The sequence below is a fragment of the Streptomyces sp. TRM68416 genome (assembly GCF_014596915.1).
GTDB lineage: Bacteria > Actinomycetota > Actinomycetes > Streptomycetales > Streptomycetaceae > Streptomyces.
Window position 1 is genome coordinate 1 of the sequence record NZ_JACVWU010000002.1, and the last position, 114,171, is coordinate 114,171.

Here is a 114,171-nt window from a genome sequence, read left to right on the forward strand (position 1 = left end):
TTTTGGCACGCTGTTGAGTTCTCAAGGAACGTTCGCTTCCTTTGTACTCACCCTCTCGGGCTTTCCTCCGGGCTTCCCTTCGGTGTTCCACACTCTATCAGGGTTTTTCCGGCCCTCTGACCACCGTCCTGCAGGCATGCAGAAGGTGACCCCGAGATAGGATCTGACAAGTTGGGTGCTGCCAGGCGAGGACGCTTGGTTGCGTCGCTCAGCCCTAAGCAGGAGTACGACTGTACACGGGGCCGCGGAGCGGGTGCAAATCGATTGGGGTTATGGTCTAGACCACCAAACGGAAGCTCTCCGTGCGGAACCGGTACTACCTATGACATACGCTGCTGAACAGTGCGCCGTCCGGGACAGGCAGTGACGGCCCATATGAATCTCCACCCCTGGGAGGCTTCCCATGACCACCGTGACGTCCCCGCTTGCAGGACGCGCCATCGGACTGGCCGCAGTGCCCGATCCGGTCTTCTCCGGGGCCATGGTCGGCCCGGGTACAGCGATCGACCCCGTACGTGAGCCTTCCGAGGCCGTCGCACCCGTGGACGGAGTCATCGTTTCCCTCCACCCGCACGCGTTCGTAGTAGTGGACGAGCACGGACACGGCGTCCTCACTCACCTGGGTATCGACACCGTGCAGCTCAACGGCGAGGGCTTCGAGCTGCTGGTGAACAAGGGCGACACCGTGACCCGTGGTCAGGCCGTCGTGCGCTGGAACCCGGCCGCCGTGGAGACCGCCGGAAAGTCTCCGGTGTGCCCCGTCGTCGCTCTTGAAGCCACCGCTGAGGCCCTTGCCGATCTCCGCGACGAGGGCGACGTGAAGGCCGGCGACAGTCTCTTCACCTGGAAGTGACGTCAGTGCCGTCCCACGACGGCAAGCAAGGGACAACCACCGCGGCGGCGGGACCCGCCGCACTATCGGAGACGGGTGAGATGGAGACAACGCTGCGAGGCGTCGGCGTGAGTCACGGTGTGGCGATCGGCGAGGTTCGGCACATGGGAACGGCGGTCCTGGAGCCGCCGGCCAGGCAGATCCCGGCGGAGGAGGCGGAGCGTGAACAGGGGCGCGCCCGCAAGGCTGTGGAGGCTGTGGCAGCCGACCTGATGGCGCGCGGCAATCTGGCGGGGGGCGAAGCCCAGGCGGTTCTGGAAGCCCAGGCCATGATGGCCCAGGATCCCGAACTCATGGCGGACGTGGATCGACGTATCGCCGTCGGCAGCACGGCCGAGCGTGCGGTGTACGACGCGTTCGCCGCGTACCGCGAGCTGCTGGCGGGCGCCGGGGAGTACCTGGCCGGTCGTGTGGCTGACCTGGACGACGTGCGGAATCGTATCGTCGCGCGTCTGCTCGGGGTGCCGATGCCGGGTGTGCCCGACAGCGACGAGCCCTACGTCCTGGTGGCGCGCGATCTCGCGCCGGCCGACACGGCTCTGCTGGATCCGACCCTGGTACTCGGTTTCGTCACCGAGGAGGGCGGGCCGACCAGCCACAGCGCGATTCTGGCGCGGGCGCTCGGCGTGCCGGCGGTTGTGGCGCTGCCCGGTGCCGGTGAGCTCGCCGAGGGCACGATGATCGCGGTCGACGGCAGTACCGGCGAGATCTTCGTGAACCCCAGCGACGAGAAGAAGGCGCAGCTTGAGGCTGCGGCCGCCGAGCGCAAGGCGGCGCTGGCCGCCTCGACGGGCCCGGGTGCCACGGCTGACGGCCACAAGGTGCCGCTGCTCGCCAATGTCGGCGGGCCGTCGGACGTACCGGCTGCGGTCGAGGCGGGTGCCGAGGGTGTCGGTCTGTTCCGTACGGAGTTCCTCTTCCTCGACGACAGCAAGAACGCGCCGTCGGAGGAGAAGCAGGTCGAGGCCTACCGTCAGGTGCTGGAGGCCTTCCCCGAGGGCCGTGTGGTCGTGCGGGTGCTGGACGCGGGCGCGGACAAGCCGCTGGACTTCCTGACCCCGGGCGACGAGCCGAACCCGGCGCTGGGCGTGCGTGGCCTGCGGACGCTGCTCGATCATCCGGAGGTGCTGCGTACGCAGCTCACCGCGTTGGCCAAGGCGGCCGAGGGGCTGCCGGTCTACCTTGAGGTCATGGCGCCGATGGTGGCTGACCGGACCGATGCCAAGGCGTTCGCGGACGCGTGTCGTGCGGCCGGGCTCCAGGCGAAGTTCGGCGCGATGGTCGAGATTCCGTCGGCCGCACTGCGGGCTCGTTCGATTCTGCAGGAGGTCGAGTTCCTGTCCCTGGGGACGAACGACCTCGCCCAGTACACCTTCGCCGCCGATCGTCAGGTGGGCGCGGTGTCCCGTCTGCAGGACCCGTGGCAGCCGGCGCTGCTCGACCTGGTGGCACTGTCCGCCGAGGCGGCGAAGGCCGAGGGCAAGAGCTGTGGTGTGTGTGGCGAGGCCGCGTCCGACCCGCTGCTCGCGTGTGTGCTGACCGGTCTGGGTGTCACCTCCCTTTCCATGGGGTCGGCGTCGATTCCTTATGTGCGGGCGACGCTGGCGAAGTACACGCTGGCGCAGTGTGAGCGTGCGGCGGCTGCCGCTCGGGCGTCGGACAGCGCCGAGGAGGCGCGCACCGCCGCTCAGGCGGTGCTGTCCGGCGAGTAGTCGGCGGCCGCCCGGCTTCGGACCGTGTGCAGAGGGGCGCTCCGCTTTCGAGTGGGGCGCCCCTTGGCGTTCAGTGGTGGTGGCCCGGCGGGGTTCCGTGTGCTCCGAGGTCCGGCGGGACCGTGTAGTCCACGTTCGATTCCGGGGAGATCAGGTCTCCGGAGTCGAGGTCGGTGCAGTAGGCGTCGAAGACCTCTCCGGCAGTGAGGGGTTCCAGGCCGTTTCCGCGGAGGCGCCAGCCGTAGATGCGGTCGGTGGTGCCAGGGGCGCTGGTGCGCATGACGAGTGCGCCGGCGCTCTGGGCGGCGATGCCCAGGGCGAGCACGGTGGTGAATTCGAGGGCCTCGGCCTCGTCGAGTTGTGTGGCGCCGGTGGTGTCCTCGTCGGCGTGCAGGACGGAGACGAGTGTTTCGGGGTCGCCGGTGACGCTGCAGACGAGGTGTCGTTGCCCGGTCCGGGCGGTGTCGAGGATGCGGACGAGCAGGGACGAGGCGCGGGTGAAGGCCGCGCGGCCGATGTCCTCTCCGCAGGTTGTGCAGGGGCCGAGGCGGGCCAGGAGCGTGGAGGCGTACTCCCATGTGGCCTGGCGGACCGCCTCATCGATGAGGGACGGGACGAGGTCGGCCAGGGCTTGGCCTTCGTAGGGGAGGCTGGGGCCCGTGGCGGCGAGTTCGGCGGTGAAGCGTGCCCGGCTCGACGGGATGTCGGGGTCGAGGCCGGTGTCCGCGCAGAACTCGGCGTACTCCTGCGGGTCGAAGAGTGCCACGGTGGTGTGGCTGCCCTGGGAGGCGCGTGTCTTGAGGAGGGTCTCGACCTGTTTCAGGTAGGTGGTGTGGTCCTCGAAGGTGAAGCTGCGGTAGCGCCGCATGGCCCGGAAGTCGTGTTCGTCGGTCAGCAGGCCGATGGTGCCGGCGATTTCGCGGCGCAGGACGCGTCGCATGGTCTGGTGGTCTGTGTGCGCCATTTTTCCCCCTGTGCACAGTCGATCAATGCTCACTCACAGTAACCGGGCGCACTGACAATGGGCCTGCCCTCGGACTTTTCCACTTACAGATCGTGGAGCCGAGGTCGGGCCGGGGGTGTGGCGTGCGGGATGCGGGGGTCAGTCGCGCTTGCGGGCGAGGTCCTCGTAGAAGTGCAGGAGGTCGAGGTTGTCGATGGAGCCGGGGTTGACCGCCTTTTCCAAGGGGGTGCCCTGGAGGAGGCGCTTGACCGGCACTTCGATGCGCTTGCCGGTGAGGGTGTGCGGGATGCCGGGTACTTCGATGACCTCGTCGGGGACGTGGCGCGGTGAGAGCTGTTCGCGGATGGTGTGCTTGATGCGGTTCAGCAGGGCCTCGTCGAGGGCGGCTCCGGGCACGAGGTGGACGAAGAGCGGCATCCAGTAGCCCCCGTCGGGCTGTTCGATGCCGATGACGAGGGATTCCTTGATCTCGGGCAGTCGCTCGACGGCCTCGTAGATGTCGGCCGAGCCCATGCGGACGCCCTGCCGGTTGAGTGTCGAGTCGGAGCGGCCGTGGATGACGACGGAGCCGCGGGAGGTGACGGTGATCCAGTCTCCGTGGCGCCACACGCCGGGGTAGGTGTCGAAGTAGCTGTCGTGGTAGCGGCTGCCGTCGGGGTCGTTCCAGAAGTGGATGGGCATCGAGGGCATGGGGTTGGTGACGACGAGTTCGCCCACCTCGTCGGTGAGCGGCTTGCCGCTCGGGTCCCAGGACTGGAGATCGGTGCCCAGGCCGGGGGCCTGGAGTTCGCCGATGTACACGGGGAGGGTCGGTACGGCTCCCGCGAAGCACGAGCAGACGTCGGTGCCTCCGCTGACGGATGCGATCCACAGGTCGTCACGGACCTCGTCGTGCAGCCAGCGGAAGCCGTCGGGCGGCAGCGGTGATCCCGTGGTGGCGACGCATTTGACCTTCGACAGGTCGAAGTCGCGCGACGGGTGCACGTCCGCTTTGCGGCAGGCCATGACATACGCCGCGGAAGTGCCGTAGAGGGTGGCTCCCGTGCGCTCGGCGACGCGCCACTGGGCGCCGGTGTCCGGGTAGCCGGGGCTGCCGTCGTAGAGGACGATCGTGGTGCCGGTGAGGAGGCCGGAGACGAGGAAGTTCCACATCATCCAGCCGGTGGACGTGTACCAGAAGAAGGTGTCCTCGGGGCCGAGGTCGCAGTGCAGGCCGAGTTGCTTGAGGTGCTCGACGAGGATGCCGCCCTGGGACTGGACGATGGCCTTGGGCAGGCCGGTGGTGCCGGAGGAGTAGAGCACCCACAGGGGGTGGTCGAAGGGGACCTGTTCGAAGACCGGTTCTGTGTCTGCCTCGGTGAGGGCCGACCATTCCAGGGCGCCCTCGGGGGCTTGGGTGCCGAGGACGGGGATGTGGACGACGGCGCGCAGGGTGGGCAGCTCGCGGCGGAGTTCGGCGACGATGTCGCGGCGGTCGTGTTCCTTGCCGCCGTAGCGGTAGCCGTCGACGGTGAACAGGACGACCGGTTCGACCTGTTGGAAGCGGTCGAGGACGCTGCGGGCGCCGAAGTCGGGGGCGCAGGATGTCCACACGCCGCCGACGGCGGCTGTGGCGAGGAGGGCGACGACGGCCTGCGGGATGTTAGGGAGATAGCCGCTGACGCGGTCTCCGGGACGGACGCCGAGGGTACGGAGTTCGGCGGCGAGGGAGCCCACCTGGCGACGTAGTTCGGACCAGGTCACGGGGGTGGGGTCGTGGGTTTCGTCGACGTGGAGGAGGGCCGGTTCGTTTGCGCGGGTGTCGGCTGCGCGGAGTGCGTGTTCGGCGTAGTTCAGGGTGGCCCCGGGGAACCATTGGGCGCCGGGCATCGTGCGGGTGCCCAGTACGCGCGCGTAAGGCGTCGAGAACCGTACGTCGAACCATTGGGTGACGGCTTCCCAGAAGGTGTCCGGTTTCTCCACGGACCAGCGGTGCAGTGCCGCATAGCCGCCTTCGGCGGGGGCGCCGTGGTGTTCGGCCGCCCAGGCCTGGAACTTCGTGACCTGTGCCTGGGCGATGCGTTCCGGATCCGGCTGCCAGAGCGGCTGGGGGTTCACGGTCGACATGATGCGGCTCCCGGACTGTGCGCGTCGTGTGCGTCGTCCGCGCACGGGCCTGGGTGTGCGCGTGACACGGCTGACAGGGACGATGCCATGTGATCGACTTCCGCACCAGGGCCCGCTCCACAGAGTCCGTGTCGTGAAGATGTGGTCCCGGCACGGGTGAACGGCAGTTGAACGGCACCCATGTGGGCGGCGGGCAGTGGCAGGCTGAGCAGCATGGACGGTCGTGACCTGGTGCGTTCGATGAAGGTGGTGGCCCTTGCGGGGGCGGCTCAGAGGTTGCGGACCGTAAGGGCGGCGTGGCGCAGGAGGCGGGCCGATGCCTCCGGTCTGCCGCCCCGGAAGGGCGAACGCGCGCGCGTGCCGGGGCCCGTGCGGGACGTGGAGCCCGGTCCGGGCGGTGGCCTCGTACGGTTCAGCCGGGCCCGGCTGCGTGTCACCGTGACGGTGAACGGGGCCGTCTTCTGGGGCTGGGACGGTGCGGATCCCGAACCGTCCCACGCACTGGCCGGGCGGAGCCCTCAGCCGGATCCCAGGGCGGTGCTGGAACCGGACAAGGACGGCGGCTGGCGGGTGGTGGCCGAGCGGGTGACGGTCGTCGTCTCGCGGCACGGTGCCGTCGAGGTGCGTACGCCCGGCGGCGTGACGTTGCGCCGTGATCTTCCGCCGCGGTGGTGGGAGCCGGTGGACGGCGGGCCGGCACGCTGGATGCAGCGGTCGGAGGTGGCCGCGGACGCGCGCTTCTTCGGCCTCGGGGGGCGGGCTTCGGGCCCCCGGCTGCGGAACGGGACGTACCGGCTGTGGAACACCGACCCGGGCCGTGTCTTCGGGCCGGAGGACGATCCCCTGTACATCACGATGCCGGTGCAGGTGGTGGTGGCCGACGCGGCCACGCACCTGGTGTTCCACGACACCTCGTGGGACGGCACGGTGATACTGCGGGAGGGCGAGGAGGGGGCTGGTTCCGGGCACGACCGGGCGGGCATGTGCGAAGTGCGGATGGACGGCGGGCCCCTGCGCTGCTGGGTGATCGTGGGTACCCCCGCGCGCGTGCTGCACACCTGGGCCTCGCTCACCGGGGCACCTGCCCTGCCGCCCGCGTGGGCGCTCGGGCACCATCATGCGCGGTGGGGCTTCGGCAGCGAGCAGGAGGTGCGGCGGATCGTTTCGGGGTATCAGGAGCACGATCTTCCGTTGGATGCGGTGCACCTGGACATCGATCACTACGACGCCCACCAGGTGTTCACCGTCGACCAGGATCGGTTCCCCAAGCTTCCCCAGCTAGCCGAGGAGCTGCGGCGGGACGGCATCCGGATGGTGTCGATCGTCGATCCGGCGGTCAAGGCCGCTCCGGGAAACGAGGTGTACGACAGCGGGAACGCCGAGGACGCCTTCGTACGGGATGCCTCGGGGCGGCTCGTCACCGGTGTCGTCTGGCCGGGGGACGCCGTCTTTCCTGACTTCACTCACGCGCGCGTGCGGCGGTGGTGGGGCGGTCTCTACGAGGAGCGGCTCGCCCAGGGGTTCGCGGGCTTCTGGCACGACATGAACGAACCGACGTCGTTCGCCGCCTTCGGGGAGTCGACGTTGCCGCGTTCTGCCCGGCACTCGTTGGAGGGGCGGGGCGGTGATCATCGCGAGGGGCACAACGTGTACGCGCTGGCCATGGCGCGGGCGGCGTACGAGGGGTTGTGCGAGCTGGCTCCCGAGGAGCGGCCCTTCCTCTTCTCCCGCTCCGGCTGGGCGGGCATGCAGCGGTACGGAGGCACCTGGTCGGGGGATGTCGCGACGGGCTGGCCGGGGCTGCGTGCCTCGCTGTCCCTGGTCATGGGGCTCGGGCTGTGCGGGGTGCCGTATTCCGGGCCGGACGTGGGCGGGTTCGACGGGAGTCCGTCTCCCGAGCTGTATCTGCGGTGGTTCCAGCTGGGCGCGTATCTGCCCCTGTTCCGTACCCACGCGAGCATTCGAGCCGGGCGCAGGGAGCCGTGGGAGTTCGGTGCCCCTGTGCTGGAGCACGCGCGTGCGGTGCTGCTGGAACGGCGGCGGCTGCTGCCGTACTTCCTGACGCTCGCGCATCTGGCGCGGCGTACGGGGGCTCCCTATGTGCGGCCGTTGTGGTGGAGTGCGCCCGAGGACCGTGCGCTGCGCGACTGCGAGGATGCCTTCTTGCTGGGTGACTGTCTGCTGGTCGCTCCGGTGCTGGATCCGGGCGCTGACCGGCGTGCGGTGCAGTTGCCGCGGGGGCGCTGGTACGACACGGCCACGGAGGAGGTGCACGAGGGGCCGGGGCAGGTGCTCCTGGACGCGCCGCTGTCGCGGATTCCGGTGCTCGCGCGCGCGGGTGCCGTCATCCCCGTGCGAGGGGAGGACGGCGGGTTGGAGCTGGAGGTGTGGGCGCCCGCTCGGGGGCGGACCGGCGGCGGGCTGGTCGTGCCGGACGCGGGCGACGGCTGGGACGAACCGGAGATCGAGCGTTACGTCGCCCGCCGGCAGGGGTCGCGGGTGGTGGTGGAGCAGGAGGGTGAGGACGGCGCGAGTCGGCCGTCCCACCCGGTGCGCGTACGGGGGCTGGCTGGGCGCCGGGGTCAGTAGCGGCCCTCGAACCAGGCTCGTACGGCCACTGTGTGCAGGGGGAAGGCGAGTTCCTCGGGTCGTCGCAGGAGGTGCCAGCCGTCCGTCTCGTCCGTCACCGCGGACGACGGAAGGCCTTCGGCCGGCCGTTCCGGGAGGAGACCGAACAGCAGCAGGTGGCCGTCGGGCGAGCTCATCGCGTCGACGAGTCGTACGTCGCGGCTCGCCGCGTCGATGCCCGTCTCCTCCTTGAGTTCGCGGACGACGGCCTGGCGCCAGTCCTCACGGTCGTCGATGTAACCGCCGGGCAGTGCGATGCCCCCGCGCGCGGGGGCGTTGGTACGGGTGATGACGACGAGGGCGGTGCCCTTCGTGTCGTACACGGGCTGGAGTGCGATCGCGACGGGCAGCGGGTTGCGGTAGGCCACGGTGCCGCAGGCCGGACAGGTGCGGGGCCAGCCGGACACGCCCTCTCCAAAGGGCGCTCCGCAGCTCGAACAGTGGGAGTCGGGCGCGGAGTTGGGGGTGGAGTGCTGAGTTTCGGACACGCGGCGGACTGTATCCGATCGGCGGAGGGTCGTCTTCCGGGGGCGGGTCTGCCACGGGTGACAGGACGGTCTGCCCATTCCCGGGCACCCGTGGCAGACTTCTGACGTTCCGTCAGATGCGGCGCCGGGGAGGGACCTTGTCACGTACACGTACGCCCGTGATGGCCGGATGGTTCGCCGGTGACGGAGAGGGGTTCAGGCTCCTCGGGACCCGCTGCTCGGCCTGTGGGTCGGTCTTCTTCCCGCGCGAGGACACGCACTGCCGCAACCCGGGCTGCCCGGGCGGCGACCTGGAGGAGCTCGCACTCTCGCGACGCGGCCGCGTGTGGTCGTACACGGACAGCCGCTACCGGCCGCCGTCACCCTATGTGACCAATCCGGAACTTCCGTGGGAGCCGTACGCGTTGATCGCTGTGGAGCTGGAGGCCGAGCGTCTGGTGGTACTGGGGCAGGCGGTTCCCGGGGTCACCGTCGCCGAGCTGACGGTGGGCATGGAGGTCGAGGTCGTTCCCGGGGTGCTCCACGAGGACGCGGAGACGGTCTGGACGACCTGGCAGTGGCGGCCGACGGGGGGACGGTGACGGCATGACACAGGACGTGGCGGTACTCGGGGCGGGGATGCACCCCTGGGGCAAATGGGGGCGCGGCTTCGTCGAGTACGGGGCAGTGGCCGCCCGAGCGGCGCTCGCCGACGCGGAGCTGGACTGGCGGGACGTCGCATCGATCGTCGGCGCGGACACCGTGCGGGGCGGCTATCCGGGGTATGTCGCCGGGGCGAGCTTCGCCAAGGCGCTGGGCTGGCAGGGCGCCCGGGTGACGAGCGTGTACGCGGCGTGCGCCTCCGGGGCACAGGCCATCAGCACCGCTCGCGCCCAGATCCTGGCGGGCCTCGCCGAGACAGTGCTCGTCGTGGGCGCCGACGCCGCCCCCAAGGGTTTCTTCCGGCCCGCGGGAGGGGACCGGCCCGACGATCCCGACTGGCAACGCTTCCGGATACTCGGCGCGACCAACCCGACGTACTTCGGGCTGTACGCCCGTCGCCGCATGGCCCTGCACGGGGACTCGCCCGAGGACTTCGCGCAGGTCAAGGTGAAGAACTCGGCCATGGGGGCGCTGAACCCGTACGCGCGGTACCGCAAGCGGGTCACGGCGGAGGAGGTGGCCGCCTCCGCCATGGTCGCCGATCCGCTGCGGCTGCTGGACATCTGCGCGACCTCGGACGGCGGCGCGGCTCTGGTGCTCTCCAGCATGGAGTTCGCGCGGCGGCACGGTGTGCCGGAGCCGGTGCGGATCCGGGCGGTGTCCACGGTGACCCCGCGCTACCCCGCCACCGTGCTGGACCTGCCGGACATCGCGACGGACTCCGCCGCGGCGGTGGAGCCCGCCGGTGAGACGTTCCGGGCGTCGATCGCCGATGCCGCGTACGCGGAGGCGGGCGTCGGTCCCGGGGATCTCGACGTCGCAGAGGTCTACGACCTGTCCACCGCGCTGGAGTTGCAGTGGTACGAGGATCTGGGGCTGTGCGGGGAGGGGGAGGGAGCGAAGCTGCTGCGGGAGGGTGCGACGAGTCCGGGCGGGCGCATACCCGTGAACGCCAGCGGGGGTCTCGCCTCCTTCGGCGAGGCCGTGCCCGCCCAGGCCGTCGCGCAGGTGTGCGAACTGGTCTGGCAGTTGCGCGGGACCGCGGGCGCGCGTCAGATCTCGGGCGCGCGCGTGGGCATCACGGCCAACCAAGGACTGTTCGGGCACGGATCGGCGGTGATCGCGGTGCGGTGAGCGAGGACCGGCGCGGCCCGCGGCCAGGGATCCGTACCGTGCGTGATCGGCCCGGAATCCTGCGTGAACGTCTCATGAACTGCGCTCGGGCGCACGGCAGGGGCGCCATCATGCTCCCGTGCACTCCTGGTCGGACACTCTCCGCTTCGCCTTCCAACCGGTGATCAACCTGTCGACCGGCGGGGTGGCCGGGCTGGAGATACTCGCCCGCCCGGAGACCGGCGACATCCTGGCCGAAGCCCGGCGCGATCCCGAACTCGACGGCGGGCTGGCCGTGTCGGCCGTCCGCGCGGCGGCTCGCAAGGAGACGCTTCTGCCGCTGCACGTCAATGTGTTCGCCGGTACGCTCGCCGACCTCGGCGGTCTCGCCGTGCTGCACGACGCCGTGCGGCAGGCGGGGCGGATGCCGTGGGAGGTGACGCTCGACGTCGGCCCGCCGTACACGCACGTGCCGCAGCAGGCGCTCCTGGAAGCGGTGGCAGGATTGCGGGAACAGGGCTTCCGGATCAGTGCGGACGGCATCGGGGACGGTGATGTGCCCCTGCGGCTGCTCGTGGACATGGCACCCGATCTGGTGAAGCTCGACGCCTCGCTGCTGGCACGCCCGTCGGCGGTCCGAGCGATGCGGACGCTCTGCGACCATCTGGGGGCCCTGCTGTGCGTCGAGGGTGTGGAAACCGAACTGCAGTGTGCGGCAGCGCTGTCCGCCGGAGCGCAACTGGCGCAGGGTGAGCTCTTCGCGCCGCCGACTCGGCTGCCCGCGGCGGACGTGTACGTTCCGCCCCGCTCCCCCGTCGGTGGTGTGCCGCCGCGGTCGGGGCCGACGGTAGGGCAGTTCGTACGGCCCGCCGCGCTGCTGCCCGCCACCGCCTCCGCCGGGCAGGTGCGGGCGCTGCTCACGGGGTCGCCGGACGTGTCCGGGGTGGTGCTGGTGGACGCGCGCGGGATGCCGGTCCGGTCGGTGCACCGGTCGCGCTTCCTGTTGTCGATGTCGGGACGCTACGGCCATGCCCTGTACGCCGACCGGCCCGCGGTCAAGCTCGGCGATCCGCCCCGCACGGTGGGCGTCGACGCCACCGCCTGGGAAGTGCTGGACGTCGTCGCGGTCGGCGGCCGGGACCGGACCTCGGACGATGTGGCGGTGGTCGACCGGTACGGCCGGTGCGTGGGCGTCCTACGGCTCGCGGACCTCGTACGGGCACTGGCCGAGAGCCGTGTCGAAGAGGCCGCCGGGCTCAATCCGCTGACCCGGCTGCCCGGTTCGGACGCCATCACCGGTGAGGTGGACCGGCGGATCGCGGACGGCGGGGCGTTCGCCCTCAGCTGGCTGGACATCGACCACTTCAAGCAGGTCAACGACGGTGCCGGATTCGCCGCGGGCGACGAGTTGATCCGGTCCGTGGGGCAGGCTCTTCAGCGGTCGGCGTCCGGGAACACGCGCGTGGGACACATCGGGGGTGACGACTTCCTGCTCCTGGCAGATCCGGAAGGGATGGATCGGCTCGCCTCGGCCGTGTTGGACACGCCCTGGTCGGCGAGCGGGCGGCCGGTGACGCTGTCCCTGGCGACCGTTGTGTGCACGCCGGGAAGCGTGCGCGATCACCGGGAGGCCGCCGCCTGCCTGGCACCGCTGAAGCAGGCCGCGAAGGCGTTGTGCGGGGCCAGTTGGGTGCTGGGGCGCGCCGGACTGCCCGGACACGAGGTCCGGCGCGGGGCGGGGGCGCGGGCCCCGCAGGCGCGGTGCGGGTGAGGGAGCCGGACCGAGGCTGAGGCGGTGCTGCGCGGGTGGCCGACGGGCGCGGGGGCGGTGGAGTGGCGTCGGCCGGTTCGCCGACGGGACTACGACCCCGTACGCGACGCACGGCACGCTTGCTCACCCGCGTACCGGGACGGCCGTCCGCGTCCGCTCTCAGCCGCGGCTCGGTGCGCTCGGCGCTGCCCTGGGTTCGGCCCACCCTCGTCTTCGGACAACCCAGGAAGCCGTCCCTCCGGCCCGTGAGGCCCTGCGGGCGTGCCCTCAACCGTTGCGGTCCGCGACCTTGACGCCCTTGGGACGCCGGTGAACACTTCCGGTGTCAGTCGACATCGCCGTACATTCTCGGCGTATTAGGCACTCTGCGCTGCGCGGGCCCCGTCTGGTCCACGGCCCACTCCCCCACAAGCGATGCGACGACGACGGCACGCTCGTCACGGACGCCGGGCGGGGCTCGGGACCCTCCCCGACTTCGGTCGAAGTCGCCGTGGGAAACGCACCCTGCACGGAGGACCGGGGGTCGATGCTCCCGGGCAAGGGCCTAGGAGCCGCCATGAGCAACGGAGACATATTCGTCGGTGAGGTCATCGGCACCGCGATCCTGATTCTGTTCGGCGCCGGAGTCGTCGCCGCCGTCGTACTCAACTACTCCAAGGCGAAGGACGCCGGCTGGGTCGTCATCGCGTTCGGCTGGGGATTCGGCGTGATGGCCGGGGCGTACACCGCCGCACCCCTGTCGGGCGGGCACCTCAACCCCGCGGTGACCGTGGGCATCGCCATCGACACCGGGGAGTGGGAGAAGGTCCACCTCTACGTCGCCGGGCAGATGGTCGGCGCGATCCTCGGCGCGGTGCTGTGCTGGCTGGTCTACTTCGCGCAGTTCCAGGCCAATGCCGAGGAGGACAAGGCCCAGCCGACCCTGGGGATCTTCTCCACCGCACCCGCGATCCGCAATCCCGTGGCAAACCTCATCACCGAGATCATCGCGACCATGGGCCTGGTGCTGCCCATCCTGGCCTTCGGGCTGACCAAGGGGCTCGGCGAGTCCGGTACCGCCATCCTGATCGTTGCCTTCCTGGTCGTCGGCATCGGTCTGTCACTCGGTGGTCCCACGGGGTACGCGATCAACCCGGCCCGCGACCTGGGCCCGCGGATCACGCACGCCATCCTGCCGATCCCCAACAAGGGCACCTCGGACTGGGGTTACGCGTGGATCCCGGTGATGGGACCGCTGATCGGCGGGGCGCTGTCCGGGCTCATCTTCAACGCAGCCTTCTGAAGGAACCGACGAAGGGGACGTCATGACGGACAAGTTCGTCGCCGCTATCGACCAGGGCACCACCTCCAGCCGCTGCATCATCTTCAACCAGGACGGCGCGATCGTCGCCGTCGACCAGCGCGAGCACCGCCAGATCTTCCCCAAGCCGGGCTGGGTGGAGCACGACGCCACCGAGATCTGGTCCAAGGTGCAGGCGGTGGTCGCCGGGGCGATCGCCAAGGCCGGTCTGCGTGCCGACCAGCTCAGCGCGCTCGGCATCACCAACCAGCGGGAGACGACGGTCCTGTGGGACCGTGCGACGGGCAAGCCGGTGCACAACGCGATCGTGTGGCAGGACACCCGTACGGCGGCGCTGTGCAACCAGCTCGGCGGCTCGGACGGGCAGGACCGTTTCCGCGAGCAGACGGGTCTGCCGCTGGCCAGCTACTTCTCCGGGCCCAAGGCGGCCTGGCTGCTGGACAACGTGCCCGGGCTCAGGGACCGCGCCGAGCGCGGCGAGATCGCCTTCGGCACCATCGACTCCTGGCTGATCTGGAACCTCACCGGAGGAACGAACGGCGGGCACCACGTCACCGACGTGACGAACGCCGGACGGACCATGCTGATGAACCTGGAGACCCTCCAGTGGGACTCCTCGATCCTGTCCGCCATGAACGTGCCCGAGGCCGTCCTGCCGGAGATCAAGTCCTCCGCCGAGGTGTACGGAACCGCCGTCGGCCAGCTCGCCGGCGTGCCGGTCGCCTCCGCGCTGGGCGACCAGCAGGCGGCGGTGTTCGGGCAGGCCTGCTACGACGTGGGCACGGCGAAGAACACCTACGGCACGGGTAGTTTCCTGCTGCTCAACACCGGCAACCGGCCGGTGCCGTCCAAGAGCGGGCTGCTGACGACGATGGGGTACAAGATCGGCGGTGAGGCGCCGGTCTACTGCCTGGAGGGGTCGATAGCCATAACGGGCGCGCTGGTGCAGTGGTTCCGCGACCAGCTCGGCATCATCCGCACCGCGGACGAGATCGAGCCCCTGGCGGCGAGCGTCGAGGACAACGGCGGCGCGTACATCGTGCCCGCCTTCTCGGGCCTGTTCGCACCGTACTGGCGCTCCGACGCGCGCGGTGTCGTCACCGGCCTGACCCGGTACGTCACCAAGGCGCATCTCGCGCGCGCGGTGCTGGAGGCGACCAGCTGGCAGACGCGGGAGGTCGTGGACGCCATGTACCAGGACTCCGGGGTGCAGATCACGACCCTGAAGGTGGACGGCGGCATGACGAAGAACAACCTGCTCATGCAGCACCAGGCCGATGTGCTCGACGTGCCGGTGATCCGTCCCAAGGTGTCCGAGACGACCTGTCTGGGTGCCGCCTACGCGGCCGGGCTGGCGACCGGCGTGTGGAACGACCTGGACGAGCTCAAGGCGCACTGGCAGCGGGACGTCGAGTGGACGCCCGCGATGGAGGCGTCGGTGCGGGACCGTGAGTACCGCAACTGGCGCAAGGCGGTGGAGAAGAGCTTCGGCTGGCTGGAGGACGGCGAGGAGTAGCCGCACGCGCGCGTGCGGGGCGTTCCCGGGCCCGCTCGGCTCGCGCCCGCGCAGGGAGTAACCGCACGCGCGTGTGCCGGGCACGGACCGCGGCTCGTACCCCGGTCGGCGGGGGTACGGGCCGCTCGCGTGCCCCGGGTCACGTGGTGACGGCCTGCCGGCGGCCCGCCGCGTGGGCCATGGCGTGCTGGACGACGCCGATGAGGACGTCCTTCACGGATTCCCGGTCGCGCGCGTCGCACAGGACGAGCGGCACGTCGTCGTCGAGGTCGAGGGCCTGGCGGACGTCGTCGGCCGGGTAACGGGGGGCTCCTTCGAAGCAGTTGACGCCCACCAGGAACGGTATGGAGCGCCGCTCGAAGTAGTCGACGGCGGCGAAGCAGTCCTCCAGGCGGCGGGTGTCGGCGAGTACGACGGCTCCGAGGGCGCCCTCGGAGAGTTCGTCCCACATGAACCAGAACCGCTCCTGGCCGGGCGTGCCGAAGAGATACAGCACCAGGTCCTCGCGCAGGGTGATGCGGCCGAAGTCCATGGCCACGGTGGTGGTGTGCTTGCCCTCCACCCCGCTGGTGTCGTCGACCGGGCGGCCGGCCTCGGTGAGGAACTCCTCGGTGCGCAGCGGCCTGATCTCGCTGACCGCGCCGACGAGGGTCGTCTTGCCCACGCCGAAGCCGCCGGCCACCAGGATCTTGAGCGTGACGGGCTCGACCGGGGGCTTGCCGCGCTCAGAACGCCCGAAGATCATCGATCTCTTCTCCTGCTTGCTGGGGGTCGGGCGACGGTGGGCCGTAGCCTCCGCCGCCGGGGGTTTCGATGACGAGGACGTCGTCGGGGCCGACGTCCGCCGAGTCACTGCCGACGAGGGGGGTGACCGTGCCGTCGGCCCGCTCCACCCGGTTGGCGCCGAGCGCGCCGGGTTCGCCGCCGGCCATGCCGTAGGGCGGGACCCTGCGGTGCTGGGACAGTGTGGAGACGGTCATGGGCTCGCGGAAACGGATGCGGCGGACCGCGCCGTCGCCGCCGCGCCACCGCCCGGCCCCGCCGCTGCCGCGCCGGACGGCGAATTCGTCGAGCCGCACGGGCAGCCGCCACTCCAGGACCTCGGGGTCGGTCAGCCGGGAGTTGGTCATGTGGGTCTGCACGACGGGCGCGCCGGGAAAGCCGTCGCCCGCGCCGGAGCCGGAGGCGACGGTCTCGTAGTACTGGTGACGCTCGTTGCCGAAGGTGACGTTGTTCATGGTGCCGGAGCCCTCGGCCTGCACGCCGAGCGCGGCGTAGAGGGCGCCCGTGATGGCCTGGGAGGTCTCCACGTTGCCCGCGACCACCGCGGCCGGCGGTTCGGGGGCGAGCATCGAGCCCGGCGGCACGATGATCCTCAAGGGGCGCAGGCAGCCGTCGTTGAGCGGGATGTCGTCGTCGACCAGGGTGCGGAAGACGTACAGGACCGCGGCGTTGACGACCGAGAACGGCGCGTTGAAGTTGGTGGTCAGCTGGGGTGACGTGCCGGTGAAGTCGACGGTGGCGGAACGGCTTGCGCGGTCCACGCGCACGCGTACCCGGATGACGGCGCCGGAGTCGGTCTCGTAGGCGTACTCGCCGTCGTCCAGGGCGTCGATCACCCGGCGGACCGCTTCCTCCGCGTTGTCCTGGACGTGCCGCATGTAGGCCTGGACGACGTCGAGGCCGAAGTCGTCGATCATGTGCGCGACTTCGTCGACGCCCTTCTGGTTGGCGGCGATCTGGGCCCGCAGGTCGGCCAGGTTGGTCCTCGGGTTGCGGGAGGGGTGGGGCGCCTCGGTGAGCAGGCGCAGCGTCTCCTCCTCGCGGAAGCGGCCGTTCTCGGTGAGGAGCCAGTTGTCGAAGAGGACGCCTTCCTCCTCGATCGTGCGGCTGTCGGCGGGCATGGATCCCGGGGCGATGCCGCCGATCTCGGCGTGGTGACCGCGGGAGGCGACGTAGAAGAGGATTCGGTTACTCTCCGTGCTGTCTGCGCTCTGCGCGTTCCGCGTCTCGAAGACGGGCGTGATCACCGTGACGTCCGGCAGATGCGTGCCGCCGTGGTACGGGTCGTTGACGGCGTAGGTGTCGCCGGGCCGCATCCCGGTGCCCCGTCGCCGGATGACCTCCTTGACGCTGGTCCCCATCGAGCCCAGGTGGACGGGGATGTGCGGGGCGTTGGCCACCAGGTTTCCGTCGGGGTCGAAGAGCGCGCAGGAGAAGTCCAGGCGTTCCTTGATGTTGACGGACTGGGCCGTGGACTCCAGGCGGGCGCCCATCTGTTCGGCGATGGACATGAAGAGGTTGTTGAAGACCTCCAGGAGAACCGGATCCGCTTTCGTGTCGAGATCGGAACTCTGCGTAATCGCCGCGCGTTCCATGACCAGATGCCCGTCGTGGGTCGTCGCGGCCCGCCAGCCGTCGTCCACGACGGTCGTCGCACCGGCCTCGGCGATGATCGCGGGGCCGGTGACGAGGTCGCCGGGAGGAAGGTCCTCGCGGCGGTGCAGGGGTACGTCGCGCCAGATGCCGCCGGTGTGGAGGCGGACGGTGTCGGGGGCGGCGGCGCGGCCCTGGTGGGTGGCCAGGGCGGAGAGATCGGGGGGTGGCGTGATGCCGGTGGCTTCCACGGAGAGGGCTTCGACGACGATCGGGCGGTCGAGGGCGAAGGAGTACGTGGCGCGATGACGTTCTTCGAAGGTGCGGCGCATCGTGTCGGGCTCGGTCAGCTCGACGGTGAGCGTGGTGTCGGTGCCGTCGTAGCGGAGCTGGGCGCGGCGGGTGACCCGGATGCGGTCCTCGGGGACGTCCTCGTCGAGGAGTTCGGCGCGGGCGGCGGCCTCCAGGTCGTCGGCGGTCTTGAGGACGGCCGGCAGCGACGCGGCCTCCAGGGGTGCCTCGACGGACTGTTCGCGCATGGCCGTGGTGTCGGCGAGTCCGATGCCGAGTGCGGAGAGGACACCGGCCATGGGCGGCACGAGCACGGTGCGGATACCGAGCGAGTCGGCGACCGTGCAGGCGTGCTGTCCGCCGGCACCGCCGAAGGTGGTGAGGGCGTAACGGGTGACGTCGTGGCCCTTCTGCACGGAGATCCGCTTCACGGCGTTGGCGATGTTGGCGACGGCGATCCGGAGGTAGCCCTCGGCGACCTGCTCAGGGGTGCGGTCGTCGCCGGTTCGCTCGCGGATCTCGTCCGCGAGGGCGGTGAAGCGGTCGCGGACGAGTTCGGTGTCGAGCGGCTGGTCGCCGTCGGGGCCGAACACCTCGGGAAAGTGGGCGGGTTGGATGCGGCCGAGCATGACATTGGCGTCGGTGACCGTGAGCGGGCCGCCGCCGCGGTAGCAGGCGGGCCCCGGGTCCGCGCCCGCCGAGTCGGGTCCCACGCGGTAGCGGGAGCCGTCGAAGTGGAGGATCGAGCCGCCGCCGGCCGCGACGGTGTGGATGTCCAGCATGGGGGCGCGCAGCCGGACGCCGGCGATCTGGGTGGTGAAGACGCGTTCGTACTCTCCGGCGAAGTGCGAGACGTCGGTGGAGGTGCCTCCCATGTCGAAGCCGATGACCCGGTCGAAGCCGACCAGCTGCGACATGCGGGCCATGCCGACGATGCCGCCGGCGGGACCGGACAGGATGGCGTCCTTGCCGCGGAACTGCCCGGCGTCGGCGAGGCCACCGTTGGACTGCATGAACATCAGCCGGACGTCCTGGAGTTCGTCGGCGACGTGCTGCACGTAACGGCGCAGCACGGGCGAGAGGTAGGCGTCGACGACGGCGGTGTCCCCGCGCGGGACGAGCTTCATCAGTGGGCTGACCTCGCTGGAGAGCGAGATCTGGGGGAAGCCGATGCGGTCGGCCAGGCGGCCGACGGCCTGCTCGTGGGCGGGATGGAGGTGGCTGTGCATGCAGACCACGGCGACGGCGCGGATCCCGTCGTCGTACGCCTGGCGCAGGGGGCCGGTGAGGGCCTCCAGGTCGGGGGCGCGCAGGACGGTGCCGTCGGCGGCGATGCGCTCGTCGATCTCGATGACGCGCTCGTACAACAGTTCGGGGAGTTCGATGCGGCGGGCGAAGATGCGGGGGCGGTTCTGGTAGGCGATGCGCAGGGCGTCGCGGAAGCCTCGGGTGATGAGCAGCAGGGTGCGCTCGCCCTTGCGTTCCAGGAGGGCGTTGGTGGCGACGGTGGTGCCCATGCGGACGGTCTCGACGGGTTCCTCGGAGCCCCGCATGAGTTCGCGTACACCTGCGACGGCCGCGTCGGAGTAGCGCGCCGGGTTCTCCGACAGGAGCTTGTGGGTGAGCAGACGGCCGTCCGGGCGCCGCGCGACGACATCGGTGAAGGTGCCGCCTCGGTCGACCCAGAACTGCCAGCCTGTCACGTCAGTACCCCGCTTCTGCGCCGGTCACAGCGCCCGGAGGCCGTTGATCACGTCGCGCAGAATACTCTCGTCCACCAGTTCCGCAGGGGGAACGGGCCGGTTCACATGGACGAGTTCCCCGGCCACGAGGTCTCCTACGAGGACTCGGACCACTCCGATGGGCAGGTCGAGTTCGGCGGCGAGTTCGGCGACCGACTGCGGGGCGTCGCGGCACAGCTCGACGATGTCCACGTGCTCCGGGGACAGCGTCGCGTCCGCTTCCGGATCGTCCGCGTGCCGCTGCGCGACGACCACGGCGATGAGGTCGAGGCGGTGCTGGGCCGCACTGGTGGTGCGGCCCCGCGTCATGGCGTACGGGCGGACGACCGGTCCGGCCTCGTCGTCGAACCAGTGGCTTCTTCCCTGACCGTCTGGGCTCATGTCATCCCACTACCCGCCGGAGGGCAGATCGGTGCGTGGAGCCGCGGTCAGATGCACGCCGACGCGCTTGACCAGGAGGGTCATCTCGTAGGCGACCTGGCCGACGTCGGAGTCGGCGTCGGAGAGGACGGCCAGGCAGCTGCCGTCCCCCGCGGCGGTGACGAACAGGAACGCGTCGTCGAGCTCGACGACCGTCTGGCGCACGCTGCCGGCCTCGAAGTGGCGGCCCACGCCCTTGGCGAGGCTGTGGAATCCGGAGGCGACGGCGGCCAGGTGCTCGCTGTCCTCCCGGGTCAGGTCCTTGGACGCCCCCGTCGGCAGGCCGTCCCCGGAGAGCACGACGGCCTTGCGGATGCTGGCTACCCGGTCCACCAGGTCGTCGAGGAGCCAGTTGAGCTCCCCGGACTTGTTCGCTGTGTGGCCGGTCGCCTTCGGTGCGGTCATCGACCGTCCCCCTTTGTCGTTCCTCGTGGTGCTGTGCCGCTCTGGGCGTCGTCGCCCGCGGCGTTCTCGTCGCGGCCGCGCTGCCAGCCTCGCTGGAGCGAGGCCATGCGGCTGCGCACCTCGTCCGCGTCCCGCTCGACGGGCCCTCCGTCGGCCTCGGTGGGCCGGACGGGATCCTGTCTGAGCTGCGGAGCGAGGTTCGCCTGCCGTACGCGCCGGGGAAGCGGTCCCGTGTCGGAGCCGGTCTGGTGCTCCGTGGGGGCCGGACGCCGGTCGGTTGCGTCTGTCCTGGTGGACTCGATCGCGGCGCGACGGGTGCGTCGGGGCAGCGCAGGGGGCTGCCCGGCGCGGTCCGGGTCGGCGGACGCCGTGGTCTCGGTTCGTTCGCCGGAACGGTCTGCCGGGCCGGGTCCGCGACGCAGCGCTGCGGGCCCGCCGCGTCGGGTCGACAGCGGTGCGGGGGGAGTCGGCTCGTGGCGGTCCGGAGCCGAGGCGGGGCCTTCGGCTGCCTCGTCGCGCCGCTCGCCGACCGGGCGCCCGTGCGAGCTGACCAGCTTGGGTGCGTGCCGGCGAGGCAGTGGCACCGGGGCGCTCAGGTGGGGGTCGGTGGCGTCCTGGCCCGGGTCGCCGGAGGCGGTCGGCTCCGGGCGGCCGCGGTCGTCGCGGCGGGCGTCTTTGGCGTCCTGCGCACCGGCGAGTCGGGAGCGGCGTGGGCGGAACAGGCCGCCGCGTTCGCTGTCCTCGTCGTCCAGGGTGTCGGGGAAGTCGTCCAGGGCGTCCAGGTCGACGGGCGCCTCCAGTTCGACGGGGCCGTCCAGCAGCGGGGAGGGCAGGCCGGACAGCGGCACGGGTACCTGGGCGAGAGCGGTCCGGCGGCTCTCGTCCAGCCTGCTGCTCTCCGCCGGCCGACGGCTCTCCTGCAGCTCGGCCCCCTTGGAGGGGGTGGGCCGGTCGAGACGGAAGCCGATGCCGTTGGTGTCGGGAACGTCGTCGGTCAGCAGGGCGTCGGGGATGAAGACGACGGCGGTCGTGCCGCCGTAGGGCGACGGCTGCAGGGAGACCCGGACGTTCTGGCGCTGGGCGAGCCGGCTGACCACGAACAGGCCGAGCCGGTCGGTGTCGGAGAGTTCGAACTCAGGTGTCTCGGCGAGCCGGAGGTTGGCATCCAGGAGCGCGTCGGCGGCCATGCCGAGTCCGCGGTCGTGGATCTCCAGGGTGAAGCCGTTGGCGACGCGGTCGCCGAGCACATGGACGGCGGTGTGCGGCGGGGAGAACACCGTGGCGTTCTCCAGGAGTTCGGCCACGAGGTGGGTGAGGTCGGCGACGGCCGGACCGGTGACGGCGACGCGTGGCAGGCGGCGTACCTCGATGCGCTCGTAGTCCTCGACCTCGGCGACGGCGGCGCGCACGACGTCCATGAGCTGGACGGGTTTGCGCCACTGCCGGGAGGGGGCGGCACCGGAGAGGATCACCAGGCCCTCGGCGTGCCGGCGCATACGGGTGGTCAGGTGGTCCAGGCGGAACAGGTCGGCGAGTTCGTCGGTGTCCTCGGTCCGGCGTTCCATGGTGTCGAGGAGGGTGAGCTGCTTGTGGAGGAGTACTTGGCTGCGGCGGGCGAGGTTGACGAAGACCTCGGAGACGCCGGCGCGGAGTTGGGCCTGCTTGACGGCGGCCTCGACGGCTGCGCGCTGGAGCGTGTTGAGGGCCTGGCCGACCTCGCCGATCTCGTTCCTGTCGTACTCCAGGCGCGGGACCTCGGTCTCCACGTCGACCTGTTCGCCCACGGACAGACGGCGCATCACGCTGGGCAGCCGGACGCCGGACGCCTCGTGGGCCTCCAGGCGCAGCTGTCGCAGGTCGCGGATGAGGCCACGGCCGATGCGCACCGACAGGACCAGCGAGACGAGCAGGGCGATCAGTCCGAGGACACCGGCGACGGCGGCCTTGGCGATGACGCCCATCGCGACGGGACGGACACGGTCCTGGTAGCGGTCGCCGGCCTCGTCGTTGAGCTCGCTGAGCTCTTCCAGGACGTGACCCGCGGCGGCGTCCCAGCTCTTCGCGGTGACCCCGCTGGGGGTTCCGGCGCCGGCCGAGACGGCCGCGTCCTCGGCCACGAGGAGGCGGGCGCCGGCGGCGTTCTCCCAGAAGCGCTGGAAGCGGTCGTGCTCCCAGGAGGGCAGGAGCGAGAGGTTGACGTCGTAGATCAGGGTGCGCTGGGCGGCGTAGTCGGAGACCTGGCGGATCTCCTGGCGGGAGAGCCTGCCGACGATCAGTGCGGAGCCCAGAAGGGCGTCCTCGCGGGAGAGCAGTTCACGGGCGCGGGCGAGGCTGACCAGTGCGCGGTACTGCTTGTCCATCTCCACGTTGTCGACGACATGGAGGTTGGCGAGCAGGACATAGCAGGGCTCGACCATGTCGTTGTAGAGCTTGAGGGCCTGCGCGCGGTCGACGGTGCCGTCCTCGATGCTGCGTCGCAGGGAGGCGAGGCCGTCGAAGGCGTCCAGGACGGCGGTCATGCGTTCGTCGGTGTCCTGGCCCATCGCGTCGCGGACGTCCGGCTTCCGGGCGTTCCTGCGGATCTCGGCGACGGCCTTGTCGGTGGCGGTGCGGCTGCGCTGGAGGGCGGCGAGGCCGTCGGAGGCGCGGGGGTCGGCGAGGTGGACGAGGGTCTGGCGGCGTTCCTGCTGGAGCACCCGGACGGTGTCCTCGACGGGGTAGGCGATCTTCTCCACGACGGAGGACACGTTGAACAGCTCTTGTGCCTCGCGTCCCGTGAGTACCGTGGCGAAGCCCCAGATCGCGGTCAGGGACACCAGCGGCACGAGAAGCAGCGCCACGATCTTCCGGCGGATGGACTTCCCGCGAAAGCGCATGGCCTCCCCCAGCTCGACCCCCGCCGGACCGGGGGCACACATGTGCGTCAACAAACGGCGCGAGCCTACTACCGACGCATGCGTAACTCGAAGGGCTATCCGGAAGCCGAACTTCCGCACTGGGGCCGGGACATGGGGAGTTGTCCGGGAATTACGGGAGATTGCCTCCCGGGTTTCGGCGTTCGCCACCCAAAACGATCCGGCCGCCCCGTCCGGCCAGTTGGCCGGATTTCTTCCGTCGTCGGGAATCTTCCGGGTGCGCCGTTCGTCCTTCTCTACGGGAAATGGGGGCGGAATCGGCCACAGGAGCCGCATCCCGTCACCGGGCGGCGTAAAACAGCGCAAGGCGGGCAGCCAGTGGGGAGCCAGGTCTTCGGGCGCAGGAGCGAGGGGTGTGCTGGCGGTGGGGAGTGACACGTTGATGGGCACGGCGGAGCGGCGCATGACGTCCGACGAGAGCAGGACGACGGCGTCTTCGACGGTGCGGCAAAGCGTTCAGGCGCCGGATCGCGACATTCCGGCACAGGGACGTGCAGCCTTGGACGCGGGCCCCCCTCGTTCGGAGCCCGACAGCAGGGCGACGGCGCGCGCGGGCGCCGCCGACAGGGACGGGCAGGGGCCCGCCGAGCGTGCCGCGGCACCCGAGCGGGCGTCCTACCGGCCGTTGTGGGTCGAGGAGCCGGCACGGCGGCGCCGGATGCCCGATCCGGTCCGTACGGCGGCGGTGCGAGCGGTGCTCATCATCGCCGTGACGCTGATTCAGGCGATGGTGGCCTTCCTGTGCACGTTGGCCGGATCGTGGCTGGCCTTCCCGATGGTGCTCAGCAGCGTGGCCAGCACGGTGGTGGCCACCTGGGGCGCGCTCGACGTCTGGGTGACCCGCCAGGTGTGGAACCAGCGCAACGGCGTGGTCTCGGAACCGAGCAGTACCGCGCGGGCGCTGCGCCGCGAGCGCCGCCGGGCCCGGCGACAGGCGCGGGCCGCCGAGCGGTCCCAGGAGCGGATACGCAGGTCGGGCGGTGCGGGCCAGCTGTCGCATCCTTGAGCGGACGAGGCCACCGGCTACGGCCACTCCGGGCTGCTCGTCGGCGGACGTGTCAGCCCGGGTGGGCGGCCGGACGGGAGCCGGGCCGGCGCCCGCCCGTCTGATCAACCGGTCGGCGCAGGCTTCCTGAACATCCGCGTCGCCGTGATCTCGCTGTGCACCGACTCCCCCGCCTCGGCCTGCTGGGGCAACCCCGGGCGCAGATGTTCCTCCACGCTGATGTACTTCAGGCCGGCCCTGAGATCAGCGTCGTTGCGCAGCCGGATGACCAGCGGGAACTCGGCGAGGGCGGTGGTGTCGAACAGTCCGGTGGTGTACAGGAGCTGCACCCCCAGGGCGTCCGACACAGCCCGCTGAAGCTCCAGCAGGTACGTGGCGTTGGCCCGCCCGATCGGATTGTCGAGGAACAGGGTGCCCGCGTGCCGGTGCTTGTCCCGGCCCCGGTCGTTCGACCGGAGCGCGGCCATCGTGCAGTACAGCGCGATGGCGGCGGTGAGCAGCTGGCCGCCGGAGAACACATCGCCCATCTGCCCGACCGGCACTCGCTCGGCGCGCAGCACGGCGTCCGGCTTGAGGATCTCGACGGCGACACCCTTGGGCTGGAGGGCGGCGGCAACACCGCGCAGCAGCAGGGACATTCCGTCGCGGCGCAGGTCGGAGTTCTTCTTCACGGCCGCACGGGTCGCCTCGTCGATGACCTCCCCGAGCCGCTCCGTGAGAGTGGCCTGGTCGGGTTCCTCGAAGCGGATGCGCAGGAACTCCTGCCCGGACCACTCGCCGAGGCCCTCCGGCAGCCGGGAGAGCCGCTGGGCCGACCGCAGCGTGGCGAGCGCCGACTCCACCAGCCCTCGCAACCGGTCCACGATCGAGTCGCGGTTGCGCTCCAGCTGCTCCAACTCGTCGGTGAGGACGCGCAGTCGGGGGGCGAAGGCGTCCGCCCACTTCTGGGCGTGCTCGGGGAGCGCGGACGCGGGCAGCTCACGGATCTGCTGCCGCGCGGGGGTGCGCACCTGCTCGTAGCGCGTGGAGTTGGCGTGCCGCACGAGGACGTCACTCGCCTCGCGTACGGCGGCCTCGGCGGCGGACAGGTCGGCGGCGCAGCCGCGCAGGGACCGGCGGGCCTCGGCGGCGGACTGCCGAGCCTCCTCCAGGCTGCCCGGGTACGGCTCGGGCTCCTCCTGCTCCTCGTCGGCCGCGTGTTCGCGCAGCAGGTCGCGGAGCATCGCGGCGATCTCGTCGAAGCCACCGGCCGCGTCCTCGGCGGCGCGGTGGGCGTCCAGCAGCTCGGCGTGAGCCTCCCGGGTACGGCTCAACGCCTCGGTCCGCGAGGCGAGTTCGGCGGTCGCCGTACGCAGCAGCGCCTGGGCGTGCTCGGCGTCGCGCGGCTGCAGTTCCTCGGGCAGGTCGGTGTGCGCCTCGCCGTCCTCGGGCGCATGCCGCTCGGCCTCGCCGCGCAGCCGCCCGAGCTGCTCGCTCGCCGTCGACATACGGGTCTCCAGGAGCTGCACGAGCTCTTCCGCGCGCGCGACGGCGGCCTGCCGGGAGGGCCCGTCGGAGCCGTCGGGCGACTGGAGCAGCTGCTCCGCGCGGGTGCGGACCTTGTTGCTCAGCCGGTCCAGCTCCGCGCGCGCCGCGCTCTCGTCGCTCTCCGCGCGGGCCTGCTCGGCGCGCAGGTCGGCGCCGACGCCGACCTTCTCGTACACCTGCGAGGCGGCCCGGTAGGCCTCACGCAGGGCGGGCAGCGACGCCTTGGGGTCGTCCGCGTCCGACTCCGGTACGTCGTCGGGGGCGCCCGCGATCTCGGAGCGCTCGGCGCGCAGCGCACGTGCGGTGCGGCGGGCGTCGTCGGCGGCGCGCTGGGCGGCGCGACGGTCCTCGTCGGCGGCGCGGGCCCGCTCCAGGCAGGCCTGGGCGCGGGCCTCCGACTCGGCGGCCTCGTCGGCGAGTTCGCGCAGACGGGACTGCCAGCCGGCCCGCTCGCGCAGCCGGAAGGCGAGTCCGGCGAGAGCGTCAGCGGCCCGTCGGGCCTTCTGCGCGGCCTCCTGCCGTTCGTCGCGCACCTGGGCGGCCTCGGCGGCGGCTTCGTCGGCCTCGGCGCGCACCGTCCGTGCCTCGGCGAGTTCGGCCTCGCTCTCCTCGGCGAACGCGCGCGCCTCCGTGGCGGCCTCGGCGAGCTCGATCAGCCGTCCGGCGGGGCAGCCGGTGCGCCACGAGGCGAGCCGCGCGGCGAGTTCCCGGTCCTTGCCGAGCCGCGCGGCGAGCGTGCGGATCTCCTCGTCCCGCTCGGTCGCCCGCGCACGCAGCGCCTGCCGCTCCTCGTCGGCGGCGTGCTCGTCGTGCATGGCCGGGTTCGGCGGTACGAGGAAGACGTCGCCGCTCTGCGCGTCCGTGCCCGGCGTCGGGGCGAGCAGGGCGGCCGCGGTGCCGACAGCCACGGCGGACCGGGGCAGCAGCGCCGCGTCACCGAGCGCCTCGCGGGCACGCGCGTGTGTGTCCGGATCGGTGATGATCACGCCGTCGACCAGCTCGGGGCGGGCGGCCAGCACGCGCGCGTGGTCGGCGGGGTCGACGGCCTGGGCGAGGTAGCGCCAGCCGGGCAGCGCGGGGATGCCGTGCTCGCCGAGGTACTCCACGGTGGCCAGCACGTCCGGGCCGGGCGGGAGCAGTCCCCCGTCACCGAGGGCGCCGAGGATCCGGGAGTCGTCGGCCGCGGCCGTGCGCAGTTCGAAGAGCTGCCGTTCGGCGGAGGACACGGCGTCGTCGAGGAGCTCACGCAGCTCGTCGGCGAACCGGTCGAGCTCCTCGGGGCTGAGCGGGCCTCGGTCGTCGGTCTCCTGGCGGGGCTGCGGCACGCTCCCTGCCCCGCCGGTCAGGCTGAGCAGTTCCGCCAGCCGTTCCTCGGCGGCCAGCATCTCGGCGAGTCGGCGTTCGGCCTCGTAGGACCGCTCCGCCGCCGTCGCCGCGTCGGCGGCGCGGGCCGCGGTCAGCTCGGCGCGGGACTCCGTGGCGGCCGCCTCGCGCGCGTGCTCCGACGCTCGCCGGGAGGCTTCGCGCGCGGTGTCCCAGGCGGCGACGGCCGTCTTCTCGGCGTCGCTCGCGGCGAGGGCGGCTCGGGCCGGGTCGGCGTCCGGGGCGCTGTCGTCGAGCCAGCCTGCGCGCACGGCCTCGGCCGTCTCCTGCTCGACCTCGGCGAGCCGCTGCTTGAGGTGCCCGATCTCGCTGCGGGCACGCTGGGCCTCGGTGGCGGCGGCGGTGGAGTCCCGGTAGGCGCTCTCGCCGACCTCCTGCAGGGCGGCCGAGCGCTCCTCCCCCTCGTTGGCGAGGTTCTCGGCGCTCTCCGCGGCCGCGTGCAGTGCCCGTACGAGATCGACGGCGGCCTTCGCGCGGGCGGCGAGCGCGGGGGCCGCGTCCCGTTCGGCCTCCTGGATGGCGGCGGCCACGCGCGCGACGCGGTCGGCGGCGGCGCGGTGGCGCAGTACGGCCTCGGCGGCCTGCCAGGCGGAGTGCAGGGTGCGTGCGTCGGCGAGTTCGCGCTTCTGGGCGGCCGCGGACTTCTCGGCCGCGGCGAGGGCCAGCGAGGCGTGCCGGTAGGCGAGTTCGGCGGCGATCGCGGCGCTGCGCTGCCGTGCCGCCTCGGCGTGCGTGACGGCGTAGGCGGCGGCGGTGACGCGCTGGGCGAGGTCGGCGGCCCGCACGCGCTCCTGCACGCCGCGCGCGGAGAGCCGGCGTGCCAGCGTCCGGGTGCGGCGCTCGGCGCCCGCGTGGATGTCACGCGCGCGGGCCCGTGCGTCGGCCGCCTCGACGATCCGCCCGAGCAGGTCGACCGAGCCCGCGGTGAAGTCGCGTTCGGCGATCAGCTCGGCGCGCCGGCCCAGCTTGTTGCCGAAGCCGCTGACCAGGTCGGCGAGCCCGTCGGTGTCCCGGGTGTCGGTGACCGCGCGCAGCAGCAGGTCGGTGAAGTCGGAGTCCTTCTTGACGGCGAAGAGGCCGGCCGCCTCACCCTCGTCGGCGTTCATCTCGCGCTGGTAGCGGAAGAGTTCGGGGTCGAGGCCGAGGTCACCGAGGTGCTCGATCCAGCGGTCGTGGATCTCCTCCCAGTGCACCTCCAGGTGCGGGTAGGCCTTGCCGGCCTCGGTGAGGGCGTCCCGGAAGCCCTTCATGGTGCGGCGGCGGCCCTGTGCGCCGGACTGGCCCTCCACGGGCGGTCGTACGGCGGTGGCCTCGGCGACGGGGAGGTTGTCCAGGCTGAGTCCCGGGCCGGGTCGGAAGGAGTACCAGGCCTCGGCGAACTTCCGCGGGTCGTTGGAGACCTGCCGCCCCCGCCATTCGCTGACCTTGCCGACGACGACGCACTCGCCGGTGAGCGTGTGCTGCCACTCCAGGGCGACGTGTCCGCAGTCGTCGGCGAGCAGGAACTTGCGCAGGACGCCGGAGCTGGCGCCGCCCAGCGTGTTGCGGTGGCCCGGCAGCATCACGGAGAAGATCAGCTTCAGGAGGACGGACTTGCCGCCGCCGTTCTCCAGGAAGAGCACGCCGGCGGGCGCGGGCCGGCGCGGCGGGCCGACGGGCTCCTCCTCGAAGAACTCCGCCTGGGTGGGCGCGGGGTCGGGCACGGGCTCGCCGACGCCCCGCAGGTCAAGCACGGTGTCGGCGTAGCGCGCACCGGCGGGCCCGATGGAGTAGAGGCGGACCCGGGACAGCTCGTACATGGCGGACTCTCGTAAGTCTTCGGCAGATCGGGGAAGTTCAGGACTGGGCGGGCGCGTGGAACGGCAGCCCGGCGTCGGCCACCAGTTCCAGGTCGTCGCCGTCCTCGGGCGGCAGCAGCGTGGCCGTGCCGTCGGTGACCGGGACGACGCCCAGCTCCAGCAGCTCGGCCATCGCGGCGCTGCCGGCCATGTCGCGCACCTGGAGCTGGTAGCGGGCGGTCGTGCGGTACGTGCCGCCGTTGTCGTCGCCCGTGCGCTGCAGGAAGCCGGAGTCGGTGAGGAAGGCGACGGCCTTGCCGACGATGCCGGTGGTGGACCCGGCGAGGCGGCGGGCGTCCTTGGTGGCGCCGGTCGCGGTGCGTCTGGCCCAGATCCGCCAGGCGGCCTCCAGGCAGGGCGCGTCGGTGGCCGGGTCGGTGTTCTGGCCCTGTTCCTCGGCGCGCTCCTCCAGGCGTCGGCAGGCCTGGCGGACGAAGGCGTCGACGCCGTTGACGGAGACCCGCCCGATGTAACCGTCGTCGGCGAGGTCCTCGGGCCGCGGGAAGGCCAGGGCGGCGACCGCGAGATGGGCGAGGCCGTGCAGGAAGCGGTCGCCGGAGTCGGCCGAGGTGCGCTTCGCGTAGTCGCCCATGCGTACGGCGAACACCGAGTCCTCGGCGGCGGTCACCGCCATCCCCGCGCGCGGGGAGACCTCCAGTACGACCAGGCCGAGACCGGTGGCCACGGCGTCCGCGAGGCGCGCGAACGGCGGGTCCTCCCGGTACCGGCGCAGCAGCTCGGTGTACTCCTGGTCCCGCGCGGGCTGCAGCTTGGGCTGCAGCCCGAAGGCGACGAGCCGAGCCGCGTCGGCGGCGTCGGCGGGCGTGACGGCGGCGGAGACCGGTGCGGGGCCGGTCTCCTGCTCACTCCACTCGACGTGCTCGCTCACGGTCGCTCTCCTTGCTGCGCTGTCACTCGGCTCATGCCGCTTCCGTCCTGTCCGCCGCCATCCCGGCCGCGTCCAGCAGGGCCGTGCCGACGATCAGGTCGGCCCCGCCGAACTCGGGATCGTCCAGCTCGGTCCCGTCGTCCACGGCGAACAGCAGCTTCTCCTCGCCCTGCCGGTAGGCGGTGCCGACCGGCGGGCTGGCCGCGTGCACCGCCAGCAGCGCCACGAGGTAGGGCAGGTCGGGGTCCGACCGCCGGGCCTCGGCCAGCAGTCCCGAGAGCCGCCGCGGGGCGTCCGCGGGCAGGTCCAGCAGTTCCATGGCGGCGGCGAGCTGCTCCTCGCTGAACCGGCTGTCGTCCGGCGTCGCGATGAGGTCCGGCTCGGGCATCTCCGCACCCAGGTGCTCCCGCTCCACCGGGGGCGTCAGCAGTATGTCCACCAGGTCCGTGACCCGGACGGACACGGGCGTGCGCAGCCCGGTGCCGCGCGCGAAGAAGGCGTCCGTGACCCGCACGGCCTGCTCGACGGGCAGCGGCAGCACCGGGGCGACGAGATGGCCGTACAGGTCTATGCCCGACGTCGTCATCGGGGTCGCGAAGGCCTGCCGGTCCTGCTCCGCGCGGAACAGCGGACCGGCCTCCAGCAGCCGCGACTGCAGCTGCGTGTGCCGTCGGATGCAGTCCTTGACGATGTCGACCAGTTCGGCGGCCCGTCGCTTGTGCTCGGGGTCCTCGGACTCGTCCCGGGCCTTGCGGATGTTGGTGAGGATCGCGTTCTCGTGCCGGTACCGGTCGGCCACGTGGTCCAGGGCCTCGGCGATCATGTCGGGCACCGCCCTCAGCCAGTCCACCGCGCGGACGTTGCGCCGGGTCGCGTCCAGGGCCTTGCGCAGGGTCTCCGAGTACTGCACGGTCCGGTACCGGGCCTGCTCGGCGGCGAGCTGGGCGTCGGCGAGGCGGCCGCGGCTGATCAGCACCTCCAGCTTGACCTCGGCGGCGATCTGCGCGCTGGTGACGTCGGTGTCGAGGGCGCCGACCAGGACGTTGACGGCCTCGTCCGTGGTGCGGAGGTAGACCGTGCCGCCGGGGCCCGGGACCTCCTCGATCAGCTTGAAGTCGTAGTCGCGGCGGACGTAGGTGCCGTCGGGCGCGAAGGTGCCGTAGACGGCGCGGAAGCCGCGGTCGACGCTGCCGACGTTGATCAGGTTCTCCAGGACCCAGCGGGCCACGCGCTCGTGCTCGGCGGCGGGCCGCCGCGGGGCCTGGGCGGCGATGCGCGGGACGAGTCGGGCGACGATCTGGTCGTGGTCGGCACCCGTGTCGAAGTCCATGTTGAGGGTGACCAGGTCGATGGCGGCGAGTGCCACCTCGGCCATGCCGTACACCGAGTACTCGCCCGCCAGGTTGGCCTTGCGGGCGTCGAGGTCGTGCAGTGGGGCGGTGCAGGCGAGCGCGCGCAGCCGCCGCGCCAGTCCCTCGTCGGCGGCCGGACCCGGCGCGGGTCGCGGCCCCGCGCTGAGCTGGGGCGGAACGCTGTCCGTCGGTGCAGGCGAAGTCACGGTGCACAGACTAGGTCCTAGGTCTGACAACGACCCAAACGACTCAGAAGCGACGGCCGCCACCGGGGCACGACAGGCCGCGGCCGAGGTCCGCGCCGTCCTCGCCCACCCGGCGCCGGTAGACCTCGACGACCCGGCGCAGGGAGTCGCCGAGGTAGACGGCGAGGAGCCGCTCGGCCCCGTCCCGGTCCCCGTCCCGGAGCGCCTGGAGGATCTCCAGGTTGCGCACGAGGTACGGCTCGTGCAGCCGACGCGGGTCGTCCACGACGTGGAAGGCGAGCCGCAGTTCGGCGAAGACGCTGCGCATCAGTTCGTCGGTGCGGTCGCTGCCGGCCAGCGAGACCAGCTCCCGGTGGAAGTGGATATTGGCCGTGCCCACTCCGTTCCAGTCGCCTTCGCGGGCCGCCCGCTGCCCCTGGGCGACCGCTTCGTCGAGGCGGTCCAGCCCGTACGGCGGCTCCCCCAGCCCGCGTACGACCGCGCACTCGACCAGGCCGCGGGTGCGGTAGATGTCCTCGACGTCCTCGACGGTGAGGACCCGCACGAAGACGCCCCGGTTCAGTTCGTGGACGAGCAGGCGTTCGTGGGTGAGCAGCCGGAACGCTTCGCGCAGGGTGTTGCGGGAGACCCCCAGGGCGCCGCCGATGCTGTCCTCCGACAGGCGGGTGCCGGGCGGGAAGTAACCGTCGGCGATGCGGGTCCTGAGAATGTCCGAGACCCGTTCGGCGGTGCTGGTGCGCCCCAGGAGGGCGCGGTCGTCGGCCAGACCCGTCAGCTGCTCTGCCATGCCCGGAATTGAAGCGCAGGGACAAGAACGAAACAACGTGGGTATTGAAGGATCGTTCAACGATCCTCTACGTTGCTGGTCGGCACCGCCACTCGACTGACCTCCCAGGCGGCTCCGGCACGCTGACCACATGGGTGCCGGTCCCCACGAGGGTCGGCCTTCTGGCGGACGGCTGCGGACGGCTGGGGAGTGGGCGGCGCGATCGGCTACGGCCTGACGGCGCCGACCCTGTTCGGGTTGCCCAAGACGCGCGGGAGGGAGCAGGTGTGAACCGCACGAACGACCGCCCCCTGACCGTCGTCGACGCGCACGCGTGGCGGCCGAGGGACGCCGGGGCCAGCCCTCGGTGCCGTCCGGCGGGGCGCTGATGGTGTCGGCCTGAGACGAGACGCGAAGGATCCATGACCCCGATCGATCTGAACGCCGACCTCGGCGAGGGCTTCGGCCGCTGGCGGCTCACCGACGACGAGCGACTGCTGTCCGTCGTCACCAGTGCCAACGTGGCCTGCGGGTTCCATGCCGGGGACGCGGCCACCATGCGCCGGGTGTGCGAACTGGCGGCCGCGCGCGGGGTACGGATCGGCGCCCAGGTCTCCTACCGCGACCTGGCGGGGTTCGGGCGGCGCGCGATGGACGTGCCGCCGGCCGAACTCACCGCCGAGGTGGCCTACCAGATCGGCGCCCTGGAGGTCTTCGCGCGCGCGGCCGGCACGCGAGTGTCTTACGTGAAGCCGCACGGCGCGCTGTACAACCGCGTCGTGCGCGACGAGGAGCAGGCGGGCGCGGTCGTCGACGGTGTGCTTCTGGCCGACGCCTCGCTGCCCGTGCTCGGCCTGCCCGGCTCGCGCCTGCTGGAACGGGCCGGGAAGGCGGGCCTGCCGACCGTCACGGAGGCGTTCGCGGACCGCGCCTACACCGACGAGGGCACCCTCGTGCCGCGCGACCGGGAGGGTGCCGTGGTCACCGACCCGGAGGCCGTCGTGGAGCGGTCGGTGAGCATGGCGCGCTTCGGCATGGTCGACGCCCGGTCCGGGGCGCGCATCGAGGTACGCGCCCGTTCGCTGTGTCTGCACGGCGACACGCCCGGCGCGGTGGAGCTGGCCCGCCGGGTGCGCGAACGCCTCCAGGAGGCGGGCGTGCGGGTGGAGGCCTTCGCATGAGGGCGCTGCCCGTCGGCGACGGCGCCCTGCTCGTCGAGGTGGCCTCCGGCGAGCAGGCGCAGGCCCTGCACGCGGAGCTGCTGCGCCGCCGCGCGGAGGGATCGCTGTCCGTCCGCGAGATCGTCCCCGCGGCCCGCACGGTCCTCCTCGACGGCGTCGCCGACCCGGCCCGTCTGGCATCCGAGCTGACCGCCTCCGAGGTGCCGCCCGCTCCCCCACGCGCGCGTGAGATCGTCGACCTTCCGGTCCGCTACGACGGCCCGGACCTCGCGGACGTCGCCAGGCACTGGGGCGTGGACGAGGCGGAGGTGGCCCGCATCCACGCGGGCACGGAGTTCACGGTCGCCTTCTGCGGCTTCGCCCCCGGCTTCGGCTATCTCACGGGCCTTCCCGCGCGCTACGCCGTGCCGCGGCGGGCGACGCCGCGCACGGCCGTCCCGGCCGGTTCGGTGGCCCTGGCCGGTCCCTATACGGGCGTGTACCCGCGCTCCTCGCCGGGTGGCTGGCAGCTGATCGGGACCACGGACACGGTGCTGTGGGACCACGCGCGCGTACCGGCGGCGCTGCTGGCGCCGGGGACGCGTGTGCGGTTCGTACCGCAGGGTGCGGAGGGCTCCTGATGACGGACCGCGCGCTGGCCGTCGTACGGGCCGGAGCCCTCACCACCGTGCAGGACACGGGCCGACCCGGCCACGCCCACCTCGGTGTGCCCCGCTCCGGCGCCCTGGACGGCCCGTCGGCGGCCCTCGTCAACCGCCTGGTCGGCAACCCGCGCGGGGCGGCGGTGCTGGAGACCACCCTCAACGGGGTTGCCGTACGCCCGGGTTCGACGGTCACGGCGGCGGTCGCGGGCGCGCCCTGCCCGGTCACGGTGGACGGCCGCCCGGTCGCCTGGGGCGCCCCGGTACGCGTGCCCGCCGGAAGCGTCCTGGACGTCGGCCCGGCCGTCCGCGGCGTCCGCAGCTACGTGGCCGTCTCCGGCGGCGTCGCCGTGGAAGCGGTCCTGGGCAGCCGCTCGACGGACCTGCTCTCCGGCCTCGGCCCCCCGCCGCTCACGGACGGCACGGTGCTGCCCCTGGGACACCCCACGGACGTCCACGCGCGCGTGGACGTAGCCCCGCAGCCCGCGCCCCCCGCGGAACTGCTCCTGCGCGTCACCCTCGGCCCCCGGGACGACTGGTTCACGCCCGAAGCGACGAGGGCCTTCACCACGCGCACCTACCGGGTGTCTCCCACGAGCAACCGCATCGGCCTGCGCACGGAGGGCCCCGCCCTGGAACGGTCCGTCACGGGTGAACTCCCCAGCGAGGGCATGGTGCTGGGCGCGGTCCAGGTACCGCCGGACGGCAGGCCGGTGGTGTTCCTGGCCGACCACCCGACCACCGGCGGCTACCCGGTCATCGGGGTGGTCCGCACGCCGGACCTTCCGGCAGCGGCCCAGGCGGCACCGGGGACACCGGTCCGCTTCATGGCCGTACGCAGACGCTGACGCCCCCTTCAGGGACGTGCAGAGCGAGTTCCTATGCCTCCCCCGCCACTACGGCAGCCAACGCCGCGGACACCGCAGCAGAAGCCTTCACGTCGAGCCGCGCGCTCGTCCCCCGCGCCCGGTGCCGTATTTCGTCCGCGGCGAGCCCCAGCAGTTGCGGCAGCAGGTCCGTGCACCGCCGGGCCACCCACCCGGTCCCCGCGGTCGCGAGCCACCACAGGCTCGCCGACTTCGTGGGCGCCGGAAACTCCGGCTCCGCCGAGGGCGCGACGCCGCTGGCCCGTCCTGCCTCGGCCAGCAGCGCGTGGAACCGCACGGCCAACTGCCGGTGCCCCCGCTCGCCGGGGTGCAGCCGATCCGCGCTCCACATCGCGCGGTCCGTGATCCAAGCACCCTCGCAAGCGTGCAGGTGCACCGCTTCGTACCGCTCGGACAGCACGTGCACCACGGCGTTCACCGCGCGCTGCCGCCGGGCCAGCGGACGCGCGAGGGCCCCGGGCAGGCCGAGCATCGCGCCGGGGTCGGGCAGGCAGGCCGTGAGCAGGACGGCGCCCTGCCCGGTGAGGGCCGCGTACACGGTGTCCAGCCGGGCGGCGACGGCACGGATGTCGAAGGTGCAGCGCAGGGTGTCGTTGACGCCGACGACGACGGACGCGATGTCCGGCCGCAGCTCCAGCGCTGTGGGCAGCTGCCGTTCCCGTACGTCCCGGGTCTGGGCTCCGCTGACGGCGAGGTTGGTGAAGGCTACGGGGTGTTCGGCGAGTCCGGCGGCGAGCAGGGCGGCCCAGCCGCGCCACCCGTCGCCGACGGGATCGCCCACGCCTTCGGTCAGCGAGTCGCCGAGGGCGACGAACCGCAGGGGTCTCATCCGACGCCCTCCGCCGCCCGCGTGCGCCCGGGGACCGGCACGTCGTGCGCGGTGAGGAAGGCCGCGACCGCCGTGTCCCAGCCGAAGCACTCCGCACGCGCGCGTGCGGCCTCGCGGCGTTCGGCCTCGGGGCGGGCGAGGAGCAGCTCCACGGCGTCGGCGAAGCCCTCCCCGTGGTCCGCCGCGACGGCCCCGGCGGCCCCGACGACCTCCGGCAGGGCGGACGACGTGCTCACCGCCACGGGCGTGCCGCAGGCCAGGGCCTCCAGGGCGGCCAGGCCGAACGTTTCGGCGGGCCCCGGCGCCAGACACACGTCCGCGGACGCCTGGAGCGCGCCGAGCAGACCGCGGTCGGCGACATGCCCGAGGAAGGTCACCGGCAACCGGCGCTCGCGCGCCCGCTGTTCGAGCCGCGGGCGCAGCGGTCCGTCACCGGCGACGACCAGCACGGCCCGTCGCCCGCGCGCGAGCAGCGCTTCCAGCGCGTCCAGGGCGGTTCCGGGCCGCTTCTCCACCGAGAGCCGGGTGCAGGTGACCAGCAGCGTCTCGTCCCCGCGCGCGTGGCGCGCCCGCAGCCCGGGGTCGCGCAGGGCGGGGTGCCGCTCCGCGAGGTCGACGCCGAGCGGCGCCCGTACGACGTTGCGCGCCCCGATCCGCACGAACTCCCGCTCGGCGAACTCGGTGGTGCACACCACGCGCGCGTACGTGTGTGCCGTACGGACGTTGAGGGCGTCGGCAGCGCGGCGGGCGGCGCCCTCGGGCAGCCCCCAGGTGCGCAGGACGCCGTCGGCGGTCTCGTGGGAGACCATCACGGCGGGGACGCGGGCCCGCCGTGCCCACTTGCCGGTCCAGCGCAGCGTCGTACGGTCGGACACCTCCAGCCGGTCCGGGGCGAGCTCCTCCAGGAGGGCGGCCACGCGCCGCTTGTCGGTGAGCACGCGATAGCCGCCGGTGCCGGGCAACAGCGGCCCCGGCAGGGTGATGACCCGGCCCTGCTCGGTCTCGCGGTCGCCGTGACGCTCGCCGGGCACGATGAGCACGGGGTCGTGCCCGGCCGCCTTGTAGCCCTTGCCCAGTTCACGCAGGGCGGTGCGCAGCCCGCCGGACGCGGGCGCCACGAAGTTGGCGAGCCGGACGATCCGCAGGGCGGTCGCACGGCCACCTTCGGGAAGAGCCGGCACGGGGACGCGGGCACCTTCTGGAACAGTCGGGCCGGGAACACGGGCCCCTTCTGGAGCAGTCGGGCCGGGAACACGGTCACCGGCAGCAACCGTCGATACGCCGATACGACCACCACCAGGAACCGTCGACACGCCCATACGACCACCACCAGGAACCGTCGACACGCCCATACGACCACCACCAGGAACCGTCGACACGCCCATACGACCACCACCAGAAGCCGTCGACACGCCGACACGACCCCCCTCAGCGACCCTCGTCCCGACCGTCCCGCCGTCACCGCCAGAGCCGGTGGACACGGCAGTGGCACGGCCATCGCCACCAACCGCGGACAGCCCACCTTCCGGAACAACCGACCCGGCGCTCACGCCGCCACCACCGCCCTGCGGTCCGCCAGCACGTCGGTGTAGTGGCCGATCAGCCGGTCGCCGACGGCCGCCCAGGTGCGCCCCTCGACCATGGCGCGGGCGGCGGCGCCGTAAGTGCCCCGCAGGGTGGGGTCGGCGGCCAGCGCCGCCACCGCGTCCCGGACGGCGTCCGCGTCGCGGGGCGGAACCAGGAGGCCGGTGTGCCCGTGGGCGACCAGGTCCAGTGGACCGCCGGCGGCGGGCGCGACCACGGGTACACCGCTGGCCATGGCCTCCTGCACGGTCTGGCAGAAGGTCTCGAAGGGGCCGGTGTGCGCGAAGACGTCCAGTGAGGCGAAGATCCGGGCGAGTTCGTCGCCGGTGCGGCGGCCCAGGAAGACCGCGCCCGGCAGCGCCTGCTCCAGGGCGGGCCGGCTCGGTCCGTCGCCCACGACCACGACGCGGACGCCGTCCAGGCCGCAGGCTCCGGCGAGCAACTCGATGTGTTTCTCGGGGGCGAGCCGTCCGACGTAGCCGACGATCGTCTCGCCGTTCGGGGCGAGTGCGCGGCGCAGCGCCTCGTCCCGGAGGTCCGGGCGGAAGCGGACGGTGTCCACCCCGCGCGGCCACAGCTTGACCCGGGGCACGCCGTGCGCCTCCAGGTCGTTCAGGGAGGCGTGGGAGGGGGCGAGGGTGAGGTCGGCGGCCGCGTGGACGGAGCGGATGCGGCGCCAGGCGGCGGCCTCGCCGGCGCCCATGTAGGTGCGGGCGTATCCGGCCAGGTCGGTCTGGTAGACGGCCACGGCGGGGATGCCGAGCCGGGCGGCGGCCGCCATGCCGCGGACGCCGATGACGAAGGGGCTGGCCAGGTGGACCAGGTCGGCGTTGTGCTCGACGAGGGTGGCGGCCAGGCGGCGGCTGGGGAGGGCGACGCGGACCTGGGGGTAGCCGGGGAGCGGGAGGGAGGGGACGTGGACGACGGGGCAGGGCGCGAGGGCGCCGAGCCGATGTCCGGGAGCGGGGGCGGGGGCGACGACGACGGGGGCGTGACCGCGGTCGACGAGGTGTCGGGCGGTCTGGAGCGCGCAGTGGGCCACGCCGTTCACATCGGGGGGAAAGGATTCGGTCACGATGACGACACGCATACCGGTGTTGTCGCCGTACTGGACGTGGCCGCGTCAAAGTGGATCTGTCCGGACGACAAACGTCCCATGAGCGTTGCGCTGCACACCCGAGCAGGTCAGGCCGCGTCCACGCCCGCCTGACCCGCGGGTCATCCCTCGTTCACACGGCGGGCGCGTCGGGCCCGAACCGGCTGCGTACGGCCGTCTGGACCTCGGCCTCCTCGGCCGGGTCGGCGGCGAGCCGGCGCAGGCGGTCCACGACCCGGTTGTCACCGGTCTCGGCATGCCGGGCGGCGATCTCGCGGGTGGTCTCCTCGCAGTCCCAGAGGCACTCGACGGCGAATCCGGAGGGGAAGGAGGGGTCGGTGGCGGCGAGCGCCCGGGCGGTCCGGCCGCGCAGATGCGACGAGGCCGTCTCGCGGTAGATATGGCGCAGGACGGGGGCGGCGCAGGCGATGCCGAGCCGTCCGGCGCCGTCGACGAGAGTCCACAGGGTGGGCGCGTCCGGCCCTTCGCCCCGTACGGCTTCGCGCAGGGCCGCGAGGACCAGGTCGCTGTCCTGGGCTCCGCCCCGGCAGGCGAGCATCCGTCCGGCGGCGGCGCCCAGGGGATCGGGGCGCCGGGCCCAGCCGCGCGCCCGGTCCACGGCGGCGACGCTGCGCATGCGCTCGAAGGCGTCGGCGGCGGCCTCCACGACGGGCCGTGGTCCGGTGGTGACGGCTGCCTCGATCAGGTCGAGGGCGTCGCGGTCGTTGCTGTCGGCGAGGTAGCGCAGGGCGGTGCAGCGGGCTCCCTCGCTGCCGTCCTTGGCCGCCTGGACGATCTCGGGCCGGTCCTCGGGCCCGGCGACGGCCGACAGACATCGGGCGGCGGGCACGTGCAGCGCGGCGCCGCGTTCGACGCCCTGCTGGGCCCACTCGAAGACGGCCTGGACGCTCCACCCCGGACGGGGCCCGGTAGGTCGCATCTGCCGTTGCCAGCGGTCGAAACAGCCCGCCTCCTGAGCGGCACGCACACGCGTGGCGACGGATTCGCGCGGATCGTCGGCCCACAGCCGCCACGGCCGGGGCTCGAAGGCGTCGCGCACGGCGGCGGCCAGTTCGGCCTCGCCCTCGGGGTCTGTGGCGAACCTGGCCAGGACGGGGGCGGCGAGGGCGCGCAGTCCGGCGTCGTCGTCGCGCAGCGCCAGTTCGTCCAGGGCCCAGGCCCAGTTGGAGCCGGAGGCGGCGTACCTGCGCAGCAGTTCGAGGGCGTCCCGCCTGCCGTAGGAGGCGAGGTGGCCGAGGACGGCCAGGGCCAGACCGGTGCGTGACTCCTCGGTGTCGAAGACGTCCTCGACGTCGAAGAGGTGCGCCTCGATCTCGTCCAGCTCGCCATTGAGGTCGAGGAAGAGACGGGCGTAGTAGAGGGAGCGGTTCTCCACCTGCCAGTCGTGGCGGGGGTCGCTCAGCACGCAGTGGTTCAGGGCCGCGAGCGCTTCGGCTCGCGGGGCGGTGAGCGCGTGCAGCGTGCCGTCGCCGCGGCCCCGCTGAAGCAGGCCGAGCAGCGTACCGCTGGGCGCTATGACCGGATCGAACATGGGAAACAGCCTCACATCAAGCGTCGACGCAACCGGGGATCGTGCTTTACCTGGCCGCGTGACAACACGTCGGGGCGCCCGCCGTTTCCTGCTTGCTGTAGACCATTTTCCTCTGCCTCTCGTCGGTGGCCCATGCGGACCGCATCACGGTCCGCGCGGTGCGGCATCACCTGCCCAGCCATCGCGTCCGTGAATCACGACGTCATGATGACTCGGCAGTTCCATCTGCCGCGACCGAAATTTCGGCGGCCCTTTACCGCCTCCCCCGTTATCTGTGTCTTCGCTGGTCAGAACAGTCGGATCACTGTGCGCCGAACAATTCCAGCAGTTCTGTCTTGCCGAACATGCGGGCGGTGTCGACGGCCGACGGAGTGCCCTCCGCCGGATCGGCTCCGCCCTCCAGGAGCGCCTTGATGACGTCCGTCTCACCCTTGAACACGGCCCCGGCGAGCGGGGTCTGGCCTCGGTCGTTGACCCGGTCCGCCTCGGCGCCGCGGGCGAGGAGCGCCCGTACCGCCTCGGCATGGCCGTGGTAGGCGGCCAGCATGACCAGGGAGTCGCCGCGGTCATTGGTGAGGTTGGCCGGAACGCCCGCGTCGACGTACGCCACGAGGGCCTCCGTCCGCCCCTGCCGGGCCAGATCGAAGATCTTCGTCGCCAGCTCCACGACCTCGGGGTCGGGGGCTTCACTCATCGGCCGGTCCGCCTCTCACTACAACCGTTCAGGTGAATCGCCAGGGTACTGGCTCCCGCGGCACATGACCCGATGTGCCCGAGGTAAAGATCACCACGAACCCGGTCGGACGCAAGACCGCGGCCCAACCGGGCAAGGACAGCTCCACCATCCGAGGGAAATCTCCAAAATTTCCCCCATTTGCACCTTTTATCGTATGGATACATGCTGTGAGCCTGGAAGTACTCATGGTGACTGTCCCCACGAACCAGGAGAACTCAAATGATCCTGTCCATCTCAGGCGTGGTCCTGCTCGGCATCATCGTCTTCCTCTTCTTCAAGAAGGACGGACTCAAGGCGTCGCACGCCCTGGTGGCCGCTCTCTTCGGCTTCTACCTCGCGAGCACCGCCATCGCTCCGAGCATCCAGGCCGGCGGCGAGAGCCTGGCGAGCCTCCTCGGCGGCATCAAGTTCTGACGCCGCACGTCCCGTCCGTACGCACCTTCAGGAGACACCAGTGGCCCGGCGCCCCCTCCCCCGCATCCTGAGCACAGGCAGCGCGCAGATCGCCCGGAGCCGGGAGCTGGCCCGGACGGCGGCCGACAGCGCCACCGACGTCCTCCATCCGCTGATCACGATCACCCGCGGACTGCGCCGGCTGGCAGCGGCCGGACGGCGCAAGTGGGCCGACACCCCCAAGGACAAGCGCGGGCCGCTGCTGTTCCTGGTGGCCTCGGTGATCCTGGCCGTGGCGCTCGTCCCGTACGGCCCGCTGCTCGCCGTCATCGCGCTGATGGCGGCGGCAGCATGGCAGGGCCGGGACCGCACCCCGCCGGCCCCCGACGGCCCCGACGAGTCCCAGACCGAGCGCCTGAAGTCGCTGTACGAGGCCCTCGTCCCGTACTTCTCGACGGCCGAGGACCCGGCCCCGATGTTCTCCCACGGAGGCGAGTGGGAGAGCGTCTTTCCCGGCTACGAGTTCGACGAGTCCGGGCGCGTCACGAGTCTCACGATCCGCTACCCGGCCTACTTCCCCGACGGCGAACCCGAGGCCCGCGCGCGGATCGAGCAGCTGCTCGCCGCGAAGTCCGGCCGCGGCCGGGAGTACCACTTCGACTGGGACGAGGAGGGCAACCAGCTCACCGTCACGGCCCTGCGCCCCCTGCCCACCGACATCGCCGCCCAGCGTTTCGTCACGGCGCCGGGCGAGACGGTCCTCGGCTTCACCGACCCCAGCGAGGTCCGGCGCACGCTCCCCCTCACCCACGGCGAGGAGCGGCGCGACGTCCCGCCGGTCGTCTGGCGCACCGGCCTGCGCTCCACCGAACCCCACCTGCTGGTCATGGGCCAGCCCGGCAGCGGCACCTCCACGCTCCTGCGCTCCATCGCCCTCCAGGCCCTCCAGTACGGCGATGTCGTCATCGTCGAGGGCGGCGGCACCGGCGAGTACGCGTGCCTGACCGGCCGGGACGGCGTCCTGGCGGTCGAGTGCGCGCTGGCCGGGGCCCTGGCAAGCCTGGAATGGGCCGCCGCCGAGACCGAACGACGGCTCATCGCCGCCAACCGCGCCCGCCAGGCGGGCCACCCCGCGCCGGAGGACACCAAGCGGCCGCTGTGGATCCTCCTGGACCGTCCGAGCGCCTTCACGCACCTGGCCGCCGCGGACGGCCGCAAGGACCCGCAGTCCCTGCTCCAGGTCCCGCTGCGGCACGGCCGCGCGGCGAACGTGACGGTGGTCGTGGCCGACCAGTTCGACAGCGCCGACGCGCTCGCCGACGCCGTACGGCAGCACACACGCGCGCGTGTCGTGCTCGGTCCCGCCACTGTCGACCAGCTGACGGCCGTGCTGGGCGCGCCCCCGCACACCACCCCGGTCGCCCAGGTCCCACCCGGCCGCGGCTACGCCCGCCTGGGCTCCGGCCCGGTGCACCGCCTCCAGGTCCCGGCGACGCCGGACCCCTACGACGACGCCACGAGCGACGCGGACCGCCAGGCGGTACTGGAGCTCCTGCCGCCGCGCACCACGTCGGCGGACGCGGAGCAGCAGCCGGAACCGGTCCCGGTGGAGGCGGTGACGGCGGAGACGTCCTAGTTGTCGAACCAGACGACCAAGCGCACATGGTCGGCCCCGTGCCGACGGGCGAGGATGCGCATCAGGGTCCAGACGTCACCCCAGTCCGCGTCCCGCACGGCCTCGCGACGGGTCAGCGGATCCCTCGGCAGACGACTCGGCGCTTCCCGTTCGTTCCAGTCCGCTGCCTCCAGCTCGGCCCAGGTGATCCAGGACGGGCTGTGGGAGTCCGCCTTCTCCTCCTCCCACGCCCGTGCGGCGGCTCGGGACGCGTCCGGCGGGAAACCGCGCTCCGGCGCCAGCGGTTCGAAGGTCCGGCCGCGGACACCGAAAAGGCACCCGAACGCCTCGTAGGACCGGCCGTTGTAGAGGAAAGGCAGGGGCAGGGCCGGATGCCAGCGCAGGTCACTGTCCTCCTCCTCCGGCTCCGAGGTGTCATCGAACCAGCTTCTGACCTCGACGTATCCGTGAATGTCGCACCCCATGGCGCGATCATGCCACGAACGTCCTCGGCGCCTCGCCGCCCCCCGTCCCCCCGCTCTCCACCAGCTTCGCCGCCGCGGCCAGCCGTACCGCCGCCTCCTCCGCCACCGCGCCCCCCACGGTGAACGGCAGCCGCACATACCCCTCGAAGGCCCCGTCGACCCCGAACCGCGGCCCCGAGGGCACCCGCACGCCGACCCGCTCCCCCGCCTCCGCGAGCCGTGAGCCGGACAGTCCGCCGGTGCGCACCCACAGGGTGAGTCCGCCCCGGGGCACCTCGAACTCCCACCCCGGAAGCTCCCGCCGCACCGCGGCCACCAGGGCCTCCCGGTTCTCCCGCGCCTGCACCCGGCGCAGCTCCACGGCCTGCTCCCAGCCCCCGGTGCTGAACAGCCAGTTCACGGCCAGCTGCTCCAGGACCGGCGTGCCCAGATCGGCGTACGCGCGCGCGGCGACGAGGCTGCGGATGACGTCGGGGGCCGCCCGGACCCAGCCGATGCGCATGCCGGCCCAGAAGGCCTTGCTGGCAGAACCGACGGTGATCACCGTGGACCCGGCGGGGTCGAAGGCGCACACGGGCCGGGGCATCTCCACCTCCGGGTCCAGCCACAGCTCGCTCATCGTCTCGTCGGCGACGAGCACGGTCCCCGCCGAGCGGGCCGCGTCCACGAGCTGCCGCCGCTGGTCGTCGTCGGCGAGCGCGCCGGTCGGGTTGTGGAAGTCGGCGACCACGTAGGCGATCCGGGGGGCGGCGTCCCGCAGCACCTGCCGCCAGCGGTCCACGTCCCAGCCCGTGAGCCCTTCGGCCATGGCGACCGGCACCAGGCGGGCGCCCGCCTCGCGCATCAGCTGGAGGATGTTGGCGTAGGACGGCGACTCCACGGCGATGCGCTCGCCCCGGCCGGCGAAGAGGTGACAGATGGCGTCGATGGCGCCCATCGCGCCGGTCGTCACCATGATCTGCTCCGGCATCGTGGGGATCCCGCGCGCGGTGTACCGCTCGGCGATCATCGAGCGCAGCGCGGGCAGCCCGGCCGGGTAGTCGCCGTGCGTGTGGGCGTAGGGCGGGAGTTCCTCCAGGGCGCCCTGCACGGCCCGGGTGAGCCACGGTTCGGGCGCGGGCAGGGCCGCGCAGCCGAGGTCGATCATCGAGCCGAGGGCCTCGGGGGGCAGGGGCTCCAGACCGCGCGCGGGCAGCGGATTGCCGGCCGGGACCGCGGTCCAGCTGCCCGCTCCGCGCCGGGACTCCAGGAAGCCCTCGGTGCGCAGCGCCTCGTAGGCAGCGGCCACCGTCGTACGGCTGACGGAGAGGGCGACGGCCAGCTCGCGCTCGGCGGGCAGCCGGGCGGCGACCGGGACGCGCCCCTCCAGGACGAGCAGACGGATGCCGTCGGCGAGCGCCCGGTAGGCGGGCGGGCGGCGGCTGCCGGGGCCCGCGGGACGGTCCTGCTGGGAGCTGAGCAGCCGGGCGAGCTGCGCCGGCCCCACCGCCGAGGTCCACTGAGCCATCGAAATCAGTCCACCTTCCCCGGATTGGCCATGGTTGGCCGATCTCCTCCGGCCACAGGGTGTCATGAACCAGGCCACTACCACCACAGGGGGCACCTCTTGTCCATGACAGGCCGTCTCGGGCGACGGTTGATCCAGCTGTACGCCGGTCTCGCGCTCTACGGGGCGAGTTCCGCGATCCTCGTCGAGGCGGGGCTCGGCCTCGAACCCTGGAACGTGCTGCACCAGGGCCTCGCCGAACTGACGGGCCTGACGATCGGCGTGGTGTCGATCGTCGTGGGCGCGGCGGTGCTGCTCCTGTGGATCCCACTGCGCCAGCGGCCGGGCCTCGGCACCGTCTCCAACGTCTTCGTGGTCGGCATCGCCATGGACGCCACGCTGGCGGCCCTCCCCGACGCGCCCTCCCTCGCCGTTCGGATTCCGCTCATGCTGGCCGGCATCCTGCTCAACGGTGTGGCCACCGGCCTGTACATCGCCGCCCGCTTCGGGCCCGGACCGCGCGACGGCCTGATGACCGGGCTGCACCAGCGCACCGGCCGCTCGATCCGGCTCATGCGGACGGCCGTGGAGATCACGGTGGTCGCCACCGGCTTCGTCCTCGGCGGCACGATCGGCGTCGGCACCCTGCTGTACGCGGTGGCCATCGGCCCCCTCGCCCAGCTCTTCCTGCGTGTCTTCGCCGTCCCCGCGGCATCCGACGGCAGCACGGTCGTTGCCGCCGGGCAACCCCGGCGGGCGATACTGCGACGGTGAGCACGCGGATACGCCACCCCTACCTCGACCACCCCGGCCCGATCGCCTTCGCCCACCGGGGCGGGGCGGCGGACGGCCTGGAGAACACCCTGCCGCAGTTCCGGCGGGCGGTGGAGCTGGGCTACCGGTACCTGGAGACCGACGTCCACGTCACCCGCGACGGCAGGCTCGTCGCCTTCCACGACGCGACGCTGGACCGCGTGACGGACGGGGCCGGCCGGATCGCCGACCTGCCCTGGGCCGACGTACGGCACGCGCGCGTGGGAGGCCGGGAACCGGTGCCGCTGTTCGAGGAGCTGCTGGAGGCCTTCCCCGACACCCGGTGGAACGTGGACGTCAAGGCGGAGCCGGCGCTGCTGCCCTTCCTGGACCTGGTCGAGCGCAAGGGCGCCTGGGACCGGATCTGCCTCGGCTCCTTCTCCGAGGCGCGGGTGGTGCGGGCCCAGCGGCTGGCCGGGCCGCGGCTGGCGACGTCGTACGGCATCCGGGGAGTGCTCAATCTGCGGCTGCGCTCCTGGGGGCTGCCCGCCGCGGTGCGCCGCTCGGCGGTCGCCGCGCAGGTTCCCGAGACGCAGTCCGGCATCGAGGTGGTGGACCACCGCTTCGTCCGCGCAGCCCACGCGCGCGGGCTGCAGGTGCACGTGTGGACGGTCAACGAACCCGCGCGCATGCACCGGCTCCTGGACCTGGGAGTCGATGGCATCATGACCGATCACATCGACACACTGCGCAAGGTCATGGAGGACCGCGGCGTCTGGGTCTGAGACCACGATGGGGTCCGAGACCTCGGTGCCCCGCGTCCCGGACAGGGAAGCGAGGGCACGGGTGAGCACCGACGCCGTGCGGACGAAGACGGCCGACGAGGCCGTCGGGCGGCGCCGCGAACAGCGCGGCTGGTACTTCTACGACTGGGCCTGCTCCGTCTACTCGACGAGCGTGCTGACCGTGTTCCTGGGCCCCTATCTGACATCGGTGGCCGAGGCGGCCGCGGACCCCGACGGGTTCGTCCATCCGCTCGGCGTCCCGGTGCGGGCCGGGTCGTTCTTCGCCTACTCGGTGTCCCTGTCGGTGATCGTGGCGGTGCTGGTGATGCCCCTGGTGGGCGCCGCCGCCGACCGCAGCGGCCGGAAGAAGCCCCTGCTGGCCGCGGCCGCGTACACCGGCGCCACGGCGACGACGGGCATGTTCTTCCTCGACGGCGATCGCTATCTCCTCGGCGGTCTGCTGCTGGTGGTCGCGAACGCGGCGCAGTCCGTGGCGATGATGCTCTACAACTCCTATCTGCCGCAGATCGCCCCGCCCGAGGAGCGTGACGCGGTCTCCTCCCGGGGCTGGGCCTTCGGCTACGCGGCGGGCGCCCTGGTCCTGGTGGCGAACCTGGTCCTCTATCTGGCGCACGACTCCTTCGGCGTCTCCGAGACCACGGCCGTCCGCATCTGTCTGGCGTCGGCGGGTCTGTGGTGGGGCGCCTTCACCCTCATCCCCCTGCGCAGGCTGCGCGACCGCCGCTCGTCGTCCGGCGAGCATCCCGGCGAGCACCCCAACACATCCCTCGGCAGGCAGCCGACCGCGACCGGCTTCCGGCAGCTCGCGGCGACGATCCGCGACATGCGCCGCCACCCCCTGACGCTGGCCTTCCTGCTGGCCTATCTCGTCTACAACGACGGCATCCAGACGGTGATCTCCCAGGCATCGATCTACGGCTCCAAGGAACTGGGGCTCGGGCAGCCGACGCTCATCGGCGCGGTGCTGCTGGTCCAGGTGCTGGCGGTGGCGGGCGCCCTGCTGCTGGGACGGCTGGCCAGGACGTACGGCGCCAAGCGCACGATCCTCGGCTCGCTGGTCGCGTGGACGGTGACGCTGGCCGCGGGGTACTTCCTGCCGGCCGGGGCGCCGGTGTGGTTCTTCGTGCTGGCGGCCGGGATCGGACTGGTCCTGGGCGGCAGCCAGGCGCTGTCCCGCTCCCTGTTCTCCCATCTCGTGCCGCCGGGCAAGGAGGCCGAGTACTTCTCGGCCTACGAGATCAGCGACCGCGGCATGAGCTGGCTCGGCCCGCTGCTGTTCGGGCTCACCTACCAGCTGACCGGCAGCTACCGGGACGCGATCATCTCGCTGGTGGCCTTCTTCGCCGTCGGGTTCGTCCTGCTCGCCCGGGTCCCGGTGCGGCGGGCGATCGGCGACGCGGGCAACCCGATTCCCACGAGGATTTAGCGTTCCACGCGAAAGGGCTGTAGTGTACGCGTTTGGCCTGCCAGGCGTACCGTTACTGCGCGTCAAAGATGCCGAAACGCTGGGTGACATCTGCTAGCAGATGTGACAAACCGGGCGCCGGTGGGTACAACAAGGGGCGGCTACGACGGCGACGCATGACCCGGAACGGGAATCTTTACCGCCGACCGGACGTTGACCGGATGACGACGACAGCGACACCTGTCCTGTGGGCGACAAGCCCGGGAGGCACGATTCATGAGTGAGCGAGCTCTTCGCGGCACGCGCCTCGTGGTGACCAGCTACGAGACGGACCGCGGCATCGACCTGGCCCCGCGCCAGGCCGTGGAGTACGCATGCGAGAAGGGGCATCGGTTCGAGATGCCCTTCTCGGTCGAGGCGGAGATCCCGCCGGAGTGGGAGTGCAAGGTCTGCGGGGCCCAGGCACTCCTCGTTGACGGCGACGGCCCTGAAGAAAAGAAGGCCAAGCCCGCGCGTACGCATTGGGACATGCTGATGGAGCGGCGCACCCGTGAGGAACTCGAAGAGGTCCTTGAGGAGCGCCTGGCCGTTCTGCGTTCCGGCGCGATGAACATCGCGGTCCACCCCAGGGACAGCCGCAAGTCGGCCTAGTTCCGCCGGGTCCGGAACCCGACACACAACAAGAACCGCGGGCGCCGTACGGAGACGTACGGCGCCCGCGGTTTTCCGTGTGCCCGGGAGGCCCGGTGCTCAGTGCGTGAGCGGCGGGCGCGGTCCCTGCGGGTTGTCGCCCGTGGTCCCCGGCTCGTCCCTGATGACCTCGCCCTGGACGATCTTTCCGTCGGGCCGGTGGATCCGGGCCTGCTGGAAGGCGTCGCCCAGGGTGCCGGGGCCGGCCTGGCGGAACCTGCGCTCCAGGGAACGCTCGGTGTACCGGCTGAGCCCCTTCTGCACCGGCGGGACCAGCAGGAGCAGGCCCACGGCGTCCGAGATCAGGCCGGGCAGGACGAGGAGCAGGCCACCGAGCATCATCAGGCCGTTGCCGCCGCCGCCCTCCCGGGCGGGGGTCCCGCCGTTCTGCAGGGCCTCGTTCAGCTTCTGGAAGGCCCGCCTGCCCGCCCGCTTGATCACCACCGAGCCCAGCACGACACCGGCGAGCAGCAGCAGGAAGACCGTGAGGCCGCCCGCGGCACTCGCGACCACGGTCAGCAGCCAGATCTCCAGCACCAGCCAGGCGGCGAAACCGAGCGGCAGGAACGTACGCAGCCGGGAGCGCCGGGGCCGGGCGGGATGCGTGGGAGTCGGAGCGCCAGTCGTCATGCCTCCAGTGTGCCTGGCCCCGGCTCAGCACGGGATAAGGGGAGCATCAACGGGGCCTGTGCGCCCGTACACCAACGGGGCCTGTGCGCCCGTACGGCTACGACGGTGGCGTCTGCGACGACTCGGGGGACCCGGCCGCCTCCCCGGCCGCCTTCGCGGACGACGTCCCGGACGGACCGGTCTGCTCGGCCGTCTCCGCAGGCGACGAACCGGCCGGGTCGGCGGGCTCGACCGACTCCGCGGACGACGCCCCGGACGGCTCGGCGGACTCGACCACCTCCGCAGGCGCGGCCCCGGACGAGCCGGCAGTCGCGGTCGGCTCCGTGGACGGCGTCCGGGACGGCCCGACAGGCTCGGTCGGCCCCGTCGGCTTGGCGCGGTCCAGGAGTTTGCCGACACGTTCCTTGGCGCCCCAGGTCGTGACCCGCCACAGCGCCTCCACGAGGATGTCCCGGCTCATCTTGGAGTCGCCGTGTTCGCGCTCGACGAAGGTGATGGGCACCTCGACGACGTGATAGCCGGCCTTGACCGCGCGGCGGGCGAGGTCGACCTGGAAGCAGTAGCCCTGGGAGGCGACGTCGTCGAGGCCGAGGCCCTCCAGCGTCTCGCGGCGGAAGGCGCGGTAGCCGCCGGTGATGTCGCGCAGCGGCAGGTCGAGGGCCACGCGCGAGTAGAGGCTGCCGCCTCGGGAGATGAACTCGCGGCTCTTGGGCCAGTTCACGACCCGTCCGCCGGGCACCCAGCGCGAGCCGAGCGCCAGGTCGGCGCCCTTGAGCGCGGTGAGCAGCCGGGGCAGCTCCTCAGGCTGGTGGGAGCCGTCGGCGTCCATCTCGATCAGGACGCCGTAGCCGTTCTCCAGGCCCCAGCGGAAGCCCGCGAGGTAGGCGGCGCCGAGGCCCTCCTTGCCCCTGCGGTGGAGCACCTGGACGTGCTCGTCCGCGGCGGCGAGTTCGTCGGCGAGCTTGCCGGTGCCGTCCGGGCTGTTGTCGTCGGCCACGAGCACGTGCGCCTCGGGCACGGCTTCGCGCACCCGGCCGACGATGGCCTTGATGTTCTCCGCCTCGTTGTAGGTCGGGATGATCACCAGTGCCGTGCCGAGCGGGCCGAACCGCCTCCCTGAGTCCCGCGTCTCGCGAGTCTCGTCGCCGTCGTTCACTGCTGCCCCTTCGTCTCCGTCCGCAGACGTCCACCATAGTGGCCGCGGCCTGCTATGACGTGACATCCCGTTCGTATGGTGGTGTCGATTCCACAAGATCGGGGTAGGCATCGGCTTTTGGGATCATGTGTCCCCGTGCCGGACCGGGTGTTCCTGCGGATGGGGGCCCGGCGCCCTTCGGGCCGACCTGGGACCCGCTGGCTGCGGGTCGACCGAAAGCCGTTGTCTACTGAGCGCCCGGGCCCCACCCGGGGTCACACCTCCCCGACCGGCCGGAACGTTCCCTCGCCGCGGCGCGGGCGCTGAGCCTGGCTCCCAGTGGCGGTGCCCCGGTGCGGCACACCGTCCCTGACCCAGCGGCGCTGAGGCGAGGACCTGAAGTTCCGTCGTTCCCCGGTCGGGCGTCCGGTGGTGGACTCGGCCGAACCTACCCGCCCTCTGCCGTCGGCTGTCAACAGCCGCTTGACCTGCGGATCTTTCCTCAACTGCCTGGTCAGCGCGGAGGACGGGCAGGTCGCGCCAGGCAGCCGTGACGCACGATCGGCCGCACGGCCGCGCGGCAGATCACTCGCCCGGCCGTACGAACACCGTCCGTCCGCCGACCACCGTGCGCAGGCAGACGGGCAGGTCACGGCCCGGCGTCAGATCGGGCAGGCCGGGGGTGCCGGAGCGGGGGTCGGTCGACCAGCGCGCGACCCGGTCGTCCGGCGCCTGGACGACGAGTTCGCCGGTGCGCCACACGGCGTAGTCGGCGGGGGCGCCGGGGACCAGGACGCCGGCGTCGTCCCGGCCGACCGCCCGCCAGCCGCCGCGCGTGTGTGCGGTGAACGCGGCCCGGACGGAGACGCGGTGCTCGGGTGTGCGGTGGAAGGCGGCGGCGCGAACCGTGCCCCAGGGGTCCAGGGGCGTGACGGGGCTGTCGGAGCCGAAGGCGAGGGGCACACCGGCCTTCAGCAGGGCCGCGAAGGGGTTCAGCGCGCGGGCCCGGTCGCCGCCAAGGCGTCGGGCGTACATGCCGTCCTCGCCGCCCCACAGCGCGTCGAAGGCCGGCTGGACGGAGGCGGTCAGGCCGAACTCGGCGAAGGCGGCGATCGTCTCGGGGGTCAGCATCTCGGCGTGCTCGACGCGGTGGCGGGCGGCGCGGACGCGGGCGAGGCCGAGCTTCTCGGCGGCGGCCCGCACACCCTCGACGACGGCGGTGACGGCGGCGTCCCCGATCGCGTGGAAGCCGGCCTGGAGGCCCGCCTCGGTGCAGGCGACGACATGGGCGGCCACCGCGTCGACGTCGAGGTAGGCGATGCCGGTGTGGTCGGCGTCGGCGTAGGGGTGGTGCAGGCAGGCGGTGTGCGAGCCGAGGGAGCCGTCGACGAACAGGTCGCCCGCCGCGCCCGCCGCGCCGAGTTCCCGGGCCTTGTGGACGTCCTGCTCGGCCCAGTAGCCGACCACGCGCGGGCCGGGCTCCTCGGCGGCGAGCCGCAGCAGGCCGGTGAGGTCGTCCTCGGAGGAGATGTCCGGGCCGGCGCACTCGTGGAGGGTGCCGATGCCGAGGGAGGCGGCGTGGGCGAGAGCGGCGCGCTGGGCCTCGGCACGCTGCCCGGGCGTGACCGCGCCGAGCGCAGCGGACCGGACGGTGTGGTGGGCGTCGGCGGTGAGCGGGCCGTCCACCCGCCCCAGGGAGGCGAGGTCGAGCAGGGCCGTGGTGACGACCGCCGAGTGGACGTCGATGCGCGACAGGTAGAGCGGGCGCCCGCCGGTGGCCTCGTCGAGTTCCGCGCGGGTCGGGGGGCGGCCGCCGGGCCAGCGGGCGGAGTCCCAGCCGTGGCCCAGCAGGACGCGGTCGTGGGGGCGGTTGGCGGCGAAGTCCCGTACGAGGGCCAGGGCCGCCTCCAGGGAGGGGGCGGTGGACAGGTCCAGGCCGGTCAGGGCGAGGCCCGTGGCGGTGGTGTGCACATGGGCGTCGGTGAAGGCCGGGGTGACGAGGGCGCCGTCCAGGTCCACGACCTCGTCCACACCGTCGGCGAAGGCGTCGGCGGCGCCCTCCGAGCCGACCCAGGCGACCTGGCCTCGTTCGACGACCATCGCCGTGGCGAACGGGTCGGCGGGGCTGTGGACTTCTCCGCGGCGGAGCAGGACGGTCTTCGGCTCGGACTCGGCGGTGCGCTCACTCATGGGGAACAGTCTCCCGCCTCGCCCCGCCCGGCCCGCACGCAGGTGGGGTCAGATGCGGGGCGGCCGTGCCTCGTACGGGGTGGAGAGGACCACCGTCGTCCGGGTGGAGACCCCGGCGAGCGAGCGCAGCCGTGCCAGCAGCTCCTCCAGTTCGTGCGGGGTGGCCACACGCACCTTGAGGATGTAGTTCTCGTCGCCCGCGACGCTGTGGCAGGCCTCGATCTCGGGCACGCCCGCGAGGCGCTCGGCGATGTCGTCGGGCGCGCTGGGGTCGAACGGCTTCACCGAGATGAAGGCCGTCATGGGCAGCCCCACGGCCTCGGGGTCGACCACAGCGGCGTAGCCGCGGATGACGCCACGCTGTTCCAGCCGTCGCACCCGCTGGTGCACGGCGGACGTGGACAGGCCCGTGGCCTTGCCCAGGTCGGTGTAGCTCATCCGCCCGTCCTTGACGAGCAGCTGCACGATCTGTCGGTCCAGCTCCTCCATGGCGCAGAACTTACAGTGCGCCTGATCTCCTCGGATACCTGAGCGGACCAGGTCATGCCCTGTTTGTGATGTGGGCGCACGGAGTCGGTGAGCCGCCTGGGGGACAAACCGGCCGCGCCGGGCACCTGCGGTCGGCATGTGACGAACGCCACAGTCACCGAACAACCTCCGTGATGTTCTCGTGATTACCGCCGAGACGGGGCGGGAAGTGCTTGCTGTGGTCGAGGCCGCAGCGCCTGAACGGCCCAGCCCGAGGGGGAGAGTCCCATGCAGAGTCTTAAGCGCCCTGGTCGTACCGCACCCAAGCGCCCGCAGCTTGTCGTCGAGCCCGAGCCGGAGGGCGTCGAACCCGACCTCGCCGACGAGGAGTTCGACGCGTACGACACCTTCGAGATGTACCGGGTGATCTGCCCGGACTGCGCTCAGCCCATCGCCCTGCTGGCGGACGAGGAGGTCCTGCCGGAGCACGCGCGGTGCGTTTCGCCGTGGAACCCGTTCGGCCTCACGGTGTGCGCCGGCACCGGCCGCCGCGCCGCCGACGCCCGTTCCGCGGACGAGTCGGCCCAGCCTCAAGAGCAGGACACCGCCCTGCTGTTGACACTCCCTCAGAGCCTGGACTGGCGGACGCAGCCCTTCTCCCACGTCGGCGGCCCGGGCTCGCGCCCGATGCGGGTGCCGGCGATGCGGCGCCACGCCGCCTGAGCGACTCCGCTCACCTTCGCAGCCGAAATCCCGTACCGCGGCTCGCAGGACGCCGTGGTGCGGGTTCGGTGCGTCCGGAAGAGCAGCAAGGCCCGGTGGGCAGTGGGGGCCGCTAGGTAGCTAGGGCCAGCAGGCAGTGGGGGCTGGCTGGGTAGCGGGCCGGTAGGTAGCGGAGGCCGGTGGGCGGTGCCGAACTCACGGGCGATTGAGTGCAGCGGTGACCTGTCCGGTCACCGCTGCGTTGCCCTGGTATGACCCCCACATATTCAACAACCGGGCGTCAGCGCCACGTATTCGTCCCCCCACCCGCAGAATCGGTTCCGCTAACGCCTCCGCCGTCCCAGGATCCGCCCATCTACCGTGATCTGATGCGCACTTGGGCCGACCGCGGCCGGACGCTGCCGGGCCGCCACGATCCGGAGTGGGGCCGGCTGGCGGCGCCGACGGTCCGGCCGGGGCAGTTCAGCGCCCCTCGGGACCCGCGAGGTGACGGGCGATGACCATGCGCTGGATCTGGTTGGTGCCCTCGACGATCTGGAGCACCTTGGCCTCGCGCATGTAGCGCTCGGCCGGGAAGTCGGCGGTGTAGCCGTAGCCGCCGAGGATCTGCACGGCGTCGGTGGTCACCTTCATCGCCGTGTCGGTGCAGTGCAGTTTGGCCATGGCCGCCTGCTTGGCGAACGGCCGCCCCGCGTCCCTGAGCCGCGCCGCGGCCAGGTACAGCGCGCGGCCCGCCTCGATCTGGGTCGCCATGTCGGCGAGCATGAAGCGCAGTCCCTGGAAGTCGGAGATCGGCCGCCCGAACTGCCGCCGCCCGGCGGCGTACGCCACGGCCTCGTCCAGCGCCGCCTGGGCCACGCCGATGGCACAGGCCGCGATGCCGAGCCGTCCGGAGTCCAGCGCGGACAGGGCGATGGCGAAGCCCTGCCCCTCCTCGCCGAGGCGCCGGTCGTCCGGGACGCGGACGCCGTCGAAGTGGACCTGCGCGGTCGGCGAGCCCTTCATGCCCATCTTCTTCTCGGGCACCGCGCCGCTCAGTCCCTCCGCGTCGCCGGGCACCAGGAAGGCGGTGATCCCGCGGGGACCCTCCTCGCCGGTGCGGGCCATGACCGTGTAGAAGTCGGCGATGCCGCCGTGGGTGATCCAGGCCTTGGTGCCGGTGATGACCCAGTGGTCGCCGTCCCGCACGGCCTTGGTGCGCAGGGAGGCGGCGTCCGAGCCGGAGGACGGCTCGGACAGGCAGTAGGCGCCCAGCAGACCCCCGCCCAGCATCGCGGGCAGGTGCTCGACCTGCTGCTCCTTGGTGCCGTAGGCGGCGAGCGCGTAGGAGGCGAGCGTGTGCACGCTGACGCCGAGGCCGACGGTGAGGCGGGCTATGGCGAGCTCTTCGAGGACCTGGAGGTAGACCTCGTACGGCTGGTCGCCGCCGCCGTGCTCGGCGTCGTAGGGCAGGCCGAGCAGGCCGGACTCGGAGAGCAGGGTGAAGACCTCGCGCGGGAAGCGTCCGGCGTCCTCCTCCTCGGCCGCCTTCGGTGCGATCTCACGCTGGGCGATGTCGCGGACGAGCGAGATCAGATCCCGGGCCTCGTCCGTGGGCAGTTGCCGGTCCACCGGCTGCGGGGCGCGGTCGGGCATGGCGACGCTCTCCTCCCTGTCGGGCACGTCGGCGGGCGTGCGCCTTGGGTGGGGCGGCTCCGCCGGGTCTTGCTGATGTAGGCCGATGCTCGCTCTCCCGGGTCTCGGAAGCGGCTGACCAGCGGCTGCGCGCTGTGAGTATGCCCGATCGCAGGCATCCCGTCACCAGTTAACGACCGCTTACTCCAAGAATAGTGCACGGGCGGACGAGGAGCCCTCGACAATTGGTCCGAACCATTGACCGCCATGGTCTAGTCCTCCTACGCTGCGGACCAACGCCTTACCGCGTTCATGCCAATCGGCGCACGTCCCCCTCTCCCCCACGAGGAGACACCCGATGCACATCTCGCACCGCCCCCGTGCCCGGCTGCGGACCCTGGTCTCCGCAGCGTGCGCGGTCGTCCTCGGCGCCGGTCTGCTGGCCGGCGCGGGCACGGCCACCGCCGAGGCCAAGGCCCCCGCCGCGGAAGCGGCCGCCGGCTCCAAGGTGATCGGCTACTTCACCGAATGGGGCACCTACGACCGCAAGTACTACGTCAAGAACATCGACACGTCCGGCTCCGCGGCCAGGCTCACCCACATCAACTACGCCTTCGGCAACGTCACCGGCGGCAAGTGCACGATGGGCGACAACTACGCCGCCACCGAACGGACCTACACCGCGGCCGAGTCGGTCGACGGCGTCGCCGACACCTGGGACCAGCCACTGCGCGGCACCTTCAACCAGTTGCGCGAGCTGAAGAGGAAGCACCCGCACCTCAAGGTCCTGTGGTCCTTCGGCGGCTGGACCTGGTCCGGCGGGTTCGGCGAGGCGGCGCGCAACCCGGCCGCGTTCGCCCGGTCCTGCTACGACCTGGTCGAGAACTCCAGGTGGGCGGACGTCTTCGACGGCATCGACATCGACTGGGAGTACCCCAACGCCTGCGGCGCGACCTGCGACACCAGCGGGCGGGCGGCCTTCCGGAACCTGATGCAGGCCCTGCGCACCACGTTCGGCACCGGCAACCTGGTCACCGCGGCGATCACGGCCGACGCCACCGCGGGCGGCAAGATCGACGCGGCGGACTACGCGGGCGCCGCCCGGTACGTCGACTGGTACAACCCGATGACCTACGACTACTTCGGCGCCTGGGACGCCACCGGGCCGACGGCGCCCCACTCGCCGCTCGCCTCCTACCCGGGCATCCCGAAGGCCGGCATGCACAGCTCGGCGACCATCGCCAAGCTCAAGGGCCTCGGCATCCCGCCCGCCAAGCTGCTGCTCGGCATCGGCTTCTACGGCCGCGGCTGGACCGGAGTCACGCAGTCGGCGCCCGGCGGTACGGCGACCGGCCCCGCCGCCGGCACCTACGAGCAGGGCATCGAGGACTACAAGGTGCTCAAGGCCAAGTGCCCGGCGACCGGCACCGTGGGCGGCACCGCGTACGCCAAGTGCGGTTCCAACTGGTGGAGTTACGACACCCCGGCGACCATCGCGACGAAGATGACGTACAAGAACCAGCAGGGTCTGGGCGGGACCTTCTTCTGGGAGCTGAGCGGCGACACCGCGAACGGCGAGCTAATCAGAGCCATCAACTAGCCCCCGTACGGGGGGACTTGGGGGCGGGGGACCACGAGCTCCCGCCCCTTTGTCATGCGCCCCGGCGGGCGGGCGGCGGGGCCGGGTGGGCGGGGTCCAGCTCCTCGATGGCGCGCAGGGTGCCGCCGAGGGTCTTCACCAGCAGCTCGCGCATGGTGTCGCGGGAGAGCGCGGGTCGGTCGATCCAGTCCAGGGCGGCGCCCTCCACGCTGCACACCCAGGCCACCAGGCCCATCCGGGCGAGCGGGGAGATGGCCAGGCGGCCGTAGGCGCCCTCGGCGATGGTCGCGACGATCGCCTCGCGGACGCCGTCACGGATGGCGTGCACCTCGGCGTCGAAGCCGACGCCGCCGCTGACGATCGTGCGGTAGGCGGCCTGGTTGTGCTCGGCGTAGCGCAGATAGCTGTCGATGGTGCGGTGGACCCGGTCCACCTGGGGCATGTCGACGCCGCTCGCCGCGTAGGTCACCAGATCGGCGACGGAGTCCTGGATGATCGCCAGGTAGTAGCCGCGCTTCGACTGGAAGTAGTAGTAGATCAGCCCTTTGGCGACATGCGCCTGGCGGGCGATGTCGTCCATCGAGAGGGCGTCGTAGGAGGTGTCGGCGAACAACCTCCGCCCGATGGCGATGAGTTCGGCGCGGCGCGCCGCCGACCGCTCGGTGCCGCGCGCCCGGGGACGGGCGACGGCATCGTGCTGCTGGCTGATGTTCAATTTCGACCCTGGTCTCCAACGGGCGGCGGGACATCCGCAGTATGACAGGTCAAATGCGGGGTCACGTCACGGTGGAGCGGATGCGGTCAGAGCAGGCCCAGTTGGGTCACGAGCATCGCGACGACCACGACGAGGACCCAGCCCATCGCGTGTTCCAGGATCTTCGGGCCGTTGTCCTCGGGGCCGCCGGTACGGACGCGGGCGGCGGTGGCTGAGTTCGCGGTCATGGGCATCTCGCTGGTCTTGGACGGGTGGGCCGGTCTGTCCACCTTGCCACCGACCAGGGCTTTTGCGGCCGAGACCTTGGTCACAGCGAACGGCCCCCGCGCGCGGCGGGGGCCGTTGCGGAGGCGGTCGTCAGCACACACCGACCGCGGCGAGCGCCGCCCGCTGCCGCGCGGACAGGCGCGCCGGGAAGTACAGGTAGCAGACGCCGCCGGTACCGGAGACCACCCGGCCGGAGGCGTTGTACCGCTTGGTGCGCAGCCAGATGTTCTCGAACTCCCGCCGCCGGTACACCCGTCGCACCGCCTCGTTGGTCGGCGAGTTCGGGTCGTTGGCGATCACGTCGCCCTCGGCGGTGAAGCCGATCACGGTCATCAGGTGCCCGGCCGTGCCGTAGCCCGCTCCCGTGAGCTCCTCCTTGAGGAAGGACTGGGAGGTGATGGCGGGGATGCCGGCCGCGATCAGTGTCTCCAGGTCGGTCAGCGAGCGGAGCCGGGTGACCACGCCCTGGAGGTCCTTGAACGTGGCCGCGTAGGCGGCGTTGAACGGCCAGTTGCCGCAGCCCTCGTACTGGTAGTCGTAGGTGTACCGGGCCGCGTGGCACACCTGCGGGTCCGCGAAGGACGGATCGACCCAGGCCAACTGCTCCGCCGTGAGCCGGCCGCCCCAGTACTCGATGATCATCTGCGAGGAGGTGGGGCTGCACCAGGCCTCGCCGCCGTTGTCGTACTCGGGGTACTGGCCGATGTGGATCTCCTGCGAGTACCGCGGGACGGCCAGTTCCCGGGCGAGGCCGGGGGCGGAGGCCGGGACGGTGAAGCGGTCGGGCACGTCGGAGCCCATGGCGCCGACCCGCCACACCGTGGGGGTGATCTTCGCGCCGGGCCTGCGGTGGAGCGTCAGCCGCAGCCGGTACGAGGACAGGCGCAGCCCGGACGCCGTGTCGTCGATCGCGAAGGTGTCCGTCCAGATACTGCTCCGGCCGTCGCTCTGGTCGTCGACGGAGGTCCGTCTGATGTCCTCGTCGCCCGCGGCCCACCGGCCCATCACGTACCACGGCGTGTGCGTGCCGTCCGAGTACGTCCCCCTGAGCTCGACCTGGATCCAGGTGCCGGCCGGGGTGTGCGCGTTCCAGGAGGCGATCGCCTCCGTGGACGGCACGGCGAGCCGGTGCACCGGGGAGGTCCAGGTGGCGTACTCCCAGGTGGCGGTGGTGCCGGTGTGCGGGTCGGCGTAGTCGACGGTGCCCACCGGGGCGCCGATGACAATGCCGGGACGGGCACCGGCCACGGCCCGGGTGCCCTTGGCGGTGCCGGAGCGCCAGTCGCTGTACGTCGTCCAGGCCCGGTTGTCGATCGTGCGGGCCGGGGCCCGGGCGGGCGCGGCGGCGTCCGTCGCGGGACCGGCGGCCGCGGCACCGGTGGTGTCGGCCGCCGCGGGGCCGACGCCACCGGCCACCGCTGTGGCGACCGCGACGGCCAGAACGGTTCTGCGGGACGGCTGTTCGGATCTGCTCATGGGTGAAAGACCCCCAGGTGTGTCCGAGTCGGGGCAGGTCCAGTGCACGGTGTGTGCGCCAACTATGGACGCAGGCGGGGGCTCCTGCCAGCACTTCGGCGCATGCCGCGCCGGGAACATTGGCCTCGACCACTGGCATGCCCCGGCGGCCCGCGTCACTAGACTTCCGGTGCAATCACGACTCACCCCGGGACCCGCCATGCACGAGCTCGCCGCACGGCTCCGCCGCCTCCCCGCGTCCTGCGGGCCGGTGCGCCTGATCGGGATCGACGGGCACGCGGGCTCCGGGAAGTCCACGTTCGCCGCACGGCTGGCCGAAGCGCTCGACGGGGCGCCGGTGCTGCATCTCGACGACATCGCCAGCCACACCGAGCTGTTCGACTGGACCGGCCGGCTGCTCACCCAGGTGATCGAACCCCTCTCCCGGGGCGAGACGGCCCACTACACCCCCTATGACTGGCGCACCCGCCGCTTCGGACCGCCCCTCCCCCTGCGGCCCGCCCCGGTGGTCCTCGTCGAGGGGGTCGGCGCCGGGCGCCGGGCGCTGCGGCCGTATCTGGCCCGGCTGCTGTGGATTGACCTGCCGCCGGCCGAGTCCTGGGCGCGCGGGCGGTCGCGGGACGGCGAGGAGCAACGGGAGTTCTGGGACGGGTGGGTCGCGGCGGAACGGAGCCACTTCGCCACGGACCCCTCCCGGCCCTACGCCGAGATTCTGGTGCGGCAGTGCGAGAAGGGGTACGAGGTACTTCCCGGGCCTGCCGGTACGGCTGAAGCGAGCCGCATTCTCACTCAGAGTGACAGACCATCCTCATTGTGGTGAACTTGTGAAGACGGGTCCGTGAGAACTTGCCGGAGTGCCCCAACTCCGCTTGACCCAAGGGCCGTACAGGTCTTACGTTCTCAATGTGCGGCCGTTCGAGGCCGCCCCACAGACGCGAAGCCCCCGGTTGTTCCCCCGTGATCGGGGGCTTCGTTCTGCCCGCGGCCCGTTTTCCGGACGCGACGAGGTGCGATTCGCTCACCCTCGGTCACCATCCGCGCGGCCCTCCATCCGCTCCCACCTCGCCAAACGGCCGGTGCGGCACCCTGGGGCGGGCGACACCACCGCAGGTACGATGCCCTCGGTGCGACCTAGGACGGACTGCTCTGTACACCGGGCAACTCCGGCCCGCAGTACGGCGGTTCGATGAAGGCGGCCGACGGGCGACGGCCCGTGGACCAACCGACGGGGGCACGGTTTGTGGGGGACGTGATGGACTTCGGCACGCAGGGCCCCGAGGCCCCGGCCGACCTCGCCTGGCTGCGAGGCGTGGATGCCTACACCATGGGCGCTTATCCGCAGGCGGAGGAGGAGTTCCGCGCCGCGGTGCGGATCGATCCCGGGATGGCCGACGGCTGGCTCGGCCTGCACGCGCTGCGCGTCGACACGACGACCGCGCTGCTCCGGATGTTCCGGCACCGGGACCGGTTCGGCGAACAGCGCTCCCGGCACCGCCGTACCCTCAACTCCTGGTACTGGCTGGGCTGGTGGGTGCAACCGGTGCTGGAGAGCCCGCGCGACCTGCTGCTCGCGCACGCCTCGCACTGGCTGGACGGCCGCCATGTCCCGGAGCTCGACCGGGCGCTCGCGGGCCTGCCGCCGGTGGACGCCGACCCCCAGGTGCGGTTCCTGCACGCCTGCCGCGCCTATCTGGTCAAGGACTGGGAGCAGTTGGTCCGGCACACCGACCCGCTCCTCGACGACGCCATGCTCGGTATCGAGGCCGGTCTGTTCGGCGGCATGGCCCGGGTCCGGCTGGAGATGTACGGCCAGGCCGAACCCCTGCTGTCCGCCGCGCTGATGCGCTGCCGCAGCGAGCAGCCGCAGCGCAAGGAGCTGCGCTACTGGCTGGCCCGGTCCCACGAGGGCACCGGCCGGTCGGCGGCCGCGCTGCCCCTGTACCGGGCCGTGCACCGCGTCGACCCGGCCTTCATGGACACCTCGGCCCGGCTCACGGCGATCGCCGAGGGCGACGGCTACGACGACGCGGCCGACCTCGCGCCGATCACCCTCACCGGGCTCGGCCAGGACATGGTCGAGGGCCCGGACGGTCTCGACCCGCTGTTCGGCCTGGAGGGCCGGGACCTGAAGCTGTCCGACCCCGGCCTGCCGCCCGCCGGTCCGCTGCCGCCGGTGCCCGATCCCGCGGTGCGCGAGAAGGCCGGGCCGCCCGCCCAGCCGCCGCTCGCCGGACCCACCGACCCCGGCTTACTCGAGGAGGCGCTCGCCGAACTCGAACGCATGGTGGGCCTCGAACCGGTCAAACGCCAGGTCAAAGCGCTCTCCGCGCAGTTGAACATGGCCCGCCTGCGCGCCGGGCAGGGCCTGCCGGTCCAGCCGCCGAAACGCCACTTCGTCTTCTCCGGCCCCTCCGGCACCGGCAAGACCACGGTCGCCCGCATCCTGGGCCGGGTCTTCTACGCCCTGGGCCTGCTCGGCGGCGACCACCTGGTGGAGGCCCAGCGGGCCGACCTGGTGGGCGAGTACCTCGGCCAGACGGCCGTGAAGGCCAATGAGCTGATCGACTCCGCGCTGGGCGGTGTGCTCTTCGTCGACGAGGCGTACTCGCTGTCCAACTCCGGCTACGGCAAGGGCGACGCGTACGGCGACGAGGCGCTCCAGGTGCTGCTGAAGCGGGCCGAGGACAACCGCGACCACCTCGTGGTGATCCTGGCCGGCTACCCGGAGGGCATGGACCGGCTGCTGGCCGCCAACCCGGGCCTGTCCTCGCGCTTCACGACCCGCGTCGACTTCCCCTCGTACCGCCCGCTCGAACTCACCTCCATCGGCGAGGTGCTGGCCGGGGAGAACGGTGACGTGTGGGACGAGGAGGCACTGGACGAGCTGCGCTCCATCGCCGGGCACGTGGTGGACCAGGGCTGGATCGACGAACTCGGCAACGGCCGGTTCCTGCGGACGCTGTACGAGAAGAGCTGTGCCTACCGGGATCTGCGGCTGACCACCTATCCCGGCACGCTGACGCGGGACGATCTGTCGACCCTGCGGCTGCCGGACCTGATGCAGGCGTACGGCGAGGTGCTGTCGGGGCGGGGCCCGCAGGATCCGTCGGCCATGTGACCCGCCAAAGCCCGCGGCCGCCCGCCCCGGTCTACGACGCCAGTACCTGCTCGGGCTCCGGCCGCTTGGGCATCTCCCGGTGCGCCGGGTCGGTCACCTCGCCCACCAGCAGCTCCAGTACGTCCTCCAGGGCGACCAGCCCCAGCACCCTGCCGGACGCGTCCGCGACCTGCGCCAGATGCGTGGCCGCCCGGCGCATGACGGTCAGCGCGTCGTCCAGCGGCAGTTCGGAGCGCAGGGTCGTCATGGGCCGCCAGACCTGCTGCGGGACGGCCCGGTCGGAGTCCTCCAGGTCGAGTACGTCCTTCACGTGCAGGTAGCCCATGAAGGCGCCGGTCTCCGCCGCGACCGGGAAGCGGGAGTACCCGGTGCGGGCGGTGAGCTCGACGATCTGCCCCGGGGTGACCGACGGCGGGACCGTCACCAGCGACTCGCGCGTCAGGAGTACGTCCGTGACCGGGCGGGAGCCCAGCTCCAGGGCGTCCTCCAGGCGTTCCTGCTCCTCGGGGTCGAGCAGCCCCGCCTGGCCGGAGTCCTCCACGAGCCGGTTGAGCTGCTCGCTGGTGAAGACGGCCTCGACCTCGTCCTTGGGCTCGACGCGGAAGAGCCGCAGGATGCCCTGGGCGCAGGCGCCGAGGGCGACGGTGATCGGCCGGCACAGACGGGCGAAGGCGACCAGGCCGGGGCTGAGCCACAGCGAGGCCTTCTCCGGGGCCGCCATCGCGAGGTTCTTCGGGACCATCTCGCCGATGACGAGGTGGAAGAAGACCACGGCCGCCAGGGCGATCACATAGCCCAGCGGGTGGATCACGCCGTGCGGCAGGTGGATCCATTCGAAGACGGGCTCCAGCAGACGCGCCACCGTCGGCTCGGCGACCGCGCCGAGGGTCAGCGAGCAGACCGTGATGCCGAACTGGGCGGCGGCCATCATCTGCGGCAGGTGCTCCAGGCCGTAGAGGACCTGGCGGGCACGCTTGGTGCCGAGCGGCTCGATCTGGCTGCGCCGCACGGAGACCAGCGCGAACTCGGCGCCGACGAAGAACCCGTTGGCCAGCACGAGCAGCGCGGCGAAGAGCAGTTGGAGCACGCTCATCGGACGCCCTCCGCCACGGGGGCCGTGCGCACGAGCCGTACCCGCTCGGCGCGATAATGGCCGACCCGGCGCACCGACAGCCGCCAGCCGGGGAGTTCGGCCCGGTCGCCGGGGACCGGGATGCGGCCGAGGAGGTCGGCGACGAGTCCGGCGACGGTCTCGTACGGTCCCTCGGGCACGTCGAGGCCCATGCGCCGGAGGGTGTCGACGCGGCAGCTGCCGTCGGCGTCCCAGGCGGGCCGGCCCTCCTCCGCGGGGGCGGGGGCGAGTTCGGGGGCGTCCAGGCCGTCGTGCTCGTCGCGGACCTCGCCGACGATCTCCTCGACGATGTCCTCCAGGGTGACCACGCCGGCGGTGCCGCCGTACTCGTCGACGACGACGGCGATGGGCTGCTCGCTGCGCAGCCGGGCGAGCAGCGGCCGGACCGGCAGCGTCTCGGGGACCAGCAGCGCGGGCCGGGCGATCCGGCCGGCCGGGGTGCGCAGGCGCTCGGCCGCCGGCACGGCCAGGGCGTCCTTGAGGTGGACCATGCCGACGATCTCGTCGATCCGCCCGCGGTACACGGGGAAGCGGGACAGGCCGGTGGCGCGGGTCAGGTTGACCACGTCCTCGGCGGTCGCCGACGACTGCAGTGCGCTGACCTTCACCCGCGGGGTCATCACGTGCTGCGCGGTCAGCTCGCCCAGCGACAGGGTCCGGACGAACAGGTCGGCGGTGTCCTGCTCCAGGGTGCCGGCCCGGGCGGAGTGGCGGGCCAGCGAGACGAGTTCACCGGGGGTGCGGGCGGAGGCCAGTTCCTCGGTGGGCTCGATGCCGATCGCGCGGACGAGACGGTTGGCCACGGAGTTCAGCCCGGCGATCACCGGTCGGAAGGTGCGCGCGAAGAGGTGCTGCGGGCCCGCGACGAACCGCGCGACCTGCATCGGCCGGGACACCGCCCAGTTCTTGGGCACGAGTTCGCCGATCACCATCTGCACGGCCGAGGCCAGCAGCATGCCGATGACCACGGAGATCCCGGACACCGCGCCCGCGGGGACGCCGGTGGCGGTGATCGGGCCGTGCAGCAGCTCGGCGAGCGCCGGTTCGGCGAGCATGCCGACCACGAGGGAGGTGAGGGTGATGCCGAGCTGGGTGCCGGAGAGCTGGAAGGAGAGCTCCTTCAGCGATTCGACGACCGTACGGGCGCGGCGGTCGCCCTCGGCGGCGGCCTTCTCGGCATCCGGCCGCTCGACCGTCACCAGGCCGAACTCGGCCGCCACGAAGAAGCCGTTGGCGAGGATCAGCAGGAACGCCGCCGCAAGGAGCAGCAGGGGGATGGTCATGCCGCCGCCTCGGGATGTCGGGAGGGGGCGGCGCAGGTACTACAGGACGATCCGTCCATCGCTGGAGGGAGTCACTCCTCGGGTTGCAGGGGCCGCTGGGCACCTGGTCGGAAACCAGCGACGGAGGCGCTACGAAAACGCCTCCGCCAACAGATTAATCAAGACGGGGCCGCCTACGGCAGATCCCTCGTGGTGCGGGCTTCCACGAGTGCCCGCAGTGCGCGGGCGTCGGCGATGGCCCGCTCCTTGGCGATGCCCGGCTGGATGCCGAGCGCGGGCAGGCTGGTGCCGTCGCTGAGGTCGAGGAAGACCCAGGGGTCACCGGGGCGCAGGTTCACCCGGAGGATCTCCGCCCAGGCCAGGCGGCGCCGGCCGGCGATGTTGACCACGGTGACGCCCGCGTCGTCGGCGACGACCTTGACGCGGGCGAGCAGGGCCAGGACGCCGAACATGAGCGCCCCGGTGAAGATGAAGCTGAGGCGCTCGCCCGGGCCGAGGTTCTCCAGCAGCAGGGCGATCACCGTGATCACCACGAAGATCGTGGCGCCGGCCGTGAGCAGCACGGCCCGGGTGCGTCCCGGCCGGAAGGTGACGGGAAGGACAGGCAGGTCGGACATCTCAGGGCTCTCAGAGGCGGCAGGCGTGGATGGCCGTGGTGAGGATGGCCCGCGCGCCGATGTCGTACAGGTCGTCCATGATCCGCTGGGCCTCCTTGGCGGGGACCATCGCCCGGACGGCGACCCAGCCCTCGTTGTGCAGCGGGGAGACGGTCGGGGACTCCAGGCCGGGCGTGAGGGCGACGGCCTTCTCCAGCTGCTCGACGCGGCAGTCGTAGTCCATCATCACGTAGGTGCGGGCGACGAGGACGCCCTGGAGGCGGCGCAGGAACTGCTGCACCTTGGGCTCGTTCTCCGAGGTGGTGTCCGCGTCGGTGCGGCGGATCACGACGGCCTCGGACTTCATGATCGGCTCGCCGAAGACCTCAAGGCCCGCGTTGCGCAGGGAGGTGCCGGTCTCGACGACGTCCGCGATGACCTCGGCGACACCGAGTTCGATGGCGGTCTCGACGGCGCCGTCGAGGTGGACGACGGAGGCGTCGACGCCCTTGTCGGCGAGGTGGCCCTCGACGATGCCCTCGTAGGAGGTGGCGACGGTCTTGCCCTTGAGGTCCTCGACGCCGCCTGCGGTGCCGGGCCTGGCGGCGAAGCGGAAGGTGGAGCGGGCGAAGCCGAGCGGGAGGATCTCCTCGGCCCGGGCGCCGGAGTCGATCAGCAGGTCGCGGCCGGTGATGCCGATGTCGAGGCGGCCGGAGGAGACGTAGATCGCGATGTCGCGGGGGCGGAGGTAGAAGAACTCGACCTCGTTCTCCGGGTCGACGATCCGCAGTTCCTTGGACTCCCGGCGCTGCTGGTAGCCGGCCTCATGCAGCATCTCCGCCGCAGGTCCTGACAGGGAACCCTTGTTGGGGACGGCGATGCGCAGCATGAGGTCGGCTTCCTTTGCGTGGGGTGTGCGGGTGGAGGTGTACGGGGCTCAGAGGTGGGCGTAGACGTCGTCGAGGGAGATCCCGCGCGCGACCATCATCACCTGGACGTGGTACAGCAACTGCGAGATCTCCTCGGCTGCCGCTTCCTTGCCCTCGTACTCGGCGGCCATCCAGACCTCGGCGGCCTCTTCGACGACCTTCTTGCCGATGGCATGGACGCCCTTCCCGACCAGCTCTGCGGTGCGGGAGGTGGCGGGATCGCCGTGGGCGGCCTTGTGCTGGAGCTCGGTGAAGAGCTCCTCGAACGTCTTATTGGACATGGTGGCGCCCACTCTACGCGGTGTGCGAAAAGCTCAGCGCCACGGTTCAGATACTGAGCGGAGCGTGGCCGCGGTGGCCACCGCCGCGGTCACCGCCTCGTGCCCCTTGTCCTCGTTGGAGCCGGGCAGTCCGGCCCGGTCCAGGGCCTGCTCCTCGTTGTCGCAGGTGAGCAGGCCGAAGCCGACGGGGACGCCGGTGTCCACGGAGACCTGGGTGAGGCCCTGGGTGACGCCCTGGCACACGTACTCGAAGTGGGGGGTGCCGCCGCGGATGACGACGCCGAGGGCGACGATCGCGTCGTAGCCGCGGCCGGCGAGGACCTTGGCGACGACCGGGAGTTCCCAGCTGCCGGGGACCCGGAGCAGGGTCGGCTCGTCGATCCCGAGGTCGTGCAGGGCGCGCAGGGCGCCGTTCACCAGACCGTCCATCACCTTGTCGTGCCACTGCGCCGCGATGACGGCCACCCGCAGGTCGCCCACATTGCGTACGGACAGTTCCGGTGCACCCTTGCCGCTCACGTCTCTCCTCGGTGTTCTTGCTGCTTACTGATTGCCGCAGGCGGCCGGGGCGGGGCCCGTCTCCAGCCAGGGCAGGTCGTGACCCATCCGGTCCCGCTTGGTGCGCAGGTAGCGGAGGTTGTGCTCGCCCGCGGTGACGGGCATCGGCTCGCGGTCGGTGACCTTGATGCCGTGGCGGACGAGCGCGTCGCTCTTGTCCGGGTTGTTGGTCATCAGGCGGACGCTCCGCACCCCGAGGTCGTCGAGGATCTGCGCCCCGGCCGCGTAGTCCCGGGCGTCGGCGGGCAGACCGAGCTCCAGGTTGGCGTCCAGGGTGTCGCGGCCGCGCTCCTGGAGTTCGTAGGCGCGCAGCTTGGACAGCAGGCCGATGCCGCGTCCCTCGTGACCGCGCAGGTAGACGACGACCCCGCGGCCCTCGGCCTGGACGCGCTCCAGGGCGGTGTCCAGCTGGGGGCCGCAGTCGCAGCGCAGGGAGCCGAAGACGTCGCCGGTGAGGCACTCGGAGTGGACGCGGACGACGACGTCCTGGCCGTCGCCGATCTCGCCGTGCACCAGGGCGACGTGCTCGACGCCGTCGACGGTGGAGCGATAGCCGTACGCGGTGAAGGTGCCGTGGGAGGTCGGCAGGTGGACCTCGGCCTCGCGACGGACGGTGGGCTCGGCGCTGCGGCGGTAGGCGATCAGGTCCTCGATGGAGATGATCGTCAGGCCGTGCTTGCGGGCGAACGGGATCAGCTCGGGCAGGCGCAGCATCCGGCCGTCCTCGCCGGCGATCTCGACGATCGCGCCGGCCGGGCGCAGGCCGGCCAGGCGGGCGAGGTCGACGGCGGCCTCGGTGTGGCCGTTGCGGACGAGCACCCCGCCGGGCTTGGCGCGCAGCGGGAAGATGTGGCCGGGGCGGACGAAATCGTCGGCGCGGGCGGTGCCGCTCGCCAGCAGTTGCAGCGTGGTGGCGCGGTCGGCGGCCGAGATGCCGGTGGTCACGCCGTGGGCGGCGGAGGCGTCCACGGAGACCGTGAACGCGGTCTTCATCGACTCGGTGTTGTCCTCGACCATCTGCGGGAGGTCGAGCCGCTCCAGTTCCTCGCCCTCCATGGGGGCGCAGATCAGGCCGCGGCACTCGCTCATCATGAAGGCGACGATCTCGGGGGTGGCCTTCTCGGCGGCGACGACGAGGTCGCCCTCGTTCTCGCGGTCCTCGTCGTCGACGACCACGACGGGCCGGCCGGCCGCGATGTCGGCGATGGCCTGCTCGATCGGGTCGAGCGACCAGTCCTCGATATTGCCGGTGCTGTACAGAGCCGGTGCCGTGCTCATGCGGGCGCTCCTTCCAGGACGGGCCGCGGGTCCTTGCGGGAGCGCAGCCACCAGTCGCGCATGCCCCACAGGACGAGTGCGCCGTAGATGACGTAGACGAAGCCGGAGAAGGCGTAGCCGTTCGCGAAGTTCAGGGGGACGCCGACCAGGTCGACGAGGAGCCAGGCGAACCAGAACTCGACCATGCCGCGGGCCTGGGCGTACATGGCGACGATGGTGCCGACGAAGATGTAGGCGTCGGGCCAAGGGTCCCAGGACAGGCTCGGGTACGCCTTGAACAGCAGGGCCACCGCCACGGTGCCGGCGGCGCCGGCCGCGATCATCGCGCCGCGCTCGCGCCAGGTGGCGAACCGTACGGCGATGTGCCCGTCGGTGGCCCGGCCGGTGCCGCGGTTCCACTGCCACCAGCCGTACAGCGCGACGACCACGACGACGGCCTGCTTGCCGGCGCTGCCGGTCAGATGGCCGTAGAAGGCGCCGAAGAGGATGAGGCCGGCGAGGAACTGCACCGGCCAGGTCCACACCGAGCGCCGCCAGCCGAGGGCGAGGGCGACGAGGCCGAAGATGTTGCCGACCATGTCCGACCAGATGATGTGCTGGCCGAAGAGGGTGAAGGCCTCGGAGTTGAGCCAGTTCACGCCTGCGCTCCCCGGCCCGCGGCGAGCAGCCGCTCGACGTACTTGGCGACGACGTCCACTTCGAGGTTGACCGGATCGCCGGGCTGCTTGTGGCCGAGCGTGGTCAGGGCGAGGGTGGTGGGGATGAGGCTGACGGTGAAGTGGTCGGGGCCGGCGTCGACGACGGTGAGGCTGATGCCGTCGACGGTGATGGAGCCCTTCTCCACGACGTACCGGGCGAGGTCCGCGGGGAGCGAGACCTTCACGATCTCCCAGTTCTCGGAGGGCTTGCGCTCCAGCACCTCACCGGTGCCGTCGACATGGCCCTGGACGATGTGGCCGCCGAGGCGCGCACCGACCGCGGTGGGGCGTTCCAGGTTGACGCGGGAGCCGACGCCGAGGGCGCCGAGGCTGGAGCGGTTCAGGGTCTCGGCCATGACGTCGGCGGTGAACTCGTCGCCCTCGTGCTCGACCACGGTGAGGCAGACGCCGTTGACCGCGATGGAGTCACCGTGCTTCGCGCCCTCGGTGACGACGGGGCCGCGCAGTCGGAAGCGGGAGGCGTCGCCGAGGTTCTCGACGGCGGTGACCTCGCCCAGCTCTTCGACGATTCCGGTGAACACTTCCCGGGTCCTCCTGCCTCATTCGGGCACGGACTCCGGGGCTGTCGATGACGACAGAAGATACGGGCGACGACACCGGGAGCGACGCCGGACGGACCCGTCCACCACGGAACGGGCTCATATCGGCGGCGCGCACGAATGCCCGCCCGCCGCGCACTGCCTCCCATCCGGACTTTAACCGTCGGTCCAGGAATTTCACCTGGTCAACCGGCCGCTGGAGGCGACCGGGTCGCGGACTGTAACCGCCGGTTCGGACTTTCACCGACCCCGGAGTGCGCTGCTACTGGTACAGGGCCAGTGTGCCACGCCTGATCGGCGTCCATGCGGGTGAATGCTGTGGGGTGGCTCACAAGCGGGGGCCGGAGACTTCCGCTCCTTGATTGGTCCATACCTATTGACGCATTGGTCTAGTCCTCCTTAAGGTCTGCGCAACTTCCGTGGAGAGGAACCGACTTGCTGTCACGCAACCGAGCCAGACCCGCCCTGCTCACCGCCGTCGGCGCGGTCGCCGGCCTGGTGCTCGCCGGCCTGCCGGCCACCGTCTCGCACGCCGCCGACCAGGAGTCCTGCCGCCCCGACGGGCTGTACACCACACCCGGCGTCGACGTCCCCTACTGCACGGTCTACGACACCGACGGCCGGGAGAAGATGGGCGCCGACCACCAGCGCCGGGTGATCGGCTACTTCACCGGCTGGCGCACCGGCAAGGACGGCACGCCCGCCTATCTGGCCTCCGACATCCCCTGGGACAAGGTCACCCACCTCAACTACGCCTTCGCCCACGTCGACGGCTCGAACAAGATCTCCGTCGGGACGGACGGCGCGACCAACCCGGCGACCGGCATGACCTGGCCGGGCGTGAGCGGCGCCGAGATGGACCCCGGGTTCTCCTACAAGGGCCACTTCAACCTGCTCAACAAGTTCAAGAAGCAGCACCCGGACGTCAAGACGCTGATCTCGGTGGGCGGCTGGGCCGAGACCGGCGGCTACTTCGCCGACGACGGCACCCGCGTGGACTCCGGCGGCTTCTACTCGATGGCCACCAACGCCGACGGCTCGGTCAACCGGGCCGGCATCGACACCTTCGCCGACTCGACCGTGGCCTTCCTCCGCAAGTACGGCTTCAACGGCGTCGACATCGACTACGAGTACCCGACGACCATGAAGGACGCGGGCAACCCGCTCGACTGGTCCCTCTCCAACGGACGCCGCGCGGGCCTGGTCAAGGGGTACGCGGTCCTGATGAAGACGCTGCGCGAGAAGCTCGACCGGGCGGGCGCGGCGGACGGCAGGCACTACCTGCTGACGGTCGCGGCACCGTCCTCCGGCTATCTGCTGCGCGGCATGGAGACCTTCCAGGTCCAGAAGTACCTGGACTACGTCAACATCATGTCGTACGACCTGCACGGCGCCTGGAACGAGTACGTCGGCCCGAACGCCTCGCTCTTCGACGACGGCAAGGACGCCGAACTCGCCGCGGCGGGCGTGTACTCCACGTCCCAGTACGGCGGCATCGGCTACCTCAACACCGACTGGGCGTACCACTACTTCCGCGGTTCGATGCCGGCCGGCCGCATCAACATCGGACTCCCCTACTACACCCGGGGGTTCAAGAACGTCACCGGCGGCACCGACGGGCTGTGGGGCAGGGCCCCGTCCACGAACTGTCCTGCCGGGTCCGGTCTGACCAAGTGCGGTGACGGCGCCAGTGGCATCGACAACCTCTGGCACGACCTCGACACCAACGGCAAGGAGTCGCCCGCGGGTTCGAACCCGATGTGGCACGCCAAGAACCTGGAGAAGGGCGTCGTCGGGGACTACGTGACCAAGTACGGCTTCCCCGCCGACACGCGGCTCACCGGCACCTACGCCCGCAAGTACGACGCCACGCTGGTGGCGCCCTGGCTGTGGAACGCCGAGAAGAAGGTCTTCCTGTCCACCGAGGACGAGCAGTCGGTGAAGGCCAAGGCCGACTACGTCGTCGACAAGGGCATCGGCGGCACCATGGTGTGGGAGCTGGCCGGTGACTACGGCTGGAACGCGGCCAAGGGGCAGTACGAGCCGGGGTCCACGCTGACGACCGCGATGTACGAGAAGTTCAAGTCGGCCGCCCCGTACGGCGCGCAGCGGTCGACGGTCGAGCTGCCGAGCCGGGCGCTGGACATCGACGTCGACTTCGGGCAGTTCCCGCTCGGCGACTCCAACTACCCGATCAGCCCCAAGCTGAAGATCACCAACAACACGTCGGCGACCCTGCCGGGCGGTACGGAGTTCCGGTTCGACTACGGCACCTCCGCTCCCGGCAACGCCAAGGACCAGTCCGGCTTCGGCACTTCGGTGATCCGCAGCGACCACACGGGGAGCAATGTCGGCGGGCTCAAGGGCGACTACCACCGCGTCTCGCTGAAGCTGCCGAGCTGGCAGACGCTGGCGCCGGGCGCCTCGGTGGAGTTGGACTTCGTGTACTACCTGCCGGTGTCGACGCCGTCGAACTGGACGGTGACGTTCGGCGGAACGACGTACGCGCTGGCCGGGGATCTGGCGCGGGGGACGACGGTGGTGGAGCCGGGGGGCTCGTCGCCTTCGCCGACGCCGACCGGCGGTGGGTCTCCTTCGCCGACGCCGACCGGCTCGTGCACGGACGCGGCGTGGAACGCGGATGTGGCGTACGGCGGAGGCAGCACGGTCTCCCACCAGGGGCACGCGTGGAAGGCCAAGTGGTGGACGAAGGGCGAGGAGCCCGGCACCACCGGTGAATGGGGTGTGTGGCAGGACCTCGGCGCCTGCTGATCCCCTCCCCCCTATCGGCCCGGCGGCGGTGACGACGGCCCTTGCCCGCCGCCGGGTCTCTCAACTCCGGTTCGCATGCGCCGCCGGCCGGGTCGTCGGGGTGTCACGTTTCGCATGGGGTATTCCGTCCTGGCTGATGAAGGGCGCTCCGTCGGGGAGTGCCCGGCATGCAAAGGGGCTGAACACCATGACCACGATTCTGGTGACCGGCGGCACCGGTACCTTGGGCCGGCTCGTCACCGAGCGGCTGCGCGCGGACGGGCACGAGGTGCGGGTGCTCAGCCGGCACACCCAGCCCCTACGCCGTTGACCTGCGGGCGGGCGGCAGGGGGCTGGACGCGGCCGTCGCGGGGGTGGAGACGATCGTGCACTGCGCGAGCTCGCCCCGGGGTGGCGACGAGGAGGCGGCGGCGCATCTGATCGCCGCGGCGCGGCAGGCGGGTGTGCGCCATCTGGTGTACATCTCGATCGTCGGCGTCGACCGGGTGCCGTTCGGCTACTACCGGAGCAAGCTCGCGGTGGAGAAGCTGGTCGAGGACTCCGGGCTGGGGTGGACGGTGCTGCGGGCGACGCAGTTCCACGATCTGCTGGTCCAGGTGTTCGCCGCGGTGGCCAAGTCGCCGGTGATGCCGTTGCCCGCGGGGGTGGCGGACCAGCCCGTGGAGGTCTCCGAGGTCGCGGACCGACTGGTGGAGCTGGCCCTGGGCGCGCCCGCGGGGCGGGTTCCGGACATGGCCGGGCCGGAGGTCCGTCCACTCGGCTCCCTGGCCCGCGCCTACCTCAAGGCGACGGGGCGCAGGCGGGCGGTGGTCGGCGTACCGCTGGCCGGTCGGGCCTACCGTGCCTTCCGGGCGGGCGGGCACCTCGCCCCTGAACACGCGGTGGGGAAGGGGACGTTCGAGGAGTACCTGGCGGTACGCTTCGGCCGCTGAGCCCCGGGGGCGGACGGGCTTTCTCGCCCCCGCCGCCCCTACCCATTCCCGTCCTCCAGGGGCTGCCGCCCCTTCAACCCCGCCCAGGGGGCGCCGCCCCCTGGACCCCCGCTCCTCAAGCGCCGGAGGGGCTGAATTTCAGCGCCGGGCCTGGCCACTTCAGCCCGTCCGGCGTTTGAGGACAAGGCCCGTTCAGGGCCGATGCGCGGGGCTGGGGGCGGCGGGGGCGAGGAAAGAAGGGCCGGAGCCCGTTAGCGTGCCGGGGGTGCGAACAGTTCCTCCTGTGCCCGGTCCCGGGCCGTCAGCAGGGCCCCGCGCAGCACCGCCCCGCCGCCCAACGTACTGGCCCGCACCTCCGTCGGCAGGGGGGACATCCGGCCCAGCCGGTCCTGGACACGCGCCGCCAGCGCCTCGCCGCCCGCCCGGCCGATCTCCCCCGCCAGCACCACGCACCCGGGATCCAGTACCGAGGTCACCGCGGCCGCGCCGAGTACCAGCCGGTCCGCCAGCGCGTCGAGGAAGTCGCCGAAGGACGGGTCGGCGACCGCCGCCCGTACCAGCGCCGCCGCATGCGGCTCCCCCGCCACCGCCGGCGCCGTCACCCCGTACTCCCCCGCCAGCACCGCCACCGCCGCCGCCCCGACGAGGGAGTGGAATCCCCCGTCGCAGTCGTGCGCCGAGGGCAGCCCGGTCGTCCCGGGCACCGGCAGGAACCCGATCTCGCCGGTGCCGCCCGAGGCACCGCGGCGCAGGGTGCCGTCGAGGACGACCGCCGCGCCCACCCCGAGCCCCAGCCAGAGCAGTACGAACGTGTCCCGGTCCTGCGCGACCCCGTCCCGCTGCTCCGCCAGGGCCGCGAGGTTGGTCTCGTTCTCCACGCTCACCCGCGCCTGCGGCAGCCGTTCCTGGAGGGCGGCGACCAGGCGGCGGTGCCACTCGGGCAGGCTCGTGGAGCGCCGGAGTTCACCCGTCGCCGGGTCGATGAGGCCGGGCGCACCGATGCCGACGGTGTGCAGCCGGTCCACGCCGGCCTCCTTGGCCGCCCGCTCGACCAGCGCCACCGCCTGCTCGACCGCCGACCCGGTCCCGGAGTCGCCGGTGATCGGCGCGGACGCCTCGGCGAGCACCTCGCCGACCAGGTCGGACACGACGACGGCGACGCCCTCGGTGCGGACGTCGAGGGCGGCGAGATGGGCGCGGTCGGCGACGATGCCGTAGAGCTTGGCGTTGGGGCCGCGGCGCTGTTCGCCCGATTCGCCGACCACCGTGATGAGCCCGGCGGCGGTGAGACGTTCGACGAGGTCGGCGACGCTCGGCCGGGACAGGCCGGTCAGTTGCTTCAGCCGGGCCGCCGTCAGCGGGCCCTCCTGCTGGAGCAGGCGCAGGGCGAGGCGGTCGTTGATGGCCCGGGCGGTGCTGGGGGATGCGGGCGGCATGCCGGGATCCTTCCAGATCGGCAGGGCCGTGCGGTCCGCGGCCCTTCAGAAACCCCTATCTATCAGGCAGGGTTCCTGATAGTTTACGCCGACAGGCCGCAGGTGCCAGGACGGGGCACGGGGAGGGACCGGAGAATGAGTGAAGTGGGGTACGACGCACACGAGGTGCGGCGGGCGCGGTACGCCGTGGCCGCCGTGTTCGCCGTGCACGGCGCGGTGACCGGCTCGTTCGCGACCCGGGTGCCGTGGATCCAGGACCACGCCTCGGTGAGCGCGGGCCAACTGGGCCTCGCCCTGGCCTTCCCCGCGCTCGGCGCGTCGGTGGCGATGCCGCTCGCGGGCGGGATCAGCCACCGCTTCGGCGCCCGCAACGCCCTGCGCGGCCTGATCGCCCTGTGGACGCTGGCGCTCGTCCTGCCGTCCCTGGCCCCGAACCTGCTCACCCTCTGCCTGGCCCTGTTCACTTTCGGCGCCACCGCCGGCATGGCGGACGTGGCGATGAACGCCCTCGGCGTCGAGGTCGAGAACCGCCTCGGCCGGTCGATCATGTCCGGCCTGCACGGCATGTGGAGCGCCGGCGCCGTGCTCGGCTCGCTCGGCGGCACGCTCGCCGCCCACCTGGGCGCGGACGCCCGCCTGCACCACGCGCTGGCGGCCGCCGTCCTGACCGTCCTCGGCGTGACCGCGTCCACCTGGGTGCTCGACCTTCAGCCGACCCAGGGCGAGGAGCCTCCGCCGCGGTTCGCCCTGCCGCCCCGCTCCGCGCTGCTGATCGGCGCGGTCGGGTTCTGCGCGGTGTTCGCGGAAGGGGCCAGCCTGGACTGGTCGGCCGTCTATCTGCGTGACCAACTGGACAGTTCGGCGGGTCTCGCGGCCGCGTGCACGACCGGCTTCACGCTCACCATGGCGGTGGCCCGGCTCGCGGGCGACAAGGTGGTGGACCGCTACGGCGCCGTCCGCACGGTCCGCCTCGGCGGCGTCCTCGCCGCGGCCGGCGGTCTGCTGATCGTCACGGCCGGCCATCCCGCGGTGGCGATGACCGGGTTCGGTCTGATGGGTCTGGGCATCGCGGTGGTCGTCCCGCTGTGCTTCGCGGCGGCGGGCCGCAGCGGCCCCAACCCCAGTCAGGCCATCGCGGGCGTCGCGACCATCACGTACACCTCGGGCCTGGTCGCCCCGAGCGCGATCGGCGGGCTGGCCCAGCTGACCAGCCTGGTGGTGTCGTTCGCCCTGGTCACGCTGCTGTCGTGCGGGCTCGCCGCGTTCGCGGGCGTGCTGCGCAAGGCCGACCGCGACCGGCCGACGATCAGCCGCCCGGACGCAGCAGTCCCCGACCCACGGCCCTGAACTCCTCGCTCCACGGCGCGGGCCGGAGCGTGGCGGCGTCCAGCCGGACCAGCACCCGGGCGCCCCGCGCGTACGTCACCGCGCCGTCCGCCGAGCAGAAGCGGAAGCCGTAGGTCAGGCCGGTGGTGCCGAGCCGCTCCAGCCACAGGTGCACGGCGTACGGGCCGGGCCTGGTCACCGGGGCCTCGTAGGTGATCCGCAGTTCCTTCACCGCGTTGCAGGCGTCGCCGGCCGCCGCCCAGTCGCCCTCGAAGCGGAAGCCGTGCTCCTGCCAGAGGCCGGCCCAGGCCCGCTCCACCATCACCGGGTACCGGGCGTTGTGCAGCAGCCCGAGCGCGTCGAGGTCGTCGAAGTGGACGGTGACGGGGACGAGCCGGCCGCAGGCCGGGGCGGGGGCGGTGGGCGCTTCGGCGGTCACGGTGGTGCTCCTGGGGCGTATGAGATGACTGCACCCCATCCTAAGCGGACGCTCAGCATCCCTTTTCACCCCCGACAATGGTCCGGACACGCACGCACGACCGAAAGCGAACCGCACCATGGATCTTGGCGTCCGCTGGAAACTGCACGGCGACGGACGCACCCCGGCGCCCGGCGCGGTGGTCCGGCCCGACGAACGGCTCTCCTGGCCGCGCACGGCCGGGCTCGGCGCCCAGCACGTGGTGGCCATGTTCGGGGCCTCTTTCGTGGCGCCGGTCCTGATGGGCCTGGACCCCAACCTCGCGATCATGATGTCCGGTGTCGCGACCGTCGTCTTCCTGCTGGCCACCCGGGGCCGGGTGCCCAGCTATCTGGGCTGCTCCCTGTCGTTCGTGGGCGTCGCCGCCGTCATCCGCGCGCAAGGGGGCAGCAGCGCGACCGTGACCGGCGCGGTCTTCGTCGTCGGCGCCGCGCTGTTCCTGGTGGGCCTCGCCGTCCGGCGGTTCGGGGCGCGGATCATCCACGCGACGATGCCGCCGATCGTCACCGGCGCGGTCGTGATGCTGATCGGCTTCAACCTCGCCCCGGTGACCGCCGCGACCTACTGGCCGCAGGACCAGTGGACGGCCCTGCTGGTGATGCTCTTCACCGGTCTGGCCGTCGTCTGCCTGCGCGGCTTCTTCTCCCGGATCGCGATCTTCCTGGGCCTGGTCTTCGGCTACGGCATCTCCTGGGCCTTCGACCGGATCTTCGGGCAGATCCACTCCGTCGACGCGAGCGGCAAGGTCACCGACCACTGGCGCCTGGACCTCTCCGGCGTCGGCCAGGCGGACTGGATCGGCCTGCCGACGTTGCACGGCCCGTCCTTCGAGTGGTCGGCGATCCTGGTCGCGCTGCCCGTCGTCATCGCCCTGGTCGCCGAGAACGCCGGACACGTCAAGGCCGTCGGCGAGATGACCGGCGACAACCTGGACGGCAGGCTCGGCACGGCGATCTCCGCCGACGGCGTCGGCTCCATGCTCTCCACCGCGGTCGGCGGCCCGCCCAACACCACCTACTCCGAGAACATCGGCGTGATGGCCGCGACCCGCGTCTACTCCACGGCCGCCTACTGGGCCGCCGCCGGCTTCGCCCTCCTCTTCGGCCTGTGCCCGAAGTTCGGCGCGGTCGTGGCCGCGATCCCGGGCGGCGTCCTCGGCGGCATCACCGTCATCCTCTACGGCATGATCGGCCTGCTCGGCGCCCAGATCTGGATCAACGCCGAGGTCGACCTGCGCAACCCGCTCAACCTGGTACCGGCCGCCGCGGGCATCATCATCGGCGTCGGCAACGTCACCATGGAGTTCACCGACACCTTCGAGCTGAGCGGCATCGCCCTGGGCACCCTGGTCGTCATCACCGGCTACCACGCCCTGCGCGCCTTCGCCCCGGCCCACCTCAAGACCCAGGAGCCGCTCCTGGACGAGGGCACGTCCTCCTACGACGAGGCGAAGCCCTAGGCGGCTACGGCGACCAGGTCGTCGTACGCCCTACGGCGAGGCCAAGTCGTAGGCGTACGACGGGCTGAACGTCCCCGGCGTCCCCTTGCAGCCGTCGGACTCCCCCGGCAGCTTGATCCACAGGTAGCCGTCGATCCGGGCCTCCCCGGTGCTCAGGGTGGGCGCCCGGCCGACCTTCCGTCCGGCGGGGTCGCACCACTCGCCGTCGGCCGGGGCGCCGTTGCCGTTGCGGCTGGTGTCGACGACGGCACCGAGGGAGGCGGGGCCGCCGAGGGCGTCGAGGACCTGTCGGTCGTAGGCGACCTCGTCGGCCGTGGTGTGGAAGTTGGAGACGTTGCTGAAGATGCCGTCGGAGGACGCGGCCGACGCGGCGCCCGCCTGCTTCAGCCAGCCCGCCTGCTTGCCGGGCGCGTGCCACCCGGAGTGCCCGGCGTCGTAGTACACGCGCGCCCTGGGGTTGGCGGCCTTCAGGACGCGCCCGGCGCGGGCCAGTGAGGCGAAGCGGTCGGCCCGCCCGGCGCCGGAGAGGCAGTCGGCCTGGGCGACCGAGTCGGGCTCCAGCACGACGATGACGTCGCCGGAGCCCAGCCCGGCGGCGAAGCGGTCGATCCAGTCGTCGTAGGCGCCGAGGTCGGGCGCCCCGCCCTGGCTGGCCCCGCCGCAGTCGCGGTCGGGGATCGCGTACGCCACGACGACGGGCACCCGGCCCTGCGCCGCGCCGCCCGAGGTGACCGCGCGGACCCGGGCCGTGATGGTGTCCGGCGTGAAGTCGGCGAACCACACGGCGGCCGGGTGGGCGGCGATCCGGGACTGTATGACCCCGTGGCGCGGGTCGCCGGGGTTGTCGCGGACCCAGTCGAGGACCTGGGACGCGGAGTGGCGGTACAGGCGCGTGGACACGGCGGCCGTGTGCCGCTCGCGCTCGGTCCGGGACGGCGAGGGCGACGGCGAGGGCGAGGCGGACGCCTCCGGCTTCCTCTTCGTCCGCGTCGGCGAGGGCGACTCGGTGACCGACGGGGACGGCGGCGGCACCACCGGCAGCGACTCAAGGCGCGGTGAGTACGTCACGTCGGGCCGGGCGTCGTCCGAGCCCCGCTCCTCGTCGAGCGCATGGATCATCCCGGACGCGGTGCCGACGGCGACCACCACGGAGGCCGCCGCGACCATGGCGGCGCGCCGACGCCGGGATCTGCGTACTGCACGACGCTGGACACGTGAGCCGGCCACGCCGGTTTCCCCCTCCCCCACGACGGGCGCGTTCCCCCGTTCTGGGGAAGCGTCGGGCCCGCCGTCACTCCGGTCACCCTAAAGCTGGGACTCTGCCCCCATGGCGCAATGCGAACAATTCACCACCCCCGTCGACGCGGTCGTCTCCCGTATGCGCGCCCTCGACGCGGCGCTGCCCGAGCGGGACGGCATCGCCGTCTTCAACCGCGTCTACCTGACGGTGACGGAGGCCGTGGACCGGCACATCGACGCGGGCGGCTTCCCCGACGCGCGGGCGGCGATCACGCTGGACGTTCGGTTCGCGGAACGGTACTTGGCGGCCGTCGACGCGGTCGCGGACGACCGGCGCCCGCCCGCCTGTTGGCGGCCCCTGTTCCAGCTCCGCCGCCATCCCGGCGTACGTCCCCTGCAGTTCGCGCTCGCGGGCATCAACGCGCACATCGGGCACGACCTGGCGCTCGCCGTCGTGGACGCCTGTCGTACGCTCGACTGCGAACCCGCCGACCTGGAGGACGAGTTCGACCGGGTGGGCGATCTCCTCGTCTCGCTGGAGGAGCGCATCCGCGAGGATCTGATGCCCGGCCCCGACCTCCTCCGGATCGCCGACCCGCTCACCCATCTGCTCGGCTCGTGGAGTCTGGAGCGCGCCCGGGACGCCACGTGGTCGGCCGCCCGTGCACTGTGGGCGCTGCGCCGACTGCCCGACGTGGCCGAGGGGCTGGCCGAGCGGCTGGACGCCGTGGTGGGGCTCGCGGGGCGCATGATGCTCACGCCGCTCCCTGACTGATCCCGCCGCGCGCGTTACGTTGGCGGTGGACCGCCCGCGACAAACCGACGCAAAGGAGCGCAGGGATGGCCATTCGGCTGGGACTCAGTCTTCCCCAAGCGCGGCAGTACGACATCGGACGCGACGTGCCGGACGTGGCACGCACCGCCGAGCGGATCGGCTACGAGAGTCTCTGGGTCTACGAGCGCGCCCTGTTCCCGGAGCCCGCGACCCAGGGTCTGTACGGCATCGAGGGGCTCCCCTGGCCCGACATGTACCGCGGGGTCCCGGAACCCCTGGTGACGCTGACCCTGGCCGTCACGGCGACCGAGCGGGCCCGGCTCGGCACCAGCGTCCTGGTGGCGCCCCTGCACGGGCCCTTCCAACTGGCCAAGTCCCTCGCCACGCTGGACGCGGCGAGCGGCGGCCGGGTCGTGGCGGGCTTCGGCACGGGCTGGTCGCTCGACGAGTACGCGGCCGCCGGCGTCGCCCCGTTCGAGGAGCGCGGCCGCGTCCTGGACGAGGTCATCGACGTCTGCCGGGCGGTGTGGGGACAGGACCCGGTGGCGTACGAGGGCCGGATCACCAGGATCGCGCCGGCCGTCGTCGGACCCAAGCCGGCCCGGCCGATCCCGATCCTGGTGCCGGGCAACAGCAGGAAGGCGATGACCCGGCTCGTCGACCGCGCCGACGGCTGGATGCCCATCGCCATGGGCGCCGAGCAACTAACCGCCCAGTGGCGGCAGTTGCAGGACCTGGCGGCGGAACACGGCCGCACACACCCCATCGAGACGGTGGTGCGGGTCAACGCGCAGTACAGCCCCAAGGCGTACGACGGCGCCGACCGCTCCGCGTTCCAGGGAAGCGTCGCCCAGATCGTCGAGGACCTGGCCGCGCACGCCGTGGACGGGCTCGACACGTTCTTCTTCGAGCTCCAGGGCCAGGCGCGCGACGCCCAGGAACTCAAGGACGTCGCCGCCGAGGTGTACGAGGCGGTACGGGCCGCCGGGCTCTAGTCCTCGGGCAGCTCGACCGGCGCGATCTCGTCGTAGACGTCGCCCGGGCCCGGGTTGGTCGCGTCGGTGGTGCCGCCGAAGTGGTGCATGACGCCCCAGACCGCGTTCAGCGCGGTCTGGACCGCGCCCTCGGCCCAGCCGGCCGTCCAGGAGATGTCGTCGCCGGCGAGGAAGATGCCCCGCTTGTCCTCGGGCAGCCGGTCCTGCATGAAGTGGGTGAACAGGCGCCGCTGGTAGCGGTAGTGGCCCGGCAGGTTGGCCTTGAACGCGCCCATGAAGTAGGGCTCGTTCTCCCAGGAGACGGTCACCGGGTTGCCGATGATGTGGCTGCGGATGTCGACCTTGGGGTAGATCTCGCCGAGCGATTTCAGCATGACCTCCATCCGCTCGGCCGCGGACAGCGGAAGCCACTTCAGGCTGTCGTCGCACCAGGTGTAGGAGAGGCAGATCACGGCGGGCTTGTCCGGACCGTCGTCCAGCAGGTAGGTCCCGCGCGTCATCCGGTCGGTGAGCGTCATCGACATGACGTCCCGGCCGGTCGGATTTCCCCTGTCGTCGACGGCCTTGTCCAGCCAGAACGGCCGGTCCACGGGCACGAAGAGCTTCGAGGACTCCATGTAGTGGGTGCGCTCGATCGCCGTCCAGTGGTCGATCGGGAAGAGGGCGTCGTCGCAGGCGATCTTCGACAGCAGCATCCAGGACTGGGCGGTGAAGATCGCCGCCCGGTAGGTGCGGATGTCGCCGTTCGCGTCCGTCACGGTGATCCGGTTGCCCGCCGTGCGGTGCAGCCGGGTCACAGCCGGGCGGGGCGCGCCGTCCTCGTGCAGCTTCGCCAGCGAGGTGCCGTACGCCCAGTGGACGATCTTCTCCGGCTCTCGCTCCCACAGGCGCAGCGGCAGCTGCTGGGAGCCGCCGACGATGCCGCGGTGGTGGTCGTCGGCCTCGGTGTAGACGACGCGCAGGATCTCCAGGATGGAGTTGGGGAAGTCGGTGTCCCAGCCGCCGGTGCCGAAGCCGACCTGGCCGAAGATCTCGCGGTGCCGGAAGGACTTGAAGGCCTCGGAGTCGCAGAGGAAGCCGTAGAAGGTCTGGTTGTCGAGCTTCTCGACGAGCTTGCCCCAGATCTCGCGGATGCGCGGCACGTCGCGCTCGCGCATCGCCTGGTTCATGTCCGAGAAGTCGGCGCCCTCGTCGAGGCACTTGTTCCAGGCGGCGGCGACGTCACGGTAGACCTGCGGCAGGTCGTCGATCGTCTCGGCGTAGTGCGTCTCGCCCTTGAGGTCGACGACGGTCGAAGGCGTCGCCTCGGCAAGGGGGTTGGGGAAGGGCCGGGTCTCCAGGCCCACCAGGTCGATGTAGTGCTGCAGCGCCGTGGAGGACGGCGGGAAGCGCATCGCGCCCATCTCGGCGGTCAGGCCCTCGGTGCCGGGGCCGTCGAAGCCGACGGTGCGCAGTCGGCCGCCGATCCGGTCGGCCTCGTAGACGACGGGCTTGAGGCCCATCTTCATCAGCTCGTACGCGGCCACGATGCCGGACAGGCCGCCGCCGATGACCGCGACCTCGGTGCCGTGCTCGGTCGCGGGTATCTGGCCGAGGCCCGCCGGGTGCGCGAGGAAGTCGTCGTACGCGTACGGGAAGTCCGGCCCGAACATGGTGATCGGGGGCTGCTGCTCGTCGGCGTGCTGGACGGCGTTGGGCACCGTGGACGTCATGGGGTACGGACTCCTTGCGACTGCGGGGGAAGAAGGCGGGGTGTCAGACCAGGGACCCGTAGAGGCCGGGGCGGCGGTCCGTCAGATACGGGTTGGCCTCGCGGGAGGCGGCGACGAAGGCCGGGTCCACGTCGGCGAGGACGAGATCCTCGGCGCGTCCGGCGCGGGTGCGGGCGACCCCGTCGGGGCCGGCCAGCGTGGAGAGGCCGACGAACTCGAACTCCCCTTCCCGGCCGACCCGGTTGACGTACGCGACGTACATCTGGTTCTCGAACGCGCGCACCGGGATCATCGACTCGGCGACGAACTGGAACGGGTGCATCTGCGCGGTCGGGACGACCAGGAGGTCGGTACCGGCGAGGGCGTGGGCGCGGACGTTCTCCGGGAACTCCACGTCGTAGCAGATCATGAGGCCGACGCGGACGCCGCCCAGCTCGGTCTGGACGACCGGCTGCTCGCCCGGTGTGAAGTGGTCGCGCTCGAAGCAGCCGAAGAGGTGGGTCTTGCGGTAGTTGGCGAGGCGGGTGCCGTCGGCGGAGATCAGCTGCGCCGAGTTGTACACCGTGTCGGCGTCCCGCTCCGGGTAGCCGTACGCGAGGGCGACGCCGTGCCGCGAGGCGATCTCCGCGACCGCGTCCGCGCTGTCCCCGTCGGCGGGCTCGGCGAGGCGGGCGATGTCGTCGCCGATCGCGTACCCGGTCAGGAACATCTCCGGCGCGGCCAGCAGCCCGGCTCCCGCGGCGGCGGCACGGCCCGCGGCCTCGTCGAGCACCTTGAGGTTCCCGACGACCGAGCCGGGACGGCCGGAGCTCTGGAGCAGGGCGGTGCGCATGCGTGTCCTCACCGGGGCGAAAGGGGTGGTTGTGGGGGCCACGTAGACGGTACGGGCGGCGGCCTCGGCCGGACAAGGAGGAGCCGTTGCGCGCTGGTGAGCGGTTTGTTGCGTCGGGGGTGGGGGTGGCGGCGATTCGTTGCGCGGTCCGGGGAGCACTCCTTGGGCAGCGCGCGAAAGCCCTCGCCCAGCTCCCCACCCCTCACGGAGCGGACCTGGGGACGCGCCTACGAGAGGCACGGTGAGCGCTGGGCAGGCTCCCACCCTGCGGAGCGGCACCGGAGCCCTTTACGCGGGGCACGGGGAATACTCACGCAGCTCCCCACCCCCGCGGACCTGCCCCGAGAAGCCCCCTCCGCGAGGCGCGGCGACATACTCGCGCAGCTCGCAGCCCCGCAGCCCACAAGCCCGCAGCCCACAAGCCCACAGCCCGCCAGCCCACAGCCGCCAGCCCCGCGGAGCGCCCCTTCAGCGACACGGGGACCTACGTGCGCGGCCCCCGCCCCCTGCGAACCGCCCCTTCGGAAGCGCGGGACGCGCCCGCGCAGCCCGCCGCCCCCGCCGAGGTACGTCAGTCCACCCCCCGTCGAGCCCTCAGCACCCCCGCCGTCACCAGGTACGGCACCGCGAACGCGGCGAAGACGAAGCCGTGGGCGGCCGCTCCGCCGAGTACCGCGTACGCGCCGTACACGGTGATCGTGCCCACTTCCGTGGCGAGCCCGGCGACCGAGGTGAGCGTGGCCCGGCCGGTGCCCTCGATGCGGTGCTGGAGGCGGACGTCGGCGAGGACGGTGGCCAACTGGAAGCCGCCGAAGGCGAGAGCGACGAGGACGAGGCCGAGCGGCGTGCGGACGCCGGCGCCCAGGGCCAGGGCGAGGGCGGCGCCCGCCAGCAGCCAGGCGAGGCCGCGGGTGCCCAGGCGTTCGGCCCGCCCGGCGAGCAGGCTGCCCGCGGTGGCTCCCGTCCAGATCAGCAGGAGCAGATAGGGCACCCGCTCGTCGGGCACGCCGGTGTCCCGGACCAGCAGCGGGGTGTACTCGTCGAGCGCGCCCCACACGGCACCGACGGCCGGCACGAGCAGCAGCGCGCCGCGCAGGGAACGGTCGCGGCGGGCCTCGGCGAGTCCGGACCGCAGGGTCGCCGACCAGTTGCCGTGCCCGGCCGCCGCCCTGGGATGCTCCGGGAACCGGGTCGCGAGCGCGGCCGTCAGCAGGCAGGCCAGCACGCTCGCCGCGCCCACCGCCCGATAGCCGCCGGACGCGAACACCGGCCCGGCCGCCGCCATCGCGGCCATGACGGCGATCAGGCCCGCGGCCCGGGCCCGGCCCATCACCCGCGCGTACCGGCCGGCCGCGCCTAGCCGGTCGAGTTCGTCGTAGACCAGTGCCTCCAACGCGCCGGAGGCCAGCGCTCCGCTCGCGCCCCACAGGACGAAGCCGACGGCGAAGGCCCAGTACGACGGGACGAGGATCCACAGGGCGAAGCCGGCCGCGGTGAGCAGTGGGCCGAGCCACAGCAGCAGTCGGCGCGAGACGGCGTCGGCCCAGGCGCCGGAGGGGACCTCCAGGGCCACGCCGGTGATCGACCACAGGGCGAAGAGGGAGGAGATCTGCCACAGCGACAGCCCGGTGTCGGCGAACAGCAGCGCGTAGACCGGGTAGAGCAGGACGAAGTCGTCGAGGAACGTGTAGCCGTACAGCGTGGCCGTCAGGCGGCGGACGCCGGTGGCGGGCACGCGTGCGGGTGAGAGTGTCATGAGGCCTTCCCGAGGGGGCGGATCGGACGCGGTCGGTACGGCGTCCGAGGCGGCCCTCGGCAGGCACGGCTGGTGGATCAATGTCGCCAGGTCATGACACCGATCCTAGGAGACCTCCGCTCCCGCGCGCCACGGAGAATGTGGTGATCACGGCCGCGTGGTCGGAGGGCCAGTCGTTGTCCTCGACGTCCGGCCAGAGCCGCGGACGGCCGCTGACGTGCGTACGGGAGTCGAGCACCCCGAGGCCCCGGTGGAGCACGAAGTCGATCCGGTCCTGCGGCTCGGGGCCGCCGCTGCCGTCCTCGCGCTCGGCGTGGACGGGCGACCAGGTGTGCCCGGGGTCGCGGAGCGGGTCGGGGTTGGCCTGCCGGTAGGAGTCGCGGAAGCCCGCCTCCTCGGCGGCCTTCGTCACCGGCCAGGCGACGCCCGGCCGGTCCAGGTGCGAGGGGCAGTTGAAGTCGCCCACCAGCACGGCCGGCACGCAGTCGTCAATCCGGCTCAGGGTGTCCCGCATCTGCGCGAGCCGGACGCCTTCGTGGACGGTCGGGTCGCCGTCGGTCACGTAGGGCCCGTACGACCGGTAGTCGAGATGGACCGTCCAGATGTCGATCTCCCGGCCCGCTACGGCGATCCGGGCGCCGGCCGCCCCGTAGAAGCCGACGTCCGGGTCGCCCAGCCGGGCCGTGATCGGGAAGCGGCTGACGATGCCGAGGTTCTCCCCGGCGCGGTGGTGGTGCCAGCCGAGCGCCTCGGCGAGTTCCTCGGCGGCGCTGCCGTACGTCTCCTGCAGTCCGACCACGTCCACGCCGGTCTCGGTGATGACCTTGAGCTGCTTGGCCCGGTGGTCGCGCACCTTGGTGCCGCCGTACCAGAGGTTCCAGCTCATGACGCGCAGCTCGTACGGGAGCAGGGCGCGCAGCCGGTCCGGGGTGACGCCGGCCAGGGTGTCCAGGACGGTCCGTCCGGGGGCCGCCTCGACGGGGGCCAGCGAGGGCACGGCGAGGACCGCGCAGCCGGCCGCCTCGGCGGAGCTGATGCCGGTCTGCGTGTCCTCGACGGCGACGCAGGCGGCGGGGTCGACCCCGAGGGCGTGGCAGGCGGCGAGGTAGGGATCGGGGGCGGGCTTGGTGTGCGCGGTGTCGTCGGCGGTGACGGTGACGGCGAAGCGGTGCGCGCCCAGGGCCTGCAGAACGGTGTCGGCGACGGCCCGGGGCGAGGCGGTGACCAGCGCGGTGGGCACGCCCTCGCGGGCCAGGGCGTCGAGCAGGTCGAGGGCGCCGGGGCGGGGCACGATGCCGGTGCGGACCCGGTCGGCGAACTCCCGGTGCAGGGCCGCGGCGAGGTCCGCGGCCGGCCGGCCGGTCCGCCCGGCGAGCCAGTCGGCGGTGTGCTCGACCGGGCGGCCCAGCACCTCCGTCTCGTCGGCGGCGGTCAGCGGCCGCCCGGCTACCTGCGCCACGGCCTCCCACCACAGTCGCTCGGTGTCGACGAGGGTGCCGTCCATGTCGAAGAGCACGGCTTGCAGCATGTCGGTCTCTCTCATCCCGCTCGTCCCCGGGTACGTTCCGCCACCAGCACCGGCCGCTGCGGCAGTGACACCCGCACGGCGGTGCCGGGCGCGGGCGCCTCGTGGGCGGGCAGGTCGGCCTTGACCTCGGTGCCGTCGGCGAGCCGGACGGTGACCCGCACGACCGCCCCCAGGAACGCGGTGGCCACGACCCGGGCATCGCCCGTCTCCTCGGCCCGCACCCGGACGGCCTCGGGGCGCACCAGCACGTCGACCTCACTCAGGTCCGGCGGCTGCCCGTCGACGGGCAGCCGCTGCCCGAGCACCTCGACCTCGAGCCCCTTCAGGATGCCGGGCAGACGGCTCATCGTGCCGACGAACTCGGCGACGAAGGCGGTGGCGGGCCGTCCGTACAACTCGGCCGGGGCCGCGCACTGTTCGAGGCGTCCGGCGCGCATGACGGCGACCCGGTCGGCCATGGACAGCGCCTCCTCCTGGTCGTGCGTGACGAACAGGGTGGTGATGCCGAGTTCCTGCTGGAGCCGCCGGATCTCCTCGCGCAGGTTCGTGCGGACCTTGGCGTCGAGCGCGGAGAGCGGCTCGTCGAGCAGCAGGACCCGGGGGCGCAGGGCGAGCGCGCGGGCGAGCGCCACGCGCTGCTGCTGTCCGCCGGAGAGCTGGTGCGGGAACCGCCCGCCCTTGTCGGCGAGGCCGACCAGCTCCAGCAACTCGGCGGCGCGGGCCCGCCGTTCGGTAGTGCGCACCTTGCGCATCCGCAGCCCGAACGCCACGTTGTCGACCACGTCGAGGTGCGGGAAGAGGCTGTACGACTGGAACACCATCCCGGCGTCGCGCCGGTGCGCGGGTACGCCGGTGACGTCCTCGCCGTCCACCAGCACCGCCCCGGAGTCGGGGTGTTCGAACCCGGCGAGCATGCGCAGGGCGGTGGTCTTGCCGCAGCCGGACGGGCCGAGCAGGGCGAGGAGTTCACCGGGCCTCACGGTCAGGTCGAGGCCGTCGAGGGCGACGGTGGTGCCGAACTCCCTGCGCAGGCCGCGGAATTCGACGGTGGTCGCCTTGTCGAGCGTTTTCATGATCGGGAGTCCTTATGAGTACGCCCGCCGAAGCCGGCGAGCACGAGCAGCAGCACCCAGGTCACGAGCAGACTGAGCACGGACACGGCGACGGACAACTGGGCCTGCGAGCCGCTGACGTTGACGATCCACACCGCGAAGGGCCGGAAGCCGAGCAGTTGCGCCACGGTGAACTCGCCGAGCACCAGGGCGAAGGTGAGGAAGGAGGCGTTGAGCAGCGCGCCGCGCAGATTGGGCAGCACGGCCCGTACCAGCGCCTGCGGCCACCCCGCCCCGCAACTGCGCGCGGCCTCGACGAGGGTGCGCACGTCGACGCCGCGCAGCCCGGCGTCCAGCGCCCGGTACACGAACGGCAGCGCCATCACGACGTACGCCAGGACCAGCACGACGGGGAAGTCCGGGTTCTGGATCGCCACGAACGTCTGGAACAGCGGCGTGCGCGACAAATGCTCGGGGCCCCACTTCAGGACGGTGCCGATGCCCGCGACGAACGCGATCGGCGGGACGACCAGCGGCAGCGAGCACACCACCTCGACCACCGGCCGCAGCCGGGCGGCGCCGAGCCGCAGCGCGACGGTGGCCGGCACCATCAGCAGCAGGACGACGGCGATGGTGGCGGCGGCCAGCTGCAGCGAGAGCAGCAGGCTGGTCAGGAAGCCGTCGGTGGCGAAGATCCGCGTGTAGGCGTCGAAGTTGAGGCCCCGGCCGGGCACGTCGACCGTGAAGACGACCGAGGCGGCCAGCGGCACCAGGAAGTACAGTCCGGCGAGGCCGAGCACGCCCCACCGCCACAGGCTCAGGCGAGCCATCGCGCGCTCCGTCGTTGCAGGGGCAGGTAGACGGCCATGACCAGGCCCGCGACCAGGACCATGTCGAGGCTGAGGGCGAGGGCCACGTTCTCCTGGCCGACCAGGACGTTGCCGGAGAGGGCGTCGGCAATCTGGAGGGTGACCAGCGGGACGGAGCTGCCCACCATCGCGGCGGCGGTGGCGTAGGCGGCGAAGGCGCTGCCGAAGAGGAGCACGAACCCGCCGAGCAGGGAGGGCAGCAGGACGGGCAGGGCGACGTACCGCCAGTACTGCACGACCGTGGCGCCGTTGTTCTGCGCGGCCTCGCGCCACTGGACGCGCAGCCCTTCCAGCGCCGGGCTGATGGTGAGCACCATCAGCGGGATCAGGAAGTACAGGTAGACGATCACCAGTCCCCAGAAGCTGTACAGGTCCCAGCCCTTGTCGCTCAGGCCCAGGTGCCGGGTGAGCACACCGGCGTTGCCGAGGGTGGCGACGAAGGCGAAGGCGAGCGGGACGCCGCCGAAGTTGGCGAGCACCCCGGAGGCGGTGAGCACGGCCTCGCGCAGCGCGCGGGAGCGGGAGGTCACCACGGCCTGCGCGAGGGGCAGTCCGAGGAGGGCGGCGAGCGCGGCGCAGACGGCGGACAGCTTGACGCTGCCGAGCAGGGCCGTCAGATAGGCGCCCTGGAGGGAGGCGCTCAGGTTGGCCGTGCTGTACGCGCCGGTGTCCTTGGCCGTGAAGGCGCCGTCCAGGACGGCGAAGGCGGGCAGCCCGAAGGCGAGCGCGGTGAAGCCGAGCAGCGGGACGACGGCGAGCCCGCCGAGGGACCGGCGCCGCCGCTGCACCGCGGCGGCGGGCGCCGTGTCGGCCCGGGTGAGGGTGGCCGTCATCCTGCGACGGCCCCCGCCCAGCCCTGTCCCAGGACCGTCTTGGCCTTGTTCTGCTGGGCCTCGGTCGGGAAGGAGGGCGTGCCGGAGACCTCGGGCAGCTTGGCCGCGGCGGCCTTGTCGAGGGTGCCGGCCTTGTCCATGGCGATCATCAGGGCGGGCCGGGCGTAGCCCTTGAGCCACAGGTTCTGGCCCTCGGCGCTGTAGAGGTACTCCTCCCACAGGCGGGCGGCCGCCGGGTGCGGGGCGTCCTTGTTGATCGCCTGGGAGTAGTACTGGGAGAACTTGCCGTCCTCCGGCACCGACACCTGCCAGTCGACGCCCTTGGACCTGAACTCCTCGGCGTACCCGGCGTTGAGGTAGTCCCAGTCGATGCTGATGGGCGTCTCGCCCTGCTCGACGGTGGCCGGGGTGGACTCCACGGGCGTGTAGTTGCCGTTCTTCTTCAGCTTGGCGAAGAAGTCGAGGCCGGGCTCGATGTCGTCGAAGGAGCCGCCGTTGGCGAGGGCGGCGGCCCAGACGCCGCCGAAGGCCGAACCGGACTTGGTGGGGTTGCCGTTGAGCGCGACTTGGCCCTTGTAGACCGGCTTCAGCAGGTCGGCGAAGGTCTGGGGGCAGACCTTGACCCGCTTGGCGTCGCAGCCGATGGAGATGTAGCCGCCGTAGTCGTTGTACCAGCGGCCCTGCGCGTCCTTCTGCTCGGCCGGGAGGTCGTCGAAGGCCGCCACCTTGTACGGCGCGAGCAGCCCCTGCTCGGCGGCGCTCAGCGCGAAGGAGCTGCCCAGGTCGAGGACGTCGGGCGCGCGGTCCTGGCCCTTCCTGGACGTGACGGCGTTGATCTCGTCCTGACTGGAGCCGTCCGGGTTCTCCACCTCGACCTTGATGCCGTACTTCTTCTCGAAACCGTCGATGAGGGCGCCGTAGTTGGCCCAGTCGCGGGGCAGCGCGATGGCGTGCAGCCTGCCCTCCTTCTTGGCCGCCTGCACCAGCGCGTCCATGCCGCCGAAGTCGGCGGCGGAGGTGGCGGTGGCGGCGCTCTTGCCGTCGGCGGTGGTCGACGCGTCGTCGGGGGCCGCACCGCAGGCGCTCAGCGCGAGCGCGGCGACGACGGCGAGGGCGGCGGTTCTGGGCAGGGACACGGTTCTCTCCAGGGGACGCGCGAGGGTGCAGGAGATCTAGGAGGCAACTTGTCTGAACAAGTTGGCCTCAGTACGCCCGCCGCGGGTGTCCCGTTCGTAAACAGTGGCGAAACCCTGACCCCTGATTCCGTGCACACTCCCGGCCGGCGTGGATCTGCCACGGATGTCGATTACGCTGCTCACGCTGTGCACAGCGACCGAACCAGAGGGGGAGCATGGCGGCGCGACACGAGAAGATCGCCGACGAACTGCGCCGGGCGATCGACCGCGAGGAGTACACCGTCGGCGGCCTGCTGCCCGCCGAGACGGAACTCGCCGCCCGCTACGGCGTCTCGCGCGGCACGGTCCGCCAGGCGCTCGCGGCGCTCACCGCCGAGGGGCTGATCGGCTCGCGCCAGGGCGCCCGGCGCGTAGTGCTGGCCGGCCGCCGCAGCCAGAGCTTCGCCGAACTGCGCAGCTTCGCCCAGTGGGCCCGCGCGATGGGCCGCGAGGCGACCGGGCACGTGGTGAGCCAGGAGTACCGCCCGGCCACCGCCGAGGACGCCGGACGCCTCCAACTGGCCGTCGGCACACCGGTGTTGCACGTCCTGCGGATCCGCGGGCTGGACGGCGAGCCGGTACTGCTGGAGCGGACCGTGTACGCCGACTGGATCTCCCCGGCCGTCGAGGGCATCGAGCCGGACTGCCCGTCGGTCACCCAACGCCTGTACGACGACACGGGGTTGGTCTTCGCCTACGGCGAGCACGTCATCGACGCGGTGGCGGCGGGCGCCCGGGACGCGGAGCTGCTCGGCGTCCGCCGCACCAGCCCGCTGCTGCGGGTCCGCCGGGTGACCACGACCCGCGAGGGCCGCCCGGTGGAGTGGTCGGACGACCGCTACCGCTCGGACGCGGTGAGCTTCAGCGTGCACAACTCGACGGGCAACAACGCCCTGGCCCGGACGACGCCCGGCTGACCCCTCCCCCGAACGGCTGACCCGCTCCTCCCGGCGGAGGACGCCACCGCCCGCACCGGCCCACAAGACTTCCCTCATGGACGTCACCACACACCTCGCGCTCCCCCACGTCGACGAGCACACGACGGTCGTCCCCGCACCGGCGGACGCCGTCTGGCGGGAGCTCGGCAAGGTCCTGGACCACTCCTTCGGCCACGGGCGCGCCGGCGCGGTCGCCCGCCTGCTCGGCTGCCCCGACCACACGCCGTCCGGCCCCCGCCCCCTGGCCGAGGGCTCGACGCTCACCGGCTTCCGGGTGGCCGCGGCGACCCCGAACCGAGAGCTGCTCCTCATCGGACGCCACCACTTCTCGACGTACGCCCTGATCCTCCGCCTGGACGAGGCGGCCCCGGGCCGCACTCGCCTGCGCGCCGAAACCCGGGCAAGGTTCCCCGGCCCGGCAGGAGCCCTCTACGGCCGGCTGGTCATAGGCACAGGCGGCCACGCCCTCTTCACACGGCACCTACTAAGAACGGTAGAAAAACGCGCCCCAAAGGGGCGCGGGGCTGTGACATATGCGGCTCCGCCGCGTGGGCGCGAACAACCCCCACCGCCCCGCAGACAAAACCCTACGTAGGCGACCCGGACGAAAATCTCCGCAACAACGGCGACAACACCAACACCGACTTCGTCCGCTCCACGAACGGCTCCCCCGCGATCCGCTCAAGAACACGCTCAAAGTGCCGCATGTCCGAGGCGAAGACCTGCACCACCGCATCGGCCTCACCGGTGACGGTCGACGCGGCCACCACCTCCTGGTACCGCTCGAGCCCTCGCTGGATCGTCTCCGGCGAGGTGTTGCGACGGCAGTAGATCTCGACGAACCCCTCCGTCTCCCAGCCGAGCGCCGCCGGGTCCACCCGTACCGTGAATCCGGTGATGGCCCCGGTCGCGCGCAGCCTGTCCACGCGCCGCTTCACGGCGGGCGCGGACAGGCCGACGAGCTGCCCGATGTCCGCGTAGGAGCGGCGGGCGTCCTCGGCGAGGGCGTGCACGATGCGTTCGTCGAGATCGTTCAGCACTGCGGGTGGTTCACTTCGTTTCTGCTACGGCAAGACGGGAACGGCGATGGCCGTACACGAAGTAGAACACGAGACCCGCGGCCATCCAGAACCCGAAGACCACCCAGGTGACGGTGTCGAGGCTGAACATGTTGTACGCGCAGAACAGGAAGCCCAGCACCGGCAGCACCGGACCGAACGGGACCTTGAAGGTGCGCTCCAGCTCCGGGCGCCGGTAGCGCAGGACGATCACCGAGATGTTGACCAGCGCGAAGGCGAACAGCGTGCCGATGCTGGTGGCGTCGACGAGCTTGCCGAGCGGGATCAGGGCGGCGAGGACACCGCAGAACAGGGAGACGATGACCGTGTTCAGACGCGGGGTGCCGGTACGGACGTGGACCTTGCCGAGCGCCTTGGGCACCAGGCCGTCGCGGGACATCGCGAAGAGGATGCGGGTCTGGCCGAAGAGGACGGTCAGGACGACGCTCGCGATGGAGATGACCGCGCCCAGGGCGAGCAGGGTGCCCCAGAAGGTCTGGCCGCTGACGTCGTTCATGATCGCGGCGAGGGAGGCCTCCGAGCCCTCGAACTTCGTCCACTTCCAGGCGCCGACGGCGACGGCCGCGACGAGCACGTACAGCGCGGTCACGATGATCAGCGAGAGCATGATCGCGCGGGGCAGGTCCTTCTTGGGGTTCTTCGCCTCCTCACCGGCGGTGGAGGCGGCGTCGAAGCCGATGTAGGAGAAGAACAGGGTGGCACCGGCGGCGCTGACACCGGCCATGCCGAGCGGCATGAAGTCCTCGTAGTTGCCGGACCGGAAGCCCATGAAGCCGACCGCGCAGAACAGCACCAGCGCGGCGATCTTCACCGCGACCATGATGGTGTTGACGCGGGCGGACTCACGGACGCCGCCGAGCAGGAACACCATCGCCAGCAGGACCACGATCAGGGCCGGCAGGTTGACGATCCCGCCCTCACCGGGTGCCGAGGACAGGGCGGCCGGGATGGTGACGCCTATGGTCCCGTCCAGCAGCTCGTTGAGGTACTCGCCCCAGCCGACGGCGACGGCGGCCACCGAGACGCCGTACTCCAGCACCAGGCACCAGCCGCAGACCCAGGCGACGAGTTCGCCCATGGTTGCGTACGCATACGAGTACGAGGAACCGGCGACCGGGATGCTGCCCGCCAGCTCGGCGTACGACAGGGCCGAGAACAGGGCCGTGAGACCGGCGATGACGAACGCCAGGGTGACGGCCGGACCGGCCTTGGGGACGGCGTCGCCGAGGACGACGAAGATACCGGTGCCGAGCGTGGCACCGATGCTGATCATGGTGAGCTGCCACAGCCCGAGGGAGCGCCGCAGCGAGCCTCCCTCACCCTGGCCCCCCTCGGCGACCAGCTGTTCCACGGGCTTACGGCGCATCAGTCGCGCACCGAGCCCGGGGGAGGCGGGGGCGATCCGACTTCTGTCCTGCGGGGGTGCGCCTTGGTCGAGCACGCGCTGGGCTCCTTATCGCTGCCGGTCAGGGAGACGGGGACCGGCGGCACACCTGAGCAACAGGAACCCACCGAGCGGGGTCCCCGCCACGCCACGTACGAGGCGACAGCCTATGAGCTGGAGCGTTGCCGTAGTAATGCAGCAACCTTGCGCGTGACCGCATGATCATTGCGTTCATCGGAGCGGCGCGGATGTTCGTTGCACGGCGGCTGTCGACCGTTGCGCGAAGGCCCTTCCCGGGGCCCTTCCGGGCCCGGAAACACGAACGGGCCCCGTCGCATCGACGGGGGCCGTTCGCGATCGGGTCGCGTCAGCTCCAGCTGGCGTGCAGCGGCTTGCCCTCGGCGTAGCCGGCGGCGCTCTGGATGCCCACGACGGCCTTCTCGGCGAACTCCTCCAGGGAGCCGGCGCCGGCGTAGGTGCAGGACGAGCGGACGCCCGCGATGATCGAGTCGATCAGGTCCTCGACGCCCGGACGGGCCGGGTCGAGGAACATCCGCGAGGTGGAGATGCCCTCCTCGAACAGCCCCTTGCGGGCCCGGTCGTACGCGGACTCCTCCGAGGTGCGGTTGCGCACCGCACGCGCGGAGGCCATGCCGAAGGACTCCTTGTACAGCCGGCCGTTGGCGTCCTGCTGGAGGTCGCCCGGGGACTCGTAGGTGCCGGCGAACCAGGAGCCGATCATCACGTTGGACGCGCCCGCCGCCAGCGCCATGGCGACGTCGCGCGGGTGCCGGACGCCGCCGTCCGCCCACACGTGCTTGCCGTACTTCTTCGCCTCGGCCGCGCACTCCAGCACCGCCGAGAACTGCGGCCGGCCGACGCCGGTCATCATGCGGGTGGTGCACATGGCGCCCGGACCGACACCGACCTTGATGATGTCGGCACCGGCCTCGATCAGATCCCGGACGCCCTCGGCGGCGACGATGTTGCCGGCCACGATCGGCACCTGCGGGTCGAGCGCGCGGACCGTCCTGATCGCGCTGATCATCGACTCCTGGTGGCCGTGCGCGGTGTCGATGACGAGCGTGTCGACACCTGCGTCGAGCAGCTGCTTGGCCTTGCCGGCCACATCGCCGTTGATGCCGACGGCGGCGGCGATGCGCAGCCTGCCGTGCGCGTCCACGGCGGGCGTGTACAGCGTGGCGCGCAGGGCGCCCTTGCGGGTGAGGATGCCGGCCAGCTTGCCGTCGGCGTCGACGGCGGGGGCGTAGCGCCGGTTGTGGTGGTCGAGGGTGTTGAAGGCCTCGCGCGGGTCGATGTCCGCGTCGAGCAGCAGCAGGTCGCGGGACATGACCTCGGCGAGCTGCGTGAAGCGGTCCACACCGGTCAGGTCGGCGTCGGTGACCACGCCGACCGGCTTGGAGTCCTCGTCCACCACGACACCGGCGTTGTGCGCGCGCTTGGGCAGCAGCGCCAGGGCGTCGGCGACGGTCTGGTGCGGGGCCAGCACGATGGGGGTGTCCAGGACGTGGTGGCGGCTCTTGACCCAGGAGACGACGCCGGTGACGACCTCGATGGGAATGTCCTGCGGGATGACCACCAGTCCGCCGCGCCGGGCCATCGTCTCGGCCATACGGCGGCCGGCGATGGCGGTCATGTTGGCGACGACGAGCGGAATCGTGGTGCCCGTGCCGTCCGGGGAGCTGAGGTCCACGCCCTGCCGCGAGCCGACCGCCGAGCGGCTCGGCACCATGAACACGTCGTCGTACGTCAGGTCGTACGGGGGCTGGATGTCATTGAGGAAACGCACGTGCTGCACATCCCAGTCGATCAAAGGTGGCCCCCGGACAGGTCAGCCAGGGGGAAAGAGCACGTACTTCATTGTCCCATGTCGGCCGGAATGCCATACACAGTCTGTTCATCCAGGCTGGTCAGCGACGTCTAGGAGGATCCTCCAAGGGCGAGCGCCACGGTGACGGCGGAGGCGCCCGAGAACACCTCGGTGGCGATCTCCCACTCCTCCGGCCGCGCCTCGGCGTACGGCCGCCAGTTCCGTACGACGACCACGACGGCGTCCTCCGGCCACAGCCCGGGGTCCGAGAGGACGTCGGCCAGCGCGTCCCAGTTGCGGCCGAAGTAGTCCGGCAGCCCCAGGTCCCGCCGGCACCGGTCCATCAGGCCCGCCTTGTCGGTGACCCCCGCGAGGTCCAGCAGCCTGGCCGGGACGTCCGTCATCTCAGTACCGCCCTGAACGAGTCGTAGTGATCGTCGGTGTAGTAGACCTCGCCGCCCTGCCCGGTGACGAGGCGCCGGGCCCCGCGGTCGCGCGAGCCCGGCGTGGGGACGGTGTACTCGCGGTAGTAGCCGCGGCCGTGATCGGGCAGCAGCCCCTCGAAGTTCCCGAAGACGGAACCGTCCTTGGCGTACGGGAAGGGCCCGCCGTCGTCGATGAGTTCAAGAGTGCGGCGGGCCTCGACGGGAAGCTCGGCGACGGTGACCGTGGCCATCCCGGAGGGCGGATCGGAGTCGGTGGAGGCACATCCCGCCAGCAGGACGAGCAGACAGAGCAGCACCCGGGGAACGAACCGCAGCAGCATACGGACGATGCTGCCACGGCCCTTCCCCTGTGACCTTCTGTCAGAGGCCGTCCGGGTCGGCCCTGTTCAGCGCCGGTTTCGGCGTGGGGCCGGCCGCCATCAGCACGTCCGCCGCCGCCGTGTCCGTCACCAGGCTGGTGACCAGCCCGGAGCGCAGCACCGCGTCGATCGCGGACGCCTTGCGCTGCCCGCCCGCGATCGCCACGACCTCGGGGATACGGCGGAGCTGGTCGGTCTTGACGGTGATGCACCGCTCGCCCAGGTCCCGGCCGATCCGGCGGCCGTCGGCGTCGAAGAGGTGCGCCGACATCTCGGCGGCGACGCCGAGTGAGGCGTAGTGCGCCCGCTCCTGGTCGCTGAGCATGTCGTGCACCGTGGAGATGCCGGGCTCCCAGGAGCCGATGGAGACGCAGGCGACCGTGACCTTGTCGAAGTACTCGAAGGCCCGGGCGATCCCGGTCTGGTTGCGCAGCGCCGCCGCGGTGGCCGCGTCCGGCAGCAGCATCGGCGCGTAGATGGGGTGGGCGTCGCCGCCCGAGACCTGGGCCGCCCTGCGCACCGCCTCCACCGAACCGCGCTCGGCGGTACCGGCGTCGTAGACGCCCGTCAGCTGCACGACCGTGCACGGCGGCAGCCGGTCGAGGGCGGCCGCCATGTGGATGGTGGACCGGCCCCAGGCCAGCCCCAGCACATCACCCTCGTTCACCAGTTCGCCGAGCAGGTCAGCGGCCACTTCTCCCAGGTTCTCCGGATCGGGAGACTCCTCGGCCTCCGCCGGGGACTCCACCACGACGGCGTGCCGCAGGCCGTAGCGGGCGCGCAGCGCGTCCGAGCGCTCTGCGTCCAGCTCGGCGGGGACGCGGATCTCGATACGCACGAGATCCCGTTCGAGGGCGGTCTCCAGGACCCGGGCCACCTTGAAGCGGCTGACGCCGAACTCCTCCGCGATCTGGATCTTGGACTTGCCCTCGAGGTAGAAGCGGCGGGCCATGGCCGCCGCCTGCACCAGCTCAGCGGGTCCCATCCGCATGGCTGACCGGCCCGCCGACATACCCGACACGGCGATCTCCTCACTCCTGCTGTTCACACTCTGGATTCGCCGTTCATCCTCGCAGATTCGGCGCGCTTGATCAGCCCCGATGGGCGCCGTTCACGTTCCCTTGGCTCAGTGGTCGCATGCCCAGGCCGCGGACTTGGCCGCTCCTTCGGCCTGGGCGCGCAGGGCTCGCACCGCTTCGGCGGGGTCCTCGGCCCCGTAGACCGCCGAACCGGCCACGAAGACGTCCGCGCCCGCCTCCGCGCACTGCTCGATCGTCGAGGCCGAGACACCGCCGTCGACCTGGAGCCACAGCTCAAGGCCGTGCTTGCTGATCAACTCGCGGGTCCGGCGAATCTTCGGAAGCATGATGTCGAGGAACGCCTGGCCCCCGAAGCCCGGCTCGACCGTCATGATCAGCAGCATGTCGAGCTCGGGAAGCAGGTCCTCGTACGGCTCGATCGGCGTCGCGGGCTTGAGCGCCATGGAGGCACGAGCCCCCTTGGCGCGGATCTCGCGGGCCAGACGCACCGGCGCGGCGGCCGCCTCGACGTGGAAGGTGACGGAACCGGCCCCCGCCTCGACGTACTGGGGCGCCCACCGATCGGGGGCCTCGATCATCAGATGGCAGTCCAGCGGAGTGTCCGTCGCACGGGCGAGCGACTCTACGACCGGCACACCGAGCGTGAGGTTCGGGACGAAATGGTTGTCCATGACGTCGACATGGAGCCAGTCGGCTCCTTCGACCGCCTTCGCCTCGTCCGCGAGGCGGGCGAAGTCGGCGGACAGAATGCTGGGGTTGATCTGCACGGCCATGTACCAAGCCTGCCATGCCCTCCGGGGGTTGGGTGCATCGGTCCCGGGTGGTTGCTCTTCGCAGGCAGGTGCGGGCCGTCCGTGGCCGGTCGCGCAGTTCCCCGCGCCCCTTACGGGGCGCATCCCACCGTGCCATGCTTTTGCGCCATATGGCTCCGGGGGTGGCTATGACCGGGAAAGCAGGCATCGCGCATCTGGTCTGCGGGCGGCGGGGCAAGTGGGTCGTACTGGTGCTCTGGCTCCTCGTACTGCTCCTGACGGCGCCCTTCGCGCAGAAGCTCACCGACGCGCAGGACAACGACGCCGCCTCCTGGCTGCCGGGTTCGGCCGAGTCCACGCAGGTCCTTGAGGTCTCGGAGGACTTCCGGCCGGAGCAGATCCCGGCCGTCGTGGTGTACGCGCGCGAGAGCGGGCTGACGGCCGAGGACCGGGCCGCCATCGCCGAGGACGTCCGGCAGCTGAAGCAGTTGTCCGACCACGGCGTGCGCGGCGACGAGACCCGCGGCCCGGTCTTCGACCGGGAGACCGACCCGCGCGCGGCCCAGGTCTATGTGCCGATCACCATGGACGAGAAGGGCTGGGAGCGGATCGGACCCGCCGTCGACTCCATCCGGGACGACGTCGGCGAGGGCGGGGACGGACTCGCCGTGCACATCACGGGCCCGGGCGGCACCTCGGCCGACTTCTCCAAGGCCTTCGAGGGCATCGACTCCACCCTGCTGTTCGCGGCGATGTCGGTCGTCATCGTCATGCTGCTCATCACCTACCGCAGCCCCACGCTCCTGCTGATCCCGCTGCTCTCGGTGATCGCCGCCCTGTTCACCGCGCAGGCCCTGATCTACCTGCTCGCCGAGCACGCGGGCCTGACGGTCAACGGGCAGAGCGCGGGCATCCTCACCGTGCTGGTCTTCGGCGCGGGCACGGACTACGCGCTGCTGCTCGTCGCCCGCTACCGGGAGGAGCTGCGCCGCCACGAGGACCGGCACGAGGCGATGGCGCTGGCCCTGCACCGGGCGGGCCCGGCGGTGATCGCCTCCGGCGCGACCGTCGTGCTGAGCATGCTGGTGCTGCTCGCGGCCGAGATGAACTCCACCAGGGGCCTCGGCCCGGTGGCGGCGATCGGCGTGGCGGTCGGCCTGCTCGCGATGCTGACCCTGTTCCCCGCCCTACTGGTGATCTTCGGCCGGTGGATCTTCTGGCCGGTGATCCCGCACCTGGGCACCCCGAACCCGGCCGACCGGGGCCTGTGGGCCCGCATGGGCCACCGTATCGCCGTCCGCCCCCGCATGGTGTGGGGCGTCACGGCGGTGATCCTGGCGGTCTGCTCCCTCGGCCTGCTCCAGATGCGCGCCGAGGGCATCAGCAACGCGGACGCCTTCACCGACAAACCCGACTCCATCATCGGCCAGGAGGTCTCGGAGCGGTACTTCCCGGCGGGCAGCGGTGATCCGCTGGTGATCATCAGCAACCAGGCGCAGGCCGAGGAGGTCGGCCGCGCGGTCGCGGAGACCGAGGGCGTGGTTCCCGAGTCGCTGGGGCTGCCGCCGGGCACCAAACCCTCCTTCGAGGGCAAGGTGCTGTTCGAGGCCACGATGTCCGACCCCGCCGACAGCGAGGCCGCCAAGCGGACGGTGGAACGGGTCCGCGACGCCGTGCACGCGGTGCCGGACGCCGACGCGCAGGTCGGCGGCGGTACGGCCGCGCTGCTGGACATGGACGAGGCGACCACCCGCGACAACATCGTGATCATTCCGCTGGTGCTGGTGGTGGTCCTGCTGATCCTGTGCGCGCTGCTGCGCTCCCTGATCGCCCCGCTGCTGCTGATCGGCACGGTGATTCTGTCGTTCGCGGCGGCCCTCGGCATCAGCGCGCTGGCGTTCCGGCACCTCTTCGACTACGCGGGCGAGACGACCGACTTCCCGCTGTTCGTCTTCGTCTTCCTGGTCGCCCTGGGCATCGACTACAACATCTTCCTGACCACCCGCATCCGCGAGGAGGCGGTCCACCAGGGCACCCGCAAGGGCGTGGTGACCGGACTCGCCGCGACGGGCGCGGTCATCACCTCCGCGGGCCTGGTCCTGGCCGGTACCTTCGCCGCCCTGGGCACGCTGCCGATGGTGGCCTTCGCGGAGATCGGCTTCGCGGTGGCGCTGGGCGTGCTCCTGGACACGTTCGTCGTGCGGTCGGTGCTGGTGACGTCGCTCTTCCTGGACGTGGGGAAGAAGGTGTGGTGGCCCCACCGGCTCGCCCGGGAGGACGGCGGGGCCGAGGTTCGCGAACCGGCGGAGAGCGTCAGCCGGTCCGGCGGATGAGCGCCAGGTACATCGCGTCGGTCCCGTGCACATGCGGCCACAGCTGTACGTCGGGACCGTCGCCGAGTTCCGGCACACCGGGCAGCAGCGGCCGCGCGTCGATCGGCTCGGCCGACGGGAACTGCTTGAGCACGTCCTCGACGACCGCCCGCGTCTCGGCGAGATGCGGTGAGCAGGTGGCGTATCCGACGACGCCCCCGACCCGCACGGATTCGAGCGCGGTCCGCAGCAGCCCCCGCTGCAGCGGCGCGAAGGCGTCGAGATCCTCCGGCCGCCGCCGCCAGCGCGCCTCCGGCCGCCGCCGCAGCGCGCCGAGCCCGGTGCACGGCACGTCCATGAGCACCCGGTCGAAGGCCCCGGGCTGCCACGGCGGCCGGGTCCCGTCGGCGGCGATGACCTGGTACGGCCCCGGATTGCCGGCCAGCGCCTTGGCGACCAGCCCCGCCCGGTGCGGCTGCTTCTCCGAGGCCAGCAGCACGGCACCGCGCTCCGCGGCCAGCGCGGCGAGCAGCGCCGCCTTGCCGCCGGGCCCTGCGCACCCGTCGAGCCAGCGCGCGTCCGGACCGTCCAGGGGCGCGTTGGCGAGCGCCAGCGCGACGAGCTGACTGCCCTCGTCCTGCACCCCGGCCCGCCCGTCCCGTACGGCCTCGATGGCGCCGGGCTCGCCGCCCTCGGCCAGCCGCACGGCATACGGCGACCAGCGCCCCGGCACCGCGGCATCCTCGTCGAGCAGTTCCTCCGTCGTCGCCCGGCCGGGCCGGGCGACCAGGGTCACCTCGGGCCGCTCGTTGTCGGCTTCCAGCAGCTCCTCGACACCGGCGCGGCCGCCGCCGAGCGAGTCCCACAGTGCGGAGACGACCCAGCGCGGGTGGGAGTGGACGACGGCGAGGTGGTCCTCGGGGTCCTCGTCGTAGGGCGGCGCGACCCGCTCGATCCAGCCGTCGAGATCGTGCTGGGCGACCTTGCGCAGCACGGCGTTGACGAACTTGGCCCGCCCGTCGCCGAGGACGACGCGGGCGAGCTCGACGGTGGCGGACACCGCGGCGTGCGTCGGGATCCGCGTCCCCAGCAACTGGTGCGCGCCGAGGCTCAGCACGTCGAGCACCGGCGGGTCGACCTCCCTCAGCGGCCGGTCGACGCACTCGGCGAGGACGGCGTCGTACGTCCCCTGCCGCCGCAGCGTGCCGTACACCAGCTCGGTCGCCAGGGCGGCGTCGCGCCCGTCGAAGTCGCCCTTCTCCCGCGCCTTGCGCAGCAGCGGCGGCAGAACGAGGTTGGCGTAGGCGTCCCGCTCGTCCACGGCCCGCAGTGCCTCGAAGGCGAGGATGCGGACGGGGTCCTTCTGGGGCCGACGGTGGGGCTTGCCGGGTTTGCGGGGCCGACGGGAGGTGTCGCTCACGAAAAAGGTGCTCCGGATTACTGGCTGACGTGTGCGTCCAGCGTACGGCGCGCCCCGGGCCGGTGCGCGGCCGGTCAGGCCCCCACGCGCTCGCCCTCCGCGATCCGCGCGCCGCGCGCCCAGTCCGCCGCCCGCATCGGCTTCTTGCCCTGGGCCTGCACCCACAGCAGCTCCACGCCGTAGGAGCCGGTGCCGACGTGGACGTCGTTCTTGCCGACGGACAGCGCGCCCGGGGCGAGGTCGGTGCGCTCGGGCACCGGCCTGACCTGGATGAGCTTGAGCCGCTCGCCCCGGAAGACGGTCCAGGCGCCGGGCGCCGGGGTGCAGCCGCGCACCACCCGGTCCACACGCAGCGCGGGCGCGGACCAGTCGACCCGGGCGTCCTCGACGGTGATCTTCGGCGCGAGGGTGACGCCGTCGCCCGGCTGCGGTACGGCCTTCAGGGTGCCGTCCTCGATCCCGTCCATGGTCGCGGCCAGCAGCCCGCTCCCCGCGAACGCCAGCCGCGTCAGCAGGTCACCGGCGGTGTCGGTGGGCCGGACCTCCTCGGTGACGGTGCCGTAGACGGGCCCGGAGTCCAGCCCTTCCTCGATCAAAAACGTGGACGCACCCGTGATCTCGTCGCCCGCCATGATCGCGTGCTGGACGGGAGCGGCACCGCGCCAGGCGGGCAGCAGCGAGAAGTGCAGGTTGACCCAGCCGTGCGCGGGGATGTCGAGGGCGACACGCGGCAGCAGCGCCCCGTACGCGACGACGGGGCAGCAGTCCGGCGCGATCTGCGCGAGCCGCTCCAGGAATTCGGGGTCCCGCGGCTTGACGGGCTTCAGCACCTCGATCCCGGCCTCCTCGGCCCGCTCGGCCACGGGAGACGCGACCAGCCTGCGCCCCCGCCCGGCCGGGGCGTCGGGCCGCGTGACGACGGCGGCCACGTCGTGCCGCCCGGAGGCGATCAGGGCGTCCAGAGCGGGAACGGCGACCTCGGGGGTACCGGCGAAGACGAGCTTCATGGGTGGGTGCGAACCTCTCGGACGGCGGTGGGGTACGGGCAGCACACCAGTCTATGGGCCCCCGAACGGGACGGCCGCCGCCGGTGAACAGCCCCTGACCACCGGCGCACGCATATGCCGGTACGCCCCCTCTGCGTGACCCGCGGAGCGAATCCGCGTTGGTCAAGAAAGAGTTGACCACAGCGGGCCGCACATCGCGCGGCCCCATCCTTTTCAACGCCGGTTCGAGAGGCTTGTTCATGGCCGACCACGCAACCCACGACGCCCAGGCTCGGGCCAGCCTGCACTTGCTGGTGCGGGACATCGAGCGGGTCCGCCGGCAGGTGGACGCACTGCGCACACTCACCGCCCAGTTGGGCAACGTCTACCGCCCGCGCCGCTCCGGCCCCTCCACGGGCTTCGTCGTCTACGGACGCGCTCCCGCCCCGACGGTGCGTCTCGCCCAGGAGCTGCGGGACAGTGTCGAGACCCTGGTCACGGCCGCCGTGGACTTCGACCGCTCGCTCGGCTTCTCGTGGGACGCGGTGGGCTCCGCCCTCGGCGTCACCAAACAGGCGGTCCACCGCCGCTACGGCGCCCGCCGCGCCGCGACCCAGGCCGCCGCCGAGGCCGAGCGGACGACCGAGCCGTCCGGCAGCCGGACGGTCAACGTCAGCACCGCCATCCCCCCGGTACCGACGGTCCCCGCCGCCCGCTCCATGCCCACGCAGCCGACAGCGGGCAGCCCCGTCCTCCGCGACGAGGCACGACCCACCGCCTTCCCCGGCCCCCGCAACGGCTGACCGGCCCCCTGTGCCTCCGTCCTCCCGCGCCGACATCGGGAGGCCGGAGGCACAGGTCGCTCCAGGCCACCGCGCCCCAAGCGAAGCCGGCTACGGTTCGGCAGCACCCCGAGGGGGCGCGGGGAACTGCACGACCGGCCACGACGGCACCTCGGGGGACAGAGCCACACGAAACTCCACGCCACCGCGCCCCAAGCAGATCCGGTGCACTCGGCTGCGCTTCGGCAGCGCCCCGAAGGGGCGCGGGGAACTGCGCGACCGGCCGCAACAGCCCCGCAGACGAACCACACCCCGTCGCGGCACTTCCAGCGGAGCGCTCAGCAGCGGACCACCCCACACTCCGCCGCCGCACCCGCGAAAGCCCTCACGCCCGCGCACCCCACCCACCAGCTCAACGCCCCCACCCTCCCGCGCCTGACCCCGCCGAACGCCACGCTCCCCCGCACGCCACTCCCCTGAAGGCCCCACCTCCACGCCCACCGGCCCAACGCCCCGCGCCCCACCGGCTCAACGTCCTGGCCCTCCGCATCTCACCCACCGAAGGCCCCGCTCCCTCGCGTCCCGCCCGCCCAGCGCCACGCACCCCCGCGCGCCCCCCTGAACGCCCGCCCCCGGACCGCCGCGCCCCGCCACCTCACGGCCCCGTGTCTCACCCGATGTCAGGCGGATCGACCCGAATCCGTACCGCGGCTTCCCCTCCGGCGCCACCGCGGGCCATCCGAGCCGCCTGTGCCGCCTTCAGGGCTGCCGCGAGCGCGGCCCCGCTCCCCGGAGGTACTCGGACGAGCGCACGCTCCCACTGCTCCCCCACGGGCGGGGCCCCGGTCCGCCGCGGGCGCCCCGTGGCCGTGACGGGCAGCGGCACCGGGCCCAATACCTCCGCCTCCCGGGGCAGTTCCACGGCTCGCAGGAACTCACCCACCGACTCCGCCGGCCCCGACACGGCCGCCATCCGGGAGACCGGCGGAAAGCCCAGCTCGGCCCGCTCGGCGAGTTCCCGCACCGCGTGGCCGACGGGATCCCAGCGCACCAGGGCCTGCACGGGCCGAAGGGTCGGTTCGGCAACGACGACGACGGTCCCCCCGTCGCCCTGCGGCCGCACGAGCGAGGCGGCCGCGATCCAGCGCCGCAACGCGTCCTCCCCGGCCCGCAGATCGGGCCGCCCGAGCATGGCCCAGCCGTCCAGCAGCAGCGCCGCCGCGTACCCGCCCTCGGCGACCGGCTCGGCCCCGGGCGTACTCACGACGAGCGCGGGCGCCCCCGGCACCGTGTCCAGGACCTGCTCGCGCCCGGAGGTCCGCACCGGCACGGCGGGAAACGCCCGCCCGAGCTCCTCCGCGGTCCGCCGAGCCCCGACCACCTGCGCCCGCAGCCGGAAAGAACCGCACTCCGGACAGTGCCAGGCCCCCTCCTCGCGCCCGCACCACCCGCACCGCAGCGCACCGGTGTCCTGCGCCTCCAGCGGCCCGGAGCAGTGCCGGCAGCGCGCGGGAGCCCGGCAGGTGGCACACGCCATCCGCGGCACGTACCCCCGGCGGGGCACCTGAACGAGCACCGGCCCCTGCCGCAGCGCGTCCCTGACGGTCTGCCAGGCGAGCGAGGGCAGCCGCGCGGCGCGCGCGGCCTCGTCCCGGGCCAGATCGGTGTCCCCGACCGTCCGCACCAGCGGAGCGGCGGCCCGCACCTGCTCCCGGGCGGCGACCAGCGGCCGCGCCCACCCGCTCTCCACCAATTGCGCGGCCTCCACGGTGCAGCTCCAGCTGCCCAGCAGGAACCCGCACCGATCCTGGGCGGCCCGCAGCAGCAGCACATCGCGCGCATGCGGCTGCGGCGCGTGCGGTTCGCTGTGGCTGTCGTCCCCGTCGTCCCAGATGGCGACCAGCCCGAGGTTCCGCACCGGCGCGAACATGGCGGCGCGCGTCCCCACGACGGCCCGTACGGACCCCCTGCGCACCGCCAGCCACTCCCGGTACCGCTTCTCGGGCCCGGCGTCGGCGGTGAGCACGGCATGGCGCCCCTCCCCCAGCAGCGAGGTCAGCGCGGCGTCGACCCGCGCGACGGCCCGCCCGTCCGGCAGCACGACCAGCGCGCCCCGCCCGGAGGCGAGGGTCGCCGCCACGGCCCGCGCCAGCTCCTCACTCCACTCGGCCCCGGGCAACGCGTTCCACACGGCACGCGGCGCCCCGCCCGATGCCAGCGACTCCAGGAACGCGGCCCCGTGCCCGTACCGCCGCCAGGACCCCGCCTCGGGCGCCGACGGCACCGGCAGCGGCTCGGGCGAGGGCCGCTGCTCGGCCCGCGCGCTGCGCGGCGGCACGGCGAGCTGCAGCACATCGGCAAGGCTCCCCGCGTACCGGTCGGCCACGCCCCGCGCAAGCCCCAGCAGCTCCTCGCTCAGCACCCGCTCGGGCGACACGACCTGCGCGAGCGCCGCCAACGGCCCGGAGTAGTCGGACTCGGCGAGCCGCTCAACGAGGAACCCGTCGATGAGCCCCCCGCCCTCACGCCGCCCGTCCCGCACCCGATGCCGCCCGGCCCCGAACCGCACCCGCACCCGCACCCCCGGCTGCGCGTCCGCGTCCAGCTCCGCGGGCACGGCGTAGTCGAAGTACCGATCGAGATGCAGCACCCCCTTGTCGACCAGCACCCGCGCAACGGGCAACTCCGCGGCCAACGCGGCCCCCCGCCACGTCCGCGGCTTGGCCCGGGGCCCCTTGGCCTTGCGGACACTCTCCCGAATCAACGCGAGCTGCTCGGGCGGCGCCCCCTCGGCCCCACCACCACCGTGCCCGTCCTCGCTGCTCACGCTTGCATTCTTACCAAACCCCACCGACAACCGACGCCCACCGGAGCTCAGCCTGGCCACGCCCCCGAGGGAGGCATCCCAGAAGTACCCGCGCCCGAAGCTTGCGCCCGCCCTCCGGCCCGGCATCAGGTGGTATCAGCCAAGGTGTCGGGCGAAGAACCGCAGCGTGCTGTCCACCTCGAATGCCGGGATCTCACCGTGCTTGCCGGGGTTGGCGTGCAGCGACTTCTCGATCGAGGCGAAGGCGTCGAACAGTGCCAGGCTCTGGGCCCGTGGCACTCGTTCATCGTCCCACTGCACGAGGAACTCCACTGGGACGGTAATCCGCGCGGCGGTCTCGGCCGGCACCTCAGCACCGCCCAAGCCCAGCACCGCCGCTCGGATCCGTGACTCGGCGGCGATCAGCGGAACCCCGATCACGCAGCCCAGCGACAATCCCCAGTAGCCAACTGGGCCAATGCCGACATGACTGAGCTTCTGGACCGCGTTGAGGACACTCTGCCATTCCGGCACCATCTGGCGGACAACGAGCGTCTGGAAGTCGGCGATCGGCGCGGCCAGTCCCTCACCGGCGTCAAGCCGGGCCTCGTACTCGGTCGCGATCCGGGTGAACTCCTCATGTTCCGGCCGGTCACCGTGGCTGGGTGCATCGATCGCCACCACGGCGAAACCGCACTCGGCCACGAAGCGGCGCGCACGGTCCAGGATGTCGGGGGCCTTCTTGTTCTGACCGCCGCCGTGCCCCATTGCAATCAGGGGGCGCGTCCCGTTGACGCCTCGTGGAGTCCATAGCACGCCAGGGACGCCGTTGAGCAGGAAGACCTGTTCCAAGACGCCGCCATCGGACGACGTTTCAGAAGTAAAGCGCATACTGTTGCGGGCCTTTCGGGATGCCTGCCTCGGGCGCGCTTACCAGCGCGCTTCCCTCCTCGGCACCGGTCAACACACTCATGTTCCTCATGGCCCCGGTCACGGCGGTCTGGGGAGTCCTCATGTTCGGCGAACCGTTCGGTCCGCAGACTGCTTTCGGCCTGGCTGTCGGCCTCCTGGCAGTCGTCATCGTCCATCGCGGTGATACCTCAGCCACCACCGTGCGCGCGGGACACGGACACGAGGGAGGGCACGAAGCGGCCACGTACGGCGCGTGATTCCTTTTGAGTTTCTGGGTCACGCCGTGGGTCGAGATGCGCGCCCCCTGCCACCGGAGGAGGGCGAGGACGATTCCGAACCCCCTCGACGGACCCGGGGCCCACCACTGAGCCCTGGAAACGGGACGAGGCCCGGCCCCCCCGTGGGGAACCGGGCCTCGCGGCAAGACGTGTAGCTACAGCCCCGCGGCCTTCCGCAGTGCCTCCACGCGGTCCGTGCGCTCCCAGGTGAAGTCGGGGAGTTCGCGGCCGAAGTGGCCGTACGCGGCGGTCTGGGCGTAGATCGGGCGCAGGAGGTCCAGGTCGCGGATGATCGCGGCCGGGCGCAGGTCGAAGACCTCGTCGATGGCCTTCTCGATCTTCTCCACGTCGACCTTGGCGGTGCCGAAGGTCTCGATGAAGAGGCCGACGGGCTCGGCCTTGCCGATCGCGTACGCGACCTGCGCCTCGCAGCGCGAGGCCAGACCTGCGGCGACGACGTTCTTGGCGACCCAGCGCATCGCGTAGGCGGCCGAGCGGTCGACCTTGGACGGGTCCTTGCCGGAGAAGGCGCCGCCGCCGTGGCGGGCCATGCCGCCGTAGGTGTCGATGATGATCTTGCGGCCGGTGAGGCCGGCGTCGCCCATCGGGCCGCCGATCTCGAAGCGGCCGGTCGGGTTGACCAGCAGGCGGTAGTTCTCGGTGTCGAGCTTGATGCCGTCGTCGAGGAGCGCCTTCAGCTCCGGCTCCACGACGAACTCGCGGATGTCCGGCGCGAGCAGCGACTCCAGGTCGATGTCGGAGGCGTGCTGCGAGGAGACGACGACCGTGTCCAGGCGGACCGCCTTGTCACCGTCGTACTCGATGGTGACCTGCGTCTTGCCGTCCGGGCGCAGGTAGGGGATGGTGCCGTTCTTGCGGACCTCGGACAGGCGCTTCGACAGGCGGTGCGCCAGGAAGATCGGCAGCGGCATGAGCGTCGGCGTCTCGTCCGTCGCGTAGCCGAACATCAGGCCCTGGTCACCGGCGCCCTGCCGGTCCAGCTCGTCCTCGTCGCCCTCGACCCGGGACTCGTACGCCGTGTCGACGCCCTGTGCGATGTCGGGGGACTGTGCGCCGATCGAGACCGAGACGCCGCAGGAGGCGCCGTCGAAGCCCTTCTTCGAGGAGTCGTAGCCGATCTCCAGGATCTTGTTGCGGACCAGCGTCGCGATGTCCGCGTACGTCTTGGTCGTGACCTCTCCGGCCACGTGCACCAGGCCGGTGGTGATCAGCGTCTCGACGGCGACGCGGGACGTCGGGTCCTCACGCAGAAGCGCGTCGAGAATGGTGTCGCTGATCTGGTCAGCGATCTTGTCGGGGTGACCCTCGGTCACGGACTCCGAGGTGAACAGGCGACGGGACACAACGCTCCCTGGGGTTGCAGCGGCTGCTGGCTGATCATGGGCGGACGGGACGGGGGCTGCGCCCGGCGTCGTCCGAGAACAGTTTATCGGTCGCGCTCGGCCGCGGGCCCACCCGTCTCGCCTCTCGGGAGTGCTGTGACCTGCGGCACGGGCATTCTGCCCAATGCCGAGCGGGCTTGGCCAGGGGCGCCACGCCCCAAAGAGCGGGGTTTTGGGGGCCGTATGCCGAATGCAACGTTCAGCTCAGGCGTTCCACGACGAGATCCCATACGGTTTCGGCCAGGGCTTCCTTGGGGCCGTGCGGAACGGGCCGCTCGGTGCCGTCGGCACCCAGCACCACGGCCTCGTTCTCCTCGGAGCCGAAGGTCTTGCGCTCCCCCACCTCGTTCACCACGAGGAGGTCGCAGCCCTTGCGTTCCAGCTTCGCACGGCCGTTGGCCAGCACGTCGTCGGTCTCGGCGGCGAACCCGACGATGACCTGGCCCGGGCGGGCGCGGTCGGCCGAGATCTCCGCGAGGATGTCCGGATTCCGCACCAGGACGATGGGCTCCGGGTCCTGGCCGTCCTTCTTCTTGATCTTCCCGGTGGCGTACGCGGACGGGCGGAAGTCCGCGACCGCCGCCGCCATGACGACGGCGTCGGCGTCGGCGGCCGCCTTCAGTACCGCCTCGCGCAGCTGCACGGCCGTGCCGACGGGGACGACGTCGACGCCCGCCGGGTCCGGCAGGCCCGTGTTGGCGGCGACCAGTGTCACCCGGGCGCCCCGGGCGGCGGCGGTGCGGGCGAGGGCGTAGCCCTGCTTGCCGGAGGAGCGGTTGCCGAGGAAGCGGACGGGGTCGAGGGGCTCGCGGGTGCCGCCGGCGCTCACCACGACGTGCCGTCCGGTGAGGTCCGGCTCGGTGACGCCCCGGGCCAGTACCCGGCGGCAGACCTCGAAGATCTCGCCGGGGTCGGGAAGTCGGCCCTTGCCCGTGTCGACGCCGGTGAGGCGGCCGACGGCCGGCTCGATGACGACGGCACCGCGGCGGCGCAGCGTCGCCACGTTCTCCTGGGTGGCCGGGTGCTCCCACATCTCGGTGTGCATGGCGGGGGCGAAGACGACCGGGCAGCGGGCGGTCAGCAGGGTGTTGGTGAGCAGGTCGTCCGCCAGGCCGTGGGCCGCCTTGGCGAGCATGTCGGCCGTCGCCGGGGCGACGATCACCAGATCGGCGTGCTGCCCGATGCGGACGTGCGGGACCTCGTGGACGTCGTCCCACACCTCGGTGGAGACGGGGTTGCCGGACAGCGCCGACCAGGTCGCGGCGCCAACGAAGTGCAGGGCGGAGGCGGTGGGGACGACGCGGACGTCGTGGCCCGACTCCGTCAGCCTTCTGAGCAGTTCGCAGGCCTTGTACGCGGCGATGCCGCCACTGACCCCCAGCACGACCTTCGGCTTGTCCACCGTCTCTCCCCGACCTCGGACCACACGCCGCGCTCCCGGCGTACGACTCCATCACACACCACAGGCCCGACAGTCGCGCTGCCGGGCCTGTGGAAAAGCCAACTGCAATCTGCAAGTACTACTTACTGCGCCGGGCCCTCGATGGCCTCGGAGGTCAGCAGACCCGCGTTGATCTCGCGGAGCGCGATCGAGAGCGGCTTCTCGTGGACGTGGGTGTCCACCAGCGGACCGACGTACTCCAGGAGGCCCTCGCCGAGCTGCGAGTAGTACGCGTTGATCTGACGGGCGCGCTTGGCGGCGTAGATCACGAGGCTGTACTTCGAGTCGGTGGCCTCAAGGAGCTCGTCGATCGGCGGGTTGATGATGCCCTCGGGCGCGGTGATGGAAGAGGACACGCTCTACCTTCCGATGGGTGGAAAAGAATCAGGCATGATCACAGAATTCGCGATCACACAACATCCATCAAGGCTAGCAGCTCGCGCGCCACGTCCTCGACGGAGGTGTTGACCAGGGTCTCGTCGAACTCCGGCTCGGCCGCCAGCTCGACCTTGGCCGCCTCCAGGCGACGCTCGATCACCTCGGGCGCCTCGGTGCCCCGGCCGGTGAGCCTGCGCACGAGCTCCTCCCAGGAGGGAGGAGCCAGGAACACCAGATGGGCCTCCGCCATGGACTCGCGGACCTGTCGGGCACCCTGGAGGTCGATCTCCAGCAGGACGGGCTCGCCCGCCTCCAGGCGCTCCAGCACGGCCGCACGCGGCGTGCCGTAGCGGTTGCCGGCGAACTCCGCCCACTCCAGCAGCTCACCGTTGGCGATCAGCTTGTCCATCTCCTCGTCGGTGACGAAGAAGTAGTGGACTCCGTGCTTCTCGCCGGGGCGGGGCTTGCGGGTCGTCGCCGACACCGAGAGCCAGACCTCGGGGTGTTCCTTGCGCATATGGGCGACGACCGTGCTCTTGCCGACCCCGGAGGGGCCGGAGAGCACGGTCAGCCGCGGACGTTCACTCATGCAGCGATTATTCCAGCAATCCCGGGGTGCCCGGGACTCCCTTCCCGGCAGTGCCCGGGATTCAGGAGCCGGTGCTGCCGAACTCACGCTCCAGGGAGGCGATCTGGTTGGAGCCGAGGCCGCGCACGCGGCGGCTCTCGGAGATGCCGAGTCGCTCCATGATCTGCTTGGCGCGGACCTTGCCCACGCCCGGCAGGGACTCAAGGAGGGCGGAGACCTTCATCTTGCCGATGACGTCGTTCTCCTGGCCCTGCTTGATGACCTCGTGAAGGGAGGCGCCGGAGTGCTTGAGTCGATTCTTGACCTCGGCCCGCTCCCGGCGAGCCGCGGCGGCCTTTTCGAGCGCGGCTGCGCGCTGTTCAGGGGTAAGGGGCGGAAGAGCCACGCCTACGTCACCTCGGATGTTGAACTGTCGGATACGGACCGGTGAGGAACCTAGTCGCCCCACACCTGGGGAGCCACGAGCAACACGCTTGCCCGTTCTCTCGTCGGAGACTAGCGGCCAAGTCCGCCAGAGTCAGCGAGAACAGCGGAAAAGTCCTGGTCAGCCTCCGTCAGGGCGGACATTTCAGACATACTGCCCCGGATTTGAGGATGTATTCAGACTCAAGTCGGCCCCGAGCCGTCGCCGGGACGGTCGAACAGGCGTCCAGAAACACCTGGTCGACCGCCCTGGACGACTCAGCCCGCCGTCACGGCCGCGCGGATCTCCGCCGCGAACCGCTCCGCGACCGCACGCAGCGCCTTTACGTCAGGACCGTGCCGCAGGACGCCCCGGCTGACGTTCGGCACGACATTGCGCACCGCGGCGCCGAAGACGCCCGGGAGATCGGCCGGCGTCGCCCCCTGGGCGCCGATGCCGGGCGCCAGGAGGGGACCGTTGATCTCCAGGTCGTAGGACGACAGATCGCCGAGCGTGGCGCCGACGACCGCGCCGAAGGAGCCCAGCGGCTCCTCCCCCGCGTTCTCGGCGGCCAGGTGGGCCAGCATGGTCGCGCCGACGGTGCGGCCGTCGCCGCGCACCGCGTGCTGCACCTCGCCGCCCTCCGGGTTGGAGGTCAGCGCCAGCACGAACAGGCCGGCGCCGTTCTCGCGCGCGAGATCCACGGCGGGCTTGAGCGACCCGTAGCCGAGGTACGGGGAGACGGTCAGGGCGTCCGAGAACAGCGGGGCGTCCTTGTGCAGGAAGGACTCGGCGTACGCGGCCATGGTCGAGCCGATGTCGCCGCGCTTGGCGTCCATGACGACCAGCGCACCGGCCGCGCGGGCCTCCTCGACCGACTTCTCCAGGACCGCGACACCGCGCGAGCCGAAGCGCTCGAAGAACGCGCTCTGCGGCTTGAGGACGGCGACCCGGTCGGCCATCGCCTCCACGACCGTGCGGCTGAACCGCTCCAGGCCGGCCACGTCGTCGTTCAGGCCCCACTCGGCGAGCAGGGACGCGTGCGGGTCGATGCCGACGCACAGCGGGCCACGGTCGTCCATGGCCCGGCGCAGGCGGGCGCCGAAGGGCTCCGACACGGTCATGCGGACTTCCTCACGTCGGCGCCGACCGCGTCGGCGAGGGTGGCGTACGGGCTGGTGCGCAGACGGGCGGCGAGGCCCTTGTGGATGGCGCGGCTGTAGCAGGGCCCCTCGTAGATGAAGGCGCTGTAGCCCTGGACCAGGGTGGCGCCCGCGAGGATGCGCTGCCAGGCGTCCTCGGCGTTCTCGATGCCGCCGACGCCCACCAGGGTGATGCGGTCGCCCACGCGCGCGTAGAGGCGGCGCAGCACCTCCAGGGAGCGTGCCTTGAGCGGCGCCCCGGACAGGCCGCCGGTCTCCTTGACCAGTGCGGGTTCGGAGGTCAGACCGAGTCCCTCGCGCGCGATGGTGGTGTTGGTGGCGATGATGCCGTCCAGGCCGAGTTCCACGGCGAGGTCGGCCACGGCGTCGACGTCCTCGTCGGCGAGGTCCGGCGCGATCTTCACCAGCAGCGGGACGCGCCGGTTGGCCACCGTGCGGTCGGCGGCCTCGCGGACGGCGCTCAGCAGGGGGCGCAGCGCCTCGGTGGCCTGCAGGTTGCGCAGCCCGGGCGTGTTCGGCGAGGAGACGTTGACGACCAGGTAGTCGGCGTACGGCGCGAGCCGCTCGGTGGACTTCACGTAGTCGCCGACGGCCTCGGACTCGGGTACGGCCTTGGTCTTGCCGATGTTCACGCCGACGACCGTCCTGAACACGGGGTTGCG

The 114,171-nt window shown here is 72.1% G+C and carries 95 protein-coding genes, 3 pseudogenes and 1 riboswitch (1 of these 99 only partly in view); of the genes and pseudogenes, 33 read left to right on the forward strand and 65 right to left on the reverse strand.

The window, feature by feature from the left end:
- The first annotated feature begins 403 nt into the window (after positions 1–403).
- Together ICC28_RS03210 and ptsP are read left to right on the forward strand one after the other, a co-directional pair.
- Positions 404–853: a PTS glucose transporter subunit IIA gene (locus tag ICC28_RS03210; RefSeq protein WP_188286837.1), complete on the forward strand. Its 450-nt coding sequence runs from the start codon at positions 404–406 to the stop codon at positions 851–853.
- An 80-nt stretch (positions 854–933) separates the two neighbouring features.
- Entirely contained in the window at positions 934–2,604 is a 1,671-nt protein-coding gene (gene ptsP, locus ICC28_RS03215) for a phosphoenolpyruvate--protein phosphotransferase (protein ID WP_188286838.1), read from the forward strand.
- A 70-nt stretch (positions 2,605–2,674) separates the two neighbouring features.
- Here ptsP and ICC28_RS03220 read toward each other — a convergent pair whose 3' ends face one another.
- The gene (locus tag ICC28_RS03220; protein WP_188286839.1) at positions 2,675–3,568 is read right to left on the reverse strand and encodes a hypothetical protein; all 894 of its coding nucleotides are present in this window, start codon (positions 3,566–3,568) and stop codon (positions 2,675–2,677) included.
- 138 nt (positions 3,569–3,706) lie between these two features.
- Positions 3,707–5,674, reverse strand: coding sequence for an acetoacetate--CoA ligase (locus ICC28_RS03225; RefSeq protein ID WP_188286840.1), 1,968 nt, complete (start codon positions 5,672–5,674; stop codon positions 3,707–3,709).
- 213 nt (positions 5,675–5,887) lie between these two features.
- Between ICC28_RS03225 and ICC28_RS03230 the strand changes: the two genes are divergently transcribed.
- Positions 5,888–8,263, forward strand: a complete 2,376-nt coding sequence (locus ICC28_RS03230) for a glycoside hydrolase family 31 protein (protein WP_188286841.1) — start codon at positions 5,888–5,890, stop codon at positions 8,261–8,263.
- Here ICC28_RS03230 and ICC28_RS03235 read toward each other — a convergent pair.
- The gene (locus ICC28_RS03235) at positions 8,257–8,790 is read right to left on the reverse strand and encodes an NUDIX domain-containing protein (protein WP_188286842.1); all 534 of its coding nucleotides are present in this window, start codon (positions 8,788–8,790) and stop codon (positions 8,257–8,259) included. The two genes, ICC28_RS03230 and ICC28_RS03235, sit on opposite strands and share 7 nt — an antisense overlap.
- 158 nt (positions 8,791–8,948) lie before the next feature.
- Between ICC28_RS03235 and ICC28_RS03240 the strand changes: the two genes are divergently transcribed.
- The 5 genes from ICC28_RS03240 to glpK all read left to right on the forward strand — a co-directional run bounded on the left by ICC28_RS03240 (position 8,949) and on the right by glpK (position 15,132).
- On the forward strand, positions 8,949–9,371 hold the full coding sequence (locus ICC28_RS03240) for a Zn-ribbon domain-containing OB-fold protein (RefSeq protein ID WP_188287240.1): 423 nt from the start codon (positions 8,949–8,951) through the stop codon (positions 9,369–9,371).
- Between the two features lie 4 nt (positions 9,372–9,375).
- Positions 9,376–10,566 (forward strand): lipid-transfer protein, encoded by a 1,191-nt coding sequence (locus ICC28_RS03245; RefSeq protein ID WP_188286843.1) that lies wholly within the window; start codon positions 9,376–9,378, stop codon positions 10,564–10,566.
- Between the two features lie 118 nt (positions 10,567–10,684).
- Positions 10,685–12,316 (forward strand): GGDEF domain-containing protein, encoded by a 1,632-nt coding sequence (locus ICC28_RS03250; RefSeq protein ID WP_188286844.1) that lies wholly within the window; start codon positions 10,685–10,687, stop codon positions 12,314–12,316.
- A gap of 556 nt (positions 12,317–12,872) precedes the next feature.
- On the forward strand, positions 12,873–13,598 hold the full coding sequence (locus ICC28_RS03255) for an MIP/aquaporin family protein (protein ID WP_188286845.1): 726 nt from the start codon (positions 12,873–12,875) through the stop codon (positions 13,596–13,598).
- Positions 13,599–13,620: 22 nt separating this feature from the next.
- On the forward strand, positions 13,621–15,132 hold the full coding sequence (gene glpK, locus ICC28_RS03260; protein WP_188286846.1) for a glycerol kinase GlpK: 1,512 nt from the start codon (positions 13,621–13,623) through the stop codon (positions 15,130–15,132).
- A gap of 139 nt (positions 15,133–15,271) precedes the next feature.
- On the opposite strand, the gene ICC28_RS03265 is transcribed toward glpK, so the two are convergent.
- Genes ICC28_RS03265 through ICC28_RS03285 form a run of 5 tightly spaced genes read right to left on the reverse strand, consistent with a single transcriptional unit; the run spans position 15,272 to position 23,242 of the window.
- Complete coding sequence (locus ICC28_RS03265) at positions 15,272–15,877, reverse strand: GTP-binding protein (protein ID WP_188286847.1); 606 nt, start codon at positions 15,875–15,877, stop codon at positions 15,272–15,274.
- Positions 15,858–19,502, reverse strand: a complete 3,645-nt coding sequence (locus tag ICC28_RS03270) for a hydantoinase B/oxoprolinase family protein (RefSeq protein ID WP_188286848.1) — start codon at positions 19,500–19,502, stop codon at positions 15,858–15,860. The genes ICC28_RS03265 and ICC28_RS03270 overlap by 20 nt, the downstream gene beginning before the upstream one ends.
- A gap of 24 nt (positions 19,503–19,526) precedes the next feature.
- On the reverse strand, positions 19,527–19,922 hold the full coding sequence (locus ICC28_RS03275; RefSeq protein WP_188286849.1) for a DUF742 domain-containing protein: 396 nt from the start codon (positions 19,920–19,922) through the stop codon (positions 19,527–19,529).
- A 9-nt stretch (positions 19,923–19,931) separates the two neighbouring features.
- Positions 19,932–20,366 (reverse strand): roadblock/LC7 domain-containing protein, encoded by a 435-nt coding sequence (locus ICC28_RS03280; protein WP_188286850.1) that lies wholly within the window; start codon positions 20,364–20,366, stop codon positions 19,932–19,934.
- Entirely contained in the window at positions 20,363–23,242 is a 2,880-nt protein-coding gene (locus tag ICC28_RS03285) for a nitrate- and nitrite sensing domain-containing protein (RefSeq protein ID WP_188286851.1), read from the reverse strand. The genes ICC28_RS03280 and ICC28_RS03285 overlap by 4 nt, the downstream gene beginning before the upstream one ends.
- Before the next feature lie 421 nt (positions 23,243–23,663).
- On the opposite strand from ICC28_RS03285, the gene ICC28_RS03290 reads away from it, so the two are divergent.
- Positions 23,664–24,287, forward strand: coding sequence for a hypothetical protein (locus ICC28_RS03290; RefSeq protein WP_188287241.1), 624 nt, complete (start codon positions 23,664–23,666; stop codon positions 24,285–24,287).
- A gap of 104 nt (positions 24,288–24,391) precedes the next feature.
- On the opposite strand, the gene ICC28_RS03295 is transcribed toward ICC28_RS03290, so the two are convergent.
- The 4 genes from ICC28_RS03295 to ICC28_RS03310 are packed head-to-tail and all read right to left on the reverse strand — an operon-like array spanning position 24,392 to position 32,269.
- A complete protein-coding gene (locus ICC28_RS03295; protein ID WP_188286852.1) occupies positions 24,392–28,996 on the reverse strand; it encodes a hypothetical protein in 4,605 nt (1,534 codons plus the stop codon).
- A gap of 37 nt (positions 28,997–29,033) precedes the next feature.
- Positions 29,034–29,924 carry a hypothetical protein gene (locus tag ICC28_RS03300; protein WP_188286853.1) on the reverse strand — a complete coding sequence of 297 codons (891 nt, stop codon included), beginning with the start codon at positions 29,922–29,924 and terminating at the stop codon, positions 29,034–29,036.
- A 31-nt stretch (positions 29,925–29,955) separates the two neighbouring features.
- Complete coding sequence (locus ICC28_RS03305; protein WP_188286854.1) at positions 29,956–31,482, reverse strand: hypothetical protein; 1,527 nt, start codon at positions 31,480–31,482, stop codon at positions 29,956–29,958.
- Positions 31,483–31,525: 43 nt separating this feature from the next.
- Positions 31,526–32,269, reverse strand: coding sequence for a GntR family transcriptional regulator (locus tag ICC28_RS03310; protein ID WP_188286855.1), 744 nt, complete (start codon positions 32,267–32,269; stop codon positions 31,526–31,528).
- Between the two features lie 401 nt (positions 32,270–32,670).
- On the opposite strand from ICC28_RS03310, the gene ICC28_RS03315 reads away from it, so the two are divergent.
- From ICC28_RS03315 to ICC28_RS03325, 3 genes are read left to right on the forward strand one after another with little or no spacing between them, the layout of a single operon-like run.
- Positions 32,671–33,429: a LamB/YcsF family protein gene (locus tag ICC28_RS03315; protein ID WP_188286856.1), complete on the forward strand. Its 759-nt coding sequence runs from the start codon at positions 32,671–32,673 to the stop codon at positions 33,427–33,429.
- The gene (locus ICC28_RS03320; protein WP_188286857.1) at positions 33,426–34,049 is read left to right on the forward strand and encodes a 5-oxoprolinase subunit B family protein; all 624 of its coding nucleotides are present in this window, start codon (positions 33,426–33,428) and stop codon (positions 34,047–34,049) included. Before ICC28_RS03315 ends, ICC28_RS03320 begins: the two co-directional genes overlap by 4 nt.
- Positions 34,049–34,918, forward strand: a complete 870-nt coding sequence (locus tag ICC28_RS03325; protein WP_188286858.1) for a biotin-dependent carboxyltransferase family protein — start codon at positions 34,049–34,051, stop codon at positions 34,916–34,918. The genes ICC28_RS03320 and ICC28_RS03325 overlap by 1 nt, the downstream gene beginning before the upstream one ends.
- Before the next feature lie 31 nt (positions 34,919–34,949).
- On the opposite strand, the gene ICC28_RS03330 is transcribed toward ICC28_RS03325, so the two are convergent.
- The 5 genes from ICC28_RS03330 to ICC28_RS03350 form a co-directional block, all read right to left on the reverse strand.
- Entirely contained in the window at positions 34,950–35,786 is an 837-nt protein-coding gene (locus tag ICC28_RS03330) for an SGNH/GDSL hydrolase family protein (protein ID WP_188286859.1), read from the reverse strand.
- Positions 35,783–36,967 (reverse strand): glycosyltransferase, encoded by a 1,185-nt coding sequence (locus ICC28_RS03335; RefSeq protein ID WP_188286860.1) that lies wholly within the window; start codon positions 36,965–36,967, stop codon positions 35,783–35,785. Before ICC28_RS03335 ends, ICC28_RS03330 begins: the two co-directional genes overlap by 4 nt.
- Positions 36,968–37,332: 365 nt before the next feature.
- Positions 37,333–38,460: a glycosyltransferase family 4 protein gene (locus ICC28_RS03340; RefSeq protein ID WP_188286861.1), complete on the reverse strand. Its 1,128-nt coding sequence runs from the start codon at positions 38,458–38,460 to the stop codon at positions 37,333–37,335.
- Positions 38,461–38,599: 139 nt separating this feature from the next.
- The gene (locus ICC28_RS03345) at positions 38,600–40,018 is read right to left on the reverse strand and encodes a HEAT repeat domain-containing protein (RefSeq protein ID WP_188286862.1); all 1,419 of its coding nucleotides are present in this window, start codon (positions 40,016–40,018) and stop codon (positions 38,600–38,602) included.
- A 301-nt stretch (positions 40,019–40,319) separates the two neighbouring features.
- On the reverse strand, positions 40,320–40,712 hold the full coding sequence (locus ICC28_RS03350; protein WP_188286863.1) for an ankyrin repeat domain-containing protein: 393 nt from the start codon (positions 40,710–40,712) through the stop codon (positions 40,320–40,322).
- A 261-nt stretch (positions 40,713–40,973) separates the two neighbouring features.
- On the opposite strand from ICC28_RS03350, the gene ICC28_RS03355 reads away from it, so the two are divergent.
- Both ICC28_RS03355 and ICC28_RS03360 read left to right on the forward strand, forming a co-directional pair.
- On the forward strand, positions 40,974–41,168 hold the full coding sequence (locus tag ICC28_RS03355; RefSeq protein ID WP_188286864.1) for a hypothetical protein: 195 nt from the start codon (positions 40,974–40,976) through the stop codon (positions 41,166–41,168).
- Between the two features lie 40 nt (positions 41,169–41,208).
- A complete protein-coding gene (locus ICC28_RS03360) occupies positions 41,209–42,783 on the forward strand; it encodes a hypothetical protein (protein WP_188286865.1) in 1,575 nt (524 codons plus the stop codon).
- On the opposite strand, the gene ICC28_RS03365 is transcribed toward ICC28_RS03360, so the two are convergent.
- Together ICC28_RS03365 and ICC28_RS03370 are read right to left on the reverse strand one after the other, a co-directional pair.
- Positions 42,780–43,247, reverse strand: coding sequence for a hypothetical protein (locus tag ICC28_RS03365; protein WP_188286866.1), 468 nt, complete (start codon positions 43,245–43,247; stop codon positions 42,780–42,782). The genes ICC28_RS03360 and ICC28_RS03365 overlap by 4 nt on opposite strands.
- 7 nt (positions 43,248–43,254) lie before the next feature.
- The gene (locus ICC28_RS03370) at positions 43,255–44,754 is read right to left on the reverse strand and encodes a PLP-dependent aminotransferase family protein (RefSeq protein WP_188286867.1); all 1,500 of its coding nucleotides are present in this window, start codon (positions 44,752–44,754) and stop codon (positions 43,255–43,257) included.
- Positions 44,755–44,853: 99 nt separating this feature from the next.
- On the opposite strand from ICC28_RS03370, the gene ICC28_RS03375 reads away from it, so the two are divergent.
- The 4 genes from ICC28_RS03375 (at position 44,854) to ICC28_RS03390 (ending at position 48,348) form a co-directional block, all read left to right on the forward strand.
- On the forward strand, positions 44,854–45,507 hold the full coding sequence (locus ICC28_RS03375) for a hypothetical protein (protein ID WP_188286868.1): 654 nt from the start codon (positions 44,854–44,856) through the stop codon (positions 45,505–45,507).
- The gene (locus ICC28_RS03380) at positions 45,504–46,271 is read left to right on the forward strand and encodes a glycerophosphodiester phosphodiesterase (protein ID WP_188286869.1); all 768 of its coding nucleotides are present in this window, start codon (positions 45,504–45,506) and stop codon (positions 46,269–46,271) included. Before ICC28_RS03375 ends, ICC28_RS03380 begins: the two co-directional genes overlap by 4 nt.
- A gap of 61 nt (positions 46,272–46,332) precedes the next feature.
- On the forward strand, positions 46,333–47,718 hold the full coding sequence (locus ICC28_RS03385; protein WP_188286870.1) for an MFS transporter: 1,386 nt from the start codon (positions 46,333–46,335) through the stop codon (positions 47,716–47,718).
- Positions 47,719–47,973: 255 nt separating this feature from the next.
- The gene (locus tag ICC28_RS03390; RefSeq protein WP_003977404.1) at positions 47,974–48,348 is read left to right on the forward strand and encodes an RNA polymerase-binding protein RbpA; all 375 of its coding nucleotides are present in this window, start codon (positions 47,974–47,976) and stop codon (positions 48,346–48,348) included.
- Positions 48,349–48,447: 99 nt separating this feature from the next.
- On the opposite strand, the gene fxsA is transcribed toward ICC28_RS03390, so the two are convergent.
- The 4 genes and pseudogenes from fxsA to ICC28_RS03410 form a co-directional block, all read right to left on the reverse strand.
- Positions 48,448–49,017: an FxsA family membrane protein gene (gene fxsA, locus ICC28_RS03395; RefSeq protein WP_188286871.1), complete on the reverse strand. Its 570-nt coding sequence runs from the start codon at positions 49,015–49,017 to the stop codon at positions 48,448–48,450.
- 358 nt (positions 49,018–49,375) lie between these two features.
- A pseudogene (locus ICC28_RS03400) lies at positions 49,376–50,173 on the reverse strand (polyprenol monophosphomannose synthase); the annotation flags it as partial.
- Between the two features lie 564 nt (positions 50,174–50,737).
- Positions 50,738–52,342, reverse strand: a complete 1,605-nt coding sequence (locus tag ICC28_RS03405; protein WP_188286872.1) for an amidohydrolase — start codon at positions 52,340–52,342, stop codon at positions 50,738–50,740.
- A 48-nt stretch (positions 52,343–52,390) separates the two neighbouring features.
- A complete protein-coding gene (locus ICC28_RS03410) occupies positions 52,391–52,831 on the reverse strand; it encodes an Lrp/AsnC family transcriptional regulator (protein ID WP_030677853.1) in 441 nt (146 codons plus the stop codon).
- Positions 52,832–53,098: 267 nt separating this feature from the next.
- Between ICC28_RS03410 and ICC28_RS03415 the strand changes: the two genes are divergently transcribed.
- A complete protein-coding gene (locus tag ICC28_RS03415; protein ID WP_188286873.1) occupies positions 53,099–53,533 on the forward strand; it encodes a hypothetical protein in 435 nt (144 codons plus the stop codon).
- A 462-nt stretch (positions 53,534–53,995) separates the two neighbouring features.
- Here the strand turns inward: ICC28_RS03415 and ICC28_RS03420 are convergent, their stop codons facing one another.
- Entirely contained in the window at positions 53,996–55,168 is a 1,173-nt protein-coding gene (locus ICC28_RS03420; RefSeq protein WP_188286874.1) for an acyl-CoA dehydrogenase family protein, read from the reverse strand.
- A 337-nt stretch (positions 55,169–55,505) separates the two neighbouring features.
- On the opposite strand from ICC28_RS03420, the gene ICC28_RS03425 reads away from it, so the two are divergent.
- On the forward strand, positions 55,506–56,747 hold the full coding sequence (locus ICC28_RS03425) for a glycoside hydrolase family 18 protein (RefSeq protein ID WP_188286875.1): 1,242 nt from the start codon (positions 55,506–55,508) through the stop codon (positions 56,745–56,747).
- A gap of 52 nt (positions 56,748–56,799) precedes the next feature.
- On the opposite strand, the gene ICC28_RS03430 is transcribed toward ICC28_RS03425, so the two are convergent.
- The 3 genes from ICC28_RS03430 to ICC28_RS03440 form a co-directional block, all read right to left on the reverse strand.
- Positions 56,800–57,462 (reverse strand): TetR/AcrR family transcriptional regulator, encoded by a 663-nt coding sequence (locus ICC28_RS03430; RefSeq protein WP_188286876.1) that lies wholly within the window; start codon positions 57,460–57,462, stop codon positions 56,800–56,802.
- 86 nt (positions 57,463–57,548) lie between these two features.
- Positions 57,549–57,689, reverse strand: a complete 141-nt coding sequence (locus tag ICC28_RS03435; RefSeq protein ID WP_317453952.1) for an SCO1431 family membrane protein — start codon at positions 57,687–57,689, stop codon at positions 57,549–57,551.
- Positions 57,690–57,819: 130 nt separating this feature from the next.
- Positions 57,820–59,205 carry a peptidase C39 family protein gene (locus tag ICC28_RS03440; protein ID WP_188286877.1) on the reverse strand — a complete coding sequence of 462 codons (1,386 nt, stop codon included), beginning with the start codon at positions 59,203–59,205 and terminating at the stop codon, positions 57,820–57,822.
- 199 nt (positions 59,206–59,404) lie between these two features.
- On the opposite strand from ICC28_RS03440, the gene ICC28_RS03445 reads away from it, so the two are divergent.
- Positions 59,405–60,025, forward strand: coding sequence for a uridine kinase (locus ICC28_RS03445; protein ID WP_188286878.1), 621 nt, complete (start codon positions 59,405–59,407; stop codon positions 60,023–60,025).
- A 432-nt stretch (positions 60,026–60,457) separates the two neighbouring features.
- Complete coding sequence (locus ICC28_RS03450) at positions 60,458–62,323, forward strand: AAA family ATPase (protein ID WP_188286879.1); 1,866 nt, start codon at positions 60,458–60,460, stop codon at positions 62,321–62,323.
- A gap of 31 nt (positions 62,324–62,354) precedes the next feature.
- Here the strand turns inward: ICC28_RS03450 and ICC28_RS03455 are convergent, their stop codons facing one another.
- The 9 genes from ICC28_RS03455 to ICC28_RS03495 all read right to left on the reverse strand — a co-directional run bounded on the left by ICC28_RS03455 (position 62,355) and on the right by ICC28_RS03495 (position 69,620).
- Positions 62,355–63,416 (reverse strand): hemolysin family protein, encoded by a 1,062-nt coding sequence (locus tag ICC28_RS03455; RefSeq protein ID WP_188286880.1) that lies wholly within the window; start codon positions 63,414–63,416, stop codon positions 62,355–62,357.
- A complete protein-coding gene (locus tag ICC28_RS03460; protein WP_188286881.1) occupies positions 63,413–64,738 on the reverse strand; it encodes a hemolysin family protein in 1,326 nt (441 codons plus the stop codon). The genes ICC28_RS03455 and ICC28_RS03460 overlap by 4 nt, the downstream gene beginning before the upstream one ends.
- 173 nt (positions 64,739–64,911) lie before the next feature.
- Positions 64,912–65,355 carry a PH domain-containing protein gene (locus ICC28_RS03465; protein WP_188286882.1) on the reverse strand — a complete coding sequence of 148 codons (444 nt, stop codon included), beginning with the start codon at positions 65,353–65,355 and terminating at the stop codon, positions 64,912–64,914.
- A 10-nt stretch (positions 65,356–65,365) separates the two neighbouring features.
- Entirely contained in the window at positions 65,366–66,223 is an 858-nt protein-coding gene (gene hisG / locus ICC28_RS03470) for an ATP phosphoribosyltransferase (protein ID WP_188286883.1), read from the reverse strand.
- 48 nt (positions 66,224–66,271) lie between these two features.
- Positions 66,272–66,544, reverse strand: coding sequence for a phosphoribosyl-ATP diphosphatase (locus tag ICC28_RS03475; protein ID WP_030946750.1), 273 nt, complete (start codon positions 66,542–66,544; stop codon positions 66,272–66,274).
- 33 nt (positions 66,545–66,577) lie between these two features.
- Complete coding sequence (gene ribH, locus ICC28_RS03480; protein ID WP_188286884.1) at positions 66,578–67,063, reverse strand: 6,7-dimethyl-8-ribityllumazine synthase; 486 nt, start codon at positions 67,061–67,063, stop codon at positions 66,578–66,580.
- A 24-nt stretch (positions 67,064–67,087) separates the two neighbouring features.
- A complete protein-coding gene (locus ICC28_RS03485; protein ID WP_188286885.1) occupies positions 67,088–68,380 on the reverse strand; it encodes a bifunctional 3,4-dihydroxy-2-butanone-4-phosphate synthase/GTP cyclohydrolase II in 1,293 nt (430 codons plus the stop codon).
- Complete coding sequence (locus ICC28_RS03490) at positions 68,377–69,018, reverse strand: nicotinamide riboside transporter PnuC (protein ID WP_188286886.1); 642 nt, start codon at positions 69,016–69,018, stop codon at positions 68,377–68,379. Before ICC28_RS03490 ends, ICC28_RS03485 begins: the two co-directional genes overlap by 4 nt.
- Positions 69,015–69,620 carry a riboflavin synthase gene (locus ICC28_RS03495; RefSeq protein ID WP_188286887.1) on the reverse strand — a complete coding sequence of 202 codons (606 nt, stop codon included), beginning with the start codon at positions 69,618–69,620 and terminating at the stop codon, positions 69,015–69,017. The genes ICC28_RS03490 and ICC28_RS03495 overlap by 4 nt, the downstream gene beginning before the upstream one ends.
- A gap of 149 nt (positions 69,621–69,769) precedes the next feature.
- Positions 69,770–69,900, reverse strand: a riboswitch (FMN riboswitch).
- A 173-nt stretch (positions 69,901–70,073) separates the two neighbouring features.
- On the opposite strand from ICC28_RS03495, the gene ICC28_RS03500 reads away from it, so the two are divergent.
- Both ICC28_RS03500 and ICC28_RS03505 read left to right on the forward strand, forming a co-directional pair.
- Positions 70,074–72,410: a chitinase C-terminal domain-containing protein gene (locus tag ICC28_RS03500; RefSeq protein WP_188286888.1), complete on the forward strand. Its 2,337-nt coding sequence runs from the start codon at positions 70,074–70,076 to the stop codon at positions 72,408–72,410.
- Positions 72,411–72,597: 187 nt separating this feature from the next.
- Positions 72,598–73,342: pseudogene (locus tag ICC28_RS03505) on the forward strand (SDR family oxidoreductase).
- A 251-nt stretch (positions 73,343–73,593) separates the two neighbouring features.
- Here ICC28_RS03505 and ICC28_RS03510 read toward each other — a convergent pair.
- The gene (locus ICC28_RS03510; RefSeq protein ID WP_188286889.1) at positions 73,594–74,778 is read right to left on the reverse strand and encodes an ROK family transcriptional regulator; all 1,185 of its coding nucleotides are present in this window, start codon (positions 74,776–74,778) and stop codon (positions 73,594–73,596) included.
- A gap of 135 nt (positions 74,779–74,913) precedes the next feature.
- Here ICC28_RS03510 and ICC28_RS03515 point away from each other — a divergent pair, with 135 nt between their 5' ends.
- Positions 74,914–76,125 (forward strand): MFS transporter, encoded by a 1,212-nt coding sequence (locus ICC28_RS03515; protein ID WP_188286890.1) that lies wholly within the window; start codon positions 74,914–74,916, stop codon positions 76,123–76,125.
- Here ICC28_RS03515 and ICC28_RS03520 read toward each other — a convergent pair.
- Positions 76,085–76,543 (reverse strand): acyl-CoA thioesterase, encoded by a 459-nt coding sequence (locus ICC28_RS03520; RefSeq protein ID WP_188286891.1) that lies wholly within the window; start codon positions 76,541–76,543, stop codon positions 76,085–76,087. The genes ICC28_RS03515 and ICC28_RS03520 overlap by 41 nt on opposite strands.
- A 118-nt stretch (positions 76,544–76,661) precedes the next feature.
- On the opposite strand from ICC28_RS03520, the gene ICC28_RS03525 reads away from it, so the two are divergent.
- Positions 76,662–78,041, forward strand: coding sequence for a uracil-xanthine permease family protein (locus ICC28_RS03525; RefSeq protein WP_188286892.1), 1,380 nt, complete (start codon positions 76,662–76,664; stop codon positions 78,039–78,041).
- Positions 78,042–78,071: 30 nt separating this feature from the next.
- On the opposite strand, the gene ICC28_RS03530 is transcribed toward ICC28_RS03525, so the two are convergent.
- Positions 78,072–79,208, reverse strand: coding sequence for a glycoside hydrolase family 6 protein (locus ICC28_RS03530; RefSeq protein ID WP_188287243.1), 1,137 nt, complete (start codon positions 79,206–79,208; stop codon positions 78,072–78,074).
- A gap of 160 nt (positions 79,209–79,368) precedes the next feature.
- Between ICC28_RS03530 and ICC28_RS03535 the strand changes: the two genes are divergently transcribed.
- Positions 79,369–80,055: a DUF5995 family protein gene (locus tag ICC28_RS03535; RefSeq protein WP_188286893.1), complete on the forward strand. Its 687-nt coding sequence runs from the start codon at positions 79,369–79,371 to the stop codon at positions 80,053–80,055.
- 65 nt (positions 80,056–80,120) lie between these two features.
- Complete coding sequence (locus ICC28_RS03540; RefSeq protein WP_188286894.1) at positions 80,121–81,050, forward strand: LLM class F420-dependent oxidoreductase; 930 nt, start codon at positions 80,121–80,123, stop codon at positions 81,048–81,050.
- Here ICC28_RS03540 and ICC28_RS03545 read toward each other — a convergent pair.
- From ICC28_RS03545 to ICC28_RS03580, 8 genes are all read right to left on the reverse strand, one after another.
- A complete protein-coding gene (locus ICC28_RS03545; RefSeq protein WP_188286895.1) occupies positions 81,047–82,762 on the reverse strand; it encodes a flavin monoamine oxidase family protein in 1,716 nt (571 codons plus the stop codon). The two genes, ICC28_RS03540 and ICC28_RS03545, sit on opposite strands and share 4 nt — an antisense overlap.
- A gap of 43 nt (positions 82,763–82,805) precedes the next feature.
- Entirely contained in the window at positions 82,806–83,594 is a 789-nt protein-coding gene (locus ICC28_RS03550) for a carbon-nitrogen hydrolase family protein (RefSeq protein WP_188286896.1), read from the reverse strand.
- Positions 83,595–84,165: 571 nt separating this feature from the next.
- Complete coding sequence (locus ICC28_RS03555) at positions 84,166–85,350, reverse strand: MFS transporter (RefSeq protein ID WP_188286897.1); 1,185 nt, start codon at positions 85,348–85,350, stop codon at positions 84,166–84,168.
- Positions 85,351–85,441: 91 nt separating this feature from the next.
- Positions 85,442–86,893, reverse strand: coding sequence for an HAD-IA family hydrolase (locus ICC28_RS03560; protein WP_188286898.1), 1,452 nt, complete (start codon positions 86,891–86,893; stop codon positions 85,442–85,444).
- Positions 86,890–87,951, reverse strand: coding sequence for an ABC transporter ATP-binding protein (locus ICC28_RS03565; protein WP_188286899.1), 1,062 nt, complete (start codon positions 87,949–87,951; stop codon positions 86,890–86,892). The genes ICC28_RS03560 and ICC28_RS03565 overlap by 4 nt, the downstream gene beginning before the upstream one ends.
- Positions 87,948–88,760 (reverse strand): ABC transporter permease, encoded by an 813-nt coding sequence (locus tag ICC28_RS03570; protein ID WP_188286900.1) that lies wholly within the window; start codon positions 88,758–88,760, stop codon positions 87,948–87,950. The genes ICC28_RS03565 and ICC28_RS03570 overlap by 4 nt, the downstream gene beginning before the upstream one ends.
- Positions 88,748–89,632, reverse strand: coding sequence for an ABC transporter permease (locus ICC28_RS03575; RefSeq protein WP_188286901.1), 885 nt, complete (start codon positions 89,630–89,632; stop codon positions 88,748–88,750). Before ICC28_RS03575 ends, ICC28_RS03570 begins: the two co-directional genes overlap by 13 nt.
- Positions 89,629–90,762: an ABC transporter substrate-binding protein gene (locus ICC28_RS03580; protein WP_223188359.1), complete on the reverse strand. Its 1,134-nt coding sequence runs from the start codon at positions 90,760–90,762 to the stop codon at positions 89,629–89,631. The genes ICC28_RS03575 and ICC28_RS03580 overlap by 4 nt, the downstream gene beginning before the upstream one ends.
- Positions 90,763–90,983: 221 nt before the next feature.
- Here ICC28_RS03580 and ICC28_RS03585 point away from each other — a divergent pair, with 221 nt between their 5' ends.
- Together ICC28_RS03585 and ICC28_RS03590 are read left to right on the forward strand one after the other, a co-directional pair.
- A complete protein-coding gene (locus ICC28_RS03585) occupies positions 90,984–91,724 on the forward strand; it encodes a GntR family transcriptional regulator (protein ID WP_188286902.1) in 741 nt (246 codons plus the stop codon).
- Positions 91,725–91,800: 76 nt separating this feature from the next.
- Entirely contained in the window at positions 91,801–92,340 is a 540-nt protein-coding gene (locus ICC28_RS03590) for a hypothetical protein (protein WP_223188327.1), read from the forward strand.
- Here ICC28_RS03590 and ICC28_RS03595 read toward each other — a convergent pair.
- The 7 genes from ICC28_RS03595 to rpe all read right to left on the reverse strand — a co-directional run bounded on the left by ICC28_RS03595 (position 92,333) and on the right by rpe (position 98,657).
- Entirely contained in the window at positions 92,333–92,785 is a 453-nt protein-coding gene (locus ICC28_RS03595) for an Lrp/AsnC family transcriptional regulator (RefSeq protein WP_015661832.1), read from the reverse strand. The genes ICC28_RS03590 and ICC28_RS03595 overlap by 8 nt on opposite strands.
- A gap of 10 nt (positions 92,786–92,795) precedes the next feature.
- Positions 92,796–94,265, reverse strand: coding sequence for an amino acid permease (locus ICC28_RS03600; RefSeq protein WP_188286903.1), 1,470 nt, complete (start codon positions 94,263–94,265; stop codon positions 92,796–92,798).
- A gap of 310 nt (positions 94,266–94,575) precedes the next feature.
- Entirely contained in the window at positions 94,576–96,018 is a 1,443-nt protein-coding gene (locus tag ICC28_RS03605; protein ID WP_188286904.1) for a GuaB1 family IMP dehydrogenase-related protein, read from the reverse strand.
- Positions 96,019–96,149: 131 nt separating this feature from the next.
- Positions 96,150–96,443 (reverse strand): barstar family protein, encoded by a 294-nt coding sequence (locus ICC28_RS03610; protein ID WP_188286905.1) that lies wholly within the window; start codon positions 96,441–96,443, stop codon positions 96,150–96,152.
- Positions 96,440–96,805 (reverse strand): ribonuclease domain-containing protein, encoded by a 366-nt coding sequence (locus ICC28_RS03615; RefSeq protein WP_188286906.1) that lies wholly within the window; start codon positions 96,803–96,805, stop codon positions 96,440–96,442. Before ICC28_RS03615 ends, ICC28_RS03610 begins: the two co-directional genes overlap by 4 nt.
- A 40-nt stretch (positions 96,806–96,845) precedes the next feature.
- Complete coding sequence (locus ICC28_RS03620; RefSeq protein ID WP_223188360.1) at positions 96,846–97,856, reverse strand: sugar-binding domain-containing protein; 1,011 nt, start codon at positions 97,854–97,856, stop codon at positions 96,846–96,848.
- 114 nt (positions 97,857–97,970) lie between these two features.
- A complete protein-coding gene (rpe, locus tag ICC28_RS03625; protein WP_188286908.1) occupies positions 97,971–98,657 on the reverse strand; it encodes a ribulose-phosphate 3-epimerase in 687 nt (228 codons plus the stop codon).
- A 167-nt stretch (positions 98,658–98,824) separates the two neighbouring features.
- Between rpe and ICC28_RS03630 the strand changes: the two genes are divergently transcribed.
- Complete coding sequence (locus tag ICC28_RS03630; protein ID WP_188286909.1) at positions 98,825–100,969, forward strand: MMPL family transporter; 2,145 nt, start codon at positions 98,825–98,827, stop codon at positions 100,967–100,969.
- Here ICC28_RS03630 and ICC28_RS03635 read toward each other — a convergent pair.
- Positions 100,950–102,368: an RsmB/NOP family class I SAM-dependent RNA methyltransferase gene (locus tag ICC28_RS03635; protein WP_188286910.1), complete on the reverse strand. Its 1,419-nt coding sequence runs from the start codon at positions 102,366–102,368 to the stop codon at positions 100,950–100,952. The two genes, ICC28_RS03630 and ICC28_RS03635, sit on opposite strands and share 20 nt — an antisense overlap.
- 74 nt (positions 102,369–102,442) lie before the next feature.
- Positions 102,443–103,375 carry a methionyl-tRNA formyltransferase gene (gene fmt / locus ICC28_RS03640; RefSeq protein WP_188286911.1) on the reverse strand — a complete coding sequence of 311 codons (933 nt, stop codon included), beginning with the start codon at positions 103,373–103,375 and terminating at the stop codon, positions 102,443–102,445.
- Positions 103,376–103,614: 239 nt separating this feature from the next.
- Here fmt and ICC28_RS03645 point away from each other — a divergent pair, with 239 nt between their 5' ends.
- Positions 103,615–104,157, forward strand: a complete 543-nt coding sequence (locus tag ICC28_RS03645) for a hypothetical protein (RefSeq protein WP_188286912.1) — start codon at positions 103,615–103,617, stop codon at positions 104,155–104,157.
- 649 nt (positions 104,158–104,806) lie between these two features.
- On the opposite strand, the gene ICC28_RS03650 is transcribed toward ICC28_RS03645, so the two are convergent.
- Both ICC28_RS03650 and ICC28_RS03655 read right to left on the reverse strand, forming a co-directional pair.
- A complete protein-coding gene (locus ICC28_RS03650) occupies positions 104,807–106,963 on the reverse strand; it encodes a primosomal protein N' (RefSeq protein WP_188286913.1) in 2,157 nt (718 codons plus the stop codon).
- Between the two features lie 135 nt (positions 106,964–107,098).
- Entirely contained in the window at positions 107,099–107,833 is a 735-nt protein-coding gene (locus ICC28_RS03655; RefSeq protein ID WP_188286914.1) for a dienelactone hydrolase family protein, read from the reverse strand.
- 68 nt (positions 107,834–107,901) lie between these two features.
- On the opposite strand from ICC28_RS03655, the pseudogene ICC28_RS40290 reads away from it, so the two are divergent.
- A pseudogene (locus ICC28_RS40290) lies at positions 107,902–108,111 on the forward strand (EamA family transporter); the annotation flags it as partial.
- Positions 108,112–108,287: 176 nt separating this feature from the next.
- Here the strand turns inward: ICC28_RS40290 and metK are convergent.
- The 7 genes from metK to ICC28_RS03690 all read right to left on the reverse strand — a co-directional run.
- A complete protein-coding gene (metK, locus tag ICC28_RS03660; RefSeq protein ID WP_188286915.1) occupies positions 108,288–109,496 on the reverse strand; it encodes a methionine adenosyltransferase in 1,209 nt (402 codons plus the stop codon).
- Between the two features lie 238 nt (positions 109,497–109,734).
- The gene (coaBC, locus tag ICC28_RS03665) at positions 109,735–110,937 is read right to left on the reverse strand and encodes a bifunctional phosphopantothenoylcysteine decarboxylase/phosphopantothenate--cysteine ligase CoaBC (RefSeq protein WP_188286916.1); all 1,203 of its coding nucleotides are present in this window, start codon (positions 110,935–110,937) and stop codon (positions 109,735–109,737) included.
- A 122-nt stretch (positions 110,938–111,059) separates the two neighbouring features.
- Positions 111,060–111,332, reverse strand: coding sequence for a DNA-directed RNA polymerase subunit omega (gene rpoZ / locus ICC28_RS03670; protein ID WP_005319902.1), 273 nt, complete (start codon positions 111,330–111,332; stop codon positions 111,060–111,062).
- Between the two features lie 53 nt (positions 111,333–111,385).
- Positions 111,386–111,943 carry a guanylate kinase gene (gene gmk, locus ICC28_RS03675; protein WP_188286917.1) on the reverse strand — a complete coding sequence of 186 codons (558 nt, stop codon included), beginning with the start codon at positions 111,941–111,943 and terminating at the stop codon, positions 111,386–111,388.
- Positions 111,944–112,004: 61 nt separating this feature from the next.
- A complete protein-coding gene (locus ICC28_RS03680; protein ID WP_003977346.1) occupies positions 112,005–112,328 on the reverse strand; it encodes an integration host factor in 324 nt (107 codons plus the stop codon).
- A gap of 296 nt (positions 112,329–112,624) precedes the next feature.
- Positions 112,625–113,470, reverse strand: a complete 846-nt coding sequence (pyrF, locus tag ICC28_RS03685) for an orotidine-5'-phosphate decarboxylase (protein ID WP_188286918.1) — start codon at positions 113,468–113,470, stop codon at positions 112,625–112,627.
- Positions 113,467–114,171, reverse strand: partial view of a quinone-dependent dihydroorotate dehydrogenase gene (locus ICC28_RS03690; protein ID WP_188286919.1) — the 3' portion only. 402 nt of this gene lie beyond the right edge of the window; 705 of the gene's 1,107 nt are visible here — the last part of the coding sequence; the start codon falls outside the window, past its right edge; it ends in the stop codon at positions 113,467–113,469. Before ICC28_RS03690 ends, pyrF begins: the two co-directional genes overlap by 4 nt.

What these genes read in the sequence shown, in the direction of transcription:
- ICC28_RS03210 (WP_188286837.1), top strand. Translation starts at nt 404, where the DNA reads ATGACCACCGTGACGTCCCCGCTTGCAGGACGCGCCATCGGACTGGCC.
- ptsP (WP_188286838.1), top strand. Translation starts at nt 934, where the DNA reads ATGGAGACAACGCTGCGAGGCGTCGGCGTGAGTCACGGTGTGGCGATC.
- ICC28_RS03220 (WP_188286839.1), bottom strand. Translation starts at nt 3,568, where the DNA reads ATGGCGCACACAGACCACCAGACCATGCGACGCGTCCTGCGCCGCGAA.
- ICC28_RS03225 (WP_188286840.1), bottom strand. Translation starts at nt 5,674, where the DNA reads ATGTCGACCGTGAACCCCCAGCCGCTCTGGCAGCCGGATCCGGAACGC.
- ICC28_RS03230 (WP_188286841.1), top strand. Translation starts at nt 5,888, where the DNA reads ATGGACGGTCGTGACCTGGTGCGTTCGATGAAGGTGGTGGCCCTTGCG.
- ICC28_RS03245 (WP_188286843.1), top strand. Translation starts at nt 9,376, where the DNA reads ATGACACAGGACGTGGCGGTACTCGGGGCGGGGATGCACCCCTGGGGC.
- ICC28_RS03255 (WP_188286845.1), top strand. Translation starts at nt 12,873, where the DNA reads ATGAGCAACGGAGACATATTCGTCGGTGAGGTCATCGGCACCGCGATC.
- glpK (WP_188286846.1), top strand. Translation starts at nt 13,621, where the DNA reads ATGACGGACAAGTTCGTCGCCGCTATCGACCAGGGCACCACCTCCAGC.
- ICC28_RS03265 (WP_188286847.1), bottom strand. Translation starts at nt 15,877, where the DNA reads ATGATCTTCGGGCGTTCTGAGCGCGGCAAGCCCCCGGTCGAGCCCGTC.
- ICC28_RS03275 (WP_188286849.1), bottom strand. Translation starts at nt 19,922, where the DNA reads ATGAGCCCAGACGGTCAGGGAAGAAGCCACTGGTTCGACGACGAGGCC.
- ICC28_RS03280 (WP_188286850.1), bottom strand. Translation starts at nt 20,366, where the DNA reads ATGACCGCACCGAAGGCGACCGGCCACACAGCGAACAAGTCCGGGGAG.
- ICC28_RS03285 (WP_188286851.1), bottom strand. Translation starts at nt 23,242, where the DNA reads ATGCGCTTTCGCGGGAAGTCCATCCGCCGGAAGATCGTGGCGCTGCTT.
- ICC28_RS03290 (WP_188287241.1), top strand. Translation starts at nt 23,664, where the DNA reads ATGGGCACGGCGGAGCGGCGCATGACGTCCGACGAGAGCAGGACGACG.
- ICC28_RS03295 (WP_188286852.1), bottom strand. Translation starts at nt 28,996, where the DNA reads ATGTACGAGCTGTCCCGGGTCCGCCTCTACTCCATCGGGCCCGCCGGT.
- ICC28_RS03310 (WP_188286855.1), bottom strand. Translation starts at nt 32,269, where the DNA reads ATGGCAGAGCAGCTGACGGGTCTGGCCGACGACCGCGCCCTCCTGGGG.
- ICC28_RS03315 (WP_188286856.1), top strand. Translation starts at nt 32,671, where the DNA reads ATGACCCCGATCGATCTGAACGCCGACCTCGGCGAGGGCTTCGGCCGC.
- ICC28_RS03320 (WP_188286857.1), top strand. Translation starts at nt 33,426, where the DNA reads ATGAGGGCGCTGCCCGTCGGCGACGGCGCCCTGCTCGTCGAGGTGGCC.
- ICC28_RS03325 (WP_188286858.1), top strand. Translation starts at nt 34,049, where the DNA reads ATGACGGACCGCGCGCTGGCCGTCGTACGGGCCGGAGCCCTCACCACC.
- ICC28_RS03330 (WP_188286859.1), bottom strand. Translation starts at nt 35,786, where the DNA reads ATGAGACCCCTGCGGTTCGTCGCCCTCGGCGACTCGCTGACCGAAGGC.
- ICC28_RS03340 (WP_188286861.1), bottom strand. Translation starts at nt 38,460, where the DNA reads ATGCGTGTCGTCATCGTGACCGAATCCTTTCCCCCCGATGTGAACGGC.
- ICC28_RS03345 (WP_188286862.1), bottom strand. Translation starts at nt 40,018, where the DNA reads ATGTTCGATCCGGTCATAGCGCCCAGCGGTACGCTGCTCGGCCTGCTT.
- ICC28_RS03350 (WP_188286863.1), bottom strand. Translation starts at nt 40,712, where the DNA reads ATGAGTGAAGCCCCCGACCCCGAGGTCGTGGAGCTGGCGACGAAGATC.
- ICC28_RS03355 (WP_188286864.1), top strand. Translation starts at nt 40,974, where the DNA reads ATGATCCTGTCCATCTCAGGCGTGGTCCTGCTCGGCATCATCGTCTTC.
- ICC28_RS03365 (WP_188286866.1), bottom strand. Translation starts at nt 43,247, where the DNA reads ATGGGGTGCGACATTCACGGATACGTCGAGGTCAGAAGCTGGTTCGAT.
- ICC28_RS03370 (WP_188286867.1), bottom strand. Translation starts at nt 44,754, where the DNA reads ATGGCTCAGTGGACCTCGGCGGTGGGGCCGGCGCAGCTCGCCCGGCTG.
- ICC28_RS03390 (WP_003977404.1), top strand. Translation starts at nt 47,974, where the DNA reads ATGAGTGAGCGAGCTCTTCGCGGCACGCGCCTCGTGGTGACCAGCTAC.
- fxsA (WP_188286871.1), bottom strand. Translation starts at nt 49,017, where the DNA reads ATGACGACTGGCGCTCCGACTCCCACGCATCCCGCCCGGCCCCGGCGC.
- ICC28_RS03405 (WP_188286872.1), bottom strand. Translation starts at nt 52,342, where the DNA reads ATGAGTGAGCGCACCGCCGAGTCCGAGCCGAAGACCGTCCTGCTCCGC.
- ICC28_RS03410 (WP_030677853.1), bottom strand. Translation starts at nt 52,831, where the DNA reads ATGGAGGAGCTGGACCGACAGATCGTGCAGCTGCTCGTCAAGGACGGG.
- ICC28_RS03415 (WP_188286873.1), top strand. Translation starts at nt 53,099, where the DNA reads ATGCAGAGTCTTAAGCGCCCTGGTCGTACCGCACCCAAGCGCCCGCAG.
- ICC28_RS03420 (WP_188286874.1), bottom strand. Translation starts at nt 55,168, where the DNA reads ATGCCCGACCGCGCCCCGCAGCCGGTGGACCGGCAACTGCCCACGGAC.
- ICC28_RS03425 (WP_188286875.1), top strand. Translation starts at nt 55,506, where the DNA reads ATGCACATCTCGCACCGCCCCCGTGCCCGGCTGCGGACCCTGGTCTCC.
- ICC28_RS03435 (WP_317453952.1), bottom strand. Translation starts at nt 57,689, where the DNA reads ATGACCGCGAACTCAGCCACCGCCGCCCGCGTCCGTACCGGCGGCCCC.
- ICC28_RS03440 (WP_188286877.1), bottom strand. Translation starts at nt 59,205, where the DNA reads ATGAGCAGATCCGAACAGCCGTCCCGCAGAACCGTTCTGGCCGTCGCG.
- ICC28_RS03445 (WP_188286878.1), top strand. Translation starts at nt 59,405, where the DNA reads ATGCACGAGCTCGCCGCACGGCTCCGCCGCCTCCCCGCGTCCTGCGGG.
- ICC28_RS03450 (WP_188286879.1), top strand. Translation starts at nt 60,458, where the DNA reads ATGGACTTCGGCACGCAGGGCCCCGAGGCCCCGGCCGACCTCGCCTGG.
- ICC28_RS03455 (WP_188286880.1), bottom strand. Translation starts at nt 63,416, where the DNA reads ATGAGCGTGCTCCAACTGCTCTTCGCCGCGCTGCTCGTGCTGGCCAAC.
- ICC28_RS03460 (WP_188286881.1), bottom strand. Translation starts at nt 64,738, where the DNA reads ATGACCATCCCCCTGCTGCTCCTTGCGGCGGCGTTCCTGCTGATCCTC.
- ICC28_RS03465 (WP_188286882.1), bottom strand. Translation starts at nt 65,355, where the DNA reads ATGTCCGACCTGCCTGTCCTTCCCGTCACCTTCCGGCCGGGACGCACC.
- hisG (WP_188286883.1), bottom strand. Translation starts at nt 66,223, where the DNA reads ATGCTGCGCATCGCCGTCCCCAACAAGGGTTCCCTGTCAGGACCTGCG.
- ICC28_RS03475 (WP_030946750.1), bottom strand. Translation starts at nt 66,544, where the DNA reads ATGTCCAATAAGACGTTCGAGGAGCTCTTCACCGAGCTCCAGCACAAG.
- ICC28_RS03485 (WP_188286885.1), bottom strand. Translation starts at nt 68,380, where the DNA reads ATGAGCACGGCACCGGCTCTGTACAGCACCGGCAATATCGAGGACTGG.
- ICC28_RS03510 (WP_188286889.1), bottom strand. Translation starts at nt 74,778, where the DNA reads ATGCCGCCCGCATCCCCCAGCACCGCCCGGGCCATCAACGACCGCCTC.
- ICC28_RS03515 (WP_188286890.1), top strand. Translation starts at nt 74,914, where the DNA reads ATGAGTGAAGTGGGGTACGACGCACACGAGGTGCGGCGGGCGCGGTAC.
- ICC28_RS03525 (WP_188286892.1), top strand. Translation starts at nt 76,662, where the DNA reads ATGGATCTTGGCGTCCGCTGGAAACTGCACGGCGACGGACGCACCCCG.
- ICC28_RS03530 (WP_188287243.1), bottom strand. Translation starts at nt 79,208, where the DNA reads ATGGTCGCGGCGGCCTCCGTGGTGGTCGCCGTCGGCACCGCGTCCGGG.
- ICC28_RS03535 (WP_188286893.1), top strand. Translation starts at nt 79,369, where the DNA reads ATGGCGCAATGCGAACAATTCACCACCCCCGTCGACGCGGTCGTCTCC.
- ICC28_RS03540 (WP_188286894.1), top strand. Translation starts at nt 80,121, where the DNA reads ATGGCCATTCGGCTGGGACTCAGTCTTCCCCAAGCGCGGCAGTACGAC.
- ICC28_RS03545 (WP_188286895.1), bottom strand. Translation starts at nt 82,762, where the DNA reads ATGACGTCCACGGTGCCCAACGCCGTCCAGCACGCCGACGAGCAGCAG.
- ICC28_RS03550 (WP_188286896.1), bottom strand. Translation starts at nt 83,594, where the DNA reads ATGCGCACCGCCCTGCTCCAGAGCTCCGGCCGTCCCGGCTCGGTCGTC.
- ICC28_RS03555 (WP_188286897.1), bottom strand. Translation starts at nt 85,350, where the DNA reads ATGACACTCTCACCCGCACGCGTGCCCGCCACCGGCGTCCGCCGCCTG.
- ICC28_RS03560 (WP_188286898.1), bottom strand. Translation starts at nt 86,893, where the DNA reads ATGAGAGAGACCGACATGCTGCAAGCCGTGCTCTTCGACATGGACGGC.
- ICC28_RS03565 (WP_188286899.1), bottom strand. Translation starts at nt 87,951, where the DNA reads ATGAAAACGCTCGACAAGGCGACCACCGTCGAATTCCGCGGCCTGCGC.
- ICC28_RS03570 (WP_188286900.1), bottom strand. Translation starts at nt 88,760, where the DNA reads ATGGCTCGCCTGAGCCTGTGGCGGTGGGGCGTGCTCGGCCTCGCCGGA.
- ICC28_RS03575 (WP_188286901.1), bottom strand. Translation starts at nt 89,632, where the DNA reads ATGACGGCCACCCTCACCCGGGCCGACACGGCGCCCGCCGCCGCGGTG.
- ICC28_RS03585 (WP_188286902.1), top strand. Translation starts at nt 90,984, where the DNA reads ATGGCGGCGCGACACGAGAAGATCGCCGACGAACTGCGCCGGGCGATC.
- ICC28_RS03590 (WP_223188327.1), top strand. Translation starts at nt 91,801, where the DNA reads ATGGACGTCACCACACACCTCGCGCTCCCCCACGTCGACGAGCACACG.
- ICC28_RS03610 (WP_188286905.1), bottom strand. Translation starts at nt 96,443, where the DNA reads ATGACGGACGTCCCGGCCAGGCTGCTGGACCTCGCGGGGGTCACCGAC.
- ICC28_RS03615 (WP_188286906.1), bottom strand. Translation starts at nt 96,805, where the DNA reads ATGCTGCTGCGGTTCGTTCCCCGGGTGCTGCTCTGTCTGCTCGTCCTG.
- ICC28_RS03620 (WP_223188360.1), bottom strand. Translation starts at nt 97,856, where the DNA reads ATGTCGGCGGGCCGGTCAGCCATGCGGATGGGACCCGCTGAGCTGGTG.
- rpe (WP_188286908.1), bottom strand. Translation starts at nt 98,657, where the DNA reads ATGGCCGTGCAGATCAACCCCAGCATTCTGTCCGCCGACTTCGCCCGC.
- ICC28_RS03630 (WP_188286909.1), top strand. Translation starts at nt 98,825, where the DNA reads ATGACCGGGAAAGCAGGCATCGCGCATCTGGTCTGCGGGCGGCGGGGC.
- fmt (WP_188286911.1), bottom strand. Translation starts at nt 103,375, where the DNA reads ATGAAGCTCGTCTTCGCCGGTACCCCCGAGGTCGCCGTTCCCGCTCTG.
- ICC28_RS03645 (WP_188286912.1), top strand. Translation starts at nt 103,615, where the DNA reads ATGGCCGACCACGCAACCCACGACGCCCAGGCTCGGGCCAGCCTGCAC.
- ICC28_RS03655 (WP_188286914.1), bottom strand. Translation starts at nt 107,833, where the DNA reads ATGCGCTTTACTTCTGAAACGTCGTCCGATGGCGGCGTCTTGGAACAG.
- gmk (WP_188286917.1), bottom strand. Translation starts at nt 111,943, where the DNA reads ATGAGTGAACGTCCGCGGCTGACCGTGCTCTCCGGCCCCTCCGGGGTC.
- pyrF (WP_188286918.1), bottom strand. Translation starts at nt 113,470, where the DNA reads ATGACCGTGTCGGAGCCCTTCGGCGCCCGCCTGCGCCGGGCCATGGAC.